Annotated in this window: 92 protein-coding genes and 1 tRNA gene (2 of these 93 cut by a window edge); 49 read left to right on the forward strand and 44 right to left on the reverse strand. The window is 38.2% G+C overall.

Translation table 11 applies throughout. From position 1 onward, the window contains the following. Positions 1 to 130: the end of an ATP-binding protein gene (locus tag ACJVDH_RS02565; RefSeq protein WP_443946009.1), read on the forward strand. Its footprint begins 1,763 nt before the window's first position; only the last 130 of its 1,893 coding nucleotides appear in the window; its start codon lies beyond the left edge, outside the window; the stop codon is at positions 128 to 130. 602 nt (positions 131 to 732) lie between these two features. Here ACJVDH_RS02565 and ACJVDH_RS02570 read toward each other — a convergent pair. Together ACJVDH_RS02570 and ACJVDH_RS02575 are read right to left on the reverse strand one after the other, a co-directional pair. Continuing rightward, positions 733 to 1,470: a hypothetical protein gene (locus ACJVDH_RS02570; RefSeq protein WP_443946010.1), complete on the reverse strand. Its 738-nt coding sequence runs from the start codon at positions 1,468 to 1,470 to the stop codon at positions 733 to 735. A 20-nt stretch (positions 1,471 to 1,490) separates the two neighbouring features. Next, positions 1,491 to 3,227, reverse strand: a complete 1,737-nt coding sequence (locus ACJVDH_RS02575; RefSeq protein ID WP_443946011.1) for a hypothetical protein — start codon at positions 3,225 to 3,227, stop codon at positions 1,491 to 1,493. Between the two features lie 466 nt (positions 3,228 to 3,693). Here ACJVDH_RS02575 and ACJVDH_RS02580 point away from each other — a divergent pair, with 466 nt between their 5' ends. The 4 genes from ACJVDH_RS02580 (at position 3,694) to ACJVDH_RS02595 (ending at position 8,667) form a co-directional block, all read left to right on the forward strand. Then, positions 3,694 to 5,520 carry a hypothetical protein gene (locus tag ACJVDH_RS02580; protein ID WP_443946012.1) on the forward strand — a complete coding sequence of 609 codons (1,827 nt, stop codon included), beginning with the start codon at positions 3,694 to 3,696 and terminating at the stop codon, positions 5,518 to 5,520. Positions 5,521 to 5,724: 204 nt separating this feature from the next. Further along, positions 5,725 to 7,239 (forward strand): IS21 family transposase, encoded by a 1,515-nt coding sequence (gene istA / locus ACJVDH_RS02585; protein ID WP_443947594.1) that lies wholly within the window; start codon positions 5,725 to 5,727, stop codon positions 7,237 to 7,239. Between the two features lie 49 nt (positions 7,240 to 7,288). Further along, positions 7,289 to 8,038: an IS21-like element helper ATPase IstB gene (gene istB, locus ACJVDH_RS02590; RefSeq protein WP_443944282.1), complete on the forward strand. Its 750-nt coding sequence runs from the start codon at positions 7,289 to 7,291 to the stop codon at positions 8,036 to 8,038. Positions 8,039 to 8,277: 239 nt separating this feature from the next. After that, positions 8,278 to 8,667 carry a hypothetical protein gene (locus ACJVDH_RS02595; protein WP_443946013.1) on the forward strand — a complete coding sequence of 130 codons (390 nt, stop codon included), beginning with the start codon at positions 8,278 to 8,280 and terminating at the stop codon, positions 8,665 to 8,667. Positions 8,668 to 8,714: 47 nt separating this feature from the next. Here ACJVDH_RS02595 and ACJVDH_RS02600 read toward each other — a convergent pair whose 3' ends face one another. The 4 genes from ACJVDH_RS02600 to ACJVDH_RS02615 form a co-directional block, all read right to left on the reverse strand. Next, the gene (locus ACJVDH_RS02600) at positions 8,715 to 9,551 is read right to left on the reverse strand and encodes a hypothetical protein (RefSeq protein WP_443946014.1); all 837 of its coding nucleotides are present in this window, start codon (positions 9,549 to 9,551) and stop codon (positions 8,715 to 8,717) included. A 19-nt stretch (positions 9,552 to 9,570) separates the two neighbouring features. Next, complete coding sequence (locus ACJVDH_RS02605; protein ID WP_443946015.1) at positions 9,571 to 10,299, reverse strand: hypothetical protein; 729 nt, start codon at positions 10,297 to 10,299, stop codon at positions 9,571 to 9,573. Positions 10,300 to 10,444: 145 nt separating this feature from the next. Next, entirely contained in the window at positions 10,445 to 12,730 is a 2,286-nt protein-coding gene (locus ACJVDH_RS02610) for a DEAD/DEAH box helicase (RefSeq protein WP_443946016.1), read from the reverse strand. Next, positions 12,711 to 13,484: a hypothetical protein gene (locus ACJVDH_RS02615; protein WP_443946017.1), complete on the reverse strand. Its 774-nt coding sequence runs from the start codon at positions 13,482 to 13,484 to the stop codon at positions 12,711 to 12,713. Before ACJVDH_RS02615 ends, ACJVDH_RS02610 begins: the two co-directional genes overlap by 20 nt. A 458-nt stretch (positions 13,485 to 13,942) precedes the next feature. On the opposite strand from ACJVDH_RS02615, the gene ACJVDH_RS02620 reads away from it, so the two are divergent. Together ACJVDH_RS02620 and ACJVDH_RS02625 are read left to right on the forward strand one after the other, a co-directional pair. Beyond that, a complete protein-coding gene (locus ACJVDH_RS02620) occupies positions 13,943 to 15,406 on the forward strand; it encodes a recombinase family protein (RefSeq protein ID WP_443946018.1) in 1,464 nt (487 codons plus the stop codon). 5 nt (positions 15,407 to 15,411) lie between these two features. After that, positions 15,412 to 15,633: a hypothetical protein gene (locus tag ACJVDH_RS02625; RefSeq protein WP_443946019.1), complete on the forward strand. Its 222-nt coding sequence runs from the start codon at positions 15,412 to 15,414 to the stop codon at positions 15,631 to 15,633. A gap of 131 nt (positions 15,634 to 15,764) precedes the next feature. On the opposite strand, the gene ACJVDH_RS02630 is transcribed toward ACJVDH_RS02625, so the two are convergent. Then, a tRNA-Met gene (locus tag ACJVDH_RS02630) sits at positions 15,765 to 15,841 on the reverse strand. A gap of 139 nt (positions 15,842 to 15,980) precedes the next feature. Here ACJVDH_RS02630 and ACJVDH_RS02635 point away from each other — a divergent pair. The 3 genes from ACJVDH_RS02635 (at position 15,981) to ACJVDH_RS02645 (ending at position 19,147) form a co-directional block, all read left to right on the forward strand. Continuing rightward, positions 15,981 to 16,361, forward strand: a complete 381-nt coding sequence (locus ACJVDH_RS02635; RefSeq protein ID WP_443946020.1) for an START-like domain-containing protein — start codon at positions 15,981 to 15,983, stop codon at positions 16,359 to 16,361. A gap of 31 nt (positions 16,362 to 16,392) precedes the next feature. Beyond that, positions 16,393 to 17,817 carry an LptF/LptG family permease gene (locus tag ACJVDH_RS02640; protein ID WP_443946021.1) on the forward strand — a complete coding sequence of 475 codons (1,425 nt, stop codon included), beginning with the start codon at positions 16,393 to 16,395 and terminating at the stop codon, positions 17,815 to 17,817. A gap of 121 nt (positions 17,818 to 17,938) precedes the next feature. Then, entirely contained in the window at positions 17,939 to 19,147 is a 1,209-nt protein-coding gene (locus tag ACJVDH_RS02645) for a bifunctional 3,4-dihydroxy-2-butanone-4-phosphate synthase/GTP cyclohydrolase II (RefSeq protein ID WP_443946022.1), read from the forward strand. Between the two features lie 127 nt (positions 19,148 to 19,274). On the opposite strand, the gene ACJVDH_RS02650 is transcribed toward ACJVDH_RS02645, so the two are convergent. Next, positions 19,275 to 23,705, reverse strand: a complete 4,431-nt coding sequence (locus ACJVDH_RS02650; protein WP_443946023.1) for a translocation/assembly module TamB domain-containing protein — start codon at positions 23,703 to 23,705, stop codon at positions 19,275 to 19,277. Between the two features lie 74 nt (positions 23,706 to 23,779). Here ACJVDH_RS02650 and tsaD point away from each other — a divergent pair, with 74 nt between their 5' ends. Beyond that, on the forward strand, positions 23,780 to 24,781 hold the full coding sequence (tsaD, locus tag ACJVDH_RS02655; RefSeq protein WP_443946024.1) for a tRNA (adenosine(37)-N6)-threonylcarbamoyltransferase complex transferase subunit TsaD: 1,002 nt from the start codon (positions 23,780 to 23,782) through the stop codon (positions 24,779 to 24,781). A 70-nt stretch (positions 24,782 to 24,851) separates the two neighbouring features. After that, positions 24,852 to 25,052, forward strand: a complete 201-nt coding sequence (locus tag ACJVDH_RS02660) for a hypothetical protein (RefSeq protein WP_443946025.1) — start codon at positions 24,852 to 24,854, stop codon at positions 25,050 to 25,052. Positions 25,053 to 25,122: 70 nt separating this feature from the next. On the opposite strand, the gene recA is transcribed toward ACJVDH_RS02660, so the two are convergent. The 4 genes from recA to ACJVDH_RS02680 all read right to left on the reverse strand — a co-directional run bounded on the left by recA (position 25,123) and on the right by ACJVDH_RS02680 (position 29,599). Next, the gene (recA, locus tag ACJVDH_RS02665) at positions 25,123 to 26,133 is read right to left on the reverse strand and encodes a recombinase RecA (RefSeq protein WP_443946026.1); all 1,011 of its coding nucleotides are present in this window, start codon (positions 26,131 to 26,133) and stop codon (positions 25,123 to 25,125) included. Between the two features lie 123 nt (positions 26,134 to 26,256). Next, positions 26,257 to 26,922 carry an endonuclease III gene (nth, locus tag ACJVDH_RS02670; protein ID WP_443946027.1) on the reverse strand — a complete coding sequence of 222 codons (666 nt, stop codon included), beginning with the start codon at positions 26,920 to 26,922 and terminating at the stop codon, positions 26,257 to 26,259. Positions 26,923 to 27,201: 279 nt separating this feature from the next. Then, the gene (locus ACJVDH_RS02675; RefSeq protein WP_443946028.1) at positions 27,202 to 28,401 is read right to left on the reverse strand and encodes an MFS transporter; all 1,200 of its coding nucleotides are present in this window, start codon (positions 28,399 to 28,401) and stop codon (positions 27,202 to 27,204) included. Positions 28,402 to 29,014: 613 nt separating this feature from the next. Then, entirely contained in the window at positions 29,015 to 29,599 is a 585-nt protein-coding gene (locus tag ACJVDH_RS02680; RefSeq protein ID WP_443946029.1) for an RNA polymerase sigma factor, read from the reverse strand. Positions 29,600 to 29,858: 259 nt separating this feature from the next. Here ACJVDH_RS02680 and uvrA point away from each other — a divergent pair, with 259 nt between their 5' ends. Next, positions 29,859 to 32,672 (forward strand): excinuclease ABC subunit UvrA, encoded by a 2,814-nt coding sequence (gene uvrA, locus ACJVDH_RS02685; RefSeq protein WP_443946030.1) that lies wholly within the window; start codon positions 29,859 to 29,861, stop codon positions 32,670 to 32,672. Between the two features lie 9 nt (positions 32,673 to 32,681). Continuing rightward, positions 32,682 to 33,332: a LysE family transporter gene (locus ACJVDH_RS02690; protein ID WP_443946031.1), complete on the forward strand. Its 651-nt coding sequence runs from the start codon at positions 32,682 to 32,684 to the stop codon at positions 33,330 to 33,332. A 107-nt stretch (positions 33,333 to 33,439) separates the two neighbouring features. On the opposite strand, the gene ACJVDH_RS02695 is transcribed toward ACJVDH_RS02690, so the two are convergent. The 8 genes from ACJVDH_RS02695 to ACJVDH_RS02730 all read right to left on the reverse strand — a co-directional run bounded on the left by ACJVDH_RS02695 (position 33,440) and on the right by ACJVDH_RS02730 (position 42,044). After that, positions 33,440 to 34,474, reverse strand: a complete 1,035-nt coding sequence (locus tag ACJVDH_RS02695) for a DUF2157 domain-containing protein (RefSeq protein ID WP_443946032.1) — start codon at positions 34,472 to 34,474, stop codon at positions 33,440 to 33,442. A gap of 100 nt (positions 34,475 to 34,574) precedes the next feature. Continuing rightward, positions 34,575 to 36,791: a cation:proton antiporter domain-containing protein gene (locus ACJVDH_RS02700; RefSeq protein ID WP_443946033.1), complete on the reverse strand. Its 2,217-nt coding sequence runs from the start codon at positions 36,789 to 36,791 to the stop codon at positions 34,575 to 34,577. Positions 36,792 to 37,307: 516 nt separating this feature from the next. Then, positions 37,308 to 38,312: a bifunctional riboflavin kinase/FAD synthetase gene (locus ACJVDH_RS02705; protein ID WP_443946034.1), complete on the reverse strand. Its 1,005-nt coding sequence runs from the start codon at positions 38,310 to 38,312 to the stop codon at positions 37,308 to 37,310. 132 nt (positions 38,313 to 38,444) lie between these two features. Continuing rightward, on the reverse strand, positions 38,445 to 39,308 hold the full coding sequence (locus tag ACJVDH_RS02710) for a YitT family protein (RefSeq protein ID WP_443946035.1): 864 nt from the start codon (positions 39,306 to 39,308) through the stop codon (positions 38,445 to 38,447). After that, on the reverse strand, positions 39,305 to 40,030 hold the full coding sequence (gene truB, locus ACJVDH_RS02715; RefSeq protein WP_443946036.1) for a tRNA pseudouridine(55) synthase TruB: 726 nt from the start codon (positions 40,028 to 40,030) through the stop codon (positions 39,305 to 39,307). Before truB ends, ACJVDH_RS02710 begins: the two co-directional genes overlap by 4 nt. Before the next feature lie 34 nt (positions 40,031 to 40,064). Further along, complete coding sequence (locus tag ACJVDH_RS02720; protein WP_443946037.1) at positions 40,065 to 40,859, reverse strand: undecaprenyl-diphosphate phosphatase; 795 nt, start codon at positions 40,857 to 40,859, stop codon at positions 40,065 to 40,067. An 82-nt stretch (positions 40,860 to 40,941) separates the two neighbouring features. Then, the gene (locus tag ACJVDH_RS02725; RefSeq protein ID WP_443946038.1) at positions 40,942 to 41,166 is read right to left on the reverse strand and encodes a DUF3098 domain-containing protein; all 225 of its coding nucleotides are present in this window, start codon (positions 41,164 to 41,166) and stop codon (positions 40,942 to 40,944) included. After that, on the reverse strand, positions 41,166 to 42,044 hold the full coding sequence (locus tag ACJVDH_RS02730; RefSeq protein WP_443946039.1) for a cell division protein FtsX: 879 nt from the start codon (positions 42,042 to 42,044) through the stop codon (positions 41,166 to 41,168). The genes ACJVDH_RS02725 and ACJVDH_RS02730 overlap by 1 nt, the downstream gene beginning before the upstream one ends. Positions 42,045 to 42,235: 191 nt before the next feature. On the opposite strand from ACJVDH_RS02730, the gene ACJVDH_RS02735 reads away from it, so the two are divergent. Further along, positions 42,236 to 42,640, forward strand: coding sequence for a hypothetical protein (locus ACJVDH_RS02735; RefSeq protein WP_443946040.1), 405 nt, complete (start codon positions 42,236 to 42,238; stop codon positions 42,638 to 42,640). 191 nt (positions 42,641 to 42,831) lie between these two features. Continuing rightward, complete coding sequence (gene leuS, locus ACJVDH_RS02740) at positions 42,832 to 45,618, forward strand: leucine--tRNA ligase (protein WP_443946041.1); 2,787 nt, start codon at positions 42,832 to 42,834, stop codon at positions 45,616 to 45,618. Between the two features lie 949 nt (positions 45,619 to 46,567). Here the strand turns inward: leuS and ACJVDH_RS02745 are convergent. Both ACJVDH_RS02745 and ACJVDH_RS02750 read right to left on the reverse strand, forming a co-directional pair. After that, a complete protein-coding gene (locus ACJVDH_RS02745) occupies positions 46,568 to 47,464 on the reverse strand; it encodes a flavin reductase family protein (RefSeq protein WP_443946042.1) in 897 nt (298 codons plus the stop codon). 1,531 nt (positions 47,465 to 48,995) lie between these two features. Next, positions 48,996 to 50,294: a DEAD/DEAH box helicase gene (locus tag ACJVDH_RS02750; RefSeq protein WP_443946043.1), complete on the reverse strand. Its 1,299-nt coding sequence runs from the start codon at positions 50,292 to 50,294 to the stop codon at positions 48,996 to 48,998. A 539-nt stretch (positions 50,295 to 50,833) separates the two neighbouring features. Here ACJVDH_RS02750 and ACJVDH_RS02755 point away from each other — a divergent pair. Beyond that, the gene (locus ACJVDH_RS02755; RefSeq protein WP_443946044.1) at positions 50,834 to 54,064 is read left to right on the forward strand and encodes a SusC/RagA family TonB-linked outer membrane protein; all 3,231 of its coding nucleotides are present in this window, start codon (positions 50,834 to 50,836) and stop codon (positions 54,062 to 54,064) included. 15 nt (positions 54,065 to 54,079) lie between these two features. After that, complete coding sequence (locus ACJVDH_RS02760) at positions 54,080 to 55,795, forward strand: RagB/SusD family nutrient uptake outer membrane protein (RefSeq protein WP_443946045.1); 1,716 nt, start codon at positions 54,080 to 54,082, stop codon at positions 55,793 to 55,795. A gap of 71 nt (positions 55,796 to 55,866) precedes the next feature. Here ACJVDH_RS02760 and ACJVDH_RS02765 read toward each other — a convergent pair whose 3' ends face one another. The 3 genes from ACJVDH_RS02765 to ACJVDH_RS02775 form a co-directional block, all read right to left on the reverse strand. After that, positions 55,867 to 56,370, reverse strand: coding sequence for an SRPBCC family protein (locus ACJVDH_RS02765; RefSeq protein ID WP_443946046.1), 504 nt, complete (start codon positions 56,368 to 56,370; stop codon positions 55,867 to 55,869). 96 nt (positions 56,371 to 56,466) lie between these two features. After that, a complete protein-coding gene (locus tag ACJVDH_RS02770; RefSeq protein ID WP_443946047.1) occupies positions 56,467 to 57,801 on the reverse strand; it encodes an MFS transporter in 1,335 nt (444 codons plus the stop codon). Between the two features lies 1 nt (position 57,802). Next, complete coding sequence (locus ACJVDH_RS02775) at positions 57,803 to 59,221, reverse strand: APC family permease (protein ID WP_443946048.1); 1,419 nt, start codon at positions 59,219 to 59,221, stop codon at positions 57,803 to 57,805. 265 nt (positions 59,222 to 59,486) lie between these two features. Here ACJVDH_RS02775 and ACJVDH_RS02780 point away from each other — a divergent pair, with 265 nt between their 5' ends. Next, positions 59,487 to 61,355, forward strand: a complete 1,869-nt coding sequence (locus tag ACJVDH_RS02780; protein WP_443946049.1) for a DNA topoisomerase IV subunit B — start codon at positions 59,487 to 59,489, stop codon at positions 61,353 to 61,355. A 25-nt stretch (positions 61,356 to 61,380) separates the two neighbouring features. Here ACJVDH_RS02780 and ACJVDH_RS02785 read toward each other — a convergent pair whose 3' ends face one another. Genes ACJVDH_RS02785 through ACJVDH_RS02795 form a run of 3 tightly spaced genes read right to left on the reverse strand, consistent with a single transcriptional unit; the run spans position 61,381 to position 69,699 of the window. After that, on the reverse strand, positions 61,381 to 62,403 hold the full coding sequence (locus tag ACJVDH_RS02785) for a YihY/virulence factor BrkB family protein (protein ID WP_443946050.1): 1,023 nt from the start codon (positions 62,401 to 62,403) through the stop codon (positions 61,381 to 61,383). A 2-nt stretch (positions 62,404 to 62,405) separates the two neighbouring features. Next, complete coding sequence (gene tamL / locus ACJVDH_RS02790) at positions 62,406 to 64,721, reverse strand: translocation and assembly module lipoprotein TamL (RefSeq protein ID WP_443946051.1); 2,316 nt, start codon at positions 64,719 to 64,721, stop codon at positions 62,406 to 62,408. Continuing rightward, entirely contained in the window at positions 64,705 to 69,699 is a 4,995-nt protein-coding gene (locus tag ACJVDH_RS02795) for a translocation/assembly module TamB domain-containing protein (RefSeq protein WP_443946052.1), read from the reverse strand. Before ACJVDH_RS02795 ends, tamL begins: the two co-directional genes overlap by 17 nt. A 149-nt stretch (positions 69,700 to 69,848) precedes the next feature. On the opposite strand from ACJVDH_RS02795, the gene ACJVDH_RS02800 reads away from it, so the two are divergent. The 6 genes from ACJVDH_RS02800 to ACJVDH_RS02825 all read left to right on the forward strand — a co-directional run bounded on the left by ACJVDH_RS02800 (position 69,849) and on the right by ACJVDH_RS02825 (position 78,773). Then, positions 69,849 to 70,337, forward strand: a complete 489-nt coding sequence (locus tag ACJVDH_RS02800) for a cytidine deaminase (protein ID WP_443946053.1) — start codon at positions 69,849 to 69,851, stop codon at positions 70,335 to 70,337. After that, positions 70,312 to 71,847: a PNGase F N-terminal domain-containing protein gene (locus tag ACJVDH_RS02805; protein ID WP_443946054.1), complete on the forward strand. Its 1,536-nt coding sequence runs from the start codon at positions 70,312 to 70,314 to the stop codon at positions 71,845 to 71,847. The genes ACJVDH_RS02800 and ACJVDH_RS02805 overlap by 26 nt, the downstream gene beginning before the upstream one ends. Further along, a complete protein-coding gene (locus ACJVDH_RS02810) occupies positions 71,783 to 72,061 on the forward strand; it encodes a peptide-N-glycosidase F-related protein (protein ID WP_443946055.1) in 279 nt (92 codons plus the stop codon). Before ACJVDH_RS02805 ends, ACJVDH_RS02810 begins: the two co-directional genes overlap by 65 nt. Before the next feature lie 87 nt (positions 72,062 to 72,148). After that, the gene (locus tag ACJVDH_RS02815; protein WP_443946056.1) at positions 72,149 to 74,989 is read left to right on the forward strand and encodes a DNA gyrase/topoisomerase IV subunit A; all 2,841 of its coding nucleotides are present in this window, start codon (positions 72,149 to 72,151) and stop codon (positions 74,987 to 74,989) included. A gap of 2,071 nt (positions 74,990 to 77,060) precedes the next feature. Continuing rightward, positions 77,061 to 77,684: a nicotinamide riboside transporter PnuC gene (gene pnuC / locus ACJVDH_RS02820; protein WP_443946057.1), complete on the forward strand. Its 624-nt coding sequence runs from the start codon at positions 77,061 to 77,063 to the stop codon at positions 77,682 to 77,684. Then, complete coding sequence (locus ACJVDH_RS02825) at positions 77,685 to 78,773, forward strand: acyl-CoA dehydrogenase family protein (protein WP_443946058.1); 1,089 nt, start codon at positions 77,685 to 77,687, stop codon at positions 78,771 to 78,773. Here ACJVDH_RS02825 and msrA read toward each other — a convergent pair whose 3' ends face one another. The 8 genes from msrA to ACJVDH_RS02865 form a co-directional block, all read right to left on the reverse strand. Next, positions 78,774 to 79,316: a peptide-methionine (S)-S-oxide reductase MsrA gene (gene msrA / locus ACJVDH_RS02830; protein ID WP_443946059.1), complete on the reverse strand. Its 543-nt coding sequence runs from the start codon at positions 79,314 to 79,316 to the stop codon at positions 78,774 to 78,776. A 416-nt stretch (positions 79,317 to 79,732) separates the two neighbouring features. Further along, a complete protein-coding gene (locus tag ACJVDH_RS02835) occupies positions 79,733 to 81,127 on the reverse strand; it encodes a hypothetical protein (RefSeq protein WP_443946060.1) in 1,395 nt (464 codons plus the stop codon). Positions 81,128 to 81,179: 52 nt separating this feature from the next. Next, positions 81,180 to 82,232 carry a hypothetical protein gene (locus tag ACJVDH_RS02840; protein WP_443946061.1) on the reverse strand — a complete coding sequence of 351 codons (1,053 nt, stop codon included), beginning with the start codon at positions 82,230 to 82,232 and terminating at the stop codon, positions 81,180 to 81,182. Positions 82,233 to 82,329: 97 nt separating this feature from the next. After that, a complete protein-coding gene (locus ACJVDH_RS02845) occupies positions 82,330 to 83,211 on the reverse strand; it encodes a class I SAM-dependent methyltransferase (protein WP_443946062.1) in 882 nt (293 codons plus the stop codon). Next, a complete protein-coding gene (locus ACJVDH_RS02850) occupies positions 83,208 to 83,591 on the reverse strand; it encodes a type II toxin-antitoxin system VapC family toxin (protein WP_443946063.1) in 384 nt (127 codons plus the stop codon). The genes ACJVDH_RS02845 and ACJVDH_RS02850 overlap by 4 nt, the downstream gene beginning before the upstream one ends. Then, a complete protein-coding gene (gene vapB, locus ACJVDH_RS02855; RefSeq protein WP_443946064.1) occupies positions 83,591 to 83,812 on the reverse strand; it encodes a type II toxin-antitoxin system VapB family antitoxin in 222 nt (73 codons plus the stop codon). Before vapB ends, ACJVDH_RS02850 begins: the two co-directional genes overlap by 1 nt. A gap of 45 nt (positions 83,813 to 83,857) precedes the next feature. After that, positions 83,858 to 84,610, reverse strand: a complete 753-nt coding sequence (locus ACJVDH_RS02860; protein WP_443946065.1) for an ABC transporter ATP-binding protein — start codon at positions 84,608 to 84,610, stop codon at positions 83,858 to 83,860. After that, positions 84,610 to 85,344, reverse strand: coding sequence for an MlaE family ABC transporter permease (locus ACJVDH_RS02865; protein ID WP_443946066.1), 735 nt, complete (start codon positions 85,342 to 85,344; stop codon positions 84,610 to 84,612). Before ACJVDH_RS02865 ends, ACJVDH_RS02860 begins: the two co-directional genes overlap by 1 nt. Positions 85,345 to 85,494: 150 nt before the next feature. Between ACJVDH_RS02865 and ACJVDH_RS02870 the strand changes: the two genes are divergently transcribed. The 6 genes from ACJVDH_RS02870 (at position 85,495) to ACJVDH_RS02895 (ending at position 91,883) form a co-directional block, all read left to right on the forward strand. Further along, a complete protein-coding gene (locus ACJVDH_RS02870; RefSeq protein ID WP_443946067.1) occupies positions 85,495 to 86,184 on the forward strand; it encodes an SDR family NAD(P)-dependent oxidoreductase in 690 nt (229 codons plus the stop codon). Positions 86,185 to 86,204: 20 nt separating this feature from the next. After that, complete coding sequence (locus ACJVDH_RS02875) at positions 86,205 to 86,894, forward strand: PspC domain-containing protein (protein WP_443946068.1); 690 nt, start codon at positions 86,205 to 86,207, stop codon at positions 86,892 to 86,894. A 4-nt stretch (positions 86,895 to 86,898) separates the two neighbouring features. After that, on the forward strand, positions 86,899 to 87,873 hold the full coding sequence (locus tag ACJVDH_RS02880) for a LiaF transmembrane domain-containing protein (protein WP_443946069.1): 975 nt from the start codon (positions 86,899 to 86,901) through the stop codon (positions 87,871 to 87,873). After that, positions 87,873 to 88,487 carry an RDD family protein gene (locus ACJVDH_RS02885; protein WP_443946070.1) on the forward strand — a complete coding sequence of 205 codons (615 nt, stop codon included), beginning with the start codon at positions 87,873 to 87,875 and terminating at the stop codon, positions 88,485 to 88,487. Before ACJVDH_RS02880 ends, ACJVDH_RS02885 begins: the two co-directional genes overlap by 1 nt. Positions 88,488 to 88,551: 64 nt before the next feature. Continuing rightward, entirely contained in the window at positions 88,552 to 90,543 is a 1,992-nt protein-coding gene (gene ispG, locus ACJVDH_RS02890) for a (E)-4-hydroxy-3-methylbut-2-enyl-diphosphate synthase (protein WP_443946071.1), read from the forward strand. A gap of 65 nt (positions 90,544 to 90,608) precedes the next feature. Continuing rightward, positions 90,609 to 91,883, forward strand: a complete 1,275-nt coding sequence (locus ACJVDH_RS02895) for a mechanosensitive ion channel family protein (RefSeq protein WP_443946072.1) — start codon at positions 90,609 to 90,611, stop codon at positions 91,881 to 91,883. Between the two features lie 401 nt (positions 91,884 to 92,284). On the opposite strand, the gene ACJVDH_RS02900 is transcribed toward ACJVDH_RS02895, so the two are convergent. Together ACJVDH_RS02900 and ACJVDH_RS02905 are read right to left on the reverse strand one after the other, a co-directional pair. Next, on the reverse strand, positions 92,285 to 93,109 hold the full coding sequence (locus ACJVDH_RS02900) for an alpha/beta hydrolase family protein (protein WP_443946073.1): 825 nt from the start codon (positions 93,107 to 93,109) through the stop codon (positions 92,285 to 92,287). Positions 93,110 to 93,212: 103 nt separating this feature from the next. Continuing rightward, positions 93,213 to 93,608, reverse strand: coding sequence for a DoxX family protein (locus ACJVDH_RS02905; protein ID WP_443946074.1), 396 nt, complete (start codon positions 93,606 to 93,608; stop codon positions 93,213 to 93,215). Positions 93,609 to 93,740: 132 nt separating this feature from the next. On the opposite strand from ACJVDH_RS02905, the gene hemA reads away from it, so the two are divergent. The 17 genes from hemA to ACJVDH_RS02990 all read left to right on the forward strand — a co-directional run bounded on the left by hemA (position 93,741) and on the right by ACJVDH_RS02990 (position 109,598). After that, complete coding sequence (gene hemA / locus ACJVDH_RS02910; RefSeq protein ID WP_443946075.1) at positions 93,741 to 94,967, forward strand: glutamyl-tRNA reductase; 1,227 nt, start codon at positions 93,741 to 93,743, stop codon at positions 94,965 to 94,967. A 286-nt stretch (positions 94,968 to 95,253) separates the two neighbouring features. Next, positions 95,254 to 96,834, forward strand: coding sequence for a hydroxymethylbilane synthase (gene hemC / locus ACJVDH_RS02915; RefSeq protein WP_443946076.1), 1,581 nt, complete (start codon positions 95,254 to 95,256; stop codon positions 96,832 to 96,834). A gap of 198 nt (positions 96,835 to 97,032) precedes the next feature. After that, positions 97,033 to 98,001 carry a porphobilinogen synthase gene (hemB, locus tag ACJVDH_RS02920; RefSeq protein WP_443946077.1) on the forward strand — a complete coding sequence of 323 codons (969 nt, stop codon included), beginning with the start codon at positions 97,033 to 97,035 and terminating at the stop codon, positions 97,999 to 98,001. 173 nt (positions 98,002 to 98,174) lie between these two features. Then, complete coding sequence (gene hemL, locus ACJVDH_RS02925) at positions 98,175 to 99,545, forward strand: glutamate-1-semialdehyde 2,1-aminomutase (protein WP_443946078.1); 1,371 nt, start codon at positions 98,175 to 98,177, stop codon at positions 99,543 to 99,545. A 58-nt stretch (positions 99,546 to 99,603) separates the two neighbouring features. Continuing rightward, complete coding sequence (locus ACJVDH_RS02930; RefSeq protein ID WP_443946079.1) at positions 99,604 to 100,470, forward strand: sensor histidine kinase; 867 nt, start codon at positions 99,604 to 99,606, stop codon at positions 100,468 to 100,470. A gap of 8 nt (positions 100,471 to 100,478) precedes the next feature. After that, positions 100,479 to 101,183 carry a response regulator transcription factor gene (locus ACJVDH_RS02935; protein WP_443946080.1) on the forward strand — a complete coding sequence of 235 codons (705 nt, stop codon included), beginning with the start codon at positions 100,479 to 100,481 and terminating at the stop codon, positions 101,181 to 101,183. Next, positions 101,183 to 101,698 carry a hypothetical protein gene (locus tag ACJVDH_RS02940; RefSeq protein ID WP_443946081.1) on the forward strand — a complete coding sequence of 172 codons (516 nt, stop codon included), beginning with the start codon at positions 101,183 to 101,185 and terminating at the stop codon, positions 101,696 to 101,698. Before ACJVDH_RS02935 ends, ACJVDH_RS02940 begins: the two co-directional genes overlap by 1 nt. 109 nt (positions 101,699 to 101,807) lie before the next feature. Continuing rightward, the gene (locus ACJVDH_RS02945; RefSeq protein ID WP_443946082.1) at positions 101,808 to 102,224 is read left to right on the forward strand and encodes an NUDIX hydrolase; all 417 of its coding nucleotides are present in this window, start codon (positions 101,808 to 101,810) and stop codon (positions 102,222 to 102,224) included. A gap of 30 nt (positions 102,225 to 102,254) precedes the next feature. Beyond that, positions 102,255 to 103,280: a uroporphyrinogen decarboxylase gene (gene hemE / locus ACJVDH_RS02950; protein ID WP_443946083.1), complete on the forward strand. Its 1,026-nt coding sequence runs from the start codon at positions 102,255 to 102,257 to the stop codon at positions 103,278 to 103,280. Positions 103,281 to 103,333: 53 nt separating this feature from the next. Next, positions 103,334 to 103,513 (forward strand): hypothetical protein, encoded by a 180-nt coding sequence (locus ACJVDH_RS02955; RefSeq protein WP_443946084.1) that lies wholly within the window; start codon positions 103,334 to 103,336, stop codon positions 103,511 to 103,513. Further along, entirely contained in the window at positions 103,501 to 103,788 is a 288-nt protein-coding gene (locus ACJVDH_RS02960; protein WP_443946085.1) for a type II toxin-antitoxin system RelE/ParE family toxin, read from the forward strand. The genes ACJVDH_RS02955 and ACJVDH_RS02960 overlap by 13 nt, the downstream gene beginning before the upstream one ends. A gap of 20 nt (positions 103,789 to 103,808) precedes the next feature. Beyond that, positions 103,809 to 104,369, forward strand: a complete 561-nt coding sequence (locus tag ACJVDH_RS02965) for a CopD family protein (protein WP_443946086.1) — start codon at positions 103,809 to 103,811, stop codon at positions 104,367 to 104,369. A 373-nt stretch (positions 104,370 to 104,742) separates the two neighbouring features. Then, positions 104,743 to 105,900 (forward strand): hypothetical protein, encoded by a 1,158-nt coding sequence (locus tag ACJVDH_RS02970; RefSeq protein WP_443946087.1) that lies wholly within the window; start codon positions 104,743 to 104,745, stop codon positions 105,898 to 105,900. Between the two features lie 329 nt (positions 105,901 to 106,229). Then, entirely contained in the window at positions 106,230 to 106,799 is a 570-nt protein-coding gene (locus ACJVDH_RS02975; protein ID WP_443947595.1) for an RNA polymerase sigma factor, read from the forward strand. Beyond that, complete coding sequence (locus tag ACJVDH_RS02980) at positions 106,780 to 107,529, forward strand: hypothetical protein (protein WP_443946088.1); 750 nt, start codon at positions 106,780 to 106,782, stop codon at positions 107,527 to 107,529. The genes ACJVDH_RS02975 and ACJVDH_RS02980 overlap by 20 nt, the downstream gene beginning before the upstream one ends. 69 nt (positions 107,530 to 107,598) lie before the next feature. Further along, the gene (locus ACJVDH_RS02985; protein ID WP_443946089.1) at positions 107,599 to 108,417 is read left to right on the forward strand and encodes an outer membrane beta-barrel protein; all 819 of its coding nucleotides are present in this window, start codon (positions 107,599 to 107,601) and stop codon (positions 108,415 to 108,417) included. 188 nt (positions 108,418 to 108,605) lie between these two features. Continuing rightward, positions 108,606 to 109,598: an ABC transporter ATP-binding protein gene (locus ACJVDH_RS02990; RefSeq protein ID WP_443946090.1), complete on the forward strand. Its 993-nt coding sequence runs from the start codon at positions 108,606 to 108,608 to the stop codon at positions 109,596 to 109,598. A gap of 198 nt (positions 109,599 to 109,796) precedes the next feature. On the opposite strand, the gene ACJVDH_RS02995 is transcribed toward ACJVDH_RS02990, so the two are convergent. Beyond that, positions 109,797 to 110,210, reverse strand: a complete 414-nt coding sequence (locus ACJVDH_RS02995; protein ID WP_443946091.1) for a hypothetical protein — start codon at positions 110,208 to 110,210, stop codon at positions 109,797 to 109,799. 132 nt (positions 110,211 to 110,342) lie between these two features. On the opposite strand from ACJVDH_RS02995, the gene ACJVDH_RS03000 reads away from it, so the two are divergent. Then, on the forward strand, positions 110,343 to 110,903 hold the full coding sequence (locus ACJVDH_RS03000) for a DUF4230 domain-containing protein (protein WP_443946092.1): 561 nt from the start codon (positions 110,343 to 110,345) through the stop codon (positions 110,901 to 110,903). Positions 110,904 to 110,991: 88 nt separating this feature from the next. Here the strand turns inward: ACJVDH_RS03000 and ACJVDH_RS03005 are convergent, their stop codons facing one another. From ACJVDH_RS03005 to ACJVDH_RS03025, 5 genes are all read right to left on the reverse strand, one after another. Then, complete coding sequence (locus ACJVDH_RS03005) at positions 110,992 to 111,339, reverse strand: cupin domain-containing protein (RefSeq protein WP_443946093.1); 348 nt, start codon at positions 111,337 to 111,339, stop codon at positions 110,992 to 110,994. A 116-nt stretch (positions 111,340 to 111,455) separates the two neighbouring features. Further along, positions 111,456 to 112,706 carry a threonine ammonia-lyase IlvA gene (gene ilvA / locus ACJVDH_RS03010; protein ID WP_443946094.1) on the reverse strand — a complete coding sequence of 417 codons (1,251 nt, stop codon included), beginning with the start codon at positions 112,704 to 112,706 and terminating at the stop codon, positions 111,456 to 111,458. Between the two features lie 199 nt (positions 112,707 to 112,905). Beyond that, positions 112,906 to 114,066, reverse strand: coding sequence for a 2-isopropylmalate synthase (locus ACJVDH_RS03015; RefSeq protein WP_443946095.1), 1,161 nt, complete (start codon positions 114,064 to 114,066; stop codon positions 112,906 to 112,908). A 10-nt stretch (positions 114,067 to 114,076) separates the two neighbouring features. Continuing rightward, complete coding sequence (gene leuB / locus ACJVDH_RS03020; RefSeq protein ID WP_443946096.1) at positions 114,077 to 115,168, reverse strand: 3-isopropylmalate dehydrogenase; 1,092 nt, start codon at positions 115,166 to 115,168, stop codon at positions 114,077 to 114,079. A gap of 2 nt (positions 115,169 to 115,170) precedes the next feature. After that, on the reverse strand, positions 115,171 to 115,343 hold the final stretch of the coding sequence (locus ACJVDH_RS03025) for an ATP-binding cassette domain-containing protein (RefSeq protein ID WP_443946097.1). The gene runs 1,336 nt beyond the window's last position; 173 of the gene's 1,509 nt are visible here — the last part of the coding sequence; its start codon lies beyond the right edge, outside the window; it ends in the stop codon at positions 115,171 to 115,173.

Here is a 115,343-nt window from a genome sequence, read left to right on the forward strand (position 1 = left end):
CTTGCCCCAAGGAGGATGTGTATTAGCAGGGTTGTCTGCCGACCTGCCCGTAGTGATCAAAATTGACAAGATGCCTGAGGAAAACAAGCCTCACAACGAGACAATTATACTCACTGCTAAGTGGAAGTAGATCGATTCAAGCGGCAGCGATCGTCTTGGATTAATCATTTTGGTTTAAATTGATAAACCAAAATAATTAACCCAATTTGGGCAGTTTAAGTAATCATCTCAATTGTCTGATAGTGGAGAAGGTACGAGTTTATAATTTTCGACTAGATAAGTTCGCGTAGGTCTGATTTATACATTACTTCGGCATTTTTTCTTTCTTGATAGGAAGTTACAAACTGAATTTGAAAATTTAATTAAGGTTTCTAAATGCATTCGGTGTCATCCCGGCTCACATGAGTTTTCAAATGATTAATAGAGAGTTGCCTCCGCATCGTATTAAATGGTTTGGATTACAAAGGACAAGAAAATTTTATTGCCAGTCTTAAGCCAGAATGCTTCAATTCAATTTATTATGGCTCCCTGATTTCCAAAGAGAACTTTACTCTGCGAGCTGATCAAGAGGGAATATGCCTGAAGTAAACGTGTTACAAATGGAGAAGCAGTTGGCGAACTTTCTATTAACATCCACATTGATTTGAAGACTGATTGGCATTAAATTTAATATGAAATCCAAATAAACTTTGAACAATAAGCTCGTGCCCGTATTTTTTCGGATTTCACGCGTTAAGACAGCGGTAGAGTGTTAATGAATATAAAGTTACCAAAGTCAATTTCGTTCCTGCTAAAGTATTTGATTTTATCTGTTCTTGAAATCTCTGTCAGTTTATCCCAACTAATCTGCCAATCGCGTTTCGCCGGATGGATAATTGGCTTTATCAAATTTCTTGTGCCTTTTTCGAATTTGGGATGCCAGATCAAATCTGCCGCTCTTATCCTTACAATATGAGGTTCTGAGTACCACAACTTGACAGCTTCCCGCGAAGCTCGATATCTCGTTGGCTTGAGATGCGGAACCAAAATCTTATACAGGTAACGCCCCTTAGTAGAATTTTCCCGTTCAAAATCTTTGACTTCTGGAAACCTTTTAAACCCCAAACGCTTCCAAATTTTTTCAGAAGATGCTGGTTGACAATGAAGATCCACCACCTTAATCCCGATTCTTTCTAATCTGAAAAATAATTCTTCAGCAATATATTTCCCGTAACCATTCCGTCGATACCCAAGTCTTATTTCTGCTAATTGAATTCTGGCAACCTTTTCCCATTCAAACCATGTGATGAAACCAATGGCCTGTTTATTCATTGTCAGTATACCAAGTTTTTTATCCTGGTAAGATTGTGCAATGGAGGACCAGTTACATAAAAAACCTTCTCCCGAAGCTTTTTCTTCTTCAACAAGCCAGGACCTGATTTCATCAAGCTGATCAAGAGTTATTTTAAAATGTAATTTGCAGCCTTTCATAACTAAGTCAATTCTTTCAATTAAGGAAGCATAACAGGCTGTATAATATCGATCAACCACTTTGAGGTTCTAACACGCGTTGTGCTTCGGATATACTGATTTAAGAACGCGGAAAATGGCATCATTTGTTCCAGCGAACGTAATTGCAGCATTCCGGATTGATCGTATTTCATTTTCACATGCTCTAGATAAAGGTCTATGACTGTATTTAAGTTCGTGCCTCTTTTTCCTAATTGCTGGTGAAAATAAGTAAGTGTACTTATATCTACGAGAACAGCGGGACGGACTTTGAATAGCTGGCTTTTGCTTAGTTTGGCCTCAAAACATGCCTCTTTGAACCATTGGAATAAAAGCTGATTTAATGCAAGGGTATTAAAAGCATCTGAATGCACTACAATTACGGGATATATCAGCCGATACTTCCCGGCTGCAAATCCGAAACTTTCATACTTGCCCTCTAGTACTTTTTTAACATTTTTTGCAAGTTGGAGCACCGCCTTATCACTATTTCCATCCTTGTAAAACTTTGAACGCAATTCGTCCCTCAGCTCAGGCATGAATAGTTTGTCCTTAACTTCTTTTTTTATTAATATGTCCTTTGATTCAAAAATAAAGACATTCCCAAAAGCAGATGCAAGGTAATCTGAAGCACCAAATTGTGGCGCAGCAGCTTCAACAACACTTCCTTCAAGACGCACGTTTTGTCCTTCAAATATTTTATTTAAAACAGTATACAATAAGGTATTTTCAGAGAATCCGCTCGTGTAGATTTTGTTTCTAAAGGTTGCAGCAGTCATTGCCCCAAGTTCTTGATTGATCCCGCTAAGCTGAAAATATAGCGAACGGAATATCTTTTCGATAAAGAATCTTTTATATATAACTTGAAATTTACCTTCTCCTGTCCGGTAGATCGGTCTATTTCTCAAATAGAGATAATCCATTTCAATTGCAGCATCAATTGGGACAATGCCTATCTCCCCTAAAATTTGAATAGCAATATTATAGAAAGGAAGTTCAGGATCAACCTCAATGAAGTTATTCCCCTTTAGGTTAGGCGTATCAAGGGTAGCAATAGCCATACCTGCACTAGCTTTAAGGTAAGTTCTCCAGGAATTGCAGTTGAAATTAGCCAAAAAGGCATTTAAAACTACTGCTGTTTGAACATCTTTTTCTAAATATTCGAATAATTTAATGGCCTTAAAGGTTTCGATTTGCCAGAGTTCAAGTAGATCTCTATTCACTAAGTCAGCATATTGAAATGGTTGAGCAAACATTTGCCAAAAGATCTCTTCCCCAGGGTGCAGTTCGCGAATTTGCTCAAATCCAGTAGGCCTTGCTTTTCCTGAATTGATCAGCAGATAGGCTTTTAAAAGTGCTATTTCTTTTTGCGCATTTGTCAAGGGGACATCGAGTATGACTGGTTCAGTTTGTAAATGTCTGAGTAGCGATTCAAAAAATGACAAATTACTTGGAGCATTAAATATCACAATTTCCGATGTGGGATGTACATTTTTGTAGTGATCAATTCGTTCTGTAACTGCTAGAAAGACTTCGGCATTTGCATGAGAGAACCAATTTTCACGCAAGAAATATATGCAACCCTCAGTAGTTTTATATCGGTTTTCATGAAAATTCAGATGTTGCATAATACCCAATGCAAATGTGGTGTCGATTCCATTGAACAGAGAACCTAATTCATCAACAAATTCTTCCTGAAAAATTTCGTCATATTTCAGAAAAGTACGACTGTTTAACATATTATTAGAGCTTAATTTGAATCAATATAGGATTAGTTTTTAAAATTTGGCAAATATTACCTTTAGAAATGGTGGTATCCTGAAAAAGATACATCGGGAAAAAAGCGTATAAAAAAGGACCAATATCCATTCTATCTTTTCCTTGTTTAAAAAAAAAATATTACACATTATTCTTTGAGAAAAGTAATGCTAAATAAAAACATGCATGCGGTGGCTATTCGAGTCACGCATATCTGGTCATTTCAGGTATTTTCGCTAAGGGTGGGGAAGAACCAATTTTAGCGAAATGCCCAATTATAGAAGAAAACATAATAGCCAGATTAAATCAACTGCTATTTAATCGTAATTTTATTTAATATTAACCCTTTATCAAATTTTCAGGGCTAGTCAAATCCTCAAGGCACACTGAATTTTATATTATTTGGAGATGATATTGGGGGTATCATTTATGAGGTTTTTTGAATTTATGACGAAACAATTTTTTTCCTATGTGGATACCGCACTTAGGGTAATCTCAATCAATAATACATCTGTTGCCACTGCAGAGGGAGAGGCTGAGATCAATGAAAAACTTATTGCCGCAGATGGTTCAAAATATGCAAAAACCGAACTTTTGGGTGCCCTGATTGATCTAGAGATACAGCACAATCAGGAACTCAGGGATGTGATCGACCACGAGATGCACCATTACATGCAGACCCTTCATTATCCTTTTTTATATTATCTATGTTGGCTGGAATTTGATAACCTGAATTACCTTCGTGCGCTGATCAGGGATAGTGAGGTGAAAAGTTTTCCTATTGCCAATATCAGTCTTCCACCGGATTTTCAGCAGAACTTTAAGTTTACAACCCATAAAGTTGAATTTTTTTGGGTGCATGACCGCTTATGGCTAGGAACCGTAAAGAACGATACACCTTCCTCATCAATTTTTTCGTTGAATGATCTTTTGGAAGATGCTACAACAATATTTCAATACAAGGGAACCACACAATCGCCCAATTACCAAGATTGTTATGATTGGATAATGGATCCCTCCAGGACCTGTTACCGGAGGCTTTATAAGTTTCTGGTAAAACGAATAGGGAAAAAGAGAGCTTATGATCTTATACCTCTTGCCATACAACTCGCTTTTTTTACTACGGAACCCCTTAGCATGTTCTGTAATGTCATTTCATTGACCAACTACAGGTTTGCCGACTATGATAGCTATACGATTCAGGAAAACTTTGAACGGATTCTAGATAGCATCAGAGGCGAAATCGGTAACTGGGAGGGAAGTTTAATGGATTATGTTCTCCTTGGGAAGTTGCCCGTTAAGGTCTTTGCCCATCATAACCTCTCTGAACTGATAGACTCAGAAGTATTAGATAAAGGTGAGTTTCATTTTCCATTGGCATTGCATGCGAAGAAATTCATTAAAAGCTTAGAGACAGATCGTTCATTAATATACAATCTCATCAACCATGATCAAGAGAACAAGCGAAAATTGCTATCCGATTTTCAACCTATGGCCATTCATTTCAGGTTTAGCAACCGCTTGGGAAGGGATTCAATCCTAGCAGTAGGTGAGGATTACCGCAATGTCCTAAGTCCTGCCGGAATGGGTTATGATAACTATCTCAAGGAAATTATCAAAGTGGTTGGAACCACCCACCAGCTCCTTACTCGACACCATGATAATCTGCTATCAAACTGTCACCATGTTAATTGCAGCTACTATGATATTGGTTTATGTAAGAAGTGGACCTCTGTTCCGAAGGATTATACAACCTGCGGATTTCCGTATTGGTTCAGTTGGGTGTTTTTGCGCTCGATAAACCTAGATACCAGAAGCCTCGATAAAATGGAAAGATCTGTAGCTGAACAGGCCTGGGAGACTTATGCATCTACATCATTCAGACCGAGGCAATTCAACTTTCTGATGGAAGATGGAAATATAAGCCTAACCATTTCGCCAAAAGAAATCAATGCCCCTGGAAAAAATACTCTATTTAGGGATTTTTTAGCTTATATGCAGAAAGAACATAATCTTGAAAGCCAATCTCTCGTAGGTAAGATCAGCCTTGTCGTACATGGTTATAACCGGGATCCACGTGAACTTTTTGAAATCGCCGAGGTTCGCAAATGGTTGCATACCACATTTGAGGATTTCAAGGAATTTCTATGTTACATCGATTTTAGTTCTACCCAGGGACATGAGATCTTTATCAAATGCAGCTTTGTCAAGCACCGAAAAATCCTAGTTGAGAACAACCGTCTTTCTTTTATCTTTGATGAATGTGATCGGTAATTAAAAATACAGGATTTTTCGTAACCAAGAATACAGGGAAATTGGCAAGAATGATGTCGAGAAATTGGTAAGAATAAATACATAGTTCACCTTTTGGGGCGAAGCCCCAAAAGATTAGAACACCTTTGTCTTTCACCACAAAATACAAGGGATTCAATGAACTATTATTTAAACAAACTTATGATCTATCATGAAGTCCACCAAATGGAAAGAGCTGGTTTTTCCATTCAGAAGATTGCCGAGCACCTGGTTATGGACTGGCGTACCGTCAAACGGCTATTACTGCTGAGTGAAGAAGCTTACCTTGAACAGTTGGAAGCGCCACTTGGCAGAAAATGTTCCCTGGATGCGTATGAGGAGTTCGTCCGGGAAAAGCTAATTCTGTATCCAGCTACCTCTGCCGCCCAGATGCATGACTGGTTGAAGGAGCACAATCTAAATTTCCCAAGTGTTAGCCCAAAGACCGCCTTCAACTTTGTGCGTTCTGTCAGGAACAAGTACAACCTTCCAAAGACTGAACCTCAAAGAGATTATTCCTCTGTTCCGGAACTGCCCTATGGTCAGCAGGCACAGGTCGACTTTGGTTTCTACAATATGTCAACCACTCAGGGCAGAACCAAAAAAGTCCAGTTCTTTACTTTTGTACTGGCGCGGTCCCGTTACAAATATATTTATTTCAGTGATACCCCTTTCACCACCGAATCGGTTATAAATGCTCATGAAAAAGCTTTTCAGTTCATTGGAGGGCAACCACTGGAGATCGTTTATGATCAGGATCGGCTTTTTATAGTTTCAGAAAACCTGGGTGATATCATTATGACCGCTGGTTTCCGTGCGTATGTCCGCTCATCCGGCTTTACCACCCACTTCTGCAGAAAGGCCGATCCTGAAAGCAAAGGCAAAGTAGAAAACGTAGTCAAGTATGTAAAACAGAACTTTCTTTACAACCGCTCTTTCAGAGATATGGAAACATTGAATTCCGATGCGCTGGCATGGCTATCCAGAACGGCAAACCTAATGCAACATGGCACAACCAAACTTATTCCACTGGAGGAATTCATAATTGAGCAAGCTTTTTTAACCCCCTGGCAACCAACTCAAACCAGGCCAATAGAATATCCTGCCTATACCGTTCACAAGGACAATAAGATCTCCTATAAAAGCAATGTTTACAGTGTTCCATTGGGGACTTATAAAAAATCAAAAACAGTATTGGTCAAAGTTACCTATGAGCAGATAATTATCATGGACCACAGCCTTACCGAAATATGCAGGCACGAGCTCTCCAGGCTAAAAGGACAGAAAATCCTTTCAAGAGACCATGGGCGGGATAAAGAAACCGCTATCGTGGAAATGATGGAGGACTTCTGTGATCTTATGGAAAACAAACTCAAAGCAATAAACTGGCTTAGTCAGATCAGAAACCATAAGCCACGTTATATACGGGATCAGATCCAGTTGTTAAGGTCCACAGTAGTTGGTCTGGATCCTGTGATTGCCTCACGTGCATTGGATTATGCATGCAGCCATAACATTGTGAGCGCAACAGACTTTAAGGCAATTGTAAAGAGTATGCTCCGGGAGTACAAATCTGAAGATGCATCTGAGGTAAAAATAATCCAGCTCAACCCATTGAGTGGGGAAAGCCGCAGAAATGCGGACACCGTTCCTCAACAGAGTGATCTGGATGATTACGATGAAATATTTAATCAAAAATAACAAAAGCGGAGTCATTTGATATGGCTCCGTAACTAAAAAAGCAAAAAACATGGAAGTACAGAAACAGGAGATCAGACAGCTTTGCAGCAAGTTTATGCTGACTGGCATGGGTGCAAGTCTGGAGGGCATCGTAAATGATGCCGAAAAAAATGGGATTGGTTTTATGGAGTTCGCTTTGCGTCTATTGAAGAGCGAAGTGGAGCACCGTCAACAAAAAGATGAAGCCAAGCGGATGAAGGCAGCAGGGTTGCCCAGAAGCAGTGATCTTGAACATTACGATCCGGAAAAAAATGGGCTTAGAACCGAAAGGCTAGCACAACTCAGAGAGCTAAACTGGATGGATCAATTGTTCAATATGGTATTAATGGGGCCATCAGGAACAGGGAAGACACATTTGGCAGCGGGATTGTGCCGGGATGCAGTCAAAGCGGGCTACAAGGCCTATTTCAGGTCAATGGATGAGATTATAAATACGCTCAGAACAAAGGACTTTGTAAAATCTCAAATGCTTGAATACAACAAATTGGCTAAAGCCAATATGCTCGTGTTGGATGACATTATGCTTTTTCCACTGGAAAAAAATATGGCAGTGGCTTTTTTTAACTTTATAAACCACATTTATGAGTCCACTTCAATCGTGGTTACAACCAATAAAAAACCAACCGAATGGGCCAAAATGTTAGAGGATGAAGTTATTGCGACCGCGCTGCTAGACAGGTTACTTTTTAAGTGTGAAGTGGTGAATCTAACAGGTGATAGTTTCAGGCTTCAGAACCGTCAAACTTTTTTTGAATCGTAAAAATATTAACCTACTTTTGAACGGACTCTGTATTTATTAGTGCCATTTTCTCTGCACCATTCTTGCCAAAAATACTGTATTCCTAATTACCAAAAACTCTACATTCCTTATTACCGACTACAATGAATTGGATAACCGGGAATTTTCCCTGAAACAGTCGGCGATTTTTTATCAGTTTATGAATCAACACCCCTTACTGGATCAAAAACAAATCTTTAAAAACCTAAATAAATTGATTAATGGAAATTAGAATTGAAGCCTCCCAAGAACAATTAAAGGACTTATACATTTACCTTAACGATCATGATATAGAAACAGATGAGCAGTATCAGGAACTAAATGGTTTTCATTTGGAGGCAAGTCTTCAGTCCATAATCGTCGTACTGACCACACTATCCCTGGCTGCTATTAGGGGATATTTCAAGCTACAACTGGCAAAAATCAAGGCACAGGCAGATCTGGATAAGAATGCCCAAAAAGTGCTATTGGATCAATGGAAATTTTCTGCCAAGCAATCACTGGACTGGAAGAAGTTGGAACTTAAAGAGCTGGAAATGATGGAAAAAAGGAGGCTTCGGGAAGAAAAGCAGGTTTTGAAAAAAGTTAATAAAAATAAGGGAGGAGATTAAAAGCAATTTCAATCCATCTTAAAATGCTTTGCTCCATTTGCAAACCATTATTCGAGTCCGTCTACACCAAATCTTGTCAGCAAGGAATCAAAGGCCTGTTTAAGCACCGGGTTTTCCTGCTGAATGTGATGCCTAAGATACTGGTCAAGCATCCATTTCCTTTCTTCAGTGTTGCCCACTTTTTTCTTCAATAATTCCCCGAGTGGTTTTCCTTCTGACAAAAGACTCCCAATTGCATCAATGTCAGAAATACAGGCCAGTTGAAGATTTTTCGTCATAGGTCCATATTGAACTTCAAGCATTGGCAGTAAGTAGGAATTTAAAACAAAAATGTCTTCATATCCTGCCAAAATACTTATCACTTCGCTGATTGGGGCAAATCTATGATCTCCGGTTTTCTTAAGCAATATGCGGCTTCGGAAATCGTGCAACTGGGTGACCGCTTTCTTGAAACTTCCTGTTCTGATTTCCACTTCCATTTGTGATTCTTCAAAAAAAGCCCTCGATTTTAAGGTGAGCAAAGAAGTCTTCACTTCGATAATTACACAAATATTCCCTTGGATAACTGCAAAATCCGGTAGTTTTCCTCCATTTTTGTTGTCGAAATCTTCATCCAGATCAATAAGGATGGTATTTGACTTGGCCTGACAAAGCTGCGTTCTGACATAGGTACGGTAAACTTCACCAAAATAAACCCTGAATGGGTTTTTCTTAGTTTGCCCACTTGCTGCCGCCAATTGCTGTTCCTTATCCGCTAATAGATAAAATATGCCCGTACTGGTCCGGTCCAAAAGATATTTTGGCTGCGGAACAACGTAACTACCTGACTTTAGTTTTGAGGAAACCTCGACCTTAATTGCGGGTAACTGGATGAGTGGCTCCATAAAATAGATATCGTAAAGCTTATTCGGAACCTTCCATTGCTCCCCCCCGTATGATTTTTCTGTAGTCTACCTGAGTGCCTGAGGACAGTTTCAAAAATGCTGCCTGTGTATTATCGTTCACATACCGGTTAAGCCGGACATCCACGTCAAGGTTATAATCAATAGATCCGTCGCATTTGATCCACAACGCAAGTCCTGTAGCCAAAAATTCCATAACACTCATCCCAAAGTATGTTTTTAGCTGATAGTCAATATTGTATTGTCCTTCTATCTGAACAGGTAAGGTCTCAAATAGTAACATTGCCCTCCCTAAAAGTGAAAGCCTGTTACCTTGTAGCGGGAATTGTATTTGTCCTATTCTCCCTAAAATATTGTTGGTTAAGTTTGATGATGCATTATTCAACTGAGTTTCGAGTTCCGGGTCGTATAGAAACCCTGCTACGTCAATAGCGCTTGGCAATGAATTATCAAGAAGGGACAAGGGACTACCCTTATAATCGTTGGCCCCTGATAATAGCAATAATCTTGCAAGCCGTGTTGCACCCGTGTAAATGTTGAATCGAAGGTGTTCCTGCGTTGTTCTTCCTAGCCACGTTAAAACCTCATCGGGAAGATTATCTGTTATCAGATGTTTAGGTCCATACTTTAAAGCAGCATTGACTGCTCCAATGAGATACAGGCTATCAGAGAGTTGATATCTCTTGAGATAATGATAGGCTTCGAATAGCGAGTAGGATTTTGGTTTCATTCAATATGTTTTAAAGAGCCAAATTATTGTTTAACGTCAGCCTGCATAGTGTATAAGTGTCCATTAAAATTGAATCAGGTAAGCGGGCTTATTGTTGTATTTAAAGGCTCTTAGATTACATATTTTTGTGATCTCTAATTTGCCGTTAATCTGGTAGATACCAATCAACCATCTTACGAACGAATTCTGGGGTGTTCTTTATTGAAGGTAAAAAGACTATTCTGTCTTCATCTATTTTTTCAACATGTTCAGCAATCTCCTTTATGATCTCCTGAGTGAATCCATACCTCAATAGCAGAATATGTTTTTTGTTATTGGTGTTATATCTCAGCAGTTCTATGATGTCATTAGCCCTTTCATCTTCAGTCTTCTCCCGGTAGATTTCAAATGCTGCGATCAGGGTATCCGAAAGAGAAAATGAGATTACCTGGTCCATATAGTCATAAGTGTCGTATACGATGGAGTCGTAACTTACTGCTGCATTCAATGTTCCAATAGGAAATAGGCTATATGCTTTTTCCAGACTGCTATCAGGTAGTTTATGTGCAGGTTGTGAGAAGTTTGCATTGGTTGCCATGGGATTGTCCCTATTGGTTATTGAACTATACCTTAGACCGACAATTTCGCTAAAGGATCGTCCCTGTGCTGCATGGAAGAAAATATCTATGGCCTGGTTGAAGACGTTCTCTTCACCTTTAAAAAGCTCTCTTCCGAGAGAAGCTTCGTAAATCTGCCTAAGGGATATCTTGGCATTATCCCGATTGCCTTTATTGGAGAGCCCTCCGATACTTTCCCTCAAATCGTCGGAAACCCTATAAAAAATATCGAGAAAATTTTTTGAATAATCGAGTACAAGGGGATGCGATAGACGTTGGACTTTTGACATCGGTATGTTCTTTTCGTCATCAAATGTGTTGTTCTGGATTGCTTCAATCAGTTCTTTTAGATCGTTCTCATGTGTGCCTCTAGGAGGATTTTCTATGACTGACTGTTCACTAAGCATGAATGGGGTTTTGATGCGTTCCGAAAAGAGTTTGGCGCCATTTGTAAACACATAACCGTAGTCGAATATTTTTGCTTCGGTGAGTCTGCCAGCCCTTCCAATCAGATTTTTGAATGCAAGTGCTCGTTCACTGGCATTTCCCTCAAATCTGTTGTTTTCTAGCCATACAATGTCAAATGGCATATTGATCCCCTGGGCAAGTGTACTAGTTGCAAAGCATAGAGAAGAGTGTTTACCACGGATAAAGTCCTCTATCAGGAACCGAACTTCAAGGGGGATGGAACCATGGTGGATAACAACTCCTTTTTTGAGCAGTTCCACCATAGAGGATACATGCCCAGGCTTGTCCGCGCCAACGATATGACGTATGTTTTCAATTATCTCCAGTGCTTTTTTGTTCGTTACCGGTGGTAGGTTTTGAATAAAGCCCTCAAAACCGTTTCTGAAAGTTCCATTGTAAATTGAGTTTTTAGAAACGTACACGAGAATGGTGTGGAGGCCGTTCATTGCAAAACTCCGAAAATCACCGTCGAATTTTATATAGTTAACCTTTTTGTACCCCCCTTCAATGTAAGGTGAAAAGTAATAATAGGTCTCATCTTTTTTTACAATACATAATTTGCCCACAGAACCATGGGTATAGGAATGTCCATAACTAAGTTCACTTGAAAACTGATGCTTGGAAAACTGGGCCTCTGGATTATCTATAAACGGATGTGCAAATATGATCTTCGCATCCGGAAAGTGCTTCTTTACCCTTCTGACTGATACATCAAAGGTGATGCCCCGGCTGTTTTCCTCAGAAATCTGGGCTTCATCGAAAAAGAAGGTTTCGATATTCAACCTGTCCTTGAACTTGTAAAGATCTTTGGAACGTTCAGGAGTAAGCACAAAAATACGCCTGAGTTTACGAGCATTAAAGACCAGGTCAACAAATGAGGAAATCATTACACCTTTGTTATCCTCAAACTTTCTGGTCATCGAATTGATGTATTCAGCAATCAATGCCCTGGAAGGAACAACTACCACTGCATCGCCCTCTCCCTCTGCAAGGAAATCGCGTATGGAATAGGATTTTCCAGCACTCGTCGGAGCCGAGATCGAGATGTACTGTTTATCATCTATCGCCCGGCGGATACTTGCCTGAACAGGTGTCAGGAGCGCCCCGTGATCTTCGAGATGTTCCTGTCCGAATCCCTGCATTAGAAATGAATAAAGATTATTAGCGGTTTTTATTTTATAAAAGAGCCCCAGCGCAGAGATGATCTTTTCCTCAAACTCATGAAAAACGGCAAGATGGAATTCCTTGTAATAACTCAGTTCTTCCAGTATAGCCGGATTATCAGGTCCTTGGCGGTGTATGATGTCCAGTAGCTTAGCTAAATCACCGTACGGATCTTTCGTATCTTTAATCTGCTTTAAGTTCATAACTGACGCCTACAACGTAAATATTCTTTGCTTTCTTTAAATGCTCATAAGTAGTGGATTGCTCTAATGCATTTTTGAATATGGCCAACGGATTCGTAGAATTGATGGAGAATGCGAGCACCACTCCAAATAGATCGTTATCCAAATTCAGCGTTGCATCCTCTCCCGCAAGTTGTCCCAAATGCATGCCGTCCATGAGGTGTTTTTGCTTTTGGATAAAACCATCCGCTTGACCACCAGCTCCTGTTTTACCTCCAGATAGTCCTCCGTAAGGGTTTGCTGTTGCGGAAAATTTCGCCTCTCCGAAATTAATCATCTTGCCTGGACATACGGTATGAAAGTCAAAGCCTTCGTTCCCCAGTATTTTGGGCTTCCAGATTTCAGCGAGTGGAATGCATTTATGCTTGAAAACCACTTCAAGAGCTTTCGAAGAGCCCATTGAAACCATCAGCTCCCCAAACTCACTCGCCACTTTGTTTTCAGGTGAAAGCGTTGTCTGAAAAACCTTAACCAAGGACTTTGCAGTTTCAGCTGCGGTAGTTTCATATGCCCTTTTGGCACGATGGTCTAGACCCAAAATCCAGGATTGATCCTGTACGATCGTGGAGAGTTCTGTAGCGATTTTTTCCACATCTGAGATGTCGGTATGGCATGCAAAAATATTGGCACCAGTTGAAAGGCATGAGATTTCGTGGAAAGTTGAGCCCCAAGTATCCTCGGGAAAGCTTTTACTGTAGGAAATATCACTATCCATCGGTTATTTGTTGGAGATCGTTATCGACGAACTGAAATGGCTTGTAAAAAACATAATGGGAATGGTATCCAACAATGTTATAAAATTTTTGACTCTTGAGGCGTTGAGCATATTATTATAATTTAGATTTGGTTTTAAATATTTTGTAGCTAATATAATCATATTAATTTCAAACCTTTATTCCCTTTCAAATGAACAATAGAGGCCATCAAAACTCTTAGGACAATTCAGTACTTTATGGCACCTCTAAAGACAGAACTTAGCATAATCTCGACGTGCTGAAAACTATTGATCTGGAGAGTCAATCAGATCACAGAATTGTTGTAATAATTTTCAGCAATTACACTTTTTAGGAAATCTCCGATAAAAAACACCTTATGAAACTCATCCCTCTTTGATTTTGAATATCCTTTAGTAATAGTTTTTCGTTAGATACTGAAATTTAAATGGTTAAATCTATGAAATCAGCTTATCTGTATGTCCGTGTAAGCACAGACGAACAAAAAAGAAAGGGCTATTCTTTGCCCGACCAAGAAGATAGATTGTTGAAGTATTGTGCGTCGCACGATATTATTGTTGAAGATATTTATAGAGAGGACTATTCTGCTAAAAATTTCAATCGGCCAGAATGGAAAAAACTTATTACAGCTATAAAAAGAAAGCCTAAGAAAGAGGAAAAAAATATTTTATTTATTAAGTGGGATAGATTCAGCAGAAACATACATAATGCCTTCGAGATGATTGGCATTCTTCGGAAAAATAATGCATACACTATAGCTATAGATCAGCCAATTGACCTTGAGGTACCTGAAAGCATAATCATGCTCGCCGTTTACCTTTCGGTACCAGAAGCTGAAAATACGCGTCGTGCCCTAAATACTGCAAATGGAATGCGCCGTGCAAGACAGATGGGCAGGCATCCAAATAAGGCTCCGATAGGTTTCGTAAATTTAACCGATTCGAATGGCAAAAAAAGTATAGAGCCAAAGCAACCCGAAGCACGAATCATAAAATGGATATTTCATCAGCTACAAAAGAATATTTATCGGATGTCAGATGTTTGGAGGATGGCTTTGGATAAGGGCTTGCTGTGCTCAAAATCTAACTTTTCAAAGCTAATCCGCAACCCGGTTTACTGTGGTTTGATTCCGGTGAAACTTAATGATTCTGATTGGCAGGTTGTTAAAGGATGTCATAATGCCTTAGTTTCTGTGTCTATTTTTAACGAAGTGCAAAATATTATTAATACTAGAAGAAAAGTTTCAACCAAGAGAGAGTTGCTTAGATCTACATTTTTCCTCAGAGGCTTTTTAAAATGTCCATTATGTGATAAAAAGCTTACAGGTAGCTATTCAGGTGGCTCAAAAAGTAAGTACCCATATTATCATTGCTACAAGGGATGTAATAATCGAATAAGTGCGGTGCTATTGAACTTTAGTTATGAGAGAGAATTGCAAAAGCTTTTACTTTCTCCAGGAGCGATAGAACTTTTTGATCTTGTTTTGGACGATTCTAATTTAAGGACAAACAAAGCAGAATATGTAAGAGAGAGAAGAGAGTTGTTGAGGCAGTTTGCCCATCATCAAAATACACTCTCTAAAGCCCGCAATTTGTTCGTAGAGGATATGCTTAAGTTTGATGATTATAGCGAGTTTAAAAATGAGTTCCTAATAAGGACTTCTTGCATTAAAAAAGAATTAGGGGATAATATTGACAAACTGAATAATATTGACCTTCAGAGGAAATTGGATCACGGAGAAATTGTAAGGGTTTTTAGAAAGTATGACACTTTCGATATAGCGGATAGGAGGCACTTGCTAAATTTTCTGCCATTAAATACTGTTAACTTTCAAACTGGGGAAATTTCTCTCAAAGTGGACAGTGCATTATCAAAAATATTAATTTCTGAACTCAAAAGCTGATAATAATGAATTTCACCGAGCGTAAGATCTCCGTTAAACGGGCTATTGTTGTTCTAGCCAGGAATGGCATCAATGTAGATGACAGTGAAGCTGGCATTATTTTGGATTTCTTATATCTAATTTCTAAGAATTATTCCGAAAATCAAGATGGAAGAATTTGCAATATCCCGAAAGATACTTCGAACAAGTCAAAATCTGCATCGAAGACTTTCAATGATGGTTTTTAGACTATTCTTGTTTTAAGTCTAAGGACTTTAGAAGTGATTTTCGAACTGATAATGGTTGAAGCTTAAAGCTTTGACTAATAGATTTTTATTGTCAAAAAATAAGGAAACAACAAAGATATGTTGTTTCCTTATGGTAGCGGGGAGCAGGATCGAACTGCCGACCTCAGGGTTATGAATCCTGCGCTCTAACCATCTGAGCTACCCCGCCGGGTTTGAAAATATTTGTTATATTATCAAATATTTCCTGTGGTTATTTTTTGGAGTTGCAAATATAGAATTAAATTCCTTTCTTTAGAAAAATAAAATAAAAAAAATACACCGGGGATTGTTTCGGGTAATGAATGAACATGGCAGAAAAGAAAAAATTTACGCTAGAATACGAGGTTAGATCGTCGCCGCGAATCCTGTATAGCTTTATCAGTGAGCCAAATGGCCTGTCACAATGGTTTGCAGATGATGTGGTGTTCCGCGATCAGATGTACACATTCACCTGGGATGATGAACAGCAAAAAGCAAAACTAATTTCTATTAAAGAAAACAAATTGGTCAAATTTAAGTGGCTTGACGACGAGCCGCAGTGCTATTTTGAAATGGAAATTGTTCAGGATGAGCTAACCAATGACGTTGCCCTTTCCATTACAGATTTTTCTACAGAAGAGAATTTAGCCGAGAAAAAACTCATCTGGGATAACCAGATCGACTACCTGATCAGCGTATTGGGCGCCTAATATTGTCCTTTGCTTTGCCTATCTTTGTAAAGTGAAAAAAATACATCTTCTTTTGGTACAGGCATTCATCAGGCCTTTCATTGCCACTTTTTTTGTGGTGATGTTTATCCTCTTGATGTTCTTCCTATTTAAATGGATCGATGATTTGATTGGTAAAGGCTTTGAATGGTATACCATTCTGGAGCTGATGGCCTATGCATCTGCAGCAAACGTATCAATGGCTTTGCCTTTGTCCGTATTGCTGTCTTCAATCATGACGTTCGGAACGCTGGGCGAAAATTATGAACTTGTAGCCATCAAATCTGCGGGGATTTCCTTGCAAAAAGCCATGCGACCCTTAATGGTGGTTATTCTAATACTCACCATAAGTTCCTTTCTTTTCTCCAATTATATGTTGCCTAAAGCGAATTTGAAATTCAATTCTCTTTTGTACGACATGCGGAATAAAAAACTATCCTTTTTAATTAAACCTGGTGTATTTAACAATAGTATTCCGGGATACGCCATTCGTGTAGACGATAAAGACGCCAGCGGAAACCTTTTCGGTATTATGATTTACGACCATAAAGGCACCAACGGAATCCCGAAAATTGTAAAAGCCCGTGAAGGAACAATGGAAAAAACCAGTGATGGTCAATTCCTGGTGCTTAAACTTAAAGATGGTGTACAGTATGAAGAACAAGCCAGCAACAGCGGCGTGTACAACCAGCGTCAGGTTTTAATCAGAAGCCGTTTTAAGGAGACCGAACCCCGTTTCGATCTTTCCTCTTTTCAGGGAAATAAAACCGATGAAAATGCCTTCAGCAACAGTACACCAATGTTGAATTTGAAAGGGATTGTACGCAAGCGGGATTCACTTACGAAACAGCTCGATACTTTCGGAAGACAAGTGAATACTTATTTTGAAAGCAACTTCCGCCAGTTTAATGCATACAAGGGCTATACGAAAGTAAAAGTTCCGGTTAAGAAAATTGACGATAATATTTTAAAAAATATCCCCAACGGATCGAGAAAAAACAGCATTCAGAATGCGGCAAGTGTTGTTGCAGTAATGATGCAACATGTGCCGAACTGGAAACCGCGCCAAAGCGATTTAAACGGAGAAATTATTTTTGCAACTATAGAATACCAACGTAAATTCACTTTAGCTGCATCTTGTATATTGTTGTTCTTTATCGGTGCGCCACTTGGTGCTATCATTCGTAAAGGCGGCATGGGGCTTCCTGTTGTAATTGCGATCTCTTTCTTTTTAATTTACCACATCATCACGACAGTTGCAGAGAAATCGGCCAGACAGGGCAACCTGAATCCGATTGTGGCCATGTGGATTGCGGTAATCGTATTGTCGCCTTTGGCTGCATTCCTGACATATAAAGCCACCGTAGATTCGGCTCTATTCGATGTTAATTATTATAAGCAACTTGTTCTGCGGGTGTTTAAAAAAGCAGATAAGTAATCATTTACGTATAAATGATATTTGGCGAAATTCTTAATGCATAAATAGCCGTACATTTGTTAAACAAACTTATTGATTAACGAAAGAAACAGACAGATCAATTTGTATTACGCAAAATAAAATGCAAACATTAAATACCATAGAAGAAGCTATTGCAGATATAAAAGCTGGTAAAGTAATTATAGTAGTAGACGATGAAAATAGAGAAAATGAAGGTGATTTTCTAACCGCTGCAGAAAATGCTACGCCAGAAGTCATCAATTTTATGGCCACATATGGCCGTGGATTGATTTGTGCACCTTTAACAGAAGAGCGTTGCCGCGAGTTAAACCTGAACTTAATGGTTGGGAAAAATACGGCAGCCTACGAAACCAATTTTACGGTATCTGTAGATTTAACGGGTCACGGTTGTACAACAGGTATTTCTGCGAGCGACCGTTCAAAAACCATGCTTGCTTTGGTAAATCCGAAAACAGATCCTGATGAATTGGGCAGACCAGGCCATATTTTTCCCCTAATAGCAAAAGATGGTGGTGTAATCCGCCGCGCAGGTCATACAGAAGCTGCGGTAGATCTTGCCCGTTTGGCCGGCATGAAACCCGCAGGTTTACTGGTAGAAATCTTAAAAGAAGATGGCGAAATGGCGCGTCTGCCAGATTTGTTTAAAATTGCAGAACAACATCAGCTTAAAATTATTTCTATAGAGGATTTAATTGCCTATCGTTTAAAAGTTGATAGTTTGATTAAACAGGAAGTAACAATTGATTTGCCTACAACATTTGGCGATTTCAAAATGACAGCTTACACTCAAATGGACAATAATGCGACGCATTTAGCCATTTCTAAAGGTGAATGGGGGCCGGATGAACCTATTTTAGCACGGGTACACAGTTCTTGCGTAACCGGAGATATATTTGGCTCTTGTCGTTGTGATTGTGGTCCGCAATTGCACAAAGCCTTAGAAATGATAGAAAAAGAGGGTAAAGGTATAGTTGTTTATATGAACCAGGAGGGGAGAGGAATTGGACTGATTAATAAACTGCGTTCTTACAATCTTCAAGATGCGGGCTTTGATACGGTAGAAGCCAATATTAAATTGGGTTTTAAAGGCGATGAGCGTGATTATGGTGTTGGCGCGCAGATTCTAAGATCAGAAGGCGTAACAAAAATGCGTTTAATGAGTAATAATCCAACAAAACGTGCCGGTTTAATTGGCTACGGTTTAGAAGTAATCGAAAACATCCCGATTGAAATAGAAAGCAACATACATAATGAGCGTTATCTGAAAACCAAAAGAGATAAAATGGGTCATTCCATTATGAAAGGTTAATACAGAACAAACATAAAAAAAGCTCCATTTCCTCAGAAATGGAGCTTTTTTTATTTACATATATTATATCAAGTTAGAAAATGTTTATGCTTCAGACCAATTTAGCTTTATGCTTTAGTCTTTCCGCTTATCTATGTGGGTTTCCTTTACTTTGGTTGATAATTGTTTCCTTACTGATCGATTTATTTGTTTTTACCGGCGCTTCAGCTTGTTTCCGTTTTAAGTTTCTGCGGTAAGAGCCTGTAATTTTCTGTATAAACTCTTTAAACGTATCAAATTGTTGCGTATACACTAAACCGAACGAGGTTACATTTGCAGTCGGACTAATTCCGCTATTCAGAAAAATACTTTGTTGTGTTGGTGGTTTGTTGGCTATTTTACCGGTAAGGCTGCCATCGCGCCTAATGAGGAAAAGTGCTTCTACCTCACTGCCCACATTGTTTTTGGAAAAATCTATAATAGACAAATCATTTATACTGTTCCGGTCTACAATACCCGCATTCACAATTAAACGGTTATTAAAGAACTTAAAAGAAGCGTTGGCCTCACTCAGCGAGCGAACGTTTAAATCCACGAAGTTGAGGTTTAACGAAGAAAGTACATTGTTAAACTGGTTAAATACAAGTTCTGTAGCTGTACTGGTTGCAGTAGAACTCAATTGGTTTCCGATAGATTCTCCTCCATTACCGGGGGCAAAACTTCTTCTGATAATTAAACTGAAGGCCTGAAGATTCAGGTTGTTCTGGTCGCTCAGGTAAGTTTGAAGTTCTTCTTTAATTGCTGGTTGTGCGGGAAAGAAAATATCCAGTTTAATATCCGGTTGTAAAAGTAAGCCCGATAAGCCCATTTCTACTTCCGTATTCACACGTTGGTTGGCATTGCTACTTGCATCACGGTTCGCGGCTTTAAATAAGTCGCTAAGATTTGCCCTCAATGCATAAACGGCTTTCAGGTTAATCTGTGCTGCCGTTGGGTTTCCTGTCCACCTGATGGTTCCACCCTGGCGGATATCAAATTTCTTATTGATGACTTCCTGTGCAGTAAAATCAAAACTTCCTGACTCAATAATATAATCGCCAGACATTTCAAAATCACCCAGGCTATTAATATTTAAGTTCAGATCTGCATTTCCTTTTCCACTTAGGTTTCCTAATGTGGTATAAATATTTGCAGTAGTATTCGGATCAATCGTGAGTTTGAAGGTTAATGTAAGGCCGTCAAAATTGGTTGTTTTTTTGACCACCTGAGCAGAATCTCTACTGATAAAATTAATATAATCATTATCAGAAACGGTTTCAGAACTATTTAAAGGAAGATTGAAAACTGTACCTTTTTCAGTTTTTGCCTTAATATCGATCTTCATTTTATTGGTTGGACCGTTAAAATTGAAGACGCCGGATCCGTAGGCTTTACCAAAATATACCGAATTGTCTTTAGATGTTGTGTTCAGTGCCATCAGGTTTTTGGCTTCCAGCTTAACATTAATGTCTGGGTTATTGATGTTATTTAAGTCGACAGAACCATTTGCAATCCCTTCATGCTCTTCCAAATCCTGAAGTTTAAAATTATCCAGTTCAATTACGCTATTTTTTACCTGAACCTCATCGCTGATTACGTAAGTTGTTTTTAAATAGTTTACCATCAGTTTTGCTTTATCCAAAGCTATTGTTCCGTTAATTTCAGGTTTGTCAAAACTTCCCTTAACAGTAATGTCTGATGAAATATTCCCATCCAGATTAGAGACCAGGTCCTTCACAAAAGGTTCTAAGATGGTGAGTTTACTATCGTCCATTTTAATACCAAGATCAATCAGTTTTTCCTTTAAATCCAAATGCCCGGTCACTTTAAAGGTTTCAGATCCGTACGCATTTACCCGTGTATATACGTTTACGCGGTTTTTTGCCTGATTATAGGAAGAAGTATCTACAAGCGTACCAATATAAATATCATTAAAATTTAAAGAGTCAATTTTTAAATCGTCTTTTACTCTTGGGCCTTTTAAAATGCCATACAATTCTGCTTTACCGTTTGTTGATCCGCCCAGTTTTACCCCAAAGCCTTTAGTGAAAGGATTTAAGGTTTTGAGGTTAAAATCTTTGAAACCAACCTTTAGCAAGTCTTTAGGATCGTCAGAAATTAAGCCATCTATAGTAATCAACTGATTTCCGTTGCTCAAGTCAAAATTGGTGATTTCCGTTTTTCCATTGTTAAGCACTATACGTACTTTCTCCTGTATTCGCCATTCTTCACTGTTAATTTTTAATATCGATGGAAGAACACTCAGCCGCGCTACGGTATCTGTATTTTTCGTAAATTCTACCAATCCGTTCAAATCCAGTTGATTGGCATCGTCAGAATTAGACATTTTTACGTTGAAAGCCAAACTATCGTTTCTCAGTATATTAGAAATATTCACATCTTTAATAAAAAGACTGTCATTAATCTGAACGCGATCAGAGGTTACAATAAGCTGCAGTTGCGCATCAGTGGTGTTTTCATCTAATATAATGTTGTTTACCACAATCCCATTATACTTTAGCTTTTTCATAAAACCACTCAGCGTAGCCACATTATTTCGTGAATCAAAATCGCCAATCAAAGTCGCACCTTCTTCAACTTCCAATCCAGGCGCAATAAATTGGGCCAAAGCATCAAATTTCTTAATAAGTAACCTGAATTGGAATATCTGGTTGTTGAATTTAAAGATTTTGGTTTTTAGCGATGGAATATACGTCTTCGCGATAGCTTTGTAATAAGATACGATGGTATTCAGGTCATACTCTCCTTTAATACTCGCATCTAATACGTCTGATTTGATGTTTAAGTTTCGGTTTACGCCTGTTCCATTGGCAACAAGTTCTACAGAATCTACGTGGAAAATGCCCTGTGGGTTTCGCAGTTCAATCTCTTGTACAAGTAACTTACCTTCAATATTGTTTAAATTGGTGCCAGAGAAATTGGTGCTGAATTTGGCATCAACCATCATAGAGTCTGCAGCTAATTTCAGCGCTTTGAGTTTTGCTTTGGTAATGGTTGCAGTGAAATTAAATACTGGTAATTTTGGATTAAGATTGACTCCACCGTCGAAAATCAGCTTCACATTCCGGTCATTAATGCTGAGTTTTCCGTCAAAATATTTTTTGTCAAATGTTCCGTCAACCTTCACATTCCGATAACGATAATTGTTAAAATCGATGTAAGCAATATCGCCGTTGAGGTTTTCGGAAAGGTTTTTCAGTTCTGTACCTCGCCCTTTTACATTTAAAGATGAGGTGATGCGGCCAAGACTTTTTTCATCGATAAGATTTCCCAAATCGAAATCGTAGGTTTTTACGCTACCAGTGTAAGACGGCACATTCTGGCGATCAATTTTCATGTTTACATCAGAAACGATACGACCCAGTTTGGTTTTAAATTCACCGTAGGCGATAAAATCATTTTGAAAACCGGTAAAACTTCCGTTAAAATTAATGTTGCCGAATTTGTTTACAATAGCCGGAATCATTTCTTTTTTGGAGCCGCTAATGCCCGAAAGAACCTCTTCCAAGTCTTTTTTATTTGTTCCCGCCAGTTCAATATTCAAATCCATAAAGGTTTCTTTCCATTTCGGAAGACCTTTAATCACAAAATCGCCTTTAATATATGTTGCTTTTCCGGCACGTACAGAAAGTTTTTTGGCTTTAAGATTGGTTACCAAACCTGTTATCTGGCCGTCTACATCTAAATTTAACTTTATCCCTTCAAGATCTGGCGCAAAAAACGCAACATCTCTTGAAGCGATATGACTTTCTTTAAAAACAGCCTTCATTCTTATTTTATCAAAATAGTTATTGAAATCCTTAAAACTGCTGAATTTCATTTGATAATAATTTGTGAGCTTGCTTTGGTTGGTTACGAGCAGTAAATTTTTAAGCTCAATAGCATTGCTGTCTACCGTAGTTATGGCACTAAGATTTTTTAGATAAAAGCCGCTTCGTTCTCTAAACGTTAGGTTTTTAATATTCGTTTTAAGGAGGTGATTATCTAAATCGAGACCTTCAAAAATTCCACTAAGTTCTTTAACGTCCACATTATCAAAATTTACACTTTTACCCTGTACGGTATCTTTTGCTGTGTAGTTTTTGTATTTGAATGCGAATTTGTTCAAGATTAAGCGGCCAAGCGAGACTTTAAACGGTTTTTTGTTCGGGTCTTTTGGCTTACTTTCTCCTGAATCAAAATAGTCGATGATGAAATCGAGATTGGATTCCTTTGCAGATAAATCTTTAAGAAAAAAACGTCCGTTATTAATTTGTACGGTATTGATGTCTATGATTTTTTCTTTGAGGGAGAACTTATTGATATCGACCATAAACTTCGGCGTATTCAATAAGGTATCTTTTTGTTTATCAAGAATGAGTAAATCTTCAAGCACAACAGATTTGAAAGGCACGATATAGACACTCTTAATGGCAATTGTTGTATTCAGCTCTTTAGAGAGATAAGCGGCCGCTTTACGTGCAACAAAAGTTTGAACAGGCTTAAATTTTAGGGAAAAGACAACAAGTGCGAGCAACAAAATTACTGATGCAATTATCCAAAGGAGTATTTTAAATAGTTTTTTAATAATTTTGTATTCTAAATGTTAATAATTTGTCTGTTATACTAGCTATTGAATCCTCCTGTGATGACACGTCTGTTGCCATTTGTAACAACGGCAAAATTACTGCCAATGTTATTGCAAACCAAACAATTCATCAAAATTATGGTGGTGTAATCCCTGAATTGGCTTCAAGGGTACATCAGCAAAATATCGTTCCTGCTGTAGAAGAAGCATTGAAGCTTGCGCAAGTCAGTAAAAAGGACATTAATGCTGTTGCATTTACGCAGGGACCAGGTTTGTTGGGCTCGCTTCTGGTTGGCGTTTCTTTTGCTAAATCTTTTGCACTCGCCCTTAATTTACCGCTTATTTCGGTTAATCATATGCATGCTCATATTTTAGCCCACTTTATCGACGAGCCAAAACCGAATTTTCCTTTTTTATGCTTAACGGTATCTGGTGGCCACACACAAATTGTTTTGGTTAAAAGTTATTTCGACATGGAAATTGTTGGTGAAACCTTAGATGACGCAGCAGGTGAGGCCTTCGATAAAACGGCAAAGATTTTAAGCTTACCGTATCCAGGCGGCCCGTTGATTGATAAACATGCAAAAAGTGGTAATCCGAATGCTTTTAAATTCGCAGAACCACAAATTCCTGAACTCAATTTCAGTTTCAGTGGTTTCAAAACCTCCATTCTATATTTCATTAGAAAGCAAGAAAAAGAAAACCCCGATTTTATTGCCGAAAATTTGGATGATATTTGCGCGTCTGTACAACATAGCATTATTCAGATTTTGATGAATAAAGTGAAAAAAGCGGCTAAGCAGTATGGAATTAAAGAAATTGCCATTGCAGGTGGTGTTTCTGCAAATTCTGGTTTGAGGAATACTTTGCAAGAGTTGGCGGTTGAGTTGGGTTGGAACGTATACATTCCTGCTTTCCAGTATTGTACAGATAATGCCGGAATGATTGCAATAGCGGGTTACCAGAAATTTTTAGCTGGCGATTTTGTAGGGCAGGAGATTGCGCCTTTGGCCAGAATGGAATTTTAATTATAAGGCGGGTAATTCCGATAATACAATATAGCGCCGGCAAAATACCCGGCAAATAAATTAAATAGTTATGACAGGAGCATCGTTGATTTTTTGGATTGTATGTGCATTTCCATTAATCGGAATTTTATATTGGTTAATCCGTAAGGATAAAAACAAACTTAAAGGCAGTTGGGGCGTTTTGGTTCTTGGTGCTTTACTGATCGCGGCTTTGCTGGTAATTGTCTATGTGACCAAAGATTTTAATGCTGTGTTTACACAAGGCAACTAAAAAAGATAAAATGATAATGGCTGTTTGGTTTTTCCCAGACAGCCATTATTTATAAATATTTTTATTAGAATTATTTCTCTTCCAATTGCTCTCCGGAAACTTCTCTTTTGATTTTAGTTTCCAATTCTTCAGCCAGTTCCGGGTTATCCATTAACAATTGTTTAACCGCATCTCTACCTTGCCCCAACTTCGTATCTCCATAAGAAAACCAGGATCCAGCTTTTTTGATGATACCAAAATCTACACCTAAGTCAATGATTTCTCCGTTTTTAGAAATTCCTTCACCAAACATAACATCAAATTCTGCAATACGGAAAGGAGGAGCAACTTTATTTTTAACGATTTTTACTTTAACTCGGTTACCAGATACTTCGTCAGAATCTTTAATTTGAGAAGTACGGCGGATATCTAAACGTACAGAAGCATAAAATTTTAATGCATTACCACCAGTTGTTGTTTCCGGGTTACCGAACATCACGCCAATTTTTTCACGTAATTGGTTAATGAAAATACAGCAACAACCCGTTTTAGCAATTGTTCCGGTTAATTTACGTAAAGCTTGACTCATTAAACGGGCATGTAAACCCATTTTACTTTCGCCCATTTCGCCTTCAATTTCACTTTTTGGTACCAATGCGGCAACAGAGTCAATTACAATTACATCAATAGCGCCAGAGCGGATCAAATTGTCTGCAATTTCTAAAGCTTGCTCACCATTATCTGGTTGTGAAATCAATAAGTTATCGGTATCTACACCTAGTTTTTTTGCGTAGAATTGATCAAAAGCATGTTCTGCATCAATAAATGCAGCAATGCCGCCTTTCTTTTGTGCTTCTGCAATGATATGGGTCGCTAAGGTCGTTTTACCAGACGACTCCGGGCCATAGATTTCGATAATCCTTCCTTTTGGAATACCGCCAATGCCTAATGCAATATCTAAACTAATAGAACCTGTAGAAATAAACTCTAAAGGCTCAACCGCAGTATCGCCAAGTTTCATTATGGTACCTTTACCGTAAGATTTTTCTAACTTATCTAATGTGAGTTGTAGTGCTTTTAATTTATCTGCGTTTGCGCTCATGTTGTTGTATGTTCTGATCCGTAAATGTAAGAATATATAGGCAAATGTCTAAATCTTATTTACTAAAATATTTAGCTAAGTTAAGCGTTTTTTAGCTAAAGTCAATAGTAAAATAAAAATATTTTAAGATTCCTGGTTTTGTTTTAAATGTAGTACATTCTGGCGTTCAAAATATCTGCACATATATGTAATTTCACAAACGGCACACTTTGGGCTTCTGGCCAGGCAAACATATCGCCCGTGTAGTATCAACCAATGATGTGCAATGTGTATATCGTCTTTCGGTAAATGTTTTACCAAATCTTTTTCAACTGCCAGTGGTGTTTTTCCGTTGGTTAAACCCAAACGATTCGCTACGCGAAAAACATGTGTATCTACCGCCATTGCCGGCGCGTTGTATATTACGGAGGCTATTACATTTGCGGTTTTGCGCCCTACGCCTGGCATTTTCTGCAAGTCATCTATATCCGATGGTACTTCGTCATTGAAATCGTTTAGCAACATATTGGCCATGCCAACCAGATGTTTTGCCTTGTTGTTGGGATAACTGATGCTTCTGATGTAATCAAAAACAATATCGGGTGTAACTTCTGAAAGTGCCTTAGCATTTGGAAAACGTTGAAATAAAGCCGGTGTAACCATATTTACACGCTTATCTGTGCATTGTGCAGAGAGAATTACAGCCACCAATAACTGATATGGATTGTTGTAATGTAATTCTGTTTCCGCATCGGGTTGTTTGGCCGAAAAGTGTTCTACGAAAAGCTTATACCGTTCCTTTTTAAGCATGTGCAAATATAAAGAAGCAAAATGTATTTTAAGTATTGAGTTGCCTTTACACCATTGCTTATACTGGCACTCGTTTATAACGAGTGTGTAAATAACTCTTCAATTTTATCGAATAGCTTCAAAAACACGTTAAAAACGCTAAACTATTTCCCCACTCGTTATAAACGAGCGGGAGAACCTTGTACTCGTTTTAACAGCTTTAGTTGTTTTAAACGATCATTTCGATGGATAGAGATCTAGCCTCGCTTAGCTCAAATTGAAATAAGCGAGGATTTTATATTAATGCATAACTACGTAGTTGCTTTTATCTGCAGCAGATTTTTCTTCAACGGGCGCAAAGCGATTGTTCCAGATTAACCAAAATGCAAATAATGCACCGATAAAAGCCATTGCTGCACCAACATAGGCGGGTGCAGTGTAACCGTAGCCATATACCAAAGGTAAGCCACCAAAATAAGCGCCCAGAGCATTGCCAATATTAAAACTGGCCTGACTTGCAGATGCAGCCAGCATTTCTGAGCCTTTGGCAGATTGGATCATCAGCATCTGGATTGGAGAAGCCAGAGAAAACGCGACTGCTCCGGTAATAAATGTCATCACTAAAGAAAGAATCTGATTGGATGATACAAAGTGTACGATAACTAAAACAACAACCATTGCAATAAGTAAGGCTGCTGAAGCTTTTGCTGGCGAGTATTTATCAGCGAGTTTGCCACCAATAAAATTGCCAAGCATCATGCCTAATCCTGCAAGCATCAATATATAGGTTACATTGTTTGATGAAAAGTGCGCTACTTCAGTCATCAAAGGCGCAATATAACTGTACCAGGTAAATAATCCGCCTGTGCCGATAGAAATCATAGCAACAATAATCCATGCGTCGCGTTTTTTGAAGAAACCAAGCTCAGATTTTAAGTCTCTGTTCTCGGTAGCTTGTAATGTTGGCAACCACAGTTTGAGTCCCAACAAGGTGATTAAGCCTACAAAAACTACGACAGCGAATGAAATTCTCCATGAGAAATTATGACCAATGAAGGTTCCAAGGGGCACACCAAGTATATTCGCAAGTGTTAAGCCCATAAACATTAAAGAGACTGCCTGGGCAGCTTTCCCTTGCTTTGCTATTCGGCTGGCTACTACAGAGCCTACACCAAAAAATGCTCCGTGCGGAAGACCGGATAACAATCTCGCGATAAATAATGTATTAAAGGTAGGTGCAAAGGCAGAGAATGCATTGAAGGCTGTAAACATAATCATCAATGCAATTAAAATTTTTTTAGGTGGGTATTTTCCGGCAATCATAATCAAAAGCGGTGCACCGATTACAACGCCCAAAGCATAAGCTGAAATTAGGTGGCCAGCTTTGGGAATGCTGACATGCAGATCTTTAGCGATATCGGGCAGCAAACCCATCATTACAAATTCCGTAATACCAATCCCCAAACCACCCAATGTAAGTGGCAAAAATTTCTTTTCCATGTTTAACCTTAGTGTTTTTTATACACTATGCAAAGTTACTGCTTTTTTAACAGATTTAGTTTGATGAAGAGTCAATGCAAATTGATTGATCAAAATTTATGGCGACTTCATATTCCAGAAAGTATAAGCTGATTCTGCCGCCTTATATTTTAAATCAAATTATTGACTGACGGTAATTCGCCTAATTACCTTTTTGTGTGAAGAACAATGCAGTGTAGATTGTTTAAATATGACATTACGTAAACGTTAGTCTGTCGGAGGTAATCTGTCGAAAGTGTAAAGCAAAAAAAAGCTGCTTCAATTATTGAAGCAGCTCTATGATTTTTGGCTACCTGTTTTTGCTGTAATTTAAAATCTTCGTAATGGTTTCATCACTAGGATTTTTTACAAGCCTGTCTAACGTGCATTTTATTTGATCGTAGAACAAGTCTAGCTCCGCATCAGATTCATGATCAGTAGTAGATTGAAACATGTTTTGGATAGGTAGGTTTAAAGATGATTTTGATGTAGAGGTTTTTGTCATAAGCACTGTAAATTGTTAAAAGTTTTATAAACTTAACGATTGTTCAGAGGCTTTATTTCAACCAGTCAAATAATTTTTGTAACAAATACGCTACTCTCTAGGGATCATCTCCTTTGTCTTGAGCATCTTACGGAGGTTACTCAATGCATACCGCATTCTGCCTAAAGCAGTATTGATGCTCACTTCAGTCAAATCTGCAATCTCTTTAAAACTTAGATCAGCATAATGGCGCATCAGCAAAACTTCTTTCTGCTCATCCGGTAACAAATGGATCATTGCTTTAAGGTCTTTATGCGTTTGATCGCGCAACATTTTTTCCTCTGCACTTTCGTCGTAAAAATGCAACATATTAAAAACGTCCATGCCATCTGCACTGGTGATAATCGGTGTTCGTTTTTCCCTACGGAAATAATCGATCACTAAATTATGAGCAATACGCATTACCCAAGGCAAAAACTTGCCTTCTTCATTGTATCGTCCTGATCGCAGCGTATTGATAACTTTTATAAAAGCGTCTTGAAAAATGTCTTCTGCCAAATACTGGTCTTTAACCAATAAATATATAGAAGTATAGATTTTACTTTTATGTCGCCTTAAAAGTTCCTGCAATCCATTCTCGTTTCCGGTTATATATAATTTAACCAGATCCTGATCGTTATGTGATTGTAAATTCATAGGTATGCCTACACTAAATCCCGTACTATTTGCTAAAAATTAATTTGTAGAAGTTTAATTTCTATAGCGTTTCTCCTATGCTTTTTTGATGTGTTAGTTTGGTTCTGAGACCGTTATTATCCAAAGAAAGTTATTTTTTTATCAAAAAACAAAAAATAAAATGTTAAAAAATAAATTAACCATCTCAGTACCCTATTTTTGTATGTTTTAAAAACCCGATCATAAATTGATGGGTTATAGTTTAAAACTTTGATTATTCATGAGCAAAAAAGAAGCCGAAAAAGATCCGCATAAAAACATTATTATTAAAGGTGCCCGTGTTCATAACCTGAAAAACATAGATGTTGCCATCCCGAAAAATAAACTGGTTGTAGTTACAGGAATGTCTGGTTCGGGAAAATCCTCTTTGGCTTTTGATACTTTGTATGCTGAAGGGCAACGCCGATATGTGGAAAGCTTATCTGCCTATGCACGTCAGTTTATGGGTAGAATGAATAAACCAGACGTAGACTACATTAAGGGTATAGCACCCGCAATTGCGATAGAGCAAAAAGTTATCACCTCAAATCCGCGCTCAACTGTTGGTACTTCAACAGAAATTTATGATTACCTGAAACTGCTTTTTTCCAGAATCGGAAAAACAATTTCTCCGGTTTCCGGACAAGAAGTCAAGAAAGATTCAGTGAGTACAGTAGTAGACTATGTGAACAGTTTTCCGGACGATACCACAGCAACAATTTATTGCCCGCTGTTTCCACACAATAACAGAACGATAAAAGAAGAGCTGGCGATTTTGCTTCAGAAAGGTTTCTTGCGCGTACTGATCAATGGGAAGATTGAAAAAATTGAATCTGTATTAGACGATAAAGATTTCAAAGATCAGGAGCTTACCGATGATAAAACTGTTCAAATCCTGATCGATCGGATTGTCACCAATGGGGAAGAAGAAACGTTGAACCGCCTGGCCGATTCTGTTCAAACTGCATTTTTTGAAGGCAAAGGAGATTGTTACGTAGATATAGAAGGTAATGTAAAACACTTTAGTGATCGTTTTGAGTTGGACGGAATCCGTTTTGAAGAACCTACGCCAAATTTTTTCTCGTTCAATAATCCATACGGTGCATGTAAACGCTGCGAAGGTTATGGAAATGTAATCGGTATTGATGAGGATTTGGTTGTTCCAGATAAAAGTAAAAGCGTTTATGACAATGCTATCGCACCATGGCGTGGCGAAAAAATGGGCGTTTGGTTGCAGAATTTTATAAAAGCAGCGCCGAAATTCGATTTCCCAATTCACCGCTCATTTGGTCAGTTAAAAGAAAAAGAACAACGTTTATTGTGGACCGGAAATAAACATTTTGTCGGTTTAGATCAGTTTTTCAAGGAACTTGAAGAACAGACCTATAAAATTCAATACCGCGTAATGCTTTCTCGCTACCGCGGAAAAACAACCTGCCCGGATTGTAAAGGTTCTAGATTGCGTAAAGATGCATCTTACGTTAAAATTAATGAAAAATCTATCATTGATGTTGTTTTAATGCCTTTAGCAAAGGCGTTGGACTTTTTCGATGGATTAGATTTATCTGAAAACGACCGTAAAATAGCCAAAAGATTGCTTGCCGAGATCAGGAACCGTTTCCTGTATTTAAACAACGTTGGTTTGGGTTACCTGACCTTAAATCGTTTGTCTAATACACTATCAGGTGGAGAATCTCAACGTATTAACCTTGCCACCTCTTTGGGCAGTAGTTTAGTTGGTTCCATTTATGTTTTGGATGAACCCAGTATTGGCTTGCATCCGCGCGACACCAATAAACTTATAGAAGTATTGATCTCTTTGCGGAACGTCGGAAATACCGTTTTGGTTGTAGAACATGAAGAAGAAATGATGCGTGCAGCAGATTATATTATTGACATTGGCCCGGAAGCGGGAACACAAGGCGGTAATCTGGTTTTTAGCGGAACGTTCGATGAGATTATTGAAGATAAAAACAGTTTAACCGGGCGATATCTTTCCGGCGCAGAAAAGATCAGTATTCCAGGTCATCGCCGTAAATGGAAAGACCATGTTTTAATTAAAGGTGCACGCGAGAATAATTTAAAAAATATAGATGTAAAATTTCCCCTGGGTGTTTTCACTGCGGTAAGTGGCGTTTCCGGATCAGGAAAAACCAGTTTAGTGAAGAAAATTCTTTACCCGGCGCTACAAAAGGCAATCGGAAATTATTCTGGAGAGCAGACAGGTGCTTACGATGGTATTTTCGGAAATTACGATCAGATTACGGCAGTAGAGTTGGTAGATCAGAATCCAATTGGCCGTTCCAGCCGTTCTAATCCGGTTACTTATGTAAAAGCCTGGGACGATATTCGTAGTTTATTTTCTTCGCAAGCCGCAGCAAAAGCAGCAGGATTAAAACCAGCAGCATTTTCTTTTAACGTAGAAGGTGGCAGGTGCGATGTTTGTCAGGGAGAAGGTGAAGTAAAAATCGAGATGCAGTTTATGGCAGATATTTACCTTCCTTGCGAAGCTTGTGGAGGTAAACGCTTTAAACAACAAGTTTTGGATGTCACTTACAGAGACAAAAATGTTTCAGATATTCTGGAGATGACGATTGATGAATCTGTAGAATTTTTCGCCGGCGAGCAAAAGATCTTAAATAAATTAATGCCTTTGGTTGATGTTGGTTTAGGATATGTACATCTTGGCCAATCATCCAATACACTTTCTGGTGGCGAAGCGCAAAGAATCAAGCTGGCGTCTTTCTTGATTAAAGGTAACAACGCCAGTAAAACCATGTTTATTTTTGATGAACCTACCACCGGACTTCACTTCCACGATATTAAAAAACTGCTCAAAGCTTTAAATACACTTATTGAACAGGGAAATACTATTCTGGTTATTGAACACAATATGGATATGATTAAATGTGCGGATTGGGTAATTGATATTGGTCCGGAAGGTGGAGATGGAGGTGGAGAAGTGGTTTTTGAAGGAACGCCAGAAGATCTCTTAAAAGAAAAAACTTCTTATACAGGAAAATATTTGGCCACGCATTTGAATATTAATCCATAATTTCGGCCAATGCTTTTTCTAACGTTTTTCATTGGTGTTGCACTCAATGCTCTTGGTTACATACCACCAGGTAATATCAATTTAACTGTTGCCAAACTTGCCATCAACAAAGGGATGCGGCAGGTTTGGTATTTCATTTTGTCTTTTTCTTGTGTTGAAGTTTGTTTTACCTTTGGGATGATGCGCTTTGCACGTTGGGCAATGAGCGATATCAATCCAAACGAAGCTGTAAGCGAGGTGCGTTTGGGTACTTTGGTAGATGCTTTTATGATCGTGATGTTTTTAGTAATGGGGACAATTACCTGGATAAACCGCAAGAAAGCACCAAAAACAAGTGATAAAGAAGATAAACGCAGTGGAAGTGTACTTTATGGATTAATTCTTGGTGTTTTAAACCCTGTTCAAATCCCTTTTTGGTTGTTTTTTGGCAATTATGTAATTCTGCATGATTGGATCAGCACAGATTACCTTTCGCTCGTAATTTTTAGTTTGGGTTCTGGTGTTGGCTCTGCACTCGCACTTTATCTATACGGTCATTTTGCAAAGTACATTCAAGAAAAATTTGCTTTGAGCAGTCATCTTATTAATAAATCAATCGCAATATTTCTATTCGTATTGGCAGCTTACCTTATTGTTAAGCAATTACTGATTGTGTTTTAAAGCCCAGATTTTATTGTTGGGAAATGGAAATTTGATCGTGCTCGTTTTAATTTTGAAACATGCCAATCGAGATTTTTATATGGAAGAGTTCACTTGTCATTAATCTTCTATTTCAAAAACTCTACATTCCAGATTTTTTCCGCTTTGCGTCCAATTAACCAGAAAGATGCTGCAAGTACAGAGAAGAAGAGTGCTTTATGCCAGCTGTCCCAGAAATATTCAAAATAACGGGTATATAAGTTGATGAAGAGGAAAGTAATTCCAAACTCACGGGCAATATCATCGCGGTACTTCAATCCAATCCAGGTACTGAGCACACAAATTCCGGCAGAAATGAAAGCCCAGTAAAATAAACTCAACTGGCGCACAGTGTACCATTCTTCCAGGCTGGCGAAATTTCCGAAGACAGACAATCCCCACAAAGAAATAAAAAGGTAAACCATGCCTGCTATGTACGTTACCTGAAAAAACAACTCGGTAGATTGGAATCTTTTAATCAAAAAAGAAAAAGCAGTGAGTATTGCACCAAAGGCCACAAAGCGTAAAGGGTAGTTCATGCCCAGAAAATAATAATTCCATCGACTTAAATATCCGGTTTCTGTTCCGAACCAGGCACCTAATGAAAGAAGCGCAAAAATCCAGATTAACCTTGAACGGAAAATATAACCCAAGGCACCATATATAAAAACCGAAATGAGGATAAGAATAGTGAAATTGCCTGATCCGTTATCTACGGATTTACCGAAGTAAGCTACTGCATTTGCCGTAAGTAAAATGGCGGAAAATATAATTGCTTCGTTACTGAATTTTAGCTGGCTTTTTGTTTTCTTTCGCTTAAAACCCAGAATATAAAGCCAAGCGGCAATGCCTGCAGATAGGATTGAAATTACAATATTTGGTGTGTTGTACAGATTTTTAAGGTAATCAAGAATTGTATTGTCTATGAGTAAAGAGCCCAAAGCAATTACTCCGCAGGCGAGTGCCACCCAGAAAGCATATTGTGCCAGCCGTAACCAATCAAAATTTTTGGCTTCGTAACTTTTACGAAGTTTATGACCGGTTTCTTCAGTAATTAGGCCCTGATCTTGCCATTGCTCAATCATCTCGTCAAGAAATTCACTTTTTTCTCTGTCTACTTTCATGGGATGGTGTATAAACGAAGATAAGGAAAAGAGACGGAAGAATGCGTTGCAGCAGTAAATCCGTCTTCTAGAGCTTCAAAAGCGTTGAAATATTTGAATGTTAAATAACTTCCTTAATTTTTTTATTGTTACCCACAATCCAGATCACATCGCCGTTATCAAATACAAATTCTGATGAAGGATTTAATATCCGTTCGCTTCCACGTTCTATACCAACGATTAGTGCCTGGGCTTTTTCGCGGATTCCTGCATTTCGAATACTTAGCCCAAAAACTGGCGATTCTGTATTCACAACAACTTTCTGGAGCGTCATTTCCTTATCGGGGAAATTAGATTCCTGATCGGTTTCGGGGATATCAATTTCGAGAAGATCTTTCACCAAAGCCAACTGATCATCGGCGCCAACCAATAATAATTTATCGTTTGGATAGAGTCGTTCATCTCGTCCGGGGGTTGGAATATTGAGGCGTCCGCGCTCAATTAAAGCGATGTTAACACCATATTTTTCGCGGATCATCAATTCGGTAAGTGTTTTGCCAATTACCGGCGATTCTGGCGAAACTTTCAATTCGGTTAAATGTGTATCCCAAGGTAAAATGTCGGGTTTTTGATTTTCACGTGCATTCAGATTCAGCATAAAACGGCGTTCCAGTTTATCGTAAAACGACTGCAGCCTACGCGAGAAAACGAACATACCTAAAATGATTAATGCCAAGGCAATTCCGGCAGCAATCCAGGTATCAAAGAACTCATACATCAGAAATCCAACAAAGAAAATACCCAATGCAATACGGAAGGTTTCTATGGCAATTAGTGGTCCACGCGTAAACTTTTTATTTAGCCACAAATGCGAATATGCGGTTTTTTGTATTCTTCGGATAGAAAGTGCCCATAAAAATGGCGACATAATTACGAAAGACAATCCTACGCTGAAAAGGGTAGATATGATTGTATTGGCTATGTTTTTTACCATAAAAGGCTGTAAATACCTTGCCGTTAAAAACACAATTGCAATAATAATAACCGAATGGATAATGGTATTGAAAATGTACGAGCGCAATAAGATTTTCCAGTCGCTTAATGTTGTAATTCCGGCGGTGCTTGAGCTGTAACGTTGTATGCCATCCAGCCATTTTTTTGGGAGGATGCGGGTTAGAAAATTATAAAAACCTTCTGATGATTTAATTAGGTAAGGCGTTGTAAATGTAGTGATTGCCGAAGCTGCAACGGCAATTGGATATAAGAATTCGCTGGTTACTTTTAGCGTAAGTCCAAGTGTGGCAATAATGAAAGAAAATTCGCCGATTTGCGCCAGACTCATTCCTGCCTGAACCGAGGTTTTAAGCGGTTGACCAGATAATAATGCGCCAAGTGTAGAACTTATTAATTTCCCCAGAATGGTAGCCAATGTAACAACCAGTATTGGTAAAGCATAATCTACCAGTACTTTGGGATCTATCAGCATACCCACAGAAACAAAAAATACTGCGGCAAAAAGGTCTTTAACAGATTTTGTGAGGTGTTCAATTTTTTCGGCTTGAGTAGTTTCTGCTAATATCGATCCCATAATAAATGCGCCCAAAGCCGGCGAAAAGCCAACTTTTACCGCCAGCAAAACCATAATTAAACATAAAGCCAGAGATACAATCAGCATGGTTTCGTCATTCATTAATTTCCTGGTCTTTTTTAGAAATGTAGGAATGAGGAAAATGCCTCCCAAAAACCATAGAACTAAGAAAAAGGCTAATTTAAGTATTGAAACCAACATTTCTGAACCAGCAAACTGCTGACTAACAGCAAGTGTAGATAACAATACGAGCAACAAAATGGCAACCAAATCTTCTACAATGAGCACACCAAAAACAAGTCCGGCAAATTTTTTATGTTTTACGCCCAACTCTTCAAATGCACGGATAATAATTGTTGTAGAGGATACAGATAAAATTCCGCCCAAAAAAATACTGTCCATCGTTTTCCAGCCCATAATTTTACCGGCAGCATATCCAATTAACAACATAAAAAGAACTTCTACAACGGCAGTAATAGAAGATGAGCCGCCCACTTTAACCAGCTTCTTGAAAGAAAACTCTAAACCAAGGCTAAAAAGCAGAAATATTACGCCAATCTCTGCCCAAATGGTGATGCTTTTTTGATCGGTAACGGTGGGCAATAAATTAATGTGCGGGCCAACCATCAAGCCAGCTAAAATATAGCCTAGTACCAAAGGCTGTTTAATTCTTTTAAATAATAAAGTGGTAATTCCGGCGGCAGCAAGGATCAGTCCTAAATCGGCAATTAAATCGGGTAAATGAATCATGTGTCTACAATGATAAAAAATCAAAAAACGTAAAATCCGGTAAGATATGTGGGGTTTGACTGGCAAACTTTATACTATATACCGGTGATATTTAGAATTAAAATTTAATTACCGGAAAAAATGTTTTGGATAAAGTATTTTAAATAAAGATATGCAGGGCGATTGAAATGAAGGGATGAAATTTTTAGCTGCAATAGAACCAAATCTCAACAACAGACCAACTAGAACAAAAAAAAGAATGGTTGGCGCCGTAATTTTAAATAAACGATGTGTGGTAAATTCTCGTTCTACAGATTCTTGTTCTTCGATTGATATTATTTTGAAATGTGATGCCTTTTTTTGGAAAACGACAGATTTTTTCTGCGTCCAGTTTGCTGGCGGAACAGCTGTGCGCAGGTTTTTAAAACCTGGCGAACCTAAGCAAATTAGCAAAAAAGAGAAGATAAAAAAAAGCCTCATTGCCGCAATATAGCGAAAATGAGGCTTTTTCTGAAGGCAAAATTGCAATAAACACCTTTACATGACGGAGTCGAAAAATGCGAGTGTATCTAGTTTATCTTGATGGAGCTGTTGTTTCAACGCTTCTAATCCAGTGAATTTAACATCGTGGCGCAAGAAGCTTAAAAAATTCATTTTTATATCCTGACCATAAATTTCTTCATTAAAATCAAAAATATTCACTTCTATATTTCTGGTCATTCCGTTAATAGTTGGTCTTTGGCCTATATACGCCATTCCTTTATAAGTTCGAAGTCCGGAGGCCGAAGGCGGAAGTTCAGTCTTGTCACTTATAGAATTTAGGTTTTTAGCTGTTACTTCTGAGCCAATTTCTACTGTAACAGCATAAATCCCATCGCCCGGAATAAGTTTGTAGGTTTCTTCTACAAAGATATTTGCGGTAGGGAAACCAATTGTCCGGCCAATTTTATCGCCTTTAATTACGCGGCCAAAAATAGAAAATGGATAACCCAGATATTCTTCTGCAAGTGCAACATCTCCTTGTAGCAAAGATTCTCTGATTTTTGTTGAGCTTACGGCTACATCATGAATGTCTTGTTCCATAATTTCTTCTACAGAAAATCCATATTGCGTGCCTGCTTGTTTAAGATCGCTTAGATTGCCTGCGCGGTCTTTGCCGAAACGGTGATCGTAGCCAATAATGATGTGTTTGGTACCAATACAATTAACCAAGATGTTTTTGATATAATCTTCGGCACTTTGGTTAGAAAAATCGCGGGTAAACGGTGTAATAATCAAATGATCTACACCGAGATTCTTAAGAATTTCCGCTTTCTCCTGGATGGTGTTGATGAGTTTTAAATCCTGGTTTTCCGGATCGATAATCATCCGCGGATGCGGAAAAAATGTTAGGATTACACTTTCACCCTGATCTGCCTTTGCGCGTTCTACCAGTTGTTTGATGATTTTCTGATGCCCGTAGTGTACGCCATCAAAAGTGCCGATGGTGACTATGGCATTTGTTAATTTCTCAAATTCTGAAAGGTTGTTGTATATTTTCAAAGTTGAATTTTATTTTGAATTGGGTTTTCTGCGTGAGGGATGGAAGCGGCATACTCCGTTTTTCACGGAGATATAGCGTACAGCCCGGCCCCTTGCTTTGCTTGGGGGCACGCCCAATAGTTAATTATCTAGTTAATGTAAAGCATGGCGCTTAACCACACCACCTTTTAAATCTGCAATTTGTTGTTGAATGACAAAAGCGTCGGGATCAATTTGCCTAATCATGGTTTGTAGTTTAGACATCTCCAGTTTGGTTACAACGGTAAATAAAATATCGATATCTTTCTTTTCGCCATAACCGCCTTCGCCTTTGTATACAGTTACGCCGCGTTTCATTTCGTTAATAATATAACCTTTTATCGCTTCTTTACGCTCAGAAATAATGGTTACGCCGGTGTATTGTTCTATACCATTAACAATAAAATCTATCGTTGCCGAAGCGGATAAATAAGTGAGTATTGCATACATCGCTGTTTCTATGTTGAGGAAATATGCAGCGAAGGCAAATATGATGATGTTTAAAATGAGGATGATATTGCCTACCGTTAAAATGCTGTTTTTACTGATGTAAAGTGCCAGAACTTCTGTGCCATCTATTACGCAGCCACCGCGCATGGCTAAACCGATACCACCGCCAAGAAATAAACCACCAAAAACGGCAATCAGTAATTTATCGTGTGTAATGGGTTGAAAAGGGATAACAATTAGTGCAACAGAAAGTGCCGCAATGGCAATTGCTGTTTTAACTGCAAAGCCTTTACCAATTTGTCTGAAACCGAGAATTACGAATGGAATATTGATTAAAACAATTAGGTAAGATAATTTTAGCCCGGTTAAGGTACTTACCAGAAGTGAAATACCGGTTACGCCTCCATCTATAAAATGGCTGGGCATTAAGAAACTTTTAAGGCCAAAACAAGCTGATGTTACCCCGGCAATTATTAAAAATATTTCTTTTATAAAACGGGTGTTTTTGTTCTGGAAATGTCTGTTCATACTTCGGGTTTGACTTCTTCTTTCTTGTTACGAATATACTGAACAAGATCTAATACCTCAAACGCATCTGAGAGCAAAAAGTTTCCGCTGCGCGTACGCGTAAGTTTAGATAAATAAGCGCCGTTGTTAAGTTGCTTGCCGAAATCTGAAATGAGCGAGCGAATGTAGGTTCCTTTGCTGCATACAATCCTGAAGTCAATTTCTGGTAAGGCAATCCGCGTAATTTCAAATTCTGGAACATTTACGAAACGTTTGCGCAATTCTACTTCTTCGCCAAGTCTGGCTTTTACATAAAGCCGTTCTCCATTAATTTTTACGGCAGAGTGTGCCGGTGGATACTGTTCTATATCGCCAATAAAGGGCAGTCGAGCAGCATAAATTTGTTCATCGCTGATGTTGGAAATGTCAAAAGTCTGGTCAACTTCTGTTTCCATGTCAAAAGATGGCGTTGTTGCACCAAGAACCATTGTTCCGGTATATTCTTTTTCTTCTGCCTGGAAGGTATCGATTTGTTTGGTAAGTTTGCCGGTACAGATAATCAGTAAACCGGTAGCCAACGGATCAAGCGTGCCTGCGTGGCCAACCTTTAATTTAAGTGGTTTTAATGAGTTGCGTATTTTGCCAACAACATCAAAAGAGGTCCATTTATATGGTTTATTAATTAGAAGGAGTTCACCTTCTGCAAAATTGAACTCCTTGTATTTTGAATTTTCTGTACTCACAAATCTTTAATCTTTTTTTTTGCAAAGATAGGGATTAAATGATTTGCATGCTGCGCCCGGAAAGCAATAAGATAATGATGATCAATCCGGCAAGGATTCTATACCAGCCAAAAACTCTGAAACCATGTTTATTCAAATATCCAATAAAGCTTTTTATGGCCAGAAGTGCCACAATAAAAGCAATTACATTACCAACAATTAAAATATTGATCTGTTCTGAAGTGATGGTATGTCCTTCTTTATAGAAATCATATAACTTTTTTGCCGTTGCAGCAAACATGGTTGGAACAGCAAGAAAAAACGAAAATTCTGCAGCTACTTTTCTGCTTAGTTTCTGGCTCATACCACCAACAATTGTGGCTCCGGAACGAGAAACACCCGGAATCATCGCAATACATTGAAAGAAACCAATTTTTAATGCAGTAAGATAGTTTACATTTTCTTCATCGTTGATGGTGGGTTTATTAAACCATTTATCTACAAAAAGTAAGATTACACCTCCAACCAATAGAGAAATACCTACAGCCATTGGGCTTTCCAGCAATTCATCAATTTTATCGCTTAACAGCAAACCAAAAACCGCTGCCGGAATAAAGGCAACCAAAAGTTTTAAATAAAAATTAAAGCTTTTAAAGAATCGTTTGAAATACAATACCACAACAGACAGGATGGCGCCAAGCTGGATGGCAATGGTAAAAAGTTTCACAAATGGATCGGCAGCAATACCCATAAACGATGAGGCGATAATCATGTGGCCTGTACTGGATACGGGAAGAAATTCTGTAAGTCCTTCTATAATGGCAAGGATAATGGATTCGATGTAGTTCATGTGTTTGAAGGACGGATCTTTGTGGTATGCAGAAAGCGCCTCATTAATAAATCAAGCGCTTTCAAAGTATTTTTTTAAAAACTTATTTCTTTAGTATGGCATAAATGCCGAATGAAAAACCGAACAATACTACTAAAGGTGCAATAAGGGTTTTACGTACATCATAAATATCCGTTGTGCCCATCATTAAAATGAATCCAACAACTACAATTGCCATGCTGATCAATAATAACTGGTAGTTTTTCTTGCTGAAAACCAATTCGCTTTTTGAGTCCTTTGTAACCGGACTTGTTTTTTTTTCTGTCATTATCTGTAAAGGTGATAAGATTTTAAACGTAAATATCTGCTAACTGCAAACCAGGTACTAATGCCGGTAATAAAAATCCCGATGATAATTAGACTGAAGAAAACCAATCCAAACTCTTTGTAATTGTTTAGAATGATGATTTCAGGAACTTCTTTTCTGGCATAAATCAAAGTCGCCAAAAGAATAATTATCGCGATAAAAGCAGCAATTAAACCATGTAAGGCCGCAAACCATAAGAAAGGACGTCTGATAAAATTTTTCGTTGCACCTACTAACTGCATACTTTTAATTAAAAAGCGTTGCGAGTAAATGGCCAGGCGAATGGTATTGTTAATTAAAGCAAGTGCAATTACAAGTAAAACCGCTGCAAAAGCCATAATAACCAAACCAATGGTGTTAATGTTTTTGTTTACCATGTCAATTAATGAACTTTGGTACACCACTTCTTTTACTACTGGATTTTTAGAAATACTGTTTTTTAAACCTTCAATACTTTTGGTATTTGCATAATCAGCTTTAAGGTAAATATCGAAAGTAGACGTAAGCGGATTATAACCCAAGAAGTTCACAAAGTCTTCGCCCAAATCCTGAGTCAGGTTTCTGGCTGCAAGTTCTTTATTTACATATTGCGTTTGCTTTACTGCAGGGTTTGCATTTAATTCTTTCTGGAAAGCCAGTACATCAGCTTCTTTTGCACCTTCATCAACAATAATATTCAGTACAATATTTTCTTTAACGTAGTTAGAAAGGTTTTTTGCGTGCACAAGTACCAGTCCAAGTAGGCCCAGCATCAATAAAACCAATGCTATACTAAATATTGTAGAAATATAGATTGTTTTGGTTTTCTTGGACGCATCACTTACTTCGAATTCTTCCATACTTTTTATCATTTGTTTTGCGAAAATATAAATTATACCTGATAAACCACAAATTTAAACGTGGCTAAATGGGCTAGCTGTTGATTTAACGACGCTAATGGCTTTGAAATTATTGAGACCATGTAAAAAACACGGTACGAAAATTGACCAAACCGCGTTAATCATAGTAATCAAACCTAGAAACCTCACCCATGAAAAAACAAATTACATTTTTAAGCTTGTTTGTGCTGGTCACGGCAAGCCTCCTTTCCTGTAAGAAAGACACCACATCATTAAAAGCGCGTATTGTAGGCAAATGGATCGTAAACAAAATTGAAGTGAGCGGAAACACCTCGTCTTCTGCAAATGGAACCTTTAATTACGCCAATTCAGATTATATCGATTTTAAATCTAATGATGATGATCAGGTAGAGTTGGGTTTAACCAACCAAAGAACTATCGGAACATACGAAACTACACTAGACAATCAGTTTTCGATGGTTTTTCCAGAAGGCGCATCGTACTGTACCGTTAATAGTTTATCGGATACCAATTTCCAGTTTACGGCAAAAATTGATAAAACCAACATTGTTAAGGTGTATTATTTAAGTCGTTAAACTTCATTAATCTTAACTTTTTAAACACTATTGCTTTGTGCAATGGTGTTTTTTTATTCGGCAGAGTCTCCATTTTAAAAATCAAGGAACAAAAGAACGCGTTTAGGTTAACATCGCCTAATAGCGCGATTTAGTTTTCCTAAACCCCTTAATTTCCTTATTTTCGTCACTTTAAAAAAATAGAACCTGCAATGGATTATCAATTCAAAGAAATAGAACAAAAGTGGCAGAAATTCTGGGCCGACAATCAAACATTTAAAGCCGAGAGCAATTCTGATAAACCTAAATATTATGTGCTGGATATGTTTCCTTATCCTTCGGGAGCAGGTTTGCACGTAGGGCATCCACTGGGATACATTGCTTCAGATATTTTTTCCAGATATAAACGTTTAAAAGGTTTTAACGTTTTGCATCCAATGGGATACGATTCATTCGGATTGCCTGCAGAGCAATATGCCATTCAAACTGGCCAGCATCCTGCAATTACAACCGAAGCGAATATTGCAACCTATCGCCGGCAGTTAGATCAGATTGGTTTTTCTTTTGATTGGAGCCGCGAGGTAAGAACAAGCGAGCCGTCATTTTATAAATGGACGCAGTGGATTTTTATGCAATTGTTTAATTCCTGGTATAACCTGGAAAACGATCGCGCAGAAGATATCACAACACTTCTTGAAAAATTTAACGCTTCTGGCACAGCCGATGTTAAGGCCGTTTGTGATGAAGATACAAAAAGCTTTTTGCCAACCGATTGGGCAACATTTACGGATGAGGAAAGACAAGAAGAACTGTTAAAATACCGTTTAACTTATTTAAAGGAAAGCACAGTAAACTGGTGCCCGGCATTGGGAACTGTTTTGGCTAATGACGAAGTTAAAGATGGTTTTTCTGAACGTGGCGGTTTTCCGGTAGAACAGAAAAAAATGATGCAGTGGAGTATGCGTATCACTGCTTACGCCGATCGTTTGCTTCAAGGATTAGACGCGATAGACTGGCCAGAACCTTTGAAAGAAATGCAACGCAACTGGATTGGCAAAAGTGTAGGTGCTTCAGTAAAATTCCAGGTGGAAGGCAGCGATAAACAAATTGAAGTGTTTACCACACGTGTAGATACCATTTTTGGTGTTTCTTATTTGGTATTGGCGCCAGAGCATGAATGGGTTGCCGAATTGACTACAGACGTGCAGAAAGCAGATATAGAAAACTACATTCTTCAAACCAAAAAGAAATCTGAACTTGACCGCATGGCGGATACTAAAACTGTTTCAGGCGCTTTCACAGGAACATATGTGATCAATCCGGTAAGTGGCGAGCGTGTTCCGCTTTGGATTGCAGATTACGTTTTGGCAGGATATGGAACAGGTGCCGTTATGGGCGTGCCAAGTGGCGATCAACGCGACTGGCTTTTCGCAACGCACTTTAGCCTGCCGATTGTACAGATTCTGGATGCACAGAAAGATATTGACACACAAGCAGATCCAACTAAAGAAGGAACTTATATCAATTCTGGTTTCATCAATGGCTTAACTTATCCAGAAGCTGTAGCTCTTCTGAACTCTTGGCTTGAAGAAAATAAAGCGGGTAAAGCGAAAGTAAATTTCCGCCAGCGCGATGCAATTTTTGGTCGTCAGAGATATTGGGGCGAACCGATTCCGGTTTATTTTAAAGATGGCCTGCCTTATTTGATCCAACCAGAAGAGTTGCCATTAATATTGCCAGAAATTGATAAGTATTTACCTACAGAAACCGGCGAACCGCCATTGGGAAGGGCAGAAGGTTGGAAATATGAAGATCAATATGAATATGAATTGAGTACCATGCCAGGTTGGGCCGGTAGCAGTTGGTATTGGTTCCGTTATATGGATGCGCAGAATAATGACGCTTTTGCTTCTGAAGATGCTGTCGATTATTGGAAATCGGTAGATTTATATATCGGTGGTTCTGAGCACGCTACTGGTCATTTACTGTACAGTCGTTTCTGGAATAAATTTCTGAAAGATTTAGGTTACACTAAAGAAGAAGAACCTTTCAAAAAATTGATTAATCAGGGAATGATTCAGGGCAGAAGTAATTTTGTTTACAGAATTAATGATGCTGATGGAAAACCTACAAATACCTTTGTTTCTGCCGGATTAAGGAAAGATTATAAAACATCTGCATTGCATGTTGATGTTAATATTGTTGAAAACGATACGCTTGATCTGACTAAGTTTAAAGCATGGAGAGAAGAGTATGCAAATGCAGAATTTATTCTTGAAGGCGGAAAATACGTTTGTGGCGTAGAGGTCGAAAAAATGTCTAAATCTAAATTCAATGTCGTAAACCCGGATGATTTGATTGAGCGTTATGGTGCCGATACCTTACGGATGTATGAAATGTTTTTAGGTCCGCTTGAGCAAAGTAAACCTTGGAATACAAATGGTATTGAAGGTGTTTTCAAATTCTTGCGTAAATTCTGGCGTTTATTCCACGATGAGGCTTTAACTTTCCAGGTTACAGATTCAGAGCCAACTAAGGCAGAACTGAAAACCTTACATAAAATCATTAAAAAAGTGCAGGATGATATCGAACGTTTCTCATTCAATACATCAGTTTCCAGCTTTATGATTGCGGTAAATGAGCTTACAGAGCTAAAAAGCAAAAATCGTCAGGTGTTAAATGATATGGTTATCATTTTATCGCCATATGCACCACACATCTGTGAAGAACTTTGGGTATTGCTTGGCAATGCTTCTGGCACTTTATCTTATGCGGATTTCCCGGTTTTCAATCCGGAATATCTGGTAGAAGATGCATTTGCGTACCCTGTTTCCATCAATGGAAAAATGAAGATGAATATTAATCTCGCTTTAACGCTTGATCAGAAAGAGGCTGAAGAAATCGTATTTTCGGATGAACAGTTTCAGAAATACCTCGAAGGAAAAACACCTAAGAAGGTCATTTTTGTTAAAGGAAAAATTATAAACGTAGTCGTTTAAAAACAAAAAATCCGGATTGAGATCAATCCGGATTTTTTTTCGTCATTGGTGTAATGGCCATTAGTCATTGGTTCTGCAAGGCGCAAATTACAAGGTGCAATAAAGACTGAAATCTCGAAAAATCCGTCATTTAGATTTGTAGTGTATTATTAAACAGAATGTTTTTCCCCGATATTTAACAGATATTACCTAATCGGTACAGCCAATTTACAGGGCAGGTAATTTTATCAACCGTTGTCGAGATCAAGCAAGCTAATTCTCAAAAGTTCAATACAGTTGAAAGCTAGCCTTTCATTACAGACGAATTTAAGGGCTTGCTATCGAGGTCAGAAAGTGAAGAAAATACGCCAAGCTGTTCACTGCTCGAAGCCCTTTGAAAAGCATGATTTATTTATCAATTCAGAACTTGCTAGTTTAGGTTCATCCCTGCTATGGAATATGTTTAGAAACGGGATAATAGGGGGAAGAGGATTCTTTTTAAATATAAACGGTTTTAAGATTCAGCCATTAAAGATTGCTTAAAGCGGGATATATTATGAAAAATCTATTAATAAAGTCAGCAAGATTGTTTGGCGAATATGATGATAACCTCGTATTGTGCCTCAGGCATATTTTTAAGGGTTAGGACGGTTTATACACTATACTATATAAATTATTCAATAGCATTCAGAAAACCCACTGCCATCTAATTGCTAACCTTTACGAGCTATGTAAGTGCATCGAGCCGAAATGCTTGAAACTTGATTTGAAAATGACCTGGAAGCTTTTAAATAGCCCCATGCAAAGTACTTGCCCACGGGACTACAGTGGGCACTTCTTTCTTTGGAATGCAACAAAGAAAGTGCACCATCACATCAAACCATCGTTTTCAGCGGAATTATTGTTGATAATTTCACCCCGGCGATAAAACTAACCAATCCAATCTCCTAAAAATCAATATCTGATAAGTCTACATCAATAATACTTTACATGCATCTAGTACACGACCGGTTTCCAGTAAATGCTTTGCTTTTAAATATAGTTGTTGGGTTAGGATATCACTGTCAATGCTACCATTAAGTATTTCCATTATCTCCTCTGTCTTTCTGAAGGCTTCTATCTCTTCGACAGATGGTAAAGCTTTAATAAGTCCCAATACCCCTAAATTATTCCCGGATAATATTTTAGAGTTCTTAACCCTTTCAGGAAAAACATCTACACCGATCCCTAATCCTGTATTATCTTTTGGTTTAGTAATTTTAAACAGATTATCGCCAGTTACCCGACAATACCAGTCCCCCCCTAAACGTGCCACCAAATCAATTTTATGAGCATCTATTTTGCCATTCGCATCCAAAATATCTTCATTAATATGAATCCGTTTAACCTCTGCAATAACTAAATTGCCTGCACCTCCTTTTTTTCCCAACGACATCACATCATTTACTGCACATTCCAACTGAACGGTAGATTCCGCTACCCTGGGTGGTTTCACTGTTTCTGAAGCTAGTTCACTGAATCCTGCTTTCTGAAATTCATTTACCCCTTTTGGGTGTTCTTTGCTAGTTAAATAGGTTTGTTGAACCATTTTATAGTCCACAATATTAATTACACATTCAGGTATTTCCAATACATTTTCAAGCGTATGCTTAAATGTATTATCCCGCTCCCTACTAGTGGGCGAGAAAACGCATATGGGTGGATTTATACTAAACACATTAAAAAAGCTAAACGGACTTAAGTTAACCTCTCCGTCTTTATTAATAGTAGACGCAAAACATATCGGACGAGGTGCAATGGCATAGTGCAAAAAACCTTGCATTTCTGTCGGTGTTAATGATGATGCATCAAAAGTTTTTAGATTCATAAAGTTGCGGGTTAAAATGAGTGTGGACGGAGAAAAGTTTAAAGGCATAAGATTTTACAACTTCAAATGATTGACATCCAGTAACTAAACCTACAATCATTTGAAGTTGTAAAAGTAGATTAAAGATTTTTTATTCCGATTGGCTCTTAAAAAACTGCCTTGTAAAGGTACCTTTTTTTCTAGGACAAGCAAATTTAAACATTCAACGAGCTTGTAAGAATATAGTAATAAAAAAAAACTAGTTATTATCTAATTTTATTTACGATAATATTCCAAATTGTTGTAAATTGCTGCAGGGAAACCTGAATGTTACATGATTTATGAAGAAAAATATGCAAAGAATATTAATTGTAGATTATTCCAAAACTGGCTACTGCTTTTTTTGCAAACTGGCCACATCTAACGGCGCAAACTGGCACTGATTTTCGCTAAAAACTGTTGAATCGGTTGATTTTAAGCGGGTTTAAGCCTATCCAGACGTATTCTGGAACAAGCTGTTGTTTGATGAACGAAATCGATTCTGGGTGGAGGAAAAACCGCGTTAAAAGAAAAATCAAACTCGGACAGCTAATCTATTTTCTAAGTGCTATTCTTAGAGTGCCTTTGGTAGCTCGTAAGGGCTTTTGCGAAGCAAAAGGAGCCTTTCTTCAGGATTACTTAGTAAGTGGTAATAGATGGGTAGCATGAATCTGATGATCTCTGAGAGGATCTATGCGGTAAGCCTCAGACTATAAATCCATAGTGCCTACTGAACAGTTTGGAACGTAAAGGGATGGATAGTATTTCCGAAATACACAGTAGAGAATAGTGATTACTTAAAAAAGATTCAGAATATCTGATACCACTAATGTTAAAAAAATTTATGTAGTAATTGCAGGATATAATTTCTTATGTTACAACTTCTATTATTTTATAATCCATTCAAGGTTAAAAGAATGAATATACACAAGGCCTGTATTACAAATGTCCATTGGGGTACGTCCCCCGTCTACAGGAACGAATATAAATCTACTATCACATATTGTGATAATATACCCTGCTTGTATATACTTTATACCATTTCCAGATTGATAATCGCCGTTGACTACTATCAAACGAATTCTTTAGAGGCCACAAGTTTAAACCAAACTGCTTAACGGGAACCATTACCTCTATTTTGTAGAATTTAATGGCCCGGAGCAAAGCGATATCTGGCTCACGCCGAAGCCGGTGCACCATTCGGAAGATGAAAGCCCGCGGAGCCCGTTAATGCTCAATTTTTCAAGGCACCCTATTTTAGCCTGATAGATGTGCACCTGATCGGTACATCTTTCTCCCTGTCGTGTGACACTTGCTTTTCTCCAGTTCGTCGCGCTGCTATGACCTGGTTTGCCCCAACACATATAAGCAATCAATATTTATTACAAAGTTCACCAAATAGCCCGGAAACGAGACCCCGCTCACGTGTCCACGTTTCAAGGTAGTATCCTTCACTGCCATTCAGTCCGATTTATCCCACGATCAGTATGCCTTCGGCTATTCGCTTTCCCTTCTACGCTTTCGGCTTGCGTCTGTTGCCACCAAATCTTCTGTTGTTGCTTGCATTTCGCGGTTTTCCACTCATATTGCCATCACCACTTTTTTTGCCGCCACCACCTTTCGATGCAGCTTGTGGTTTGCGTTTGATCTGGTTTTTGGCCAGCATATTTTGCCAGCTTAACGGATAAGGATGATCTTCAACAATTGGAAGCGTCATTTTAATCAGTTTCTGAATATCAAGCAAATAATCGTTTTCTTCTGCATCGCAAAAAGAAATCGCACTACCGTTTGCACCAGCTCTTCCGGTACGGCCAATTCTGTGTACATAACTTTCTGGTATGTTTGGCAATTCATAATTGAAAACATAGGCCAGTTGTTCAATATCAATACCGCGGGCTGCAATATCTGTAGCAACCAAAACGCGTATCTTTTTCTCTTTAAATTCTGTTAGCGCGCGCTGACGTGCATTTTGAGATTTATTTCCATGAATGGCAGCCGCTTTAATGCCAGCGTGGCCAAGATCTTTTGCAATCCGGTCTGCACCATGTTTAGTACGGGTAAATACCAATGCTGTTTCAATATCGGCGTTGCTTAATAAGTGGATCAAGAGTTTTTTCTTGTCTGGTTTATCTACAAAATACACCGATTGATTAATGGTTTCTGCTGTAGATGAAATTGGCGTTACCTCTACCTTTGTTGGGTTTGATAAAATGGTATTGGCCAGTTTTTGAATTTCATCTGGCATTGTGGCCGAGAAAAATAAAGTCTGGCGTTTTGATGGTAATTTGGCTACCACTTTTTTCACATCGTGGATAAAACCCATATCCAACATACGGTCGGCTTCATCCAAAACAAAAAGTTCAATCGTATTCAGACTGATAAAACCCTGATTCATCAAATCCAGTAAACGACCTGGCGTAGCCACCAAAATATCAACACCTTTTTTTAAGGCATCAGTTTGTGCCTGTTGGCCTACTCCGCCAAAAATTACCAAATGTCTTAAATTCAAATTGCGGCCATAAGCTTTAAAACTTTCCTCAATTTGTATGGCAAGCTCGCGGGTAGGTGTAAGCACCAAGGCTTTGATGTTTTTGGTTGCTTTAGTATTGATGTGTTTTTGATGCAGCAATTGCAACATTGGGATTGCAAATGCTGCTGTTTTTCCGGTTCCGGTTTGTGCACAGCCTAACAAATCTGTTCCTTTCAAAATTGTAGGAATAGACTGCTCCTGGATAGGGGTTGGTTGCGTATAACCTTCTGTCTCAAGGGCCTTTAAAATTGGCTCAATGAGGTTTAATTCTTTAAATAACATGTGTATTTTCTATTTTTTTGAAGAAGCCGGAACAATCAAAAGGATGAAGGGCTAGCTTGCGGAGAGAGCGAATGCTGTATTTCAGAAGAACGATGTTCCTCAAAATACAAAGCCCATATTCCTGCTTCGGCAGCAAAGGTACACTTAATAATTGAAAGCTTAAAATCCTGTCTTTTTAAGAAGTCGTATGCTTTTTTTATTGGTCAATCCGGGTTCGTAAAACATTTTAACAACAGAATTTATTTTTTAATTTATGTAGGACTTTATTTTTTAATTCTGTAAGTTTAAAATGTAATTAACTAAATCTAACCAATTTACTATTTCCCGATTATGAAAATCACTCTACAGAACCACCGTAGGCTAACTCCCAGTTTTCAACGAAATCAGTGTTTCAGTTTTTCGCATCCCAATTTTACCGACAAACAAATTAATGGATTGTATACCCGTTTAGTTATTGGTATGATCTAAACCCAAACAAACATTTGAAGGGCAGTTTACACAGCTGCTACACTAATTTCTAACTAACCATTTCTTAATTTATGAGACAAAATTTATCTTCTTTCGGGAGGGGTTATCTCCTCTTGTGCCTGGGTATGCTGTTTGCTTTTGCTGCTGCAGCTCAAACCAAAATAACAGGAAAGATTATCGGTAGTGACGATAAACAACCTATTATCGGGGCAACTATTAAAATTAAAAATGCAGCAGGCGGTACGTCTACCGATCCAAACGGAAATTTCACATTATCTGTGAAAACAACCGATGTTTTACTGGTTTCCTTTGTAGGCTATGTAACCAAAGAAGTACCTGTTGGCAGCCAAACCAACCTGTCTATTGTACTACAGGCAGAAGACAACAATTTGAATGAAGTTGTAGTAACCGGATATTCCGCACAACGGAAAAAAGATTTAACAGGTGCTGTGGCGGTTGTAGATATGGGCTTACTAAAAGCACAGCCTGCAGCCAGCGCTGTAGAAGCTTTGCAAGGTAAAGCAACTGGTGTGCAGATTATTAATGATGGTGCGCCAGGTTCTACGCCACAAATTCGGATTCGGGGTACAAGTACCATCAATAATAACGAACCGCTTTATGTAATTGATGGTGTTCCTTTTGAAGGCAAACTATCTTGGTTAAACCAGAATGACATAGAAAGTCTACAGGTTTTGAAAGATGCATCTTCGGCATCTATTTACGGCTCAAGAGCAAATAATGGTGTAGTAATTATCACCACTAAAAAAGGTACAACCGGGGCGCCAAAAATCAGTATCGATTCTTATTATGGAACACAGGTTCCACGTAAAAACAGTTTTCCGCAAATGCTGAATCCACAGCAATATGCACAATATGTGTTTGATAGTTATACCAATGCCGGTAAACCTATCGCTGGCGGAAGAAACTATGGTTCTGGAACTACACCGGTGCTTCCTGAGTATCTAGTTGCAGGTTCTGCTTTAGGGCAAGATGTTACTGCAGCAGATGCAGATCCGGCCAGATACAACTACAGTCGTGATCCGGCTCTTTTCTATCAGATTACACGTGCAAACAAAGCCGGAACAAATTGGTTTGATGAAATTACCAGTGCCGCGCCAGTACAAAACTACCAGTTAAGTGCAACTGGTGGTGGCGAAAATGCTACATATGCATTGTCTGCAGGATATTTAAACCAAAAAGGAACGATAGAATATACTGGATTCAAACGTTACAATTTCAGATCGAACACTACAATCTCTGCTTTTAATAAAAAAGTACGTTTTGGAGAGAATGCACAGTACAGTTATTCTGAAGGTTATGGTTTTGGGGTAAACCCGAATACGCCAGGAAGTTATCAGGATCAGGGAAGTGCTTTGGGTTGGGCTTATCGTATTCCAACAATAATCCCGGTATATGATATTAACGGCAACTTTGCTGGTAGCCGTGGTAGCCAGCTGGGAAATGCTGAAAATCCGATGGCTGTTTTATACCGTGCAAAAGACAACGTAAACAAAAACAATTTCTTTTTCGGTAATATTTTTGGTGAAGGCGATATTTTGCCAGGTTTGGTGTTGAAAACCAATTTGGGTATTCGTTATGAAAACTATAACGGATTGTCTATGCGTTATCCAAACCTTGAATTTTCTGAAGGAAATAACTCTAACAGTTTAAGTGAATATCAAGGTTACAATACAGAATGGACCTGGACGAACACCTTAAACTACAGTGCAACTTTTGCAGAGAAACATAAATTAAATGTGTTGTTGGGTACAGAAGCCATTCGTTCCAGATCAAGACAGTTAAATGCTGCACGTAATGATTTCTTCCTTTTGGGCGATATGGATTATTATTATCTGCCAACAGGATCATCAAACATCAGTAACTCCAGTACGGGTTCAAGAGGATCATTATTCTCACTTTTTGGCAAGGTTGATTATTCATTTAATGATCGTTATCTGGCTAGTTTCACCATTCGTAGAGATGGTTCATCTAACTTTGGTCCGTCTAATAAATATGGTATTTATCCGGCAGGAAGTGCAGCATGGCGTATTTCTGAAGAAGAATTTCTTAAAAGCGTAAAATGGATTTCTGATTTGAAACTTCGTGTAGGTTACGGACAAACCGGAAATCAGCGTATACCGCCATATCAATACATCAATAGATACCAAAGTTCTATTATCAATGCCGCATATGCCGTTGGTGGAGGAAATGCTTTAACGACAGGTGTTTGGCAAAATGCATATCAGAATGCAGATGTTAAATGGGAATCTTTAAAAGCGCTTAACGTGGGTATAGACTTCACCATTTTGAGTGGTGCTTTTGATGGATCTGTTGATTGGTACAATAAAAAAACAACAGATATGTTGTACAACCTTCCGTTGCCATCAAGCGTGGTGGGTTTAGGTAGTGCACCATTTGTAAATATTGGCGATATGAGTAACAAAGGGGTAGAGTTTAACGTAGCTTATCACTACGGAAGAACTGTAGAAGCGCCTTTCAAATTTGATATCGGACTTAACTTTTCTAAAAACAAAAATACAATTGACCGTTTAGCGCCAGGAATTTTCAATCAGGTTTATGGCAATTACCGCAGTTTACAAACCAGCGTATTGCAACAAGGCGCTGCATTCGGATCTTTTTATGGATATGAAACTGCCGGTATTTACCAAAGTGCAGCAGACATTCAAAGCAGTCCATCGTATTCAGGTGCACGTGTGGGTGGTTTGAAATATCGCGATGTTAATGGCGATGGCGTTATTGACCCTAAAGATCGTACAATCATTGGAGATCCAAATCCGGATTTTACATACGGCATCAACCTGAACGCATCTTATAAAAACTTTGATATTTCAGCATTCTTTTATGGTGTTCAAGGCAATGATATTTTTGAAGCTACACGTTATTTCACAGATTTCCCATCATTTGACGGTGCAAAAAGTACCAGATTGTTAAATGCGTGGAGCCCAAGTAACCCAACAAGTACCATTCCTTCTGCTTATGCAGGTGCATCAGATGTAGAATTTGCTTCCTCAAGCTATTACATCCAGAATGGAAGTTTCCTCAGATTGAAAAATATTCAATTGGGTTACAATATTCCTACGGATAAAGTTTTCGGCGCTAAATCTGGCATCAGCAGATTCAGAGTATACGTAGCGGCGAGCAATTTATTCACGGTTACGAAATACACCGGTTTAGATCCGGAAGTAAGTCAGATTACCGACACATTTACTGCTCCAGGTGTTGATCAAGGTGTTTATCCTTCTCCTCGTCAGTTTTTATTCGGCATTAACGTAGGATTTTAATTAAACGATAACAATATGAAATACATAAAATATATTCTCTTTTCCGTATTAATTTGCAGTACGTTTTCCTGCAAAAAGGAATTTTTATCTGTAAACCCGCAAGGGGAACTGACTGCCGAGCAACTGACCACGCAAGATGGTGTTGAAGGTTTACTTGTAGGTGCATACGGTTTGTTAAATGGCAACGTAAATGGTACCTGGGGAAATTATGGTGCAGCGCCAAGCCAATGGTTGTTTGGAGAAGTAGCGTCTGATAATGCCCACAAAGGTAGCAGTACCGGAGATCAGCCGCCAATGAATGCGATTGAGCAACATTCTCCAACCAGTACAAATGACAATATTTCTAACCTTTGGGATCGTTGTTTTGAAGGTGTTCAGCGCTGTAACAATACCTTGAAAATTCTTGCCGATTTGCAAGCCGGAAAAGGAACAACCAAATTTGCAGATGCACGTGCTAAAGAAATTCAGGCAGAAGCCAGATTGTTAAGAGCACATTATTACTTTTTTCTGGTTCGCGTATTTAAAGTTGTGCCTTATGTTACAGAGGCAACCAGCGGAACATTTGTAGCAAACGATAAAGATATCTACCCAAATATTGTAGAAGATCTTCAGTTTGCAGTTGCGAACCTAAGTACTACCAAACCTAAAAACCAAAAAGGCCGTATGGATAAATATGCTGCACAGGCGTATTTAGGTAAAGTTTTGTTGTATCAAAAGAAATATACAGAAGCTTATGCACAGCTTAACGCGGTTATTTTAGCGAAACCAGACTTAACAACAATACCTTATACCGATAATTTTGACATTACTAAAGAGGACGGGCCAGAGGCTATAGTTGCTGTGCAACACTCTGTTGGTACCGATGGTACTGGTGGCGATAACGGAAACGTAGGCGACATGTTAAACTTTCCTTACGGAAGTGTAACGCCAATTAACTGTTGCGGTTTCTTCCAGCCAACGATTGATTTGGCAAATGCTTTTAAAGTTGATGCTGCTGGCTTACCTTTGTTAGACGGCAGTTACCGTACAAATCCATACATTTCTGATTTGAACTTAACTGGTGCCGCAAAAACAAATTATCAGGTAGATAGAACACTTGCGCTTGATCCAAGAATTGAATCAACAATTGGGAGACGTGGCGTTCCATATCGCGATTGGGGACTTATGGCTGGCGACAGCTGGATTAGAGATGCAAGTAACGGCGGCCCTTTTGTTGCCGTGAAAAATTCTATTGAAGCTGCACAGCTTGGCACCGGAACGGCTCCAGGAATGACGAATGTTACAGGTTTAAATGTAAATTTAATTCGTTTGGGTGATATTTATCTGATGGCAGCAGAATGTGCGGTAGAAACAGGCGATTTGGCACGTGCACTTACCTTAGTAAATGCTGTACGTAATCGCGCAGCTAAAATTACCCCATCTACTATTAATGGTGCTGCGGCTGCGGCATATAAAGTTAGCCCGTACCCAGCTTTCCCTACAGCAGCATATGCCAGAAATGCCGTTCGTTTTGAACGCAGACTGGAACTTGCAATGGAAGGACACCGCTTTTTTGATTTGGTGCGTTGGGGAATTGCAAAACAAACTTTAGAAAGCTATTTCGCTTTTGAAGGCGGTTACTTCAATTACCTGAAAGGAATTACATTTGAAACAAGAGATGAATATTTCCCGCTTCCGCAAGATCAAATTGACCGGAGCAACGGAACATTGAAACAAAGTCCGGGTTATTAAACAAACCCGTTAACCCATTTAAAACGCATGGACAGGAAACGAAATTCGCTCCTGTTTCATGCGTTTTCTTTTTATACTATTTTGCTGGCGGATAAAAGTTTTTCCAGGTTGTTTAATCCGGCGGTGAAACCTTCGCGAAAGCCCATTAACATGGTTTGCTCCAGCGCTTCAAGTGTTTCGAACGTGATAGAAATATCTACCAATACATTTTCCCTTTCAGGGATAAAAGCAATTTTCCAAAAAGATTGAGGCATTTCTACGATCGGCGTTCCGCCTTCATCACAAAAAACATCCTGTGTAGAAAAACTTTTTAAAGTTTCTATCTCTCCAAACACCGTTTTAGACCAATGTTTTTTGCCTTGTGGTGAAACCATTGCATAAAGCCAATAACCACCATTTTTAAAATCTAAGTGTTTTGTTTCTGCACGATAAGGATCTGGTGCCCACCATTTATCGAGTATTTCGGCCGTCGTCCAGGCTCGCCATACATTTTCTAAAGAAGCATGAAATGTTCGTTTTACAATAATGGTCTTACTTTCCGTATTTACGAAAAAATCAAAAGCTAAATTATCCATCTGACTGTTATTTGTGTTGTGCGTACATCATCCGCATCACAAATAGTAACCATACATTTGGGGCATAGGTTTAGAAGAATAAAATTTCTTAGAAAATTAGCGTTCTTCTTTAAACTTGCTGAAACAGATAAGGGCAACTAAGCAAAGCACAAAACCAACAATTCCATTTAGGCGCAAACCAAAATCATTTCCAGGATCTTTACCATAAATGGTAAGCATGGCGAAAACTGCAATCCCCAAAGTCTGGCCCAGTTTAACGAAAAGATATTTTACGGCAAAGAACATTCCCTCGTGGTTTTCACCGCTTTCCTGTGTGTCTTTCTGCGCAATATCTGCCAATATCGCCGTGGGCAAAATGCCAAGCGCTGCCAGTGGAAATGAAGCCGATATAACCAAAAGATAAATTTGAGCGTAAGGGCCCATAGGCAATTTGCCGAGGAAAAATATTGTAACAAATATTAGGCACAAGATAAAAAAGGCAAATAATACGAAAGGTTTCTTCCCGAAACGTGCAGAACCTAAAGTAACTATTGGATAAAACAGCAAACTGGTAAGTACCATTGCACCCATAAATTTTCCACCTTCAGATTCTGGCAAACCTAGTAAAACGCTGCAAAAGTAAAGTAGTCCGCTAGAAATAATGCTGAGTGCCGTGTAGAAAGCGAAGTCAGAAATTAAATAATATTTAAAATTACTGTTTTTAAAGGTGTTTTTAATTGCTGGCCAAAGTGGAACGTGCGTGGGTTTTGCGATAGAAAAATCTTTCTCGCGGATGAACAAGATTGGCAATAACATAACCATCCCAGAAAAAGCACACAAAGCCCAAATAGAAAATTGAATGGCTTCACTGCGGTTTACAACATTAAAACTATGCTGAATAAGATCTGCGAAATTGTTGATACAAGCTGATAAAATTATGCCCAATACAAAACCGATCTGCTGATAACTGGAGAGTTTTACCTTTTGTTGCGGCGTATGTGTCACTTCTGCCAAAAGCGCGTTATAGGGAATAATATAACTGGTTACCGATACAAAAAATAGACAGAGGGTAATGGTTAGCCACCAGGCGTTGTGTAAACTTTCTGTTTTTTGAAGTGGGTAAAATACCAGTCCGCAGAAAAGCATTGCCGGGAAAATTGCCCATTTCATGAAAGGCATTCGCCGGCCGTTTTTATTGGTGCTGGCATCGCTTTTTGAAGCAATAAATGGATCAAATAAAGCGTCAACCAATCTTCCGGAAGCGGCAATAATGGATAATAAATTAAAAACGCCAAGAAAAATGAGTTGCGGTACTAAAGCCGGTAATCCAGAATTGATTGGCGGCAAGTAAAAATATGGCAGCATTACAATAATGGTATTGGTCATAATACTCCAACCCATCATTCCTGCTGCGTAAGCGATTTCTTGTTTTCCTGAGAGCGTTTTATTCATGTCAATTTGCAGTCTTTTTAGTAAACGCTTTACGGATAAAATAGATGACTAAAAACCCGATGAAAATATAAAGTCCGTTTAAAGCAGCATTCGGATCATCTGCATAAATACTGAAAGCGACAAATGTATAAGCGGCGATAAATATAATCGGTAAAACCGGATATAAAGGAACAGTATAAATGGTTTCTTTATCGAGATGAGCCGTTTTTTTGCGGAGGATAAATATTGTAGCAGCAGAACTCGCCATACTGATACTTTCCAGAAAAATAGTGTAATTCAGTATTTTATCAAAGGTTTTGGCGTAAAAAATAATCACAACAGCAACCAGCGTAAATACGGTTAAACTGAGCGTCATGACTTCAGTTTTTTTATTCATTCTGCTGAATATCTTCGGAAGCGCACCTTCTTCGCCCATGGCGAACATCGCTCTTGGGTTGCTCAGCAGGTTTACATTTACATAACCCATCACTGAACAGAAAATGATGATTGACAACATATTGTAACCGGCAGGGCCAAATATTTTAGATGCTAGAATTGCAGCGATGCTTTCTGCCGTTTTAAGTTCTTCAAATCCAATTACCTTAACATAGGCATAATTCAGCGCCAGGTACAGCACCACAATAACGGTTAAGCCGATAATTATGGAACGCGGAATTACCCTTTTAGGATCTTTTACTTCGCCACCAAAGTTGATGGTTTGTGCGTAACCAGCAAAAGAAAATGATACGGCAATTAAACACAAACCCATTGCTTTTCCGTAATCAGACCAGTTTGGTGCCTGATGATTGATGGTACTAAATACCGGGAGTGTATTTTCTTCTTTCGCACCGAAAAATATGGCGCAGATTAATACCAATACCATTGCAATTTTTATAATGGTAAGTACATTCTGTGTTTTAGAACTTGCTTTTAAACCCAGTAAATTAATGGCATAAAAAACCAAAATAGTGCTTATGGCAATTGCAACGCGATAAACCTCGGTTTGCATATTTGAAGGCAAAATAATTTTGCTTACATATTCTGCACCAATGATGGAAATCGCTGCGACAGATGCCGCACTCGAAATGATCACAATACAATTAATAGCGAAGGCAATAGAAGGATGATAGCCTGCAGAAAATATTTTGTAATAACCGCCAGTTACCGGATATCTGGAGCCAATTTCTGCATATGTAAGTGCGCCACAAAACGCTACAAAACCGCCAATAATCCAGGCAAGGTAAAATAATTCGGGAATTTGTGCTTTTGCGGCAACGTTAACTGGTGTACGGAAAATGCCCATACCTATCACTAAACTCACTACTATCATTGAAAGATCAAATAGTGAAAGTTTCTTCTTTTCCTGCATTTGAGACGAATATGGGGCAAGATAAGGAAAAGTAGCGATTAGGGAGAAAACATATACATATTGCCCTTCCATTTCTGTGGCACAAACTTAGCTGGGTAAACAAAATAACTGCGTACAGCTTTAGGTTTAAATAAGTCAAAGTACGCTAAACCTGTGGAAATTTATATTTGACAGCCTCGCAGATTAAATCTATTATTGTATAAAATTTGCAGGTTTATGAAAGGTTTGTGCAAACAGCATCTTTACAACCTCATCTCTTTTAAAATGATCATATTGAAACGGGGATTGCTCCGTCATCCTTCAGTTAATACTTCAATATGTAAATTAGATAGATTTTATGGCAGAAGTAGTTTATAACGACGACAGTATTCGATCGCTGGATTGGAAGGAACACATCAGGTTACGCCCAGGTATGTACATTGGTAAACTTGGCGATGGTTCTGCTCAAGACGATGGTATTTATGTTTTGTTGAAGGAAATTGTAGATAACTCTATCGATGAGTTTGTAATGGGAACCGGCAAAACCATCGAAATTACCATGTCTGAACAGAAAATTAATGTTCGCGATTACGGGCGTGGAATCCCCTTAGGTAAAGTAATAGATTGTGTAAGCAAAATCAATACCGGTGGTAAGTATGACAGTAATGCCTTTCAAAAATCTGTAGGTTTAAATGGTGTGGGTACAAAAGCTGTAAATGCTTTATCAACCAGTTTTACTGTACAATCCTATCGGGATGGAAAATCGAAAAAAGTAGAATTTTCTAAAGGAGAAATTGTTACTGAGCAACCCATTATAGATACTACGCAACGTAACGGAACGGCAATCACCTTTTATCCAGATGAAAGTATTTTCCGTAATTACCATTACATTCCGGATTTTGTAGAAAGCATGGTGTGGAATTATGTTTTCCTGAACACCGGATTAACCATCAACTTTAACAATCAAAAATATTTTTCTGAACGCGGTTTATACGATCTGCTTTCCAAATTCAATAAACCTGAAGAAATCCGTTATCCGATTATTCACCTGAAAGGAAATGATATTGAGATTGCAATGACGCACGGACAGCAGTACGGAGAAGATTACCACTCTTTTGTAAACGGCCAGCACACTACTCAAGGCGGAACACACCAGGCGGCTTTTCGCGAAGCAGTTGTAAAAACTGTCAGAGAGTTTTATAAAAAAGAATATGACGCGGCAGATATCCGCTCGTCAATTATTGCCGCAGTTTCTATTCGTGTACAAGAACCGGTTTTTGAATCACAAACCAAAACCAAATTGGGTTCTTTGAACATCGGGCCGGATGGACCATCTGTACGAACTTTTGTAAATGATTTTGTTAAAAAAGAATTAGACGATTATTTGCACAAACATTCTGATGTTGCAGATGCGCTTTTGAAACGAATTTTACAATCCGAACGCGAACGTAAAGATATTGCCGGAATTAAGAAACTGGCGAATGACCGGGCAAAGAAAGCTTCGTTACACAATAAAAAACTGCGCGATTGCAAAGTGCATTTCAACAGCACACACGAGAAAAGATATGAAACTACGTTGTTCATCACCGAAGGTGATTCTGCTTCAGGATCAATCACAAAATCGAGAGATGTAGATACGCAGGCCGTTTTTAGTTTGAAAGGAAAACCTTTAAACTGTTACGAACTGACTAAAAAAGTAGTGTATGAAAATGAAGAGTTTAACCTTCTGCAACATGCTTTAAATATTGAAGATGGTCTAGAAGGTTTGCATTACAACAATATTGTAATTGCAACAGATGCCGATGTAGATGGCATGCACATCCGTTTATTGATGATGACTTTCTTCCTTCAGTTTTTTCCGGATTTGGTAAAAGCTGGCCATGTTTATATTCTTCAAACGCCTTTATTTCGCGTTCGGAACAAAAAGGAAACCATTTATTGCTATAGCGATGAAGAACGTAGAAATGCAATTGCCAAATTGGGCGGCAAACCAGAGATTACACGTTTTAAGGGTTTGGGAGAAATTTCTCCGGATGAATTTGGTTTGTTTATCGGAAAAGATATTCGCCTTGATCCGGTAATTTTGAAAGATCAGACAATTAAAAGTTTGCTGGAATATTATATGGGGAAAAATACTCCAGACCGTCAGCAACATATCATCAGAAATCTTCGTATTGAGAAAGACGAAATTAAAGAAGATCCAAAAGTTATAGAAGATGTGGCTTAGCTTTAGCTAAACCACATCTTTTGATTTATTCTTTATCGTCTTTAGAATCTACAGTTTCATCCGGGTGCTGTGGCGGTAAAACATCCACTTTCTTTTCCACAATGGTAATCTGAGTATGAACGGCGTACTTACTTGGCGAAATTCCACCGTCATATTTCTCGGCATAAGCCTGCGTAAATTCTGCACCAAAGTATAGAATTATAGAGGTGTAGTAAATCCACAGAAGAATAACAATAATTGAACTGGCCGCTCCAAAAGCAGAACCCGGATTGCCTTTTTCTATGTAAATTCCAATGATGTATTTACCCAAACTAAACAATACAGCGGTAAATAATGCGCCAATAATGGCCGATTTCCACTTGATGTTTACATCTGGCAGTACTTTAAAAATTATCGTAAATACAGAAGTTACCGCTGCAAGCGTAATTACGTTATTTAAAATCTGAATGAGCAAAGCCATTGTATCGTTGGCAACAGGAACCACTTCATCTATTTTACTTTCAGAAAGCAGCGAAACCAGCTTATCGCCCAAACCAACAACTACACTGTTCACGACTAATGATACAAGTAATAGGAAACCCATGGAAACAATTAGCGAAAAAGACAGCAGGCGATTGGTGATCATCTTTAACCAGCCTTTTTTAGGCCGCGCTTTCACCTTCCAGATTAGGTTAATACTGTCCTGAATTTCTATAAAAATTGCCGTGGCACCAACAATTAAGGTGGCAATACCAATAATTAAACCAATGGTTGATTGACCGGTTTTATTCGCATTGTCTACAAATTGCTGAATTTGCATCGCTGCTTTTTCGCCTACAAGTTCTGTAACTTCGATAAAAAACTTGGCTCGGGTTTCCATCCTGTCGCCAAAAAATAGCGTGGCCGACGAAAGAATAATAATGATGAGTGGTGTTAGCGAAAAAATGGTGTAATAGGCCAGTGCAGCACTTAATTTGGTTACACGATCTTCTACAAAACCTTTTCCGGCAGCTACAAACAAATGGTAAAGTGCAATAAAAAACTTTTTGATCTTGGTTAACAACTTCATAATTAAAATGGATATCCTATGCCAATATTATAGATTATGTTTTCTCTTCTCCAACTGCTGCTACCAAAATCAATCTGGTTAAATACCCAGCGTTGCCCTTCTGGCATGTAAGGTTTGCGAACAGGGAAAGCAACGTCTAAACGAATCACAAAAATAGTTGCATCTACACGTAAACCCGCGCCTGTACCAACAGCAAGCTGACTGAAAGCTTCATTTAATTTGAAGCCAGAACCAGGTCGGCCGGTATTTGTTGTGCCAGGTTCACCTACATCTTCTTTCCTTAGCCAGATATTACCGGCATCTACAAAAACTGCGCCTTGTAAAACGCTTACGAGTTTGAATCTTAATTCAGAGTTTAGCATTAATTTGATGTCTCCACCTTGATCGGCAAAGATTGCGTCATCAGGTACTTTATACGTTCCCGGGCCTAAAGTACGTGCCGGAAATGCACGGATATCATTACTTCCGCCAGCGAAAAATTGTCTTACAAATGGTAAGGAAGTACTGTTGCCATAAGCATACCCATAACCTACATTTAAGCGGTTTGCCCAAATCAGGTTTCGGTTAATTTTATAAAAATCTCTGAAATCTGCCTCAGCCCTGATGAATTGTGTAATAGGTGTATTGAATAAAGTTTTTTGTCCGAGATTATTTTCTGGTGTAAACAAACCCCAAACGTTACCGCCGGTTTCCAATCCGCCGAAGAAATACATATTATTTCGACGGTTGGTTTCCATTTGATTGGTATACGTGAAATTGTAATTGCTACCGATGATGAACTGGTTTTCTAGCGTACTTCTTAGTAACGGATTAACTTCGAATAAGCTGTCTCTAGCATCATTGCTTGGAAAACTTGTAGAAATGTAGCTTACTGAAATGGGATTTAAGTTATGCTCCTTGTATTGATTTTCTTTAAAGTTATAGCCAAACTCACCTTTGATAGCATGCAAGGTGTAATCTCCGCCTCGGTTCAATAATTGGTATGAAGCCGATGCAATGGTTTTAGGAATAAATGCATTGGTGCTATTCGGTTTGTAGAATGGAACAATAAAACGTGGAAAAGTCAATTTTGCTTCTGAAGTAAAAGAAATCGAGTTTCTGCCAAGTGATGTACCGCGAACCTGCGTTTCGAAACCGCCACTTACACTCACATCCAATTGTTCTGCGCCTCTGAATAAATTTCTGGTAGTTTGCGTAACCTTTACTTCAGAACCTACAAAGTTGTTTGATTTACTGGTTCCGGTAACTGAAAAGCTTAATGAATTTTTCTTTAATGGACTGAGGTAAATGTTCAAATCCAATTGGTCGTTTTTAAAACTGTCTATCGGAAGAAACTCAACGCGGACATCTTTGAAAGCACCCACATTTACCATTCTGTTTAAAGATTGGTTGTGGTCTTTTCTATTATAAAGTTCGTTTTTCTGAAAGAAAACCAAACGATCGAACAAACGCGGTTTAAAGGTATTTCTATCATCATAAATACTAAAGTCGTGATATTCCGCAGGTTTCAATTTTCTCAAAGTAGAATCGCGGCGCAAGCTATAATTTGGAAAAATATTGATATTTCTGATGGCGTAAGGTTTTAATCCCGCATCAGGTGCAATATCTTTCACTTTAACGTTAATATTCACCAGGTTTTTACCAATTGTACTGTCTATCTGCATAATCAGATAATCCGGACTAAAGTAGAAATAACCTTGTTCTTTTAAATCGTTGTCTATTCTGATCCGTTCATTTTTATAGGTTTCCAAATCATAATATTTACCAACTTTCAATAAAGATTTGTCTTTATTCTGATTGATGATTTTAGTCAAAACACCACTATCTGGCGGAAAAGTAACCTGATTAATTTTATATCGGTTTCCGGTTTCTGCGGTATATACCGCTTTCCCTTTTTTATCCTTCACCACAGTATCGCCGGTAACTAACGCTTGTAAATAACCCTGACTAATTAAATAGCTGGTCATAACGTCATTGTTGTATTTCAGTTTTACTTCGCTAAGCAATACCGGAGCTTCCCCCTGGCGGCGCAACCAGTTTCTAAAACCTTTTGGTTTTTTAGGTTCGCCTGCAAGGTTATAAATGCCCAGTTTATACTTTATGCCTAAAATAGAAGAGTTGGGGCGCGGCCGTGTTTTACTTTCGAGGTCGCTCTTTACTTGTTTCTCCTCTTCAATTTTGGCAGATGAATCTGGATTAATTTTTACTTCTGCACCGGTATATAAATGTTGGCCCGGCTTTAACGATTTGGTAGAGCTACATGCAGCCCAAACTAAGCAGGCCAGTATTAATAAAAATGGTCTAGTTAGTTCTTTCATCTTTTGGTTTCTGTTCAATTTTACTTTGTCTTCTGTTGCGTTTTTTCTGGAATATCTCTCTAAATTTATTGTAATCTACCACGAGCGTGAAACCCAATCCGGTTTCAATAATCTGGCCTTGTACAATAACATCGTTCTGGTTGCGGCGGTATGCGCGCAGTCTGTATCTTCCGTCTGCAGATAGCGCATATTCTACATTCACATTTCCACCAATGTCAGTCGATTTTTCTCCCGGAGCCTGTGGTCCTTCTAAAGCAAAAGAACTGCCTACAGTTACCGTTAACCGATCGTTAAGTAGTTTCTTCGATAAGCCTACTTCTAAGTCTGTTTTCTGTTGCAATGATCCGGTAGAATAATCTTCTGATGAGTTTACACCGAAGTTTAACTCAACACCTTGAATAAGATCTGAAGCCAGGTTGTTTAACTGTTCTGTTAGCAATTTACTCACACTAGATCTGGCCAAGGTAGAAACGCCACCGCCGCCACCGGCTAAACTTTCAAATGGATTATTGGCGATAAACCTGTTCAATGCCAAAAGGGCAAAAACCTGTTTGTTCAACTCGTTTTCATCTCGGTTCACATTTATTAATTTTGTATAAACGGTTCCGTTTAATGCTCCGCGTTCATTTTCTGGTAAGTCTAGTTTGAAAGAGATAATTGGTTTTAATAATTCACCTTTCATCATTAAATATACCTGGAACGGCAATTTCGTTTTTGCCTGAATGTTATCTGGCTCGTTAATTAAATCGATAGGTGCAGCGTTTACTTCATACAAAGCCGACAGGTTTACATTTGCCGATGTTGGTTCGCCCGTCCATACAATCGTACTGCCTTTTACCAGTTTAAATGCTTTTTTACCCAATGGACCAACAGATAAATTGTACGAACCATCAATTACTTCATAACGGCCGGTTAAACTAATTTTGCCGCTTGGATCCATTGTTGCGTTTAAATCTGCCTCACCTTTAATATTTAGTGCATCTCCGTTCGATGGATCTACCACAACATTTAATTCTGCCTCAGGATCTATTGACAATGCGGCAACAAGGTTGATTCCTTTAATTGGCGATTTGCTTACGCTGTCTACTTTTAATGCTTTTTGGCCATTAAAAGGTGGCGCATCTGCATCAATAAACTGCACAATTCCTTCCTGATCTATAATAGATGGATCGGTAGATGGCATAGCGAAAAAGAATTTTGTGCCTTTGTTTACCTTCACATTCATATTTACATCGGGCTGATTCAAATCTCCGCGTACCTTTATATCGCTGGTAATGAATACCGTTCCATAAATCATGTCATTATCTGCAGAAGTGGAATTGATCAATCGGAAATTATTCATTTTTACATCCAGTCCAAAGCCGTAGTTTTTGAAATCTGTTGTAGCAATTTTGCCATTGATAGTCATCTTCTGATTTAAAGAATCAATAATGTTGAAATTGTTAAAACCGATACCCTGATCATCAAAAGTGATCTTTTCATTAGGCATTCTGAAGTAAGAATTTACATAAGCAACGTTAAACCCAGCGTTGTTAAATTGTAACTCGCCAAGAACCTTTGGTGCTGTTGGCGTTCCTTTGATAGAAAATGCACCGCTAATGTTCCCTGTACCGTTTTTGATTTGTCCGCCAGATAAACTTTCCATGCTTTTCAAATCAATCTTATCTATGTTTACCGTTAAATCTATGGCACTTTGAGGTGCCGTATAATAAAAGCCGTTTGCGCGCAATTCATGTACACCAGAAAGCGCAACATTTACTTCAAAAGCATTTTCTGTATTGTTGTTTACAGCAACACGTAAAGTACCCAGCTGGTCTTTCTGGTACCTCAATTGATCAATCGTTAAGTTGGCTTCAAATTTTGGTGTAGTAGCCAAGTCTTTTACGTTTGCTGTTCCATTTAATCTACCGCCAACTAAAGTCGTATCGGTTTCGGCAAATTTTGTTAAGGTTTCTAGCTGAAAATCCTTAAACTCCACTGCCATAGGCGCGTTTGGCTCAGTTGGATTGCTATTTATAGATAAGGATTGTCCGCTGTTGCTGATCTGAAACTGATTAACCAAAATACCAGATTGCCCAAACTGGATATAGTTTTCAGGCGAGACTACCCATTTTTGATAATCGAGTAATAGTTTTTGCGGATCGAGATTAAACTTGAAGTCTTTATTAATAGATTGGAAATTACCGCCAATCACATATTTATCTTTCAATTGCCTATCTCTTAGAAAGATATTTACACCAAGATTATTGTCTGCTGCGGCGCCACTTAATTCTGTGTTAAAAAGTGCAATAGATGGGTTCTTTACGCTGCCAACGGTTAATTTATAATCGAGTTTATTGTTATCATTGTTGATGTTCAGCACCGTGCTGTCAACTTTAATTTCGCCGTAAACAATCTGAGGGAAGTTTCCTTTAATCTGCAAACTGTCTTTCTGGGTGTCAATTAAACCGTAAAACTGCGATTGTTTAAATACTGTGAGTTCTGGTACAAATTGTTTTAACAATTTAGAATCGTAAACGCGTACGAAAAAACGCATCCGCTGATCCGGAACTTTTTTAACCTCGCCAAAAGCATAATATTTGTTGATTTCATTGATAATCGCACTGCTGATGTTGCTGAGCTGATATTTGCCATCTACTTTAGCCGATAAAATTTCCGACTTTAAGGTCAGCTCATTTTCTGTTTCTGTGGATTTTGCACGCACAGCGATGGTATCTACATTTATGCGTTGCTGGTCTTTTACCAACTGTAAACCTGTAATATCTACAGATCCATTCAGATAATCTGCATCTGCAGTTGCAAGGTCTACTTTAATCAAACCGGCAGCACTTAATACCGTCGGACTAAAATTCAAGGCCTGAAGGTTAATTTGTTTCAAATCCAGATTTGCCTTTACTGCCGGATATTTTCCTGCAAGGTTGGCATTTGCCGTTAAATTAAAGTTCGCATTACTGTCTGGCATACTGCTTTTAATAGTCACTTTTTGGTTGCTGTATGTTCCGGCTAGCAGTAAATTTCGGTACGTATATTTATTGTAGTACGCACTTACCAGTTGTGCATTAAACTTTGCATTTATTTTTTTCGGATCGAGGCCCGTTCCGCTCACATTTGCTTTAACTGTTATTCTGCCCAAAGTAGGCTGCATTTGTATCAAACGGCCCACATTGAAATTATTCAACGCAATATTCGCTTTGTAATTTTCGCGCCCTTTTGGGCCGTTCATCGAAGCCACCAGAACTGCAGATCCCATATCGGTTTGCACGTTCAGATTGGTGTTAAAATCTGTCATAGAACCTTTAAAATTACCTTTGGCATTAATCACATTTGGTAAAGTAATGTTCTTGGGGATAGTGTTTTTTGGTGCAGCAACCAAAATATCACTTTTGGTTACATATAGTTTTTTAATATTCAGATCCAGAAAAGTTTTGTTCACATCGGGCAATCCGCGTACGTTTCCGTTAATATCAATTTGGGTGTTTTTTAAGCCGGAAATCTGCAAACGCGGTATATTCAGGTTATTCATATAACCGTTTACTTCGGCATTAATTTTAATTTTTTCGTTTCGATAGTTTGCCGGCAAAGCATCACTAAAATAACCAGCATCTTTCAACCCGATGTTTGTATTCTTTAAACTCAACTTCATTTTTACTCGTTCCGGATGTTTGGTTAAATCATCCATAGAAGTAAAATTCAGTTCAGTTTCATTTTCAATAGTTGTATTCGGCGTTTTAAGTACAAAATTGCTCAGTTTAATTAATTTATCAGAATACTCGGCATTTCCCCTTAATTCATTTAACGCAAAACCACTTTTTTCTTTTAACGAACCGTTTTTAACTTTGGCTTTAATTCCGGCGGCGCTGTAACTAATGTCGCTCGCTCCGATACTCAGTCCGGTCATTTTTAAGTGGTTAAAATCCATTCCTTTTGCAACGGGTTTTGCACCCAGATTATCAAACTGTACAGAATTATCGGCCAGACTGATATTTTTAATCGTTAAAGCCAAAGGCGATGTTTGAGCAACTACCGTATCTTTCACTTTCGAAAGATCGTTTGCAGGCGCTGGTTTAAACGCAAATAAGATATTGGTTTTGTTTAAATGAGCATCTTCAACATCATATTTGCTATTAGTTAAATCTACTTTTAAGTTTTTTAAACCTAAATCTGCAACATTTGCAATGGCTTTAGTCGTCGTAATCTGATCGTTGTAATCTACCTTAACGTTGTTGAAAGTGAAATCCTGTATTTCTACCAGCGGTAATTTGCCCGTTTCCTTTTCAGTACTGTCTACACTGTTATTAATGTGTTGTACCAATTGTGTAAGCGGTTTTTGTTGCAGATAACGAAGCGATGTGTTTTCTAGCGTTAGCGTTTTAATTACATAATGTTGGTTGGCTAAATCGAAATCTTTTAAGCGGGTTTCAAATGCGCCAAGATAAAGTTTGACATCATTTCCGGCTACATCATCGCGATAGGTTAAGCCAATATCTTCGAAAGCAATTTTATCAATAGAAAATTTGAGTGTAGATGTGGTATCTTCCTTTACCTTTTCTTCAGGTTTAGATTGTTCGCTTGCAAAGGCATCAACAAGAAAAGAAAAATTAAAGGCAGTATCTGGATTAATCCGTTTTACATTTGCCCTTACAGTTTTCAGTTCCAGGTTATTTAGTTCTACTTTGTTGCTCAATAAAGCAAAAATTCCAATGTTGGCAGAAAACTTACCGGCGTATAATAAAGTGTCGCCTTTTAAATCCTGAATGTAGAGTTTATTCAACACCACATCTTTAGGCAAAGCAATTTTAATACTTTCCAGACTGATTTCTGTTTTTGTTTTTTTCTTTAACCAGGTAATTGCTTTGTCCTTTACGAAGTTTTGAACAGCAGGAACATTGAGCGAAAGGGCGAGACCAACAACCAAAATAATGATAGAGGCGATAACCCAAAGTAGAATTTTTAAACTTTTGCGTACGTATTTATTCAAAGCTAAGCGTGTTTGGTGTGATGATAATTGCTAAAAGCATGCCATTAAAAAATTTATTTAACAAGCGATTTTTAGTAATTAATACAAAAATTAGATTAAATTGTTCGTCCGCTATAAAAATTTAACAAGGCGGACTTAAAATCAATACAATGAAAACCCTAAATATTAATATAAATTTCGAGCAGTTTAATGGAATTGAAGAGCTGAATGTAGCAGATAAAGAACTGTGTGTACAGGCAGAAAAAGCACTTGCTACTTCTTTTTCGCCATATTCAAAGTTTAAAGTAGGAACAGCAATACGACTCAAATCTGGTGCTGTTGTTTTGGGAAGTAACCAGGAAAATGTAGCTTATCCATCTGGTTTATGTGCAGAACGCGTGGCTTTATTTTCTATTGCTTCTGCAATGCCTGATGCTATAATTGAAAGTATGGCCATTACCGCGCAGACAGATACTTTTGAAATTTTAAAACCGGTAACCTCTTGCGGAGGTTGTTTACAGGTGATGGTCGAATTCGAACGCAAACAGCAATCGCCAATCGAGGTAATTTTTTATTGTTTAAATGGAGAAATTTTAAAAGTAAAGAGTGTAAAGAGTTTATTGCCTTTCGCTTTTGTTGAAGAACGTTTGGAAGGTTAAGACCGCAGATTATATATATTTGGGTTTTGATCCGGATATGAAATCACTTTACCTGTTTTTACCCATTCTTTTTTGCAGTTTTTTGGCGATTGCACAAAAACCATTAAGCCCCGCTAATACGTATAAAATTACGTACAGCCGTTCTTCCAATGGTAAAGCGATTGATGAAGAAAACAAAACAATTGTACTGGTAACACCTAAGCAAAACCGGATTACAACAACAAGTATCCTGAATGGTAAAGCAAAGTTTCCTTTTGAGCAAACGCTCATTGTAAAACCTTCTAACGTGCTTTTTCAGGTGGCAAATTTAGATGAAGTACAACAAATTGCTACGGTTGATAGTTTGGCATTAACCCAACAGCAGTTTGAGCAGAGCAATGAAACTAAAATTATTCTGGGCTACATCTGTAAAAAAGCAAGTACAGTTGTAAACTCTAACCGCATTGATTTCTGGTATACAACCGATGCCCGAATTACAGCCGCGCCAACTGCGCTGGGCCAAACTTTGGGTTTGGTACTAGAGCAAGTACGCAACGGCAACAGTGCAGTTACGGCCACTAATATAGAAGTGATAAAAAAAGCGAGTCAGCCTGATGTTCAAAACCTCGTTTCTGTAAGTACAGATGCACTTACATATAAAGATTTGCTTTGGAAAAGCAGATTTACAACACTTAAAATTTTTAATAACGAAATCATCAACTTTGTCGATAAACCTGTTTCTACAGACAGTATTTGCCGGTTTGCCGGCGGAACAATTATCGCCAGAAAAATTTCTTTCCCTAAGCTCCAAAATGTAGCAAATGTTTTTGTAGATCTTACAGAACAATCAAATGGCGATGCATATGACCGTACAGGTTCCGTATTTGTAATTCCTACTGATGAATCCATTTCTTTACTTGATGCGCTTAAAAAGAATGTGAAAGTTTTGCCATTATACGAAAACGGAAATGGCACAATATACCAAGGTGTTGTGGCTACAGAAAACTATCGTCCGGTTATAGAACTGATGCGTTTTTTTACCCCTTTTGGCGTGGGCAAATACAATACGTTAAAACTTAAAGATAAAACCTGGGCAGAGAAAGTTTATTACCGTCAGGATATTTCAGAGCTCTATCCGGCCTTAAATGGCAAAGAGGTTTGGGTTGCTGTGTTTATTGGCAATTATGATAAGGGCGGGCACAAAGTGTCGCTCAACATTACGGTGCATAACGCAGGCAGGGAAAAACCTGTATCTAAAAAAGTCATCTCCTTATTCAACTCTACCAATGTAATGGAAATGGCTGGACAAGAATACGGCACTATGTTTAGCAACGATAAAGGCTTAGAGGTTTCGTTTACCTTAGATCAAGACCTGAAAGATGCAAAGCTGCGTTATATTACAACCGGCCACGGTGGCTGGGGTGGAGGCGATGAATTTGTGCCAAAAGAAAATACCATCTGGCTAGATGGGAGAAAAGGTTTTTGCTTTTACGCCATGGCGGCAAGATTGTGGTACATATCGTTTGTCTAACCCGGCATCTGGTAATTTTGAAAGCGGGTTATCATCGTCAGATTTAAGTCGCTCCAATTGGTGTCCGGGTACAGTTACCAATCCAAATTTTATTAACTTTGGCGATCTTAAAGCCGGAAAACATACCATAAAAATTACTATCCCTCTGGGTAAAAGAGAAGGTTCCAGCTTTAGTGCCTGGAATGTTTCCGGGATTTTGGTTGGAACTGAATAAGTTAATTCAAAGTTGGTGTGTATAACTTCTTTTTAACAAAATTCAATGATACCTTATATTTACAATCATCAATAATGCGATATTTTAATGAGTGAAGAATTAGACCAGAACATACACGGAGAACAAAAACATACCATAACCCCAATTAACGGTTTATACGAAAACTGGTTCCTCGATTATGCTTCTTATGTAATCCTGGATCGGGCAGTTCCCCATATTAATGATGGGTTAAAGCCGGTGCAACGCCGGATTATGCATTCACTTAAAGAAATGGATGACGGGCGTTTTAATAAAGCGGCGAACGTTATTGGCAATACAATGAAATACCATCCGCATGGCGATGCGTCTATTGGCGATGCAATGGTTCAGATTGGCCAGAAAGACCTGTTAATTGATATGCAGGGAAACTGGGGCGATCCGGTTACCGGAGATAGCGCTGCAGCACCGCGGTATATTGAAGCGCGTTTATCTAAATTTGCCAATGAAGTCGTTTTCAACCCGGATACAACAGATTGGCAACTCAGTTACGACGGGCGTAATAATGAACCGATTACTTTACCGGTTAAATTTCCTCTATTGCTTGCACAGGGTGCAGAAGGTATTGCCGTGGGTTTGGCGACCAAAGTAATGCCACACAATTTTATAGAATTGCTGGATGCCTCTATAGAAGCACTAAAAGGTGTTAGACCGAATATTCTTCCAGACTTTTTTACCGGCGGAATGGCCGATTTTTCTGCCTATAATGAAGGACAACGCGGAGGGAAAATCCGTGTGCGTGCCAAAATAACCGAGAAAGATAAAAAAACACTGGTCATTACAGAAGTGCCTTTCAGCACAACTACCGGTTCTGTAATTGATAGCATCTTGTCTGCAAATGATAAGGGCAAAATCAAAATCAAAAAAATTGAAGACAATACTGCCGCCAACGTAGAAATTGTAGTGCATCTTGCACCAGGCATTTCGCCCGATGTAACCATTGATGCTTTATATGCATTTACAGCTTGCGAAGTGTCCATATCGCCAAATACCTGTATCATCAAACAAGATAAACCACACTTTATGAGTGTGAATGATATCTTGATTGAAAATACAAAACACACCAAAAGCCTCTTAAAACTAGAGCTGGAAATCAGATTGCATGAATTGCAGGAAAAGATTTTCTTCAGTTCTTTATTGAAGATATTTATTCAGGAAGGAATGTATAAAAATCCTGAATACGAAAATTCCAGTAATTTTGACACCGTTGTAGAGGTTTTACATCTGTTGTTCGATCCATTTAAACCAACGCTTTATCGCGATATTACACCGGAGGATTTTAAAAAACTGATCGATAAACCGATGAGTAGCATCACGCGCTTTGATGTGAAGAAGGCCGATGAGCAGATGAAAGCGCTGGAAGATGATATCAAAGTGGTAAAAAACCATTTGAAACATCTTACAGATTACGCCATTGCCTGGTATCAGAAAATTAAAGATAAATATGGCAAAGGCCGTGAGCGCAGAACGGAAATCCGTTTGTTCGATCGGGTAGAAGCAGCTAAAGTTGCGCTTGCAAATGTAAAACTCTTTATGAACCGTGCCGATGGTTTTATTGGCTCCGGATTGCGTAAAGATGAGTTTGTTGCAGATTGCTCAGATATTGATGAAGTTATTGTTTTTCGTGAAGACGGAAAATGTATCATCACTAAAGTTGCCGATAAAACCTTCGTTGGCAAAGGCATTATTCATGCCCAGGTATTTAAAAAAGGAGACGAGCGCACCATTTATAATATGATTTATAAAGACGGCGCCAGCGGTACCGCTTATGTGAAACGTTTTGCAGTAGTTGGCGTAACGCGCGATAAAGAATATGACCTGACTAAAGGCTCTAAAGGTTCTAAAGTCCTATATTTTACACCAAACCCTAATGGCGAGGCAGAAGTCGTAAACATTGCACTAAAGCCGCATTCTAAACTGCGTAAACTTCAGTTTGATCTCGATCTTGCAGAAGTAGCAATTAAAGGAAGAGGATCTCAGGGAAATATTGTTTCAAAATATCCCGTAAAGAAAATTATCCTGAAAAGTAAAGGGGTTTCTACACTTTCGGGTTTAAAAATCTGGTATGATGATTTGTTGAAACGTTTAAATGTTGATGGAAGAGGCCAGTATCTAGGTGAATTTGATGGAGACGACAAAATCCTTCAGGTGCATAAGGATGGTTTCTACGAGTTGAGTTCATTTGAACTAAGCAACCATTTTGACGACGGTTTGCTGCTGATTCAGAAATTTGATCCGGAAAAGATATTCTCTGCTGTTCACTTTGATGGAAAGGCACAGAATTATTTCGTGAAACGATTTGCTTTTGAAACACAATCTGTTGGCAAGAAAGTAAGCTTTATCAGTGAAGAACCAAAGTCGAGATTATTATTTTTAACCGCTAACGCCGCAGCGAAGGTTGTAGTGGATGTGTTAAAAGGCAAAACGCAAATTCCGGAAACGGTAGAATCTGTTCTGTCCGAGATGATAGATATCAAAGGCTTAAAAGCAAATGGAAATCGCTTATCTCCGCATGATGTTCAGAAAGTTATTTTAGAAGAACCTGAAGAAGAAAAAACTGAAGAAACGCATATAGGAGAGGATGAGGATGAAGGCGGAGAAGACAATGGTGGAGATAATGGTGGAGGCGAAGATCAGGTTGCGGCTGAACCAAATGCGGCAGATGAAAGCGAAACCGCCGAGGAACAAACCACCGTTGAAACTGAAATAGAAACGCCGAAGCCAGAAACGCCTGAAAAACCAGTTGAGAAACCAAAATGGTCTGGCAACAGCGATGCGAAACCAAAACAAAAAGAGACTGAAACCAATAAAACACCAACGGAAGATAAAGCATCTAAAAAAATAGATTTAGAAATTACCAATCCAGACGATATCCAATTGGGTTTATTTTAATGAGTTGAGTATAAAACTAAAATTAATCATCGTTGCGAGGAGGAACGACGAAGCAATCCATTTTGCCTGAAATATTGCTTCGTGTGCTCACTAAACCAAATCGCCACGGAAACACGGAGCGCACGGAAATGTTTTTGAAGCGTTTTCCCAAATTCTGTGTTTCCGTGGCAAATATCTCTTTACATTAAATATTTCTTCACGCGCTCACTAAATTAACTTGCCACGGAAGCACGGAGGACACAGAAATGTTTTGCAGCGTTTTCCCAAATTCTGTGTTTCCGTGGCAAATATCTCTTTGCATAAAGGATTTCTTCACGCGCTCACTAAACCAACTTGCCACGGAAGCACGGAGCGCACGTAAATGTTTCTGCAGCGTTTTCCCAAATTCTGTGTTTCCGTGGCAAATATCTCTTTGTATTAAGTATTGCTTCACGCGCTCACTAAACCAAATTGCCACGGAAGCACGGAGCGCACGGAAATGTTTTGCAGCGTTTTCCCAAATTCTGTGTTTCCGTGGCAAATATCTCTTTACATTAAATATTGCTTCACGCGCTCACTAAACCAAATTGCCACGGAAGCACGGAGGACACAGAAATGTTTTGCAGCGTTTTCCCAAATTCTGTGTTTCCGTGGCAAATATCTCTTTGCATAAAGGATTTCTTCACGCGCTCACTAAACCAACTTGCCACAGAAGCACGGAGCGCACGTAAATGTTTCTGCAGCGTTTTCCCAAATTCTGTGTTTCCGTGGCAAATATCTCTTTGTATTAAGTATTGCTTCACGCGCTCACTAAACCAAATTGCCACGGAAGCACGGAGCGCACGGAAATGTTTCTGCAGCGTTTTCCCAAATTCTGTGTTTCCGTGGCAAATATCTCTTTACATTAAATATTTCTTCACGCGCTCACTAAACCAACTTGCCACGGAAGCACGGAGCGCACGAAAATGTTTTTGCAGCGTTTTCCCAAATTCTGTGTTTCCGTGGCAAATATCTCTTTACATTAAATATTGCTTCACGCGCTCACTAAACCAACTTGCCACGGAAGCACGGAGCGCACGGAAATGTTTTTGAAGCGTTTTCCCAAATTCTGTGTTTCCGTGGCAAATATCTCTTTACATTAAATATTCTTCACGCGCTCACTAAATTAACTTGCCACGGAAGCACGGAGGACACAGAAATGTTTTGCAGCGTTTTCCCAAATTCTGTGTTTCCGTGGCAAATATCTCTTTGCATAAAGGATTTCTTCACGCGCTCACTAAACCAACTTGCCACGGAAGCACGGAGCGCACGGAAATGTTTCTGCAGCGTTTTCCCAAATTCTGTGTTTCCGTGGCAAATATCTCTTTACATTAAATATTTCTTCACGCGCTCACTAAACCAACTTGCCACGGAAGCACGGAGCGCACGAAAATGTTTTTGCAGCGTTTTCCCAAATTCTGTGTTTCCGTGGCAAATATCTCTTTACATTAAATATTGCTTCACGCGCTCACTAAACCAACTTGCCACGGAAGCACGGAGCGCACGGAAATGTTTTTGAAGCGTTTTCCCAAATTCTGTGTTTCCGTGGCAAATATCTCTTTACATTAAATATTTCTTCACGCGCTCACTAAATTAACTTGCCACGGAAGCACGGAGGACACAGAAATGTTTTGCAGCGTTTTCCCAAATTCTGTGTTTCCGTGGCAATGCCTAATTTGTCACCCGCTTTTTGCGAAGAGGAACCACAACCCATCCCGACTTTTCGGGAAAGCAATCTCCTCTGTAGGAAATTCTACATCGAAAATCATAGCTCAATTTCAATTTAAAAACTATATTTGCGGTGCTCAAAGGGGTGCTTGCTGATTGGCAAATTCTGTTGCCGTCACTTGCTGAGATTATACCCATTTGAAGAGTAAACGAAAAGTTCACTTTTCAATGCACCTGATTCGGGTAATGCCGGCGTAGGGAAGAGGTTACAACATGGCTGTTTAGCCCCAGAAAGCAGTTGATTTTAATTACACTACATCAATTTATTCTGTGAACCTGCACATTTGGTTCAGCATTTATGGTGCAGTTTGCAATTTTTTTAAATATGGATTTCCAAGAATGGTTTCGGCTTTTTAGAGAGCAAATTTTACAAACCTCAATTGTAGAATGGTTTGCTGTGGGATTTGGCGTTTCAGAAGTTTTACTGGCCAAAAGAAACAGCATTTGGCTATATCCTGCCGGGATAATTTCAGTTATGTTGACAATGTTTCTAATGTATCAAAGCAAATTATATGCAGAAACACTACTAAATATTTATTATTTGGTTATGAGTATTTACGGATGGATGATCTGGAAAAAGCGTAAACAAGATGCCGAAAAACAAGTTGCATGGAGTACAAATCGAGAATTGATTATAGCCTGTTCAATATCAATAATTGGTTTTACCTTTTTCTATTTTGGATTGAGAAACCATACAGATTCTGATGTTCCCATTTTAGATGCCTTTGTATCTGCCACGGCTTGGGCCGGAATGTGGCTTTTGGCGAAAAGAAAAATTGAAAATTGGATATTTTTAAATATTTCCAACATTGTAGCAATTCCCTTATTATTCCATAAAAAATTGCCATTAATGGGCTGTCTTACAACTTTTTTATTCTTGGTAGCTGTTTTCGGATTTATGGATTGGAAAAAGATTGCTGGAAGCAGGAAAGTAGAAAATATAGCATAAATGAAGGAGAGTGTGGATATAAATTGGAAGGAAAAAATTACGGCGCTGTCTGCTCTTTCTGAAGAAATGGGCGCTTTGCATCCCGAAATATTGAAAATAGCCTATCAAAAACAATGGTTTAAACTGTTCGTTCCGGAAGTGTATGGAGGTGCAGGAATGAAACTGCCCGAAATATTGAGACTGGAAGAAGAGCTTGCAGAGTTGGATGGAAGTTTAGGATGGACAGTCACGTTATGTGCTGGCGCAGGCTGGTTTGCGGGTTTTCTGGATCAACAATTGGCAAAAGAGATATTTTCTAATCCAGAAGTTTGTTTTGCAGGAAGTGGTGCTGTAGGCGGCACCGCAGTTGCAACAGATGATGGTTACATTTTGGACGGTTTTTGGAAATATGCGAGTGGCGCTTTACACGCCACAGTGTTTACTGCGAACTGTGTTGTAAAAACAACGAAGGGAGAAGATTTGCTGGATAAAGAAGGAAAACCACTTGTTAAATCATTCATTCTCCATAAAGACGAGGTGGAAATTATCTCTGGCTGGTCTTATTTTGGTTTGGTGGCAACAGGCAGTCATGCTTTTAAAGTTGAACACTTAATGGTGCCAGCCAACAGAGCATTTGTAATAAATGATGCCATTCAAATAGAAAGCGCAGGTTTTGACTATCCTTTCCTTCAACTTGCAGAAACAACTTTAGCTGTAAATAGCTTAGGGATGGCCAATCATTTTATTGCCCTTGTAGAAACTCAATTCACATCTCGTTCTGGTATTGGGCGGTATAGCGAGGCGCAAATTGCTTATTTTAATGCAGAACTGTCAAAATGGAAAAAGGAGATAGAGAATAATAAAAATACATTTTATGAAGCTTTTGATGCATCGTGGGAGGAACTTCAAAGTCAGAACTTCATTTCAGAAAAAAGACGATTAGCGGTGAGTAAAATCAGCAGATATTTGGCTCACAAATGTCGCGAGGCTTCAGACGCACTTTTTCCGTATTGTGGTTTGGCTGCGGCACAAAAAGAAACGGAGATCAACCGCGTTTGGAGAGATATACATACTGCAAGTCAGCATGCTTTACTTACGTTTCTGGAATAATTATTCCAGAAATTCTGGTCTTATTTTGTTTTGGAAGTCTTTGGCGAATTTATTCAGCTTTGGTTGAATAACGAAAGCGCAGTACGGCTTGGATTTATTGCTTAAATAATAATCTTGATGGTAATCTTCAGCTTCGTAAAAATCGCCGGCAGGCAAAACTTCCGTTACAATTTTTTCTTCAAATACTTTTTCGCGGGTTAAGCTTGCAATCATTTTTCCGATCAGCTCAAGCTGTTCTTCATTTGTATAAAAAATAATTGATCGATATTGGCTGCCAACATCATTTCCCTGGCGGTTTAAAGTGGTTGGCGTATGTGTTTTAAAGAAAATAAGCAACAGTTCCTCGAACGTGATGATTTTCGGATCAAATTCAATGCGTATGACCTCCGCATGCCCTGTATCGCCGTTGCATATTTCCATATACGTTGGATGTTTCAGCGTTCCGCCCATATAACCCGAAGTAACCCGAATTACGCCCACTAATGTTTGAAAAACGGCTTCGGTGCACCAAAAACAACCTCCGCCAAATATTGCTATCTGCATCTAATTGACCTATATAAAAACTGTTCCAATTTTCAGAAAAGGCTGTAAAAATCAAGAAAATAAATACCATTCTATTACTTTATTCCTGAAGCGTTTAAGTCTCTCTAAACTTTTTTTAAAATAGTAATTTTATCGTTACAAAAAAACAGATTGCATAAATTCGTAAAAAAAATATTTTTTCGATAAGAATAAAATCAATTCTGCAATGACGATGAAAACGCATTTGGACGCCTTGCTAAATCGTGAAATTGAAATGTTTTTAAAAGAGGTGTGTTATGTTCGATTAAAGCTGGTTTAATAAATTATAGTCGTAATCTCAAATAAAAATGCCCATATTTTGTATGGACATCTGGAACTTAAATTTATATTAAAGCTTATATTATTTAATGCAATTATTAGGTAAACAGAATTGAACTTTACAATTGTTTATTCCTGATTTTTCTTAATTCTACTTCAAATATATCTGAATTCACTTTCTCTGCTTTCGCCTTTTCAATGGCGAGTTGTTCTGTTTTTACAGCTTCCTCAAAATATCCCAGGCGGTATAAAATATGCGCTAAAGTATCATAATATCCCGCAAGCGGACTCAATTGAATTGATCGTCTACTCCAAAGCATGGCTTTTGTAAGATAGTTTACATTGGCCGTTTTGATTTCATAGAACTTCCATGCGGCGTTGTTTAGTTCATTCGCATAATTTATACTTGATGGACCAGATGTGGAAACCATACTCACAGATTTTGCCGGATTCTGTGATTTTAGAATACTATCCATTTTGGCCTTTGATACGTAATTTCTTGATGGCGACATATTTTTCATTTGAGCATCCATAGCACGCTGTTCTATTTTTTTTATGGTATCTGCACTTACGTTCATATAATATCCATCAATAAAATATGCTGCAGTTCTGAGGTAACTCGCCGTATCTTTTACTGCTAAATAATACCACAGCATTTGGTTATTGTAGGCTCTTTCGCCTGAACGATAATCTTTTGTCCATGAGCTTCGTGCAAAATTTGCTCCTGCAAATGCTCTCTTGCTATTTTTCTTCGCGGCAGCATCAATCATCGTATTCGAAATCATCGCATTGTTAAATCTTGAACGTTTCTGAGCAGGCTCGGTTCGGTAAATGCTATCTACAATTTTTCGGTTGGTATAAGCAAGTTTATACGCTTGGCCGTCTAAGAAAGGCCCCGCTTCCAAGATATATAGAACGGTTTGGTAATTGCTCAGTTCTGAGACCTTCAAGTTCGAAGCATATTGCTCAATGAGTTCCGCATTATTTACAATGCCTGTTCTTTTTCTGGCATCTATTAGAGCTTTTAGGGTGTTATTATCCGATTTATCGGCTTCGTAAATTTTTGTTAACTCAGATAAAGTGGGATTTTTATAAGCTTGCAAGGCAGCGTTCAACATATCAAAGTACCTTTTATCTGCGCTTGAGTTACCAAGATCTTTGAAAAAAACTTCTTTATCAGCCCGAAGAAAAATATATGCTGGAAATGATTTTATTGAAGCGGTTCTCAGTATCGAAAATACTGAAGTATCAGTTGTTGCTGTTTTATACATCACTAATGCTTCATTAAAGCGTGTAATTACAGCCTCGTTTTCAATAGCAGATTTAAAATTATAAGGATTGCTATTTTTTGCATTGGATGAAATCGGGTAGTCAACGATTAGTAAAACAGGCTTTTGTGTTGCCTTAGCTTTCTCCAGGGCAGCATTTAAAGATTGACTTGTTTTTAGTTTTTGTGCATACGTGTGTAAAGTAATCGCGCACAACAAGAGCATGAGGGAAGTTAATTTTTTCATAGCGTTAATAATTGAGAGAATGAAAAAGCCCGAAAAAATCGGGCTTTAAAGATTATTGATACTGAATGTAGATTGGCTTCGGAGTAAGTTTAATAAGTTCTTCAGGTGTCATCATTCTGTTTGGTGCTTTCTTAATATCATTTTTGTAAAAAAGTTTGAAACCCGTAAACTGTACCGGTTCTCCGTATATGAAATGGCGGTAAGTACCTTTCTTAAGTTCTGGTTCGCCCCAACCATCCATATGCATAACAATTTGCACTTCAGGGCGCAATTTAATGCTTTGGTAGTTGGTTACCATTTTGCGGGTAAAGCGGTGAACGGTAAAAACTTTTGGCGGCAGGTTGTATTTTTTTACAATATCTGCAAGGTATCCCGAAACGTAGTTGATATCCGCTGCATCATACGTTCCAATACGTTTGCCGGGAAGTGAACCATCTTTCATAGAAAATTCAGGATCGATACCTAAATGTACGTATGGCAATTGAAGGTATTTTTCTATATACGGCAATTCTGCCTTAATATTACTTAATGCCACCTGAAGATCTAAAAATACGATCGTATTGGGTTGCATTTTGGCAATTTTCAGTACAGAATCAATCTGTTTGTTGCCCATTCTATTGATGTATTTTCCGTCTTTTCCAGGCGTTCCGCTGGCTACAGCTGCAATGTAATGTAAGCCTGGTTGAACTGGAGTGGATGGGTCTACTTTTTCCCAATGCTTTACTTCAGCATTTAAGCGTTGCCACATTTCTTTTGGCGCATATTCACCCAATGCACCCATTTTTTTCGAGTGTAAATTTCCGTAATAAACCACAATTCTTTTGAAAGGCAAAATTGCGCCTGCCAAAGGATAAGGTTGTTTTTTTACTGGCCATTTTCCGGTAGTATCGCCATTGGCAAGTTTTAAAACTAAGGAATCGTACAGTTTAGGATCAACAGGTTTCATCACATTCTCTGTAGAGTCTGTTTTTTTCTTCGTAGTATCTGTTGATGAAGAAAAGATTTTGCCAACGCCGCCTTTGCCTTCTGTGTTGTTGCAATTGGCAAATAAGCTGATGGCTGCAAAGCCCAAAATTACGGTGCCTGCCAGGTGAGGGAATTTCATAGATTTTATAAGTATTAAGTATATACAGATTGTTCAGAATCTGAAAGGGATGAAAGTAAAAGGTTAAAGTTGTATGTCAAAATAATTTAATCCACATTTACACATTGCAGAATTTTCCAAAAACACCTAAAGGCAGTTTAATTCCTGCAGTGGCTTGTAAATACAATTCGCCGGTTTCTAAATTTTTAACTTGCGGAAATGAAGTTCGGATTAGGTTTTCAACTATAACGGATGAAAAGCCTAATGAATACGTATTTAGGATTAAGAAATGTTCTTTCTCATCTAAAAGTTGTACCACATCTTGCATCATTTCCTGGATATGGTCTTCCAGTTTCCATTTTTCACCATTTGGACCGTGGCCATACGCTGGTGGATCGAGAATTATTCCATTGTATTTTTTACCGCGCTTTAGTTCTTTTTTAACAAATTTCAAGGCATCTTCAACCATCCAGCGCGTGTTCTTTAAACCCGATAATTCCTGGTTTTCATTTGCCCAGGTTACCACTTGTTTAATGGAATCTACATGCGTAGTTTCTGCGCCTGCTGCATTAGCAATCAAAGAAGCTGCACCGGTGTAGGCAAATAGATTTAATACTTTTGGTTGAGGCGTTTTGAATTTTTTGATGGATGAAGAAATATAATCCCAGTTTACGGCTTGTTCCGGGAAAACACCAACATGTTTGAATGAAGTTAAACCTAAACGCAGTTTAATTGAAACTTCATTGTTTTTATATTCTACATGCCAACGATCTTGTATGGCTGGGTTTTTCTTTACCCATTCGCCAGAGGTGGCAGAACGGCCTTTGAAAGTAATATTTGCTTGTTTTTTCCATTCCTGCTCAGAAAGGGTTTTCTTCCAAACGGCCTGGGGTTCCGGACGGATTAATATCGCAGTACCAAAACGTTCCAGTTTTTCAAAATCCCCACAGTCAATCAGTTCATAATCTTTCCAGTGCGTGGGTGTCAATAATTGTATCATGTATTCAATAACTTTAAATTGGGGTAATGTGTGATCTGCTGATCATCGGTTATTAAAGTGAGGTTTTCTGCAAGTGCCTGCGCAATAATCAATCGATCAAACGGATCTTTATGTAAAAATGGGAGTGTTAAGTAAGTTTTAAGATGCTTTTGGTTGGGCATAATAATTTCAATTCCATATTCATCCAGCAGGCTGTAAACAGCATCAACAATAATTTTCAGTTTTCCGATACTTATCTTTATTGCAATTTCCCAGATACTCGCAATGCTGAAAAATTTTTGATGTTGCGTGGAGTTTATAATTTCGATTGTTTCGGCACTGATAGCGTTTTCTCCCTTAATCATAAAGAGAAATATATGGGTATCTAAAAGAAAACGCATTACATGTAGTCTTTTAAATCATCCAAAGGTTCGTTGAAATCATCAGAAATATAAAGAACAGTATCCTTTGCAGCACCATATAAACTTTTCGGTTCTTTAGCAATTTGGGTTTGCTCTAAAGGTGTTGTATAAGATTTCCTTTCGTATCTGGCTTTCAAAAAATCTACAAAATCTTCAACTTCCGCAAGTTTATCTTCGGGTAATGAATCCAATTTATCCATAATATTTTTTGTAGCCCTTGTCATACCCAAATATAGCGAATATTTCTAGAATTTATCCTTCGCAGCTTTCATGAAACGACTGGCAAACACAAAGTCATTCAGCTCTTTAACATCTGTATGTGCAATTTCTTTATTGCTGCCTTCCCAGAATTTTTTGCCTTCATGTAAAAACAAAATATAATCTCCAATACCCATTACAGAGTTCATATCGTGGGTAACAACAATAGTTGTGGTTTTATATTCTTCGGTAATTTCTTTGATCAGTTCATCAATTACAATGGACGTTTTTGGGTCTAAGCCAGAGTTGGGTTCATCGCAAAAAAGATATTTTGGATTCATGGCAATGGCACGCGCAATTCCTACACGTTTTTTCATTCCACCAGATAACTCTGCCGGGAAGAGTTTATTTTTTCCTTCCAGATTTACTCTTTCCAAACAAAAATTTACCCTTTCTAATTTTTCCTTGCGGCTTTGCTCGGTAAACATATTCAGTGGAAACATAATATTATCTTCGACCGTCATGCTGTCAAATAGTGCCGATCCCTGGAAAAGCATACCAATTTCTTTCCTTACCTCTATGCGTTCTTCGTACGTCATAGGTGTAAAATCGCGCCCGTCATAAAGTACCGAGCCAGAATCTGGCTGGTGTAAGCCAACCATACATTTAAGTAACGTTGTTTTTCCAGAGCCAGAACCTCCAATAATCAAATTGGTAACACCTTCTTCAAATACACCAGAAATGCCTTTAAGTACTTCATTTCCGGAGAAAGATTTTACTATATCTTTAATTTCTATCATTACAACAACAATTGGGTTACGATATAATCGCAAGCTAAAATGGAAATACAACTAATTACAACCGCTCTGGTACTGGCTTGAGAAACCTCCAGCGCACCGCCTTTAACATAAAAACCTTCGTAAGCAGGTACAGTTGTAATGATAAAACCAAATACAAATGCTTTAACCAATGCAACAACAACCGTATATGGATTAAAATCTGTAGTGATGCCCTGAATGTATTCATTTGGCGTTACTGCGCCAGATAACGAACCGCCTAAATAACCACCAGAAATGCTTAGAAACATAGAAATGATCACCAAAAGTGGCACCATTGTGATACCCGAAATAACCTTTGGTAAAATTAGATATCCGGGTGCATTAATCCCCATAATTTCCAATGCGTCAATTTGTTCAGAAACACGCATGGTACCAATTTCTGAAGAAATGGCAGATCCAATTTTGCCGGCCAAAACAATGGCACTAATGGTTGGGCTCAGTTCGAGAATACTGGAGTCTCGGTTTACAGAACCAATAATGGTTTTTGGAATAAAATCACTCACCAGCTGGAAAGCAATTTGCAGTGTCATCACGGCACCGATAAAAGTAGAAATAATGGCAATTAAACCTAATGAGCCTACTCCAACGTAGTCCATTTGCTTGGCAATTTCCTTAAAGTAAATCTTAAATTTTTCCGGCTTTCTAAATACAGATTTAAGTAGCAGTATATATCTGCCGAAATTGGTAAAGTTCATTCCGTATGTCTTTATGCTTAATTTAAATGCTTCAGTTTATAATACTACAAAGAAACGATAAAAAAGTTGTCGCCCTTTGATATTTACAAAAATATTCGTGGTTTTGAATATAAATATGGTTTTTTGCCTACAAAAATTAATCCATAAAAAATGAGGGCAGTAATTACCGGCGCCACCAAAGGAATTGGACGTGCAATTGCTTTAAAACTATCTGAAAAAGGCTATGAACTGGCTTTAGTTGCTAGAAATTTTGCAGATCTTCAGGCACTTAAAGAAGAGTTGGGAGCCCGCGGTGGCAAAGCGTTTATTTATGCTGCAGATTGTAGCAACAAAACTCAAGTTTACAATTTTGCGAATGAACTTGAAAAGGTTTTTACAACAGTAGATATCTTGGTGAACAATGTTGGCGCTTTTTTTCCAGGTAATTTGATGGATGAGGAAGATGAAACTTTCGAGTTTCAACAAAACCTGAATGTAAATGCAAGCTATTATCTATCCAAATTCTTTGGTCGGATGATGCGCACACAACAGCATGGGCACATTTTTAATATCTGTTCTGTAGCCAGCAATGCACCTGTAAAAAATGCCGGTAGTTATAGTGTAACAAAAGCAGCGATGTTAAGTCTTAACTCTGTATTGCGGCAAGAATTGGCACCATTTAACATAAAAGTGACTGCATTTTTACCCGGTTCTACAAAAACAGCGTCCTGGGAAGGTACCACAATTCCGGATGAAAAATTTGTACAACCAGAAGACATAGCAGAAACTCTGTTTACCATTTTAAACTTAAGTAAAGGCGTAAACGTAGATGAAGTGCACATTACACCGCTCAATTTTTAGACACACAAATTAACAGCATTATGGAAAAGAAGCTTTTTAGAAACGAACACGATAAGATGATTGCTGGAGTAGCTTCTGGACTTGCAGAATACATGCAAGTAGAAGTGACCATAGTAAGATTGTTATTCGCTTTATCAACCATCTTCATGGCAGGCGGTGGTTTGATCGCTTATATTATTATGTGGATTATTGTTCCGGTAAATCAAGATCCTACAGCAAGATTCTCTAAATTCAATGACTTTTTTAGAGAAAATACAACCAACCCAAATTCAGGTAATGGAGCACCGTTTTCAGGGTCGGCTTCTTCTGGCAACCAAAATTGGACACAGCCAGTAAACGATGTGCCTAAAACGCCATTTGAAACGCAGGCAGATTTTGGAAAATTTAACAAATCAAATGATACAGGCAGAACAATAGCCGGCCTTATATTACTCGTTGTTGGAAGCTTTTTCTTGATGCGCGAGCTGGATATTGTGCCATATTGGTTCAATTTCAGAAATCTTTTCAAGTTTATGTGGCCATTGGTTTTCATTGCTTTGGGGATTAGCATCATTTCAAAATCTAAACGTAAAAATGACTGGGCGGCATTTCAAAACCAACAGGCAGAAGAAGAAGCAAAGAAAAAAGCCGATTTTTCTGATGCAGTTGTAACGCCCGTTACAGAAAGCCCGAAAGACGAAAACAATTCAACCATTAACCCTCAAGCCTAAAATTATGAAACTAGATAGATTAATCTGGGGCATTATTCTGCTCTTTATAGGCGGTGTGCTCTTACTGGAAAACTTTGGAATTATCGATTTCTACTGGCGAAACGTTTGGAGTTTCTGGCCAATTTTCCTAATCATTGCCGGGATAAACATATTGTTTAACCGAAACAACTCGCAAACCGGAAGTATGATTGCAATTGGCGTACTTGTGGTATCATTGGCTTTTCTTTTTGTTAAAGGTCAGCAAGAACCAGAACGCGGTTGGTGGGGACATAAATTTAAAAACGACATCGACATTAATATTGATGACGATGGTAATGATGATGATGATCAAGACCGCGATTCTTCTGTAAGAGCAAATTTATTTGAAACTATTGATGCCTCGGATACTTTAAAGAAAACCATTCTAAATATCAGCGGTGGCGGAATTTCTTTTAATCTGAATGAGGAAGGAACTGACAGGTTGTTTAATGCAGATGTAAAAAAAGGCAAAAGTTCTTTTTCACTTTCTAAGCAAGTTACCGATAGTGCTTCCATTCTGAATTTCAAAATGAACAGTAAAAAGCAGAAATGGAATTTTGGAGATGATGGCAATCATGTAAACTTTCAGTTGAATAAAACCGCAACCTGGGATATTGTAATGAAACTGGGTGCCGGAGAAGCCAATATGGATTTTTCACCGTTCAAAGTTCGTGCTTTTCGTTTTGATGGTGGCGCAGCTTCGCTTGATATTAAAATCGGCAGTCAGTTGCCCATTACAGATGTCGTGGTAAAATCGGGCATTGCCGATGTTAAAATTAAAATACCTGAAGGTTCTGGTTGCAGAATAAAAACAAAAACAGGGCTTTCTGCCAAAGATTTTGATGGATTTAATAAACTAAGCGATGGCGTGTACGAAACGGCCAATTACCAATCTTCAACTAAGAAAATTTTCATTAATTTAGACGGCGGACTAAGCAATTTCGAAGTCAAACGTTACTAATGAATCGCCAACAGAAATATACAATTGTTGTTAATGGAAAACCCCAAGGGCCATATTTACTTGAAGAATTAAAAAGTTTGGATGTAAAACCAAACACCTTTGTGCGAACACCAGAAATGGACGATTATAAAGAAGCTCACGCCGTTGCAGAACTGCGTGAGCTTCTTGGTTTTAACTTCCAGAAAACCGCGCCGCAATATTTTGCAGCTTTTGATCAACGTTTACTCGCTTCAGTAATAGATCATTTTTTTATCGTCATTATCTACAGTATACTAATTTTAACCAGCTACATCTTTATCGAAACCAAAAACGAAAGGATTATGGCCTTTTTAGTTCCTTTTCCCTTGGTTTTTATTGCCAAATTGATTTATGGAAGCATTGCCGAAGCTTCGGTAAAACAAGCAACTGCTGGGAAAAGATTGCTCAACATCAAAGTAACGGATTTAGAAGGTAGCCGAATTTCTGTAGCGCGTGCATTCGCACGTAATTTTTCTAAAATTCTTTCGGTAATTCCGGTGTTTTTCGGGTATTTATATAGTTTTTTAAACCGCAAAAATCAGTGTTGGCATGATATTGCAGTAAATACACTGGTAGTTAAAGATCGGTTGATATAGGTTTTAAGTCATTCTCTTATACAAAATTCTCTCATTCAAATTTCTATCTATATCTTTGCACTGCATGGAAAATTTATCGGTAAAGCAAGAATTAAGTGGCGGATATTGCAACAGTTTAACGGAATATTCGAGGTTCTTAACGCGCGAAGTAAAAATCGGCGATATCGCACTTGGTGGCCACAATCCAATCCGGATTCAATCGATGACCACTACAGATACCATGAACACGCTTGCAACGGTAGAGCAAACCATCAGGATGGTAGAATCTGGTTGCGAGTATGTGCGCATCACTGCTCCAAGTATTAAAGAAGCAGAAAACCTGGCGAATATTAAAAAAGAATTGCGCTATCGCGGATACGATGTTCCACTTATTGCCGATATTCATTTTACACCAAATGCTGCCGAAATGGCCGCACGGATTGTAGAAAAAGTTCGGGTAAATCCTGGCAATTATGCCGATAAAAAGAAATTCGAAAATATAGATTATACACAAGCGGCTTACGATGCAGAGTTGGAGCGGATTAACAAAAAATTTATTCCGTTAATCAACATTTGTAAAGAATATGGAACCGCCATGCGTATTGGAACCAATCATGGTTCTTTATCCGATCGGATTATGAGCCATTATGGCGATACACCACGCGGAATGGTAGAATCTGCAATGGAATTTATCCGCATGTGCGAAGCTGAAAATTATTATAACCTGGTAATTTCTATGAAAGCCAGCAATACACAGGTGATGGTGCAAGCTTACCGTCTTTTGGTAGAAACGATGGTGAAAGAAGGAATGAATTATCCTTTGCACCTTGGTGTTACCGAAGCCGGAGATGGCGAGGATGGAAGAATTAAATCTGCAGTTGGTATTGGTACCTTACTGGAAGATGGATTGGGCGATACCATTCGCGTTTCTCTAACAGAAGATCCCGAATTTGAAGCGCCTGTTGCCAAGGCTTTAGCAGATCGTTACACTTCAAGAGGAAAAATCACAACAGCGCAATCACAACATACTGAAAACTTCGGCACGTTAAAAAATGCAAATAAAACGACATCGGCAACGTATTCTCCATATGCATACACGCGTAGAATTGCACAATCTGTACAACATATTGGAGGTCATCATCATCCCGTGGTGATGGTCGATGTTTCAAAAGAAAATCTGAAAGATCCCTATTTTTTAAATGCTGTTGGATACAATTACAACGCTATGCTGGATAAATACAATCTTGCAGATCAGGCTTGCGATTTGGTTTATCTGGGTAACCAATTGCCGTCATTTTCTTTTCCAGGCAATTTGAAACAAGTTTATAATTTTGCTACCTGGAAACAGTTAACGGATCAAAACAATTGTCATCCTTTATTTTCTTTCGAAGAATTTAAACTTGCAGAGGTTAAAGATGCGCAATTGAATTTTGTAGAGATTGATGCGCAGCAAATTGAAGAGATAGAAAGTGAAGAGTTAAATGAAACCATTGTTTTAATTCTTAAAACTGCTCAAATACATGGAATGGCTGCACAACGTTCGTTTTTTATTGCACTTCTAGAGAAAAACATTCAGCTTCCGGTAATTATTAAAAGAAGTTATCCAGCTATGGATGCAGATCATTTGATGTTATATGCAGCGACAGATTTGGGTGCACTACTGACCGATGGGTTTGGTGATGGCGTCTGGATTGATGCACAAGATCAAAATCTTAGCCTGATCAATTCCACCAGTTTTGGGCTTTTACAAGCTACACGAACAAGAATTAGTAAAACAGAATACATCTCTTGTCCGAGTTGTGGCAGAACACTTTTTGATTTACAAGAAACCACGCAATTAATCCGTTCCAGAACCGATCATTTAAAAGGGCTCAAAATTGGAATTATGGGTTGTATTGTAAATGGGCCTGGTGAAATGGCCGATGCCGATTACGGCTACGTTGGTACCGGACCTGATAAAATTACCTTATATCGCGGTCAGGATGTTGTGAAAAAGAATGTGACTACAGCTTTCGCTTTGGATGAGTTAATTGACATCATTAAGGAAGATGGAAATTGGTTTGAAAAAGGCCAGTAAAACTGCTCTGTGAAACATTTTACCACTAACGCATAAACCCATCCGGAAATTCTTAAATTACCCCGATGAATCTATTGGAGTTTGAATCCATATTTAGTGAATTGAGAGCTGCACTCAATCGGCAAGGTCTTGATGGTAACGAACTGGTTTATACCTATTTTTCTCTGGGTTTAACCGGCGTTGTACTCTTCTTATACATCACGTTGTTTATTACACGTTTGGCTTTTATTGGAGCGGTTAAAAGTGCAAAAACCAAACCAGACTGGCAAAAAGCGCTGTTTGAGTTTAGGGTTTTCCGGGCTTTTGCGTTGATTTTTGTAGCATATGTGCTCTATAATGTTGTTCCATATGTTTTCATAGATTTTAACCGTGGTCTTTTTTATGCTTTAATATTTGCGAAGATTTATATGGTTCTGGCGGTAATGCTGGCCATAAATGCTTTTTTAAATGCAGTGGTTTCCATTATGGAATCTTCCCGAAAATATTCAGATAAACCAGTTAGAAGTTATAAACAGGTTGCTAAAATTGTTATTTACGTTATTGGTTTCGTTTTAATTCTCTCTATCATTTTAGGCGAATCTCCTTTATACGTATTTGGTGGTTTCGGTGCGGTTACAGCTGTTTTAATTCTTGTTTTCAGAGATCCGATTTTGGGTTTCGTAGCCTCAGTTCAAATGAGTGCGATAGATTTGGTTCGGGTTGGCGATTGGATTACGGTAGAAAAATATGGTGCCGATGGCGAGGTAATGGAAATTAACCTTACAACAATTAAAGTCCGTAATTGGGATAAAACCGTCACCATTGTACCCAGTTATGCAATTGTAAGCGAATCGTTTAAAAACTGGCGTGCAATGGAAGAAAGTGAGGGGAGGAGAATTAAAAGGCATATAAACATTAAAATTTCAAGCATTAAATTTTGTAATGAAGAATTAATAGAGCGATTAAAAACAATTGATTTTCTGAGGGATTATTTGACGCAAACGCAGCAGGAAATTATAAAGTTTAATGCAGAAAATACGGTTAATCCAAATAATCTGGTAAATGGGCAGCACATTACCAATATTGGAACCTTTAGGGTTTATGCCGAGAAATATCTGGCGAACAATCCGCATATCAATACCAATCTGACATTTATGGTACGTCAGTTACAGGCCACAGAAAGTGGATTGCCTGTAGAAATTTATGTGTTTTCTAAAGAAAAAGGATTGAAAAAATTTGAAGAAGTTGCTGCAGATATTTTTGATCATTTACTAGCTGCAGTGCCTTATTTCGATTTAGAAATTTTCCAAAGCCCAAGCGGAAGTGATATGCGAAATTTTGTTGGCAGAGGAAATGACTAGTGCGCTTGTTCGCGGATAGTAGATATCTAAGCTGCTAATAAATGCCTTGCATAATCCATTTACCATCTAAAACAACTAAGATCAAATTGTTTGAAAGATGCCTAAAAAATTGCATCAACTTTTAAACGCAAATGTGCAGCTAGGCATTTCTCTAAAATTTTTGCTCAGAGACTTGCGCTCGTTTTTAACGGGTGCCTAAATAGATTTTCGATTGCATCGAAAAAAAGTTACGGTACAATTTTGTGTAATGATCGTTCAAAACAATCAGCTCATTATCCACTTGTTATAAACGAGCGGAAGCACTCGGTAATTAATTTTCCGTATAAGACATATAAGAACACCTTAAAAGGTTTCATTTCAAATGTTCTTATATATCTTATATGGTTTAGAAATCAATATGATTATTCGCCTAAAAACTGTAAACATTTTTCGCAAACTTTAAATAGTTGCGGTGGCAAAGTTTCACTTTCGTATGGGTGTGATGCACCATAAACATGGTTTGCGCCTTCAATTTTAATAATTCTGCTGCTCGGATTGGCACCTGCTAAATCCTGTGCTTTTTCAAAAGGCACATTTACATCGTCATCACCATGAATAATTAACCAGGGAATATTCACTTTTTTAGCGGCCTCGATAATATTTAACGTATCCGGATTTTGCTGTAAATCTTCTAACAACGTTTTATTTAACGGCATCTGTTCTTTAGTGCGTGCATTGGTTACATAAATTTTTCCGGTTTTTAACCATTCTGCTTCCTGTTCTTTTTTCCATAAACTATCAAAATCTGTTATTGCGCTCCAGGTTATAATTTTATTGATACGCGCATCATTGGCCGCTTCGATGATGCTTACAGCGCCGCCTCTGCTGTGGCCAATCAGCGTTATTTCCGTTTCTTTTCCGTAAGCTTTTTCAATAAAATCCAGAACTGCTGTTAAATCAAAAAGTTCTTTGGAAACGGTATTGCTGGCAAATGCTTCAAGATCCGTTACATCTTTTGGATCGTCTGCTGGCACGCCACTATAAGAGAAGTTAAATTTCATATAACGATAGCCATTGCTGGCAAAATAACGCGCAACAAGGTTGTGTGCGCCCCAATCTTTAAAGCCTTTAAATCCATGTACAAAAAGTACAATTGGTGTATTTGGGTTTTTGTCTTCAAACGTAATATCGCCAATAATTAATTTTCCATCAGAACCGCTAAGGCTAAAATCGTTTTTTGTAATCATAATGTTTTAGGTATTGATATAAATTATAAACCTCATAAAAGTGATTTTGTTGTCTCCATGGTTTGTGAATGTGTAGAACTGGCTTCTGGTAATACGCAACGAATTAAGCTCTGTTCTGATTTTTGTGGATATAAAACCAAGCCCAAAAGATCAGTAAAAACTGAAGCGGAATCCGTGCCCATGCAATCAGGAGTGTAACTTTTACGGTGCCCAACATAAAAGGTGCGGATTGAATCATGTAAATGTGGGCGGGCAAAAAAGCAATAAGCATTAGTATGATCAAGAGATTTGCAATTTTTTGAGTGGGAGAAAATAGAGAAAGTACACCCAATCCAATTTCTGCCACACCAGAAATATAAATCAGCGTTATTGGGAGGGGCAGATAAGGCGGCATAATTGCAAGATAAGCCTCAGAAGAGATAAAATGATTAGCGCCTGCCGCGATGTAGAAAATTGCATACATCCAACGGAAAAAAGTATAAAGTTTTGTGTTGTTCATTGTTGTTCAAAGCGTTAAATTTTGTTAATTATTTAGAGTCGTTCTAAATTGATGTAAATTACAGATTAATGACGTAGGCATACCTCAACCGTATTACTTTTGTATCCCGACAATAGTTAATAAACGGAGCACTTGGAATATTTAAAGATAATAGCTTTTACGCATCATCACATAGATTTACAGTCTATCGGTAAGTTAGTAATTTGCGATCAGAGTTTGGAAAGCAGACTACAGAATATTCGTACGCAGCTTCCTGTTAGCGAGATATTTTACGTAGGTACCTGCAACCGTGTAGAATTTGTATTCTTAACCAAGGAAAAAACCGATAAAGAATTTGTAACTAAATTTTTGAGGGTTTTGGATATGGGTTTACCAGAAGAATTTCTCGAACGCTTTATCGATAATGTTTCCGTTTACGAAAACGAAGAAGCTTTTAATCATTTGTTAAGAACGTCTTGTTCTTTAGAAAGTTTGGTTGTGGGCGAGAAAGAAATTCTTGCACAAATACGCCGGGCTTATGAAAGTTGCAGAGATGCAGGTTTCACAGGCGATTATCTCCGCATGATTATGGATCGTGTTGTAAAAACAGCAAAAGAAGTTTATACACACACCAATATCTCTAAAAATCCGGTTTCTGTAGTTTCACTTGCATACCGCAAGCTTAAAGAATTAAACATGTGTGGCAACTCTCGCGTGTTGATTATTGGCGCTGGCGAAACCAATCAAAATATTGCAAAATACCTCAATAAACATAAATACTCCAACTTTTCTGTCTTCAATCGTACTTTAGCTAAGGCAGAGACTCTGGCTGAAGAATTGAACGGTAATGCGTACCACCTTGATGCTTTACAGAACTTCACAGAAGGTTTCGATGTGATCATTACCTGTACGGGTTCTACAGAAGCTATTATCAATGAAGAACTGTACGCTAAATTGCTAAATGGCGAAACCGGCAAAAAAGTAATTGTAGATCTTGCCATTCCAAATGATGTAGATTCGGCAGTTATCCACAATAATCCTGTTCATTACATTGAAGTAGAATCTTTAAAAGAAGTAGCACGTAAAAACATCCAAGAGCGTTATAAAGAATTGGTGCATGCAGAAGAAATTATTGGCAACAACATCAGTGAGTTCTTTTATGTGTTAAAACAACGCCGTATTGAGTTGGCGATGCAAGAAGTTCCAAGAAAAATTAAGGAAATTAAAAATACGGCTTTGAATGGCGTGTTTGCGGATGAAATCAGTCAGATGGACGAGGCATCTCGCGAAATTCTGGAACGTGTAATGAACTATATGGAGAAAAAATGTATCAGCGTTCCTATGGTTATGGCCAAAGAAATTTTGGTCAATCAGCCTTAAAATTTTTTCGTTTTCTCGCTCAATATCAATTCTAAAAATATTTTTTGGAAAGCAATTTTTGTGCGTTTCGGTTCCATTAGTCCCGCTTTTTCTTTCAGTCGTGAAGAAACGACTTCTCTACAATCGGGTTTAGTTTGTTGCTTCAGTATTTCAAATCAAAAATCTTCTAAACCCGTCATCACTTCTTCATACTTCAAGTTTAGTGTAACGCTAAAGTCTCATTTTTAAACATTTTGTAAGATAAAGCACTATTTACCTTAAATTTGCAAGACATTAAAGTTTAATAGTGAAGAAATTAACCATCGGAACCCGCGGCAGCGAACTCGCATTATGGCAGGCCAATCACATACAAAGTGAATTGGCGGCAATTGGAGCAGAAGCAGAAATCAAAATCATCAAAACACAAGGTGATAAAATCCTGAATTTAAGATTGGATAAACTTGAAGGCAAAGGCTTTTTTACCAAAGAACTGGAAGAAGAACTTTTAGCCGGAACAATTGATTTGGCGGTACATTGCTTAAAAGATCTTCCCACTACGCATCCCGCAGGTTTAACAATTGCAGCCATTCCGGCCAGAGAAGAAGCCACTGAATATCTACTTATTTTAAAAGATTGTGTAGATATTTCTCAGAAACTCTCTTTAAAAAAAGGCGCTATGGTGGGCACTTCATCTAATAGAAGAAAAGCGCAGCTTTTAGGTTTGCGTTCTGATTTGGAAGTGGATGATTTGCGCGGAAATGTACCTACGCGGATACAAAAACTAAGAGACGAAGATTACGATGCGATTATGTTGGCCAAAGCCGGTATTAAACGCTTAGGGTTGGATGTTAGCGATTTGCATGTAGAAGAATTAGAACCTACAGAATTTGTTCCGGCTCCAGCTCAAGGTGCACTGGCCATTCAAATTCGTGAAAATGATACAGAACTCTTTGATTTGCTTCAACAACTTCATGATCCGGCAACAGCCGAAGAAGTAGGTGTGGAACGTAAAGTTTTAAACCTTTTTGAAGGTGGCTGCCACATGCCATTAGGGTGTTACTGTAAAAAAGAAAATGGCTCTTTTGAAGTTTGGACATCCAAAGCAGAAACTGCCGAAGATTTTCCAGAACGTTTATTTCTTCGTTCGGAAACAACCGAAGGACTGGCCGAAAAAATCGTAGAAAAATTTAATCCAGAAAGGAAAAAACCTTCAAAAGTTTTTATCTCACGTGAAATTGGTGAACACAGTTACTTTCGCAAAGCACTGGAGAGTAAAGGAATTAAAATAGAAGGCCGCTCGCTCATCAGAACTTTTCCAATTGTTACTGTTTTAGATCAGTTTATCCTTAAAAATATTGATTGGGTTTTCTTCAGCAGTCGCAATAGTGTAGATTACTTTTTTAATCTTAAACCACTTTTACCTAAGAAAACCAAATTTGGAGTTGTTGGGCGCGGTTCTGAAGATGCATTGCGCAAACACGGTCATTATGCCGATTTTGTAGGCGCCAGTGGCGATATTACCGAAGTAGCCGAAGATTTTGCCGCTTTGGTATCAGAAAAAAATGTGCTTTTCCCGCGTGCACAAGATTCTTTACAAACTATTCAAAAATCACTTCCGGCGGATGCTAAAATTATTGACCTTCCTATTTACGAAACCGTAACAGAAGAAAATATCGACCAAAGTTTTGCAGATGTATTAATCTTTACCAGTCCGTCTAACGTCGATGCATATTTTATCGATAATTTATTAGAGCCAGGCCAACAGGTTATAGCAATTGGTAATTCTACAGGTAAAAAGTTTGATGAAATGGGTGTGAAATATGCATTGCCATATTCACCTGACGAAATCGGGCTTACCGAAGCAGTTTTTGGAATAGAAATCAGATAAAATTCCCGAAGCATAAAGTACTTAAAGGATAAAGCTCAAAGACTAAAGCGAGAAGCAAAATCGATTCTCCATTGCGCAGTTAGAAGCAATGCTTTTCGTTTGCTTGGGAAAAGAAATTTTTAATGCAAAAATAATTGAATCATCAAGGCTTAAATCTTAGTATTTAAGTTTTGATTCTAAATACTTGATAAAAATAAAATGTTACATCGTCCACGTAGATTAAGGAAAAATCCTTTAGTTAGAGAGATGGTAGCCGAAACCCGACTATCGAAAGATATGTTTGTTTACCCATATTTTGTGGTTCCAGGCACCAATGTTACACATGCGATTGATGCAATGCCCGGAGTAGATCACTTTTCTGTAGATACACTGGTAAAAGATGTTGAAGCTGGTTTAAAAAAAGGCTTAAATAAGGTGATGTTGTTTGGCGTTGGTGATGAAAAATCTGAAGATGCCAAGTCCGCTTACCACAATCATTCTCTGGTGCCAACAGCTGTAAGAGAACTAAAAAAGCAATTTGGCGAAGATCTTTATATTATTACGGATGTTTGCGTGTGCTCTTATACTACACATGGCCATTGCGGAATTATGGAAAATGATTACGTGCAGAATGATAAAACGGTAGATGTAATTGCGAAAATGGCTTTGGCACATGCAGAAGCCGGAGCAGACATGTTTGCACCATCAGATATGATGGATGGACGAATTGAAGCAATGCGTAATCTGTTAGATGATAATGGTTTTATGAATGCAGCCATTATGAGCCATGCCACAAAATTCGCCTCTGCCTATTACGGTCCTTTTAGAGAAGCTGCCGATTGCGCACCAAGTAAAGGCGACCGTAAAGCATACCAAATGGATTTCAGAAACCCAACAGAAGCCTTACGCGAAGCAATGTTGGATGAGCAAGAAGGTGCAGACGTATTAATGGTGAAACCAGGTTTGGCCTATCTGGATATTATTCAGCGCTTGAAACAAGAAACCACACTTCCTGTTGCGGTTTACAATGTTTCTGGAGAATACTCCATGGTGAAAGCAGCCGCAGAACGCGGTTGGATAGATGAACAAAAAGTGGTTATGGAAACCATGCATGCTTTTGCCAGAGCAGGGGCAAGTATTATTACCACTTACCATATTAAAGATATTTTAAATAACAACTGGATGTAAGTTGGAAGACCAAAGGTTTTAAGCTTGAGGGTTTACATGCCCACAATCTACTCCTTAATAATCCATTTTAATTCCTACAAAATATAAAGAGTGGAAAGGTTGATGGTTTTTGATTATGGGCGATATACCCAAAACCTTCTACCTTATACCTTTCAATCTTTAACCTTAAAAAGATGTTAGATTCAATAAAAAAAATGTTTTCAGGCAACGAAGCCGATATTCCTGTAAATACCGGGAGTAAACCTGATATTTCGAGAGTAAAATCGGCAGAACTTTATGAGAAATCTAAAACCTATTTTCCCGGAGGCGTAAATTCACCGGTTAGGGCATTCAAATCTGTTTATGGAACACCATTGTTCATTGAAAAAGGCGATGGATGTTACATTTGGGATGCAGATGGCAATCAATTCATAGATTTCTGTGGCAGTTGGGGTCCATTAATTTTAGGTCACAACAACCCAAAAATTCGCGAGAAAGTTACTGAGGTTATGCAAAACGGAATGAGTTTTGGCGCACCTACAGCTCTGGAAAATGAATTGGCAGAACTCATTATCAAAAACAACCGTTTTGTAGAAAAAATACGTTTTACCAGTTCCGGAACGGAAGCCGTAATGTCTGCCATTCGTTTGGCACGTGGTTTTACCGGAAGAGATAAGATCATAAAATTTGAAGGTTGTTACCACGGCCATAGCGATTCACTTTTGGTAAAAGCAGGTTCTGGTTTGGTTACTTTCGGAGAAACTTCATCTGCCGGTGTACCAAAATCTTTTGCAGAAGAGACGGTTGTAATTCCATTGAACGATACTGCTGCGATAGAACAAGCATTTGCTCAGTTTAAAGACCAGGTTGCTGCAGTTATTATAGAAGGTATACCGGCGAATAACGGTTTAATTATGCAAGATGAAGCCTATATTCATTTCTTGCGTAAAATTTGTACCGATAACGGCGCATTATTGATTTTCGACGAAGTAATAACTGGTTTCCGCGTGGGTTTTGAAGGTGCTGCGGCATATTATGGCATTACACCAGATATTGTTACGTATGGTAAAATTATAGGTGGAGGTTTGCCTGTTGGAATGTATGGCGCATCGTCAGAAATTATGGCACATATCTCACCTGATGGAGGTGTTTATCAGGCCGGCACACTTTCCGGGAATCCAGTTGCTATGGCGGCAGGTATTGCTACTTTGACAGAATTAAATAAATCTGGCTTTTACAAAGATCTAAATGCCAAAGCACAAGAATTTGTAGGCAGTATTCAACGTTTTGCAACTGCCAGAAATTACAAATTCAAAGTATTTACCGTTGGATCGATCTTCTGGTTTGCTTTCACTGATAAAGATAAAATCCAATCGGCTGATGATATTGATGCCGGAAGTATGGAGAAATTTAAAATCATGCACCGCGAACTTTTAAACCGAGGGATTTATTTAGGCCCTTCAGGTTATGAAGTTGGCTTCGTTTCGGCAGCGCATACAAAAATTGAATTGGAAAAAGCCAAACGCGCTATATTTGAAGCTTTAGATTTAGTGTTTAAAAAGTAAGGCTTTTGTTTAACTACAAAGTATCAGAAAATATAATCTGTGTAATCCAACTGAAGGAATGAAGAAATCAATTATCATATTTTACGCATTATTGCTTTATGCATTAATTCAGCTCATTTCATGGGGAACTTTGGTTGTGCGTTTGCAACCCAGCCGTATGACGATGATTATGGGCGAAGGATCTGTGTTTTTGTTTCTATTAAGTATTGGCGGATATTTTCTGCATCAATCTTTAAAAAGAGAAGATAAGTTAAGAGAACAACAGCAAAACTTTCTGATGTCCATTACACATGAATTGAAATCGCCTTTGGCTGCAATTAAACTTTCGATACAAACGATTGTAAAACGTGATTTGGACAAAGCCAGACAAACATCGCTACTAAACAATTCATTGAAAGATATTGAGCGTTTGGATGATTTGGTAGAGAATATGTTGCTGGCAACTAAAATAGAAAACCGTTCTTACAGTTTTCCTAAAGAAGATTTTAATCTGTCTGAATTGGTGTATAAAATTACAGATCGTTTACAGGTGCATTCATGTGGATGCGAACAGATTATAAATGCTAAAATTCAGCCAAATTTGCAGATCATGGGTGACAAATTTGCATTGTCTTCTGTAGTCACCAATCTGATCGAAAATGCGGTGAAATATTCAGACCCTTGCGACGAGATCAATGTGAGTTTAAGTGATGTTGGAGGGCATATTATGCTGCGCGTGGCAGATCAAGGTCCGGGTATTTCAGATACAGAAAAAATGTTGATATTTGATAAGTTTTACCGGGTTGGTAATGAGAATGTCAGAAAAGCGAAGGGGACAGGTTTAGGCTTGTTTATTGTGAAAGAGGTATTACAAAACCATGACGCTGATATTATAGTGAAAGACAATCAGCCGAAAGGAAGTATTTTTGAAGTAACATTTAGTTAATCTCAATTATGTCACAAAAATTAAGAATTCTATTGGTTGAAGACGAGGATCACTTGTTAGATGCCATTAAATTAAACCTCGAACTTGAAGGTTATAAAGTTCACGCCGTAAAAGATGGCAAAACCGCATTAAAAGTATTTAAAGAAGAACGTTTTAACCTGGTTGTATTGGATGTAATGCTCCCGGAAATGGATGGGTTCCAGGTTTGTGAAACCATTCGTTTAGAGAATACAGAAGTTCCGATATTATTTTTAACTGCAAAAAACACCTCTGAAGACCGTGTTCTAGGTTTGAAAAAAGGAGCTGATGATTATTTAGTTAAGCCTTTTAACCTGGAAGAATTGATCCTTCGTGTTGGTATTTTGGTTAAACGCAGTTTAAAATCAGACGATTTAAAAGAATTAAATTCTTATAAAATTGGCGATAAAACCATTTATTTCAACTCATTTGAGCTTAAACATGATGATGGCACCATTACGCCATTAACCAAAAAAGAAACCATGTTATTGAAGTTGCTTATCGAGCGTAAAAATGATGCCGTTTCTCGAGAGCAAATTTTAGAAACGGTTTGGAATTATGATGTTTATCCATCAACAAGAACAATTGATAACTTCATTCTAACGTTCCGTAAATATTTTGAGCCAGATCAGAAAAATCCAGTTTATTTCCACTCTATCCGTGGTGTGGGCTATAAATTCACAGATATTCATTAATGTACAATAACAAAGGCAGATTTGCTTTAATGGCCGTTTTTATTTTGGCCGCTCTGGTTTGTTTGTATTACGATCAGTATCAATTGGCAGCATTAGCTGCTTTTTTGCTTGCATTTGTAATTTGGAGCCACTTTAAACACAGTTCGGTTTTAATGGCTTCAAAACATTTCAAAAACAATGAATTTGTAAAAGCAAGAGCTTTGCTTGATGAAGTTAAAAGTCCGGAAAGGCTTGCGAAAAGTCGGCGGGGTTATTATGAGTTTATGCAAGGTAACATCGCTTTAAAGGATGAAAACTGGGATAAGGCAGAATATCATTTTCAGATTGCGAGTCGTTTTTCTGTGGGTGGAAAAAACCAAAAATCTTTTGTGTTGATTCATTTGGCTAATCTCGCTTTGCGAAAAAAAGATAAAGAACGTGCTGCGGCATATACAAAATTGGCTAAAGAGCTTTCTGAAACAGAACGGTCTAAAGACATTGTGGCGAAACTGGAAAAACAGATCGAAAAAATATAAGCGTTTTGCTACGCATAAGAACGAAGAATCTCTTTTATAAAGCAGGTGCTTCGTTTTTTTGTTTATAAAAGACTGATTTTTGACCACAGTTGAAGATAGATATTAACACATGAATGTAGATTTAGTAAAATTGGCCACCGCCGGTTTAGTTGTTATTCAGAAAAACAAGTTACTTTTGGCATTTAGTCGGAATAAGCAGGCCTGGTATTTACCTGGTGGCAAGGTTGATGCTGGTGAAACATCCATTCAATCTATCCAAAGGGAAATACAGGAAGAACTGAATATTGAGCTAGATGTGCATAAACTTCAGTTTTATATACATGTATCTGCACCTGCTTATGGCGAGGAAAAAAATATTGTGATGGAACAGGATTGTTTTTTATATGATCTCGATCAGGAAATCCATCCAAGCAATGAAATAGAAGCAGTTAAATTTTTTAATCTCGAAGAATATTTAAAAGAACCTGCACAGGTTGTTGGGGTTTTAGAAGTTTTTGAGCATTTAAGGAAAGATCAATTGATATAAAAAACAACACGGCAAATAACAGATTACAACATGACCAATCATTTATTTTTAGACGCAGCATTTTCAAAGCAAACCGAACGTCCACCTGTATGGATGATGCGCCAGGCAGGGCGTTTTATGCCTCAGTATTGGGAAATTAAAAACAAATATTCATTCCTGGAGATGTGTAAGACTCCAGAAATCGCTGCAGATGTAACCATGTTACCTGTAGATTTACTAGATATTGACGCTGCAATTCTATTCTCGGATATATTGGTTACTGGCGAAGCAATGGGCGGCGATTTAAGTTTTACCCAAGGTGTTGGACCAAAATTTGCCAATCCCGTTCGTACAGCAGCAGATGTAGATGCTTTGAATGTAGATTGTTTATCGGAACTTCAGTACGTAGCAGATGCTATAAAAGTTATTCAGCAACGTTTAAACGGTAAAATTCCGTTAATCGGTTTCGCTGGCGCACCATTTACCGTAATGAGTTATTTGGTAGAAGGTGGATCGTCTAAAGATTTCAAACTCACAAAACTGATGTTGCACAACCAACCAGAACTTGCGCATCGTTTGTTGGCCAAAATTGCACATGTAACAGCAGATTATCTGAACTTACAAATAGCAGCTGGCGTAAATGCAATACAAATTTTTGACAGCTGGGCTTTGGCATTGTCATGGAACGATTATCAGGAATTTTCGCACCGCTACATTCAAGAAATCATTTCTAAGTTAAACAGAAAAGATATTCCTGTTATTTCTTTCTGCAAAGGAAGTTCCGTATTTGCACCAATGATGGCAGAGGCAAAACCAGACGTAATTTCTGTAGATTGGAATGCAGATTTATTAAATATCAAAAATGCATTACCAGCAGGCATCGCGGTTCAGGGTAATCTCGATCCACATATTTTATACGCAGATAAGCCCGTAATTAAAGCGCAAATTCATAAATTATTTGAGCGTATGCGCGGTACAGAAGGTTTTATTTTTAACCTTGGCCATGGCATTATGCCAGATATTCCGTTTGATAATGTAAAATATGCAATTGATGTTGTAAAGGAATTTAGATATTAGTGACAATCGATATTTTATCCGGTTTTTGTTATCTTGTTTAAAATTAGTTTGTTATGAAAAAGACTGAAGTTTTGGATACGCTACGTGAAATGCCTGATGAGTTTTCTGCCGACGAATTTATGGAACGAATAATGTTGCTTCAGAAAATCGATTCGGCGATGCGACAGGTTACAGAAGGCAAGGTTTATACAGAAGAACAAGCCGAGCAAAAACTGGATAAATGGCTAAAATAGTATGGAGTGAATTGGGCATTGACGACTTAAATAACATCGCAAATTTTCATAGTCAATATTCAGCACACTATACATCGGTGCTAATCAAAAAGCTATTCAACAAGGCTAAAGTTTTAGCAGAAATGCCAGAATTAAGTTGGGTGGTTCCTGAAAGAGGAGAAGACTCAATCCGCGAACTTATCGAAGGGAATTTTAGAATTGTCTATCATTATAATAGGCAAATAGACACGATTGAAATTCTTACCGTGCATCATTCCGCTCAACCATTTTTGTAGGTGCAATCAAGAATAATGAAATGATAGAAACTTTACTGCCTTACTACGCTTATTTTAAAGCTGTTCACATTGTATTTGTGATAAGCTGGATGGCTGGTTTGTTTTATATTCTAAGCTTGTTTATTTACCATACAGAAGCGAACGAAAAAGCGGAACCCGAGAAAACTATCCTTCAAAAACAGTTTATTAAAATGGAAGCCACGCTTTGGAATATTATTGCGACTCCGGCGATGATTATCTCTGTTTTGGCTGGCGCTGCCATGCTTAGCTTAAATCCTGGTCTGTTGCAAACGGATTGGATGCTGGTAAAATTGGCCTTCGTAGTTGGGTTACTTATTTATCATTTTATCTGCCAAAATATTGTGGCGCAGCTACGGAACAATCAATTCAAAATGACCAGTTTTCAATTGCGTTTATGGCGTGAGTTGGCGACAATTTTTATGATCGCTATTGTTTTCGTTGTGATTCTTAAAAGCGCATTAAACTGGATCTGGGGATTGGTTGGTATTATGGGCGTAGCAATGGCGATTATGATTGCGGTTAAGCTGTATAAAAACTATAGAAAGAAGCGCGGCGAATAATTTTTAACCACAAAGCACGCGGAGATTTCACAAAGAAACACTGAGGGAAATTAACCATGTAACACATTTTAGTGCATTTTATCTCGCATGATCTTAGATGTCTTATATGATTTTAAATTAAATATAAAATTACTTATCACGCAACCATAGACTAAATTAAGTTTTCACAGAGAAATACCGAGATAAATTTTAACTACACAAGACATTTCAAATTACATGAACGTAAATGTCTATATCCTTTAAACAAGGCTTAGATCAGTTTGTCTTCTTTGTTTCCTTTCGGTAAAATGGGGTTCGCTTTTAACACTTGATTGCATTAACTTCATATTTTAACCAAAAACTATTTTAAATTTGGGCGATAAAGATAAAACCCATGTTTACAAATTCAGGTTTGAAGAAAACCTTACTTTCAATAACGCTACTTTGTGTTTCATTTGCAGTGTCTGCGCAATTTGATCAAACGGCGATAGAAAACCGTATTCGTCCCGATAGCAGTTTAACCAACGAAGTTCATTTCAATTTTTACAATTTCAATTATGTACGTAATTACGAGTACACCAATGATTTTCATGATGGTTATACACTTTATGGTACACAGTTGCAACCTCAGTTGGTGTATTACGCACATCCCAATTTAGCGATTACAGCCGGTGCATTTATCCGTAAAGATTTTGGCCGAAATGGAATAACCGATGCGAAACCATTATTCAGCTTAAAATACCACAAGAGAAATTTAACATTAATTTTCGGAAGCCTGGAAGGCGGTATTCAGCATAAATATATCGAGCCATTGTATGATTTTGAACGTACAATAACCAATCCGATAGAATATGGAACGCAGTTGCTGGTTGAACGTAAAAAGTTTAACCTGGATGCATGGATTGCCTGGCAAAAGATGATTTACACAGGCGAGGCCGCCAAAGAAGAGATTATTGGTGGGTTATCTACCGAAACAACTTTAGCAGAAAATAACGGCTGGAAATTTAGTGTTCCCGCTCAATTCTTGGTTTTCCACCAAGGCGGGCAAATTGATATTCTGAAAGAAATTCCGATTACAACCATGTTTAATGGTGCTGCCGGATTTAAACTGCACAAAAAAATTGGCGCTAATGTTAAGGAAATATATACCGATAACTATGTAGCTGCATATAAAGATTTTTCTCCGGATAAAAGGCGTGCTTATGAAGGTGGTTTCGGCTTGTGGCTAAATGCAGGTGTAGTTAGTAAATGGGGAAGTTTAGTAGCTACCTATTGGAAAGGCAATAATTTTATCTCAATAAAAGGTATGCCACTTTATGAATCGGTTTCCAGCAACCTATATACAAACGGACTAAAACAAAGCGGCCGGAACATCGTTGCGCTTCGTTATGCTTACCAACAAGAATTGTTGCCACATCTTTACCTTGATGTACGTTTTGAACCTCACGTAGATTTAGACAATACAGATAAACAGTTGCAATTTAACCATTCGTTTTTCTTAACCTATAAACAGGATTTTAAATTGTTTAAGGTAAGAAAGGCAGATAAGTAGAACCAAATTAAGATTGAAAATTTTAAAAACCCCGCTATTTCTGTTACAGATAGCGGGGTTTATTGTTGCACTCACCGTTAACTATAAACCCGATAGAAGTGTAAAAGCCGAAGTTGAGGAACGAGGCAAGGCTTTGTAGCGTATAGCGGGGCTGAACTTCACGATGAAATACCGACCGTTTATTTTCAAATAAATATTTTGCTAAAAAGCAAAAAAAGTAACGCGTTGATAATCAATATTTAGTGACCTTTTTTGCGTTTAGTTTAATTTTTTTAATTATGCTTGCAACCATTGCTGGCAAACCATCATCTTCTCTCTACAAACACACAATGAAATTGACGCGAACCTATACGATAAACGACTTGTTAGAAGGCTGCAAAGCTGGCGACAGAAAGATGCAGGAATTGCTGTACAGGCAAACTGCATCGAAAATGCTCGCCGTGTGCATGCGCTATGCCAGAGATAAAATGGAAGCTGAAGATGTATTGCAAATGGGCTACATTAAAGTTTTCGGAAAAATTAGTGAATATAGGGGCGATGGCTCTTTCGAAGGTTGGATTAGAAGAGTGATGGTGAATACAGCTATTGAAAGCTACCGAAAAAACCTTAGAAGTTTAAGTGTAGTGGATATTGATGAAGCATATGAACAACCCTCAACAGGTTTTGATTTTAGCAGTTTAGGTATGCAGGATTTGATGAAAGTGATCCAAAAACTGGCAGATGGTTATAGAATGGTTTTTAATATGTATGTAATTGAAGGTTATTCGCACAGAGAAATTGCAGAAACTTTAGGCATTACGGAAGGCGCGAGCAAATCTCAGCTCTCTAGAGCCAGAACAATATTAAAAGAAGAAATTACAAAAATGGAGGGCTTTGGATATGCAACCTATACAGGATAAAGATTTTGATCAACTGTTTAAAGATGCCTTTGATGGCGCTGAAGTTAAACCTTCGCGAGATCTATGGAACGACATTGAAAGCGGAATTGACGCAAAGAAAAAAAGGATAATGCCTGTTTATTGGATGGCTGCAGCTGCACTAATTGTACTTGCAACAGTAAGCATGCTAATGTATCGGCAAGCAGAACAACAGCCAAAGGTTGCAGCTGCAAAACCTACAGAACAAATTTTACCAAGAGAAACCATATCGCAAAAAACAATTGAGCCTGCTAGAACTACAATTGTAGACCAGGTTGAGCCAGTGTTTGTTGCTCAGAAAGAAACCAAAGGGGTTGTTGCAAAATCTTCGTCTGTTAAAAGTGTAACCGAAACGCCCACGCAAAAAGTGGAAATTGCAGAATCAAACGCACAGAAGCAAGAACCCGTATTTGCAAAGGTTGATGACTCTAAGAAAGATTTGAATCAAAAAATAGAGGAGATTATACAACAACAACCAGGAACGGTGATTGCGGCAAATCCGGCGGTTTTAAAAACAGATGTTGTGGTAACCACGAATCCTGAACCAGAAAATAAATCAATTAGAAATGTTGGCGATGTAGTAAACTTTATCGTGAATACCGTAGATAAACGAAAAGAAAAAATCATTCAGTTTAGAACGGATGATGATGATTCATCTATTGCATCTATCAATATTGGGCCGTTTAAATTCGGAAAACGAAATAAAAAATAGATTGAATAGCTTATTCGGTCAGGTTATAGATAAAAATTCATTCATTAACAACACACCAATACAACACATATGAAACGCTTAATTTTAACAGCACTAATGGTAAGTGGACTTGCCGGTGCTATGGCTTCAAAAGTTTCTGCACAAACAGATTCGTCTACAGTAGATTCTACAATGCATAAAAAAACAAAAGGTTTTTCTTTTACCATGAAAATAAACCGTGGCAAAAAGGAACAGGATTCTGCGAAGATTGCCAATGCCAATAAAGGCCGTTTTATAGGCGGTATTACTTTTACGCGGATTGATTTAGGCTTCTCCAGATTGATTGATAACGGAAGCTTTAACTTGTCTCCAAATAACGATTTTCTAGATTATAAAGGCGGTAAAACCAGCACATTTTCTTTTGATATTCTTCAGTTCGGTTACCGGTTTAACTCAAATTTTAAGGTATATGTTGCCGGTGGATTTGACTGGACGTTGATTCGTTTGCGCGATAACATTACCATTCAGAAAAACTCACCAACTTTATCATACATTGATGAGCCGATAATCTTTTCAAAAAACAGATTCTCTAGCAGTTATGTGCATATTCCATTAAATTTTGAAATCCGTACAAAAGAAAACAACAGAGGAAAAAGATTTTATTTTATTCTGGGGCCAGAAGTTAGCTTTTTGTTAAACGGGAAAATTAAACAAATTAGCGATGAACGTGGTAAAGAAAAACAATATGACAATTACCATTTTCAATCGGTTAGATACGGTGGTACTTTCAGATTGGGTTATGGCGGCTTTGGTTTATTCACCAAATACTATTTCAACGATATGTTTACTACTCCGGCACAAGCAGGTTTGAAAAATATGAGTTTCGGTGTAACGTTCGGATTAAATTAATACCCCTAAATCCTTAAAGGGGATTTGATTACGACAGCACACAAATAAACAGATCCTGTTTCGGTTAGGCGAGACAGGATTTTTTGTTCAGTGCTTATTAAAAGTTCGGCGCTGTATTTACTATACCCTTGTAATTTTGCTTTCAGCTTTAGTCTTTCTGCTATAAGCTTATTCACTATCTTTACCACGTGAGCAATATCCTAATCAGCGTTAAAAATTTAACCAAACAATATCTGGCAGAACAGGCCGGCGGCATTAAAAATGTAAGTTTCGACATTAAAAGAGGCGATGTAGTGGCTATAATTGGCGAAAGCGGAAGTGGGAAATCAACCTTGCTGAAATCCATTTACGGGTTGTTAAAAACTGATGAAGGCGAAATCTTTTTCGAAGATCAAAGGGTTAAAGGTCCGGATGAACAACTGATTCCCGGCCACAAGCAGATGAAAATGGTTACTCAGGACTTTTCGCTGAATATTTATGCCAAAGTGTACGATAATATCGCTTCACAATTGTCCAATACCGATTTGAAAAGTAAGGCAGAGAAAACGATCCGTATGATGGAACATTTGCGTATTTCTCACCTGCAAAACAAAAAGATTATTGAATTAAGCGGTGGCGAACAACAACGTGTAGCCATAGCAAAGGCGATGATTGCAGATACACAGGTATTGTTATTAGACGAGCCTTTTAGTCAGGTTGATGCGCTGTTAAAAAATCAGTTGCGTGCCGATATTAAACGTATTGCTGCAGAAACTGGTGTTACAGTGATTTTAGTATCGCATGATCCCGCAGATGGTTTGTTTCTGGCCGATCAGTTACTGATCCTCAAAAATGGCGAACTTTTACAGACCGGAAAACCATCCGATATTTATCAAAAACCGAAGCACATTTATACTGCTCAAATTTTAGGAAATGCCGTTTTATTAAGCAAAGCCGATGCAGAAAAAATTGGATTGAAAACCAGCAAGGAATCTGTAGTTTTTTACCCCGAATGGGCCGAAATTAATGGAAGCTGGAGAAGTAGAAGGTTCGAGGTGAGAGATGTGTATTATAAAGGCTTTTATGACGAACTGTTGTTAGAAAGGAATGGTGTTAATATCCGGGCTTTACAACTGAATCGTGGCGAACTGAAAAAAAATGATCACGTTCAAATTAGTATTAATCATTTCTTGGAGTTTTAATGCAGGTTGATCATCTGCAATTATAGTTGCAATTTCTAGTTTTTTACAAAAAGTTATAAGTGTACTTATAACTTTTTGTAAAATCCGGCTACAGTAAGTTTTCTAATTCTTAGAAAAAACCAAACGTTAGCCAGACTTGCTTACCTAATAAAGTCGCTTTATATCTTAACCAAAACTTATCCTTATTAGGAGTCAATTTTATTGCTGAGATCTTACCAAAACAATTTTTACGCGGGTTCTGGTAGTTGGTGTTAATGGATAGGATGATTTATCTGATCTTTGCAGGTCAATTTCTAACGTCTTACTTTGCTTGTCTACCAAATAACTATAAGAATCAAGGTTGTATACGTTCGGGATTTGTTCGTAAGTATCGTTATCTCCTCTCGAGATGTAGACTAATATTCCGTCATCTTCAAATGTTGCGCCGTCAAGTACATCAGAGATATTAATTATTGAATAAAGTGTTATACCGTCCACATCTGCAGTCCAGTTGCTGGGATTGATGTAGGTGATAATAGTTCTGTTTGGAATGTTCTGAACAATTGTGTCTTTCTTGCAAGAGGCTAAACCTAGTGTGGCAATGCAAAGCATTAGGATAGTAAGTTTTTTCATGATGATTAGTTTTATTTGTGTGTTATCAGCCTTAATACAAAACTGTTGCCAAAAAATGGCAATATGACTTCTTTGTGGATTAATATTTGTGTAATAAATTCCATACACTGATAAAAACCTTTTTTAAACGCTATGAGAGTATTTTTCCGGATTCTGCCTTGGCTTATTTTAATTGTTGCTGCTTACTTTTTCTTTTCAAAAAAATTTAGCATCAATACATCTGTAGAAAGCAAACATCAGATATTAGTGGAGAAAATTGAAGCCATTGGCAAATTAGAATTGGTCAGATATCAGCTAAGTGATGTTCTAGAACATAAGAATAAAACCGATTTTTTGCCCGAAGCAAGCGTTTTACTGATCATTAAGGCTGATGCTGTAGGTTGTATCGATCTGACCAAAATTACGCGAGATGATATTGAGATAGATGCCGACACTGCTGTAGTAAATTTACCACAGCCAGAAATTTGTTATGTAAAAATTGACCATAAAAAATCGCGTGTTTACGATACGAAGATGGCTTTTTTTCGCGAAGCAGGATTAGTTGATGAAGCATATAAAGCGGCAGAAAAACAAATCACTGCAGAAGTAAAAAAATCGGATATTCTGGCGCAAACCAAAACCAATGCTTTAAATGTTTTAAAACCTATTATTGAAGGTTTAGGTTATAAAAGTGTTAGGTTGACTTTCAATTAGATTTTAGCTAAATTTACCGCAAAGGCTCGAAGCATTATTTTTAAACATCAACACTTTGGACTTTCAATCTCCTGACAGTGGACTTTTCTTATATAAAATCTTTGCGGTGCGGGTTAAAAACATCGATTAATAGACCTTCTTCCAAACACACCACACCATGGAAAACCAGAGTAGGAGCAAAGAAAACATCGCCTTTGGTTAATACTTTTTTATCATCGCCCATTGTTACTTCAAAACTGCCTTCTGCAACATAGCTCATTTGTAAATGTGGGTGATTGTGTATTGTACCTATAGCACCTTTGTTAAAATGAACTTTAACCAGCATAAGATTATCATCATAAGCCATAATCTTTCGTTTTACGCCATCGCCAAGATCTTCCCAATCCATGTCGTTGTCGGCAATTAAGGTTTTGTTGGTTAATTCTTTGTAGTTCATTTTTTATTGATTCCGTTATGTTGAGCTTATTGAAACACTTCAACAAGCTCAACGCAACAATAGTAAGTGTATTGAATGTTTTCCGTCAATATTCTGTGTGCTCCGTTGTTAAAACCTTAAACCAAGTATTCAAATAAAGTCTGATCCTGGTTCAGTTCAATTACATCAAACTTAAATTCCTTAAGGCGTTTTAAAATCCCTGCATAATCGTCTTTATTGGTGAGCTCTATACCAACCAAAGCAGGACCATTTTCTTTATTTGTTTTTTTGATAAATTCGAAACGGGTAATATCATCATGCGGACCCAAAACCTCGTTTACAAAAAGTTTTAACGCTCCGGGGCGTTGTGGAAAGCGCACTATGAAATAATGTTTTAGACCTTCAAACAAGAGCGATTTTTCTTTAATCTCTTGCATGCGCTCAATATCGTTATTGCCGCCACTAATGATGCAAACCACGGTTTTGCCAACAATCTGATCTTTAATTTGCTCTAAAGCCGATACAGACAATGCGCCTGCAGGTTCTACCACAATAGCATCTTCGTTGTAGAGTTTCAGAATTGTGGTGCAGATTTGTCCTTCCGGTATTAAATACGTAGAACTCAACAGTTCTTTACAATATTGATACGTAATCCAGCCCATTCTTTTTACCGCTGCGCCATCTACAAAACGTTCAATATTCTCAACAGTTATTGGGCCACCATTTTTCAAAGCTTCGCTTAAAGATGGAGCGCCCATAGGTTCTACACCAAAAATCTTGACTTCTGGTTTAACCGTTTGTAAATATGCACTAACGCCGGCAGCCAAGCCACCGCCGCCAACAGGTACAACAATGGCGTCTATATCTGGCAAATCCTCGTAAACTTCCATTGCAACTGTTGCCTGGCCTTCAATTACCTTTTCATCATCAAAAGGAGGGATAAACGTAGATGATTTTTCCTCGCAGTAAATCAAAGCCTCTTTTAAACAATCGTCAAAAGTATCACCTACCAAAACAATTTCGATATTGTCGCCACCAAACATGGTTACTTGTTTAATCTTTTGTTTAGGTGTGATCTCAGGCATAAAGATTACGCCTTTAATGTTTAACTTTTTGCAGGAATAGGCCACACCCTGCGCATGATTGCCAGCGCTTGCACATACGATTCCATTTCTTAATGCTTCTTTATTTAAAGCGCTAATTTTATTGTAGGCACCGCGTAATTTGTACGAACGTACAATTTGTAAATCCTCTCTTTTAAGATAAATATTCGCATTATATTTTAACGATAGTCCTGCATTAAATTCAAGTGGAGTACGTTTTACAACGCCTGCCAAGGTTTTAAAAGCGCTTTCAAAATCGAAAGTGTTTTTTAAGGTGTTATTCATTTTTTTTAATGTCAAGTTTTCGTAACAGGCTTTGTTTTACCTGTATTATTTAGAAAAGCAATGTTCGGTGCTTTTCGGTGGCTGCAGCCCTGATATTCGTTACAATCCCCCCGATGAAAAATCGGGAGATTTTCACTGCTATCAGGTTTAGATTGCAGGGTAAGAATGTAAACCGCTCTTTGCTTTTCGCTCTCCGCTCTTACGCCAGATGCATAGCAACCAGCTGTTTTAAATCTTCGTCATTGATTCCTTGTTTACTATCGGCAAGAACCAGGAATTGTTTGTAAACAATGTCTAATTCTTCTTTCTCCAATTTGTGGCCAATGCGGTCTAAATGATGTTTCAATGCATGGCGGCCACTTCTAGCGGTTAATACAATTGTAGCATCAGGAAAACCAACATCTTCAGGTTTGATGATTTCATAATTCTCGCGGTTTTTTAAGAAACCATCCTGGTGAATACCAGAACTGTGAGAAAATGCATTTCCACCTACAATTGCTTTGTTTGGTTGTACAGGCATATTCATCTGGTTGCGAACCATATGGCTAATGTCATAAAACTGGGTAGCATCAATCTGAGTGTTTAAACCCAATACTTTATGCGTTTTCAAAATCATGACCACTTCTTCCATAGAAGTATTTCCGGCGCGCTCACCAATCCCATTAATGGTACATTCTACCTGGCGGGCACCATTTTGCAAACCTGCAATAGAATTTGCTGTGGCCAAACCCAAATCGTTGTGGCAATGAACAGAAATAATGGCCTGATCGATATTGCTTACATTTTCTTTAAGAAATAAGATTTTAGAACCGTATTGATCCGGAAGGCAATATCCATTTGTATCTGGAATATTAACCACGGTTGCACCAGCAGCAATTACAGCCTGAATCATTTTTGCAAGAAATTCAATATCGGCTCTGCCGGCATCTTCAGCATAAAACTCTACGTCTTCTACATATTTCTTTGCATATTTTACAGCATCAACTGCACGTTCCAGGATTTCATCGCGGGTACTGTTGAATTTATGTTTGATGTGGAAATCTGACGAACCAATTCCGGTGTGGATACGCGGGCGTTTAGCATACCGCAAGGCATCTGCAGCCACATCGATATCATTTCTGTTGGCACGGGTAAGTGCACAGATAATCGGATCATTTACTGCTTTAGACAGTTCAATTACGCTATTAAAATCGCCGGGACTAGAAACCGGAAATCCGGCTTCAATGACATCTACACCTAAAAGTTCAAGTGATTTAGCGATTTCTACTTTTTGGTTTGTATCTAACTGGCAACCTGGTACCTGTTCTCCGTCACGCAATGTCGTGTCGAAAATATAAACTTTGTTCGGATCGTGAATCATAATCTTGTGTTTAGGAGTTTACTAATTTTTGAGATAAGAATTTTAACACCAGTTTGCCCATTTCTGCAGTGCCCAAAACGTTGAATCTATTGGTATTTTGATCGGCAATGTCATTGGTTCTGTATCCTTCTTTTAATACCTGGTCTATCGTATCAACCAACAGTTTGGCTTCTTCTTTTAAGCCGAAACCAATTTCCAAAAGCAAAGCTGAGGATAGGATAGAGGCGAGCGGATTGGCCAGATCTTTACCTGCAATATCATGTGCAGAACCGTGTATTGGTTCATAAAAACCTGTTAAGTCGCCAACTGATGCAGAAGCAAGCATGCCCATAGAACCGGCAATTTGCGATGCTTCATCGGTTAAAATATCGCCGAATAGATTGGCGGTTAATACCACATCAAATTTCTTCGGATTTTTGATTAACTGCATGGCTGCATTGTCAATAAACATGTGTTCTGTTTCTACTTCCGGATATTGTTTGGCGATTTCCTGTACTGTTTCGCGCCATAAACGAGAACTTTCCAGCACGTTTGCTTTATCTACAGAACATAATTTTTTACTTCTTTGCTGTGCAGCCTGAAAAGCTTTATGAGCAATTCGCTCCACTTCGTAACGGTGATAAATCATCAAATCAGAAGCAGTATTGCGATCCTCGGAGCGGGTTTTTTCGCCAAAATAGACATCGCCTGTCAACTCGCGGAAAAACAAAATATCTGTTCCCTGCAAAATTTCTGGTTTAATGCTTGATGCCTGAAGAAGTTCATCAAATAGTAATATCGGGCGGAGATTGGCAAAAAGACCTAATTCTTTACGGATTTTTAATAAACCTTGTTCTGGTCTTACTTTTAAACTCGGGTCATTATCGTACTTAGCGTGTCCAACTGCGCCGAATAAAATGGCGTCACTTTTCTTTGCTTTTTCCAGTGTTTCATCCGGAAGCGGATTTCCAGTTGCTTCAATGGCAACGTGCCCCATTAAAGCTTCATCAAACGTAAATTCGTGGCCAAATGCTGATGCAATCTGTTCTAAGGCTGCTTTCCCCCAGGCGGTCACTTCCGGGCCAATACCATCTCCAGGTATTACTAAAATGTTCTTCTTCATTATTAAACGCTTTCTAGTATGTTTTCGACGACTTTCACTTCGCCTTTTTCTAATAAAATTCTTTTTTCTATACAGGTAGGAAGTTGAGTTTCGAAATGCCCAACATAAATTATGGTCATTCCATTTTTACTCAGCTCATTTATTAATTGATTAAAATGTTGTGTTTGTTGCAAAT

Origin of the sequence: Pedobacter terrestris, from assembly GCF_052343045.1 — a bacterium.
In the GTDB taxonomy this organism is placed as follows: Bacteria; Bacteroidota; Bacteroidia; order Sphingobacteriales; family Sphingobacteriaceae; genus Pedobacter.

What these genes read in the sequence shown, in the direction of transcription:
- ACJVDH_RS02570 (WP_443946010.1), bottom strand. Translation starts at nt 1,470, where the DNA reads ATGAAAGGCTGCAAATTACATTTTAAAATAACTCTTGATCAGCTTGAT.
- ACJVDH_RS02575 (WP_443946011.1), bottom strand. Translation starts at nt 3,227, where the DNA reads ATGTTAAACAGTCGTACTTTTCTGAAATATGACGAAATTTTTCAGGAA.
- ACJVDH_RS02580 (WP_443946012.1), top strand. Translation starts at nt 3,694, where the DNA reads ATGACGAAACAATTTTTTTCCTATGTGGATACCGCACTTAGGGTAATC.
- istA (WP_443947594.1), top strand. Translation starts at nt 5,725, where the DNA reads ATGGAAAGAGCTGGTTTTTCCATTCAGAAGATTGCCGAGCACCTGGTT.
- istB (WP_443944282.1), top strand. Translation starts at nt 7,289, where the DNA reads ATGGAAGTACAGAAACAGGAGATCAGACAGCTTTGCAGCAAGTTTATG.
- ACJVDH_RS02595 (WP_443946013.1), top strand. Translation starts at nt 8,278, where the DNA reads ATGGAAATTAGAATTGAAGCCTCCCAAGAACAATTAAAGGACTTATAC.
- ACJVDH_RS02600 (WP_443946014.1), bottom strand. Translation starts at nt 9,551, where the DNA reads ATGGAGCCACTCATCCAGTTACCCGCAATTAAGGTCGAGGTTTCCTCA.
- ACJVDH_RS02605 (WP_443946015.1), bottom strand. Translation starts at nt 10,299, where the DNA reads ATGAAACCAAAATCCTACTCGCTATTCGAAGCCTATCATTATCTCAAG.
- ACJVDH_RS02610 (WP_443946016.1), bottom strand. Translation starts at nt 12,730, where the DNA reads ATGAACTTAAAGCAGATTAAAGATACGAAAGATCCGTACGGTGATTTA.
- ACJVDH_RS02615 (WP_443946017.1), bottom strand. Translation starts at nt 13,484, where the DNA reads ATGGATAGTGATATTTCCTACAGTAAAAGCTTTCCCGAGGATACTTGG.
- ACJVDH_RS02620 (WP_443946018.1), top strand. Translation starts at nt 13,943, where the DNA reads ATGAAATCAGCTTATCTGTATGTCCGTGTAAGCACAGACGAACAAAAA.
- ACJVDH_RS02625 (WP_443946019.1), top strand. Translation starts at nt 15,412, where the DNA reads ATGAATTTCACCGAGCGTAAGATCTCCGTTAAACGGGCTATTGTTGTT.
- ACJVDH_RS02635 (WP_443946020.1), top strand. Translation starts at nt 15,981, where the DNA reads ATGGCAGAAAAGAAAAAATTTACGCTAGAATACGAGGTTAGATCGTCG.
- ACJVDH_RS02645 (WP_443946022.1), top strand. Translation starts at nt 17,939, where the DNA reads ATGCAAACATTAAATACCATAGAAGAAGCTATTGCAGATATAAAAGCT.
- ACJVDH_RS02660 (WP_443946025.1), top strand. Translation starts at nt 24,852, where the DNA reads ATGACAGGAGCATCGTTGATTTTTTGGATTGTATGTGCATTTCCATTA.
- recA (WP_443946026.1), bottom strand. Translation starts at nt 26,133, where the DNA reads ATGAGCGCAAACGCAGATAAATTAAAAGCACTACAACTCACATTAGAT.
- nth (WP_443946027.1), bottom strand. Translation starts at nt 26,922, where the DNA reads ATGCTTAAAAAGGAACGGTATAAGCTTTTCGTAGAACACTTTTCGGCC.
- ACJVDH_RS02675 (WP_443946028.1), bottom strand. Translation starts at nt 28,401, where the DNA reads ATGGAAAAGAAATTTTTGCCACTTACATTGGGTGGTTTGGGGATTGGT.
- ACJVDH_RS02680 (WP_443946029.1), bottom strand. Translation starts at nt 29,599, where the DNA reads ATGAATTTACAATCACATAACGATCAGGATCTGGTTAAATTATATATA.
- uvrA (WP_443946030.1), top strand. Translation starts at nt 29,859, where the DNA reads ATGAGCAAAAAAGAAGCCGAAAAAGATCCGCATAAAAACATTATTATT.
- ACJVDH_RS02690 (WP_443946031.1), top strand. Translation starts at nt 32,682, where the DNA reads ATGCTTTTTCTAACGTTTTTCATTGGTGTTGCACTCAATGCTCTTGGT.
- ACJVDH_RS02695 (WP_443946032.1), bottom strand. Translation starts at nt 34,474, where the DNA reads ATGAAAGTAGACAGAGAAAAAAGTGAATTTCTTGACGAGATGATTGAG.
- ACJVDH_RS02700 (WP_443946033.1), bottom strand. Translation starts at nt 36,791, where the DNA reads ATGATTCATTTACCCGATTTAATTGCCGATTTAGGACTGATCCTTGCT.
- ACJVDH_RS02710 (WP_443946035.1), bottom strand. Translation starts at nt 39,308, where the DNA reads ATGAACAGACATTTCCAGAACAAAAACACCCGTTTTATAAAAGAAATA.
- ACJVDH_RS02720 (WP_443946037.1), bottom strand. Translation starts at nt 40,859, where the DNA reads ATGAACTACATCGAATCCATTATCCTTGCCATTATAGAAGGACTTACA.
- ACJVDH_RS02725 (WP_443946038.1), bottom strand. Translation starts at nt 41,166, where the DNA reads ATGACAGAAAAAAAAACAAGTCCGGTTACAAAGGACTCAAAAAGCGAA.
- ACJVDH_RS02730 (WP_443946039.1), bottom strand. Translation starts at nt 42,044, where the DNA reads ATGGAAGAATTCGAAGTAAGTGATGCGTCCAAGAAAACCAAAACAATC.
- ACJVDH_RS02735 (WP_443946040.1), top strand. Translation starts at nt 42,236, where the DNA reads ATGAAAAAACAAATTACATTTTTAAGCTTGTTTGTGCTGGTCACGGCA.
- leuS (WP_443946041.1), top strand. Translation starts at nt 42,832, where the DNA reads ATGGATTATCAATTCAAAGAAATAGAACAAAAGTGGCAGAAATTCTGG.
- ACJVDH_RS02745 (WP_443946042.1), bottom strand. Translation starts at nt 47,464, where the DNA reads ATGAATCTAAAAACTTTTGATGCATCATCATTAACACCGACAGAAATG.
- ACJVDH_RS02750 (WP_443946043.1), bottom strand. Translation starts at nt 50,294, where the DNA reads ATGTTATTTAAAGAATTAAACCTCATTGAGCCAATTTTAAAGGCCCTT.
- ACJVDH_RS02755 (WP_443946044.1), top strand. Translation starts at nt 50,834, where the DNA reads ATGAGACAAAATTTATCTTCTTTCGGGAGGGGTTATCTCCTCTTGTGC.
- ACJVDH_RS02760 (WP_443946045.1), top strand. Translation starts at nt 54,080, where the DNA reads ATGAAATACATAAAATATATTCTCTTTTCCGTATTAATTTGCAGTACG.
- ACJVDH_RS02765 (WP_443946046.1), bottom strand. Translation starts at nt 56,370, where the DNA reads ATGGATAATTTAGCTTTTGATTTTTTCGTAAATACGGAAAGTAAGACC.
- ACJVDH_RS02770 (WP_443946047.1), bottom strand. Translation starts at nt 57,801, where the DNA reads ATGAATAAAACGCTCTCAGGAAAACAAGAAATCGCTTACGCAGCAGGA.
- ACJVDH_RS02775 (WP_443946048.1), bottom strand. Translation starts at nt 59,221, where the DNA reads ATGGAAGGGCAATATGTATATGTTTTCTCCCTAATCGCTACTTTTCCT.
- ACJVDH_RS02780 (WP_443946049.1), top strand. Translation starts at nt 59,487, where the DNA reads ATGGCAGAAGTAGTTTATAACGACGACAGTATTCGATCGCTGGATTGG.
- ACJVDH_RS02785 (WP_443946050.1), bottom strand. Translation starts at nt 62,403, where the DNA reads ATGAAGTTGTTAACCAAGATCAAAAAGTTTTTTATTGCACTTTACCAT.
- tamL (WP_443946051.1), bottom strand. Translation starts at nt 64,721, where the DNA reads ATGAAAGAACTAACTAGACCATTTTTATTAATACTGGCCTGCTTAGTT.
- ACJVDH_RS02800 (WP_443946053.1), top strand. Translation starts at nt 69,849, where the DNA reads ATGAAAACCCTAAATATTAATATAAATTTCGAGCAGTTTAATGGAATT.
- ACJVDH_RS02810 (WP_443946055.1), top strand. Translation starts at nt 71,783, where the DNA reads ATGGGAGAAAAGGTTTTTGCTTTTACGCCATGGCGGCAAGATTGTGGT.
- ACJVDH_RS02815 (WP_443946056.1), top strand. Translation starts at nt 72,149, where the DNA reads ATGAGTGAAGAATTAGACCAGAACATACACGGAGAACAAAAACATACC.
- pnuC (WP_443946057.1), top strand. Translation starts at nt 77,061, where the DNA reads ATGGATTTCCAAGAATGGTTTCGGCTTTTTAGAGAGCAAATTTTACAA.
- ACJVDH_RS02825 (WP_443946058.1), top strand. Translation starts at nt 77,685, where the DNA reads ATGAAGGAGAGTGTGGATATAAATTGGAAGGAAAAAATTACGGCGCTG.
- msrA (WP_443946059.1), bottom strand. Translation starts at nt 79,316, where the DNA reads ATGCAGATAGCAATATTTGGCGGAGGTTGTTTTTGGTGCACCGAAGCC.
- ACJVDH_RS02835 (WP_443946060.1), bottom strand. Translation starts at nt 81,127, where the DNA reads ATGAAAAAATTAACTTCCCTCATGCTCTTGTTGTGCGCGATTACTTTA.
- ACJVDH_RS02840 (WP_443946061.1), bottom strand. Translation starts at nt 82,232, where the DNA reads ATGAAATTCCCTCACCTGGCAGGCACCGTAATTTTGGGCTTTGCAGCC.
- ACJVDH_RS02845 (WP_443946062.1), bottom strand. Translation starts at nt 83,211, where the DNA reads ATGATACAATTATTGACACCCACGCACTGGAAAGATTATGAACTGATT.
- ACJVDH_RS02850 (WP_443946063.1), bottom strand. Translation starts at nt 83,591, where the DNA reads ATGCGTTTTCTTTTAGATACCCATATATTTCTCTTTATGATTAAGGGA.
- vapB (WP_443946064.1), bottom strand. Translation starts at nt 83,812, where the DNA reads ATGGATAAATTGGATTCATTACCCGAAGATAAACTTGCGGAAGTTGAA.
- ACJVDH_RS02860 (WP_443946065.1), bottom strand. Translation starts at nt 84,610, where the DNA reads ATGATAGAAATTAAAGATATAGTAAAATCTTTCTCCGGAAATGAAGTA.
- ACJVDH_RS02865 (WP_443946066.1), bottom strand. Translation starts at nt 85,344, where the DNA reads ATGAACTTTACCAATTTCGGCAGATATATACTGCTACTTAAATCTGTA.
- ACJVDH_RS02870 (WP_443946067.1), top strand. Translation starts at nt 85,495, where the DNA reads ATGAGGGCAGTAATTACCGGCGCCACCAAAGGAATTGGACGTGCAATT.
- ACJVDH_RS02875 (WP_443946068.1), top strand. Translation starts at nt 86,205, where the DNA reads ATGGAAAAGAAGCTTTTTAGAAACGAACACGATAAGATGATTGCTGGA.
- ACJVDH_RS02880 (WP_443946069.1), top strand. Translation starts at nt 86,899, where the DNA reads ATGAAACTAGATAGATTAATCTGGGGCATTATTCTGCTCTTTATAGGC.
- ACJVDH_RS02885 (WP_443946070.1), top strand. Translation starts at nt 87,873, where the DNA reads ATGAATCGCCAACAGAAATATACAATTGTTGTTAATGGAAAACCCCAA.
- ispG (WP_443946071.1), top strand. Translation starts at nt 88,552, where the DNA reads ATGGAAAATTTATCGGTAAAGCAAGAATTAAGTGGCGGATATTGCAAC.
- ACJVDH_RS02895 (WP_443946072.1), top strand. Translation starts at nt 90,609, where the DNA reads ATGAATCTATTGGAGTTTGAATCCATATTTAGTGAATTGAGAGCTGCA.
- ACJVDH_RS02900 (WP_443946073.1), bottom strand. Translation starts at nt 93,109, where the DNA reads ATGATTACAAAAAACGATTTTAGCCTTAGCGGTTCTGATGGAAAATTA.
- ACJVDH_RS02905 (WP_443946074.1), bottom strand. Translation starts at nt 93,608, where the DNA reads ATGAACAACACAAAACTTTATACTTTTTTCCGTTGGATGTATGCAATT.
- hemB (WP_443946077.1), top strand. Translation starts at nt 97,033, where the DNA reads ATGTTACATCGTCCACGTAGATTAAGGAAAAATCCTTTAGTTAGAGAG.
- hemL (WP_443946078.1), top strand. Translation starts at nt 98,175, where the DNA reads ATGTTAGATTCAATAAAAAAAATGTTTTCAGGCAACGAAGCCGATATT.
- ACJVDH_RS02930 (WP_443946079.1), top strand. Translation starts at nt 99,604, where the DNA reads ATGAAGAAATCAATTATCATATTTTACGCATTATTGCTTTATGCATTA.
- ACJVDH_RS02935 (WP_443946080.1), top strand. Translation starts at nt 100,479, where the DNA reads ATGTCACAAAAATTAAGAATTCTATTGGTTGAAGACGAGGATCACTTG.
- ACJVDH_RS02940 (WP_443946081.1), top strand. Translation starts at nt 101,183, where the DNA reads ATGTACAATAACAAAGGCAGATTTGCTTTAATGGCCGTTTTTATTTTG.
- ACJVDH_RS02945 (WP_443946082.1), top strand. Translation starts at nt 101,808, where the DNA reads ATGAATGTAGATTTAGTAAAATTGGCCACCGCCGGTTTAGTTGTTATT.
- hemE (WP_443946083.1), top strand. Translation starts at nt 102,255, where the DNA reads ATGACCAATCATTTATTTTTAGACGCAGCATTTTCAAAGCAAACCGAA.
- ACJVDH_RS02955 (WP_443946084.1), top strand. Translation starts at nt 103,334, where the DNA reads ATGAAAAAGACTGAAGTTTTGGATACGCTACGTGAAATGCCTGATGAG.
- ACJVDH_RS02960 (WP_443946085.1), top strand. Translation starts at nt 103,501, where the DNA reads ATGGCTAAAATAGTATGGAGTGAATTGGGCATTGACGACTTAAATAAC.
- ACJVDH_RS02965 (WP_443946086.1), top strand. Translation starts at nt 103,809, where the DNA reads ATGATAGAAACTTTACTGCCTTACTACGCTTATTTTAAAGCTGTTCAC.
- ACJVDH_RS02970 (WP_443946087.1), top strand. Translation starts at nt 104,743, where the DNA reads ATGTTTACAAATTCAGGTTTGAAGAAAACCTTACTTTCAATAACGCTA.
- ACJVDH_RS02975 (WP_443947595.1), top strand. Translation starts at nt 106,230, where the DNA reads ATGAAATTGACGCGAACCTATACGATAAACGACTTGTTAGAAGGCTGC.
- ACJVDH_RS02980 (WP_443946088.1), top strand. Translation starts at nt 106,780, where the DNA reads ATGCAACCTATACAGGATAAAGATTTTGATCAACTGTTTAAAGATGCC.
- ACJVDH_RS02985 (WP_443946089.1), top strand. Translation starts at nt 107,599, where the DNA reads ATGAAACGCTTAATTTTAACAGCACTAATGGTAAGTGGACTTGCCGGT.
- ACJVDH_RS02995 (WP_443946091.1), bottom strand. Translation starts at nt 110,210, where the DNA reads ATGAAAAAACTTACTATCCTAATGCTTTGCATTGCCACACTAGGTTTA.
- ACJVDH_RS03000 (WP_443946092.1), top strand. Translation starts at nt 110,343, where the DNA reads ATGAGAGTATTTTTCCGGATTCTGCCTTGGCTTATTTTAATTGTTGCT.
- ACJVDH_RS03005 (WP_443946093.1), bottom strand. Translation starts at nt 111,339, where the DNA reads ATGAACTACAAAGAATTAACCAACAAAACCTTAATTGCCGACAACGAC.
- ilvA (WP_443946094.1), bottom strand. Translation starts at nt 112,706, where the DNA reads ATGAATAACACCTTAAAAAACACTTTCGATTTTGAAAGCGCTTTTAAA.
- ACJVDH_RS03015 (WP_443946095.1), bottom strand. Translation starts at nt 114,066, where the DNA reads ATGATTCACGATCCGAACAAAGTTTATATTTTCGACACGACATTGCGT.
- leuB (WP_443946096.1), bottom strand. Translation starts at nt 115,168, where the DNA reads ATGAAGAAGAACATTTTAGTAATACCTGGAGATGGTATTGGCCCGGAA.